At 70.3% G+C, this 112,581-nt stretch carries 108 protein-coding genes and 1 pseudogene (2 of these 109 running past the window's edge); 63 read left to right on the top strand and 46 right to left on the bottom strand.

Annotated features, from left to right (window positions below; all coding sequences use genetic code 11):
• Positions 1–762: the 3' portion of an NADP-dependent oxidoreductase gene (locus OG729_RS04880; RefSeq protein WP_405811047.1), read on the top strand. Its footprint begins 252 nt before the window's first position; 762 of the gene's 1,014 nt are visible here — the last part of the coding sequence; its start codon lies beyond the left edge, outside the window; its stop codon occupies positions 760–762.
• A 14-nt stretch (positions 763–776) separates the two neighbouring features.
• The gene (locus OG729_RS04875) at positions 777–1,556 is read left to right on the top strand and encodes an SDR family NAD(P)-dependent oxidoreductase (protein WP_405804526.1); all 780 of its coding nucleotides are present in this window, start codon (positions 777–779) and stop codon (positions 1,554–1,556) included.
• Between the two features lie 33 nt (positions 1,557–1,589).
• Here OG729_RS04875 and OG729_RS04870 read toward each other — a convergent pair whose 3' ends face one another.
• Positions 1,590–2,507, bottom strand: a complete 918-nt coding sequence (locus OG729_RS04870; protein WP_405804524.1) for a hypothetical protein — start codon at positions 2,505–2,507, stop codon at positions 1,590–1,592.
• A 94-nt stretch (positions 2,508–2,601) separates the two neighbouring features.
• Between OG729_RS04870 and OG729_RS04865 the strand changes: the two genes are divergently transcribed.
• From OG729_RS04865 to OG729_RS04855, 3 genes are all read left to right on the top strand, one after another.
• Positions 2,602–3,570: a helix-turn-helix domain-containing protein gene (locus tag OG729_RS04865; protein ID WP_405804522.1), complete on the top strand. Its 969-nt coding sequence runs from the start codon at positions 2,602–2,604 to the stop codon at positions 3,568–3,570.
• Positions 3,571–3,712: 142 nt separating this feature from the next.
• The gene (locus OG729_RS04860; RefSeq protein ID WP_405804520.1) at positions 3,713–4,525 is read left to right on the top strand and encodes an MBL fold metallo-hydrolase; all 813 of its coding nucleotides are present in this window, start codon (positions 3,713–3,715) and stop codon (positions 4,523–4,525) included.
• A 397-nt stretch (positions 4,526–4,922) separates the two neighbouring features.
• On the top strand, positions 4,923–5,582 hold the full coding sequence (locus OG729_RS04855) for an HAD family hydrolase (RefSeq protein ID WP_405811045.1): 660 nt from the start codon (positions 4,923–4,925) through the stop codon (positions 5,580–5,582).
• Here the strand turns inward: OG729_RS04855 and OG729_RS04850 are convergent.
• Entirely contained in the window at positions 5,563–6,837 is a 1,275-nt protein-coding gene (locus tag OG729_RS04850; protein WP_405804518.1) for a transcriptional regulator, read from the bottom strand. The genes OG729_RS04855 and OG729_RS04850 overlap by 20 nt on opposite strands.
• Before the next feature lie 202 nt (positions 6,838–7,039).
• Between OG729_RS04850 and OG729_RS04845 the strand changes: the two genes are divergently transcribed.
• The 5 genes and pseudogenes from OG729_RS04845 to OG729_RS04825 all read left to right on the top strand — a co-directional run bounded on the left by OG729_RS04845 (position 7,040) and on the right by OG729_RS04825 (position 10,567).
• Complete coding sequence (locus OG729_RS04845; protein WP_405804516.1) at positions 7,040–7,447, top strand: hypothetical protein; 408 nt, start codon at positions 7,040–7,042, stop codon at positions 7,445–7,447.
• Positions 7,448–7,873: 426 nt separating this feature from the next.
• Entirely contained in the window at positions 7,874–8,026 is a 153-nt protein-coding gene (locus OG729_RS04840) for a hypothetical protein (RefSeq protein ID WP_405804514.1), read from the top strand.
• Between the two features lie 86 nt (positions 8,027–8,112).
• Positions 8,113–8,884 (top strand): annotated as a pseudogene (locus OG729_RS04835) (JmjC domain-containing protein).
• Positions 8,818–9,696, top strand: a complete 879-nt coding sequence (locus tag OG729_RS04830) for an aldo/keto reductase (RefSeq protein ID WP_405804512.1) — start codon at positions 8,818–8,820, stop codon at positions 9,694–9,696. Before OG729_RS04835 ends, OG729_RS04830 begins: the two are co-directional and overlap by 67 nt.
• A 10-nt stretch (positions 9,697–9,706) precedes the next feature.
• Positions 9,707–10,567 (top strand): aminoglycoside phosphotransferase, encoded by an 861-nt coding sequence (locus OG729_RS04825; protein ID WP_405804510.1) that lies wholly within the window; start codon positions 9,707–9,709, stop codon positions 10,565–10,567.
• 31 nt (positions 10,568–10,598) lie between these two features.
• Here OG729_RS04825 and OG729_RS04820 read toward each other — a convergent pair whose 3' ends face one another.
• The 4 genes from OG729_RS04820 to OG729_RS04805 are packed head-to-tail and all read right to left on the bottom strand — an operon-like array spanning position 10,599 to position 15,183.
• Positions 10,599–11,954: a GH1 family beta-glucosidase gene (locus tag OG729_RS04820; RefSeq protein ID WP_405804508.1), complete on the bottom strand. Its 1,356-nt coding sequence runs from the start codon at positions 11,952–11,954 to the stop codon at positions 10,599–10,601.
• Between the two features lie 41 nt (positions 11,955–11,995).
• On the bottom strand, positions 11,996–12,859 hold the full coding sequence (locus OG729_RS04815) for a carbohydrate ABC transporter permease (protein ID WP_360865759.1): 864 nt from the start codon (positions 12,857–12,859) through the stop codon (positions 11,996–11,998).
• The gene (locus OG729_RS04810) at positions 12,852–13,859 is read right to left on the bottom strand and encodes a carbohydrate ABC transporter permease (RefSeq protein ID WP_405804506.1); all 1,008 of its coding nucleotides are present in this window, start codon (positions 13,857–13,859) and stop codon (positions 12,852–12,854) included. The genes OG729_RS04815 and OG729_RS04810 overlap by 8 nt, the downstream gene beginning before the upstream one ends.
• Before the next feature lie 10 nt (positions 13,860–13,869).
• Positions 13,870–15,183, bottom strand: a complete 1,314-nt coding sequence (locus tag OG729_RS04805; protein ID WP_405804504.1) for an ABC transporter substrate-binding protein — start codon at positions 15,181–15,183, stop codon at positions 13,870–13,872.
• Between the two features lie 142 nt (positions 15,184–15,325).
• Between OG729_RS04805 and OG729_RS04800 the strand changes: the two genes are divergently transcribed.
• Positions 15,326–16,594, top strand: a complete 1,269-nt coding sequence (locus OG729_RS04800) for an ROK family protein (RefSeq protein WP_405804502.1) — start codon at positions 15,326–15,328, stop codon at positions 16,592–16,594.
• A gap of 91 nt (positions 16,595–16,685) precedes the next feature.
• The gene (locus tag OG729_RS04795; protein WP_405804500.1) at positions 16,686–17,936 is read left to right on the top strand and encodes a transglycosylase family protein; all 1,251 of its coding nucleotides are present in this window, start codon (positions 16,686–16,688) and stop codon (positions 17,934–17,936) included.
• On the opposite strand, the gene OG729_RS04790 is transcribed toward OG729_RS04795, so the two are convergent.
• Positions 17,817–18,917, bottom strand: coding sequence for a DMT family transporter (locus tag OG729_RS04790; protein WP_405804498.1), 1,101 nt, complete (start codon positions 18,915–18,917; stop codon positions 17,817–17,819). The genes OG729_RS04795 and OG729_RS04790 overlap by 120 nt on opposite strands.
• A 200-nt stretch (positions 18,918–19,117) precedes the next feature.
• Between OG729_RS04790 and OG729_RS04785 the strand changes: the two genes are divergently transcribed.
• The 4 genes from OG729_RS04785 (at position 19,118) to OG729_RS04770 (ending at position 23,100) form a co-directional block, all read left to right on the top strand.
• Complete coding sequence (locus OG729_RS04785) at positions 19,118–19,798, top strand: (2Fe-2S)-binding protein (RefSeq protein WP_405811044.1); 681 nt, start codon at positions 19,118–19,120, stop codon at positions 19,796–19,798.
• 208 nt (positions 19,799–20,006) lie between these two features.
• The gene (gene glgA, locus OG729_RS04780) at positions 20,007–21,170 is read left to right on the top strand and encodes a glycogen synthase (RefSeq protein ID WP_405804496.1); all 1,164 of its coding nucleotides are present in this window, start codon (positions 20,007–20,009) and stop codon (positions 21,168–21,170) included.
• A gap of 28 nt (positions 21,171–21,198) precedes the next feature.
• On the top strand, positions 21,199–22,416 hold the full coding sequence (gene glgC / locus OG729_RS04775; protein ID WP_360865739.1) for a glucose-1-phosphate adenylyltransferase: 1,218 nt from the start codon (positions 21,199–21,201) through the stop codon (positions 22,414–22,416).
• Between the two features lie 267 nt (positions 22,417–22,683).
• A complete protein-coding gene (locus OG729_RS04770) occupies positions 22,684–23,100 on the top strand; it encodes an ATP-binding protein (protein ID WP_360865736.1) in 417 nt (138 codons plus the stop codon).
• Positions 23,101–23,155: 55 nt separating this feature from the next.
• Here the strand turns inward: OG729_RS04770 and OG729_RS04765 are convergent, their stop codons facing one another.
• From OG729_RS04765 to OG729_RS04730, 8 genes are all read right to left on the bottom strand, one after another.
• A complete protein-coding gene (locus OG729_RS04765; RefSeq protein WP_405804493.1) occupies positions 23,156–23,968 on the bottom strand; it encodes an endo alpha-1,4 polygalactosaminidase in 813 nt (270 codons plus the stop codon).
• Positions 23,965–24,624: a spherulation-specific family 4 protein gene (locus OG729_RS04760; RefSeq protein ID WP_405804491.1), complete on the bottom strand. Its 660-nt coding sequence runs from the start codon at positions 24,622–24,624 to the stop codon at positions 23,965–23,967. The genes OG729_RS04765 and OG729_RS04760 overlap by 4 nt, the downstream gene beginning before the upstream one ends.
• Before the next feature lie 166 nt (positions 24,625–24,790).
• Entirely contained in the window at positions 24,791–25,690 is a 900-nt protein-coding gene (locus OG729_RS04755) for an NAD-dependent epimerase/dehydratase family protein (RefSeq protein ID WP_405804489.1), read from the bottom strand.
• A gap of 8 nt (positions 25,691–25,698) precedes the next feature.
• Positions 25,699–26,412, bottom strand: a complete 714-nt coding sequence (locus OG729_RS04750) for a sugar phosphate nucleotidyltransferase (RefSeq protein WP_360865722.1) — start codon at positions 26,410–26,412, stop codon at positions 25,699–25,701.
• Positions 26,413–26,481: 69 nt separating this feature from the next.
• Positions 26,482–27,483: an SDR family NAD(P)-dependent oxidoreductase gene (locus OG729_RS04745; protein ID WP_360865720.1), complete on the bottom strand. Its 1,002-nt coding sequence runs from the start codon at positions 27,481–27,483 to the stop codon at positions 26,482–26,484.
• A gap of 104 nt (positions 27,484–27,587) precedes the next feature.
• On the bottom strand, positions 27,588–28,949 hold the full coding sequence (locus tag OG729_RS04740; protein WP_405804486.1) for a hypothetical protein: 1,362 nt from the start codon (positions 28,947–28,949) through the stop codon (positions 27,588–27,590).
• Positions 28,946–30,433, bottom strand: a complete 1,488-nt coding sequence (gene pelF / locus OG729_RS04735) for a GT4 family glycosyltransferase PelF (RefSeq protein WP_405804484.1) — start codon at positions 30,431–30,433, stop codon at positions 28,946–28,948. Before pelF ends, OG729_RS04740 begins: the two co-directional genes overlap by 4 nt.
• A 123-nt stretch (positions 30,434–30,556) precedes the next feature.
• The gene (locus OG729_RS04730) at positions 30,557–32,698 is read right to left on the bottom strand and encodes a hypothetical protein (protein WP_405804481.1); all 2,142 of its coding nucleotides are present in this window, start codon (positions 32,696–32,698) and stop codon (positions 30,557–30,559) included.
• Positions 32,699–33,118: 420 nt separating this feature from the next.
• Here OG729_RS04730 and OG729_RS04725 point away from each other — a divergent pair, with 420 nt between their 5' ends.
• From OG729_RS04725 to OG729_RS04705, 5 genes are all read left to right on the top strand, one after another.
• Positions 33,119–33,739 carry a winged helix-turn-helix domain-containing protein gene (locus OG729_RS04725; protein ID WP_360865708.1) on the top strand — a complete coding sequence of 207 codons (621 nt, stop codon included), beginning with the start codon at positions 33,119–33,121 and terminating at the stop codon, positions 33,737–33,739.
• A gap of 110 nt (positions 33,740–33,849) precedes the next feature.
• Positions 33,850–34,578: an SRPBCC domain-containing protein gene (locus OG729_RS04720; RefSeq protein WP_360865705.1), complete on the top strand. Its 729-nt coding sequence runs from the start codon at positions 33,850–33,852 to the stop codon at positions 34,576–34,578.
• Positions 34,579–34,716: 138 nt separating this feature from the next.
• Complete coding sequence (locus tag OG729_RS04715) at positions 34,717–36,180, top strand: SDR family NAD(P)-dependent oxidoreductase (protein WP_405804478.1); 1,464 nt, start codon at positions 34,717–34,719, stop codon at positions 36,178–36,180.
• A gap of 522 nt (positions 36,181–36,702) precedes the next feature.
• Positions 36,703–36,876, top strand: a complete 174-nt coding sequence (locus OG729_RS04710) for a hypothetical protein (protein WP_360865700.1) — start codon at positions 36,703–36,705, stop codon at positions 36,874–36,876.
• Positions 36,877–37,166: 290 nt separating this feature from the next.
• On the top strand, positions 37,167–39,515 hold the full coding sequence (locus tag OG729_RS04705; protein ID WP_405804476.1) for an alpha-L-fucosidase: 2,349 nt from the start codon (positions 37,167–37,169) through the stop codon (positions 39,513–39,515).
• Here OG729_RS04705 and OG729_RS04700 read toward each other — a convergent pair.
• From OG729_RS04700 to OG729_RS04690, 3 genes are read right to left on the bottom strand one after another with little or no spacing between them, the layout of a single operon-like run.
• Entirely contained in the window at positions 39,493–40,899 is a 1,407-nt protein-coding gene (locus tag OG729_RS04700; protein ID WP_360865696.1) for a lipase maturation factor family protein, read from the bottom strand. The genes OG729_RS04705 and OG729_RS04700 overlap by 23 nt on opposite strands.
• The gene (locus OG729_RS04695; RefSeq protein WP_405804475.1) at positions 40,883–41,452 is read right to left on the bottom strand and encodes a DUF1990 family protein; all 570 of its coding nucleotides are present in this window, start codon (positions 41,450–41,452) and stop codon (positions 40,883–40,885) included. The genes OG729_RS04700 and OG729_RS04695 overlap by 17 nt, the downstream gene beginning before the upstream one ends.
• Positions 41,449–42,267: a YndJ family protein gene (locus OG729_RS04690; RefSeq protein ID WP_360865691.1), complete on the bottom strand. Its 819-nt coding sequence runs from the start codon at positions 42,265–42,267 to the stop codon at positions 41,449–41,451. Before OG729_RS04690 ends, OG729_RS04695 begins: the two co-directional genes overlap by 4 nt.
• A gap of 142 nt (positions 42,268–42,409) precedes the next feature.
• Between OG729_RS04690 and OG729_RS04685 the strand changes: the two genes are divergently transcribed.
• The 7 genes from OG729_RS04685 to OG729_RS04655 all read left to right on the top strand — a co-directional run bounded on the left by OG729_RS04685 (position 42,410) and on the right by OG729_RS04655 (position 50,383).
• Positions 42,410–43,552 carry a DUF6777 domain-containing protein gene (locus OG729_RS04685; protein WP_405804474.1) on the top strand — a complete coding sequence of 381 codons (1,143 nt, stop codon included), beginning with the start codon at positions 42,410–42,412 and terminating at the stop codon, positions 43,550–43,552.
• Between the two features lie 52 nt (positions 43,553–43,604).
• Positions 43,605–45,677, top strand: coding sequence for a SpoIIE family protein phosphatase (locus tag OG729_RS04680; protein WP_360865685.1), 2,073 nt, complete (start codon positions 43,605–43,607; stop codon positions 45,675–45,677).
• Positions 45,678–45,792: 115 nt separating this feature from the next.
• Complete coding sequence (locus tag OG729_RS04675; RefSeq protein ID WP_405804472.1) at positions 45,793–47,133, top strand: wax ester/triacylglycerol synthase family O-acyltransferase; 1,341 nt, start codon at positions 45,793–45,795, stop codon at positions 47,131–47,133.
• A 198-nt stretch (positions 47,134–47,331) separates the two neighbouring features.
• Positions 47,332–48,309: an aldo/keto reductase gene (locus OG729_RS04670; protein ID WP_405804470.1), complete on the top strand. Its 978-nt coding sequence runs from the start codon at positions 47,332–47,334 to the stop codon at positions 48,307–48,309.
• Entirely contained in the window at positions 48,306–48,617 is a 312-nt protein-coding gene (locus OG729_RS04665) for an L-rhamnose mutarotase (protein ID WP_360865676.1), read from the top strand. The genes OG729_RS04670 and OG729_RS04665 overlap by 4 nt, the downstream gene beginning before the upstream one ends.
• A gap of 4 nt (positions 48,618–48,621) precedes the next feature.
• Positions 48,622–49,464, top strand: a complete 843-nt coding sequence (locus tag OG729_RS04660; protein WP_405804468.1) for an amidohydrolase family protein — start codon at positions 48,622–48,624, stop codon at positions 49,462–49,464.
• A gap of 58 nt (positions 49,465–49,522) precedes the next feature.
• The gene (locus OG729_RS04655; RefSeq protein ID WP_360865671.1) at positions 49,523–50,383 is read left to right on the top strand and encodes a DNA-formamidopyrimidine glycosylase family protein; all 861 of its coding nucleotides are present in this window, start codon (positions 49,523–49,525) and stop codon (positions 50,381–50,383) included.
• 26 nt (positions 50,384–50,409) lie between these two features.
• Here OG729_RS04655 and OG729_RS04650 read toward each other — a convergent pair whose 3' ends face one another.
• Positions 50,410–51,084: an anti-sigma factor family protein gene (locus tag OG729_RS04650; protein ID WP_405804467.1), complete on the bottom strand. Its 675-nt coding sequence runs from the start codon at positions 51,082–51,084 to the stop codon at positions 50,410–50,412.
• 168 nt (positions 51,085–51,252) lie between these two features.
• Here OG729_RS04650 and OG729_RS04645 point away from each other — a divergent pair, with 168 nt between their 5' ends.
• The 7 genes from OG729_RS04645 to OG729_RS04615 all read left to right on the top strand — a co-directional run bounded on the left by OG729_RS04645 (position 51,253) and on the right by OG729_RS04615 (position 56,696).
• A complete protein-coding gene (locus tag OG729_RS04645) occupies positions 51,253–51,489 on the top strand; it encodes a zf-HC2 domain-containing protein (RefSeq protein ID WP_405804465.1) in 237 nt (78 codons plus the stop codon).
• Positions 51,490–51,599: 110 nt separating this feature from the next.
• Positions 51,600–52,463 (top strand): LytTR family DNA-binding domain-containing protein, encoded by an 864-nt coding sequence (locus tag OG729_RS04640; RefSeq protein WP_360865663.1) that lies wholly within the window; start codon positions 51,600–51,602, stop codon positions 52,461–52,463.
• Positions 52,464–52,629: 166 nt separating this feature from the next.
• On the top strand, positions 52,630–52,917 hold the full coding sequence (locus OG729_RS04635) for a hypothetical protein (protein WP_405804463.1): 288 nt from the start codon (positions 52,630–52,632) through the stop codon (positions 52,915–52,917).
• A gap of 99 nt (positions 52,918–53,016) precedes the next feature.
• Positions 53,017–53,397, top strand: coding sequence for a hypothetical protein (locus tag OG729_RS04630; RefSeq protein WP_404727142.1), 381 nt, complete (start codon positions 53,017–53,019; stop codon positions 53,395–53,397).
• Positions 53,398–53,420: 23 nt separating this feature from the next.
• Positions 53,421–55,154 carry a cation acetate symporter gene (locus OG729_RS04625; RefSeq protein ID WP_405804462.1) on the top strand — a complete coding sequence of 578 codons (1,734 nt, stop codon included), beginning with the start codon at positions 53,421–53,423 and terminating at the stop codon, positions 55,152–55,154.
• Positions 55,151–56,371, top strand: a complete 1,221-nt coding sequence (locus tag OG729_RS04620; RefSeq protein ID WP_405804460.1) for a sensor histidine kinase — start codon at positions 55,151–55,153, stop codon at positions 56,369–56,371. Before OG729_RS04625 ends, OG729_RS04620 begins: the two co-directional genes overlap by 4 nt.
• Positions 56,372–56,468: 97 nt before the next feature.
• Entirely contained in the window at positions 56,469–56,696 is a 228-nt protein-coding gene (locus tag OG729_RS04615) for a sigma factor-like helix-turn-helix DNA-binding protein (protein ID WP_360865650.1), read from the top strand.
• Positions 56,697–56,715: 19 nt separating this feature from the next.
• Here OG729_RS04615 and OG729_RS04610 read toward each other — a convergent pair whose 3' ends face one another.
• Positions 56,716–57,237, bottom strand: a complete 522-nt coding sequence (locus tag OG729_RS04610; protein ID WP_360865648.1) for a hypothetical protein — start codon at positions 57,235–57,237, stop codon at positions 56,716–56,718.
• 308 nt (positions 57,238–57,545) lie between these two features.
• Here OG729_RS04610 and OG729_RS04605 point away from each other — a divergent pair, with 308 nt between their 5' ends.
• Positions 57,546–60,368 carry an ATP-binding protein gene (locus OG729_RS04605; RefSeq protein ID WP_405804458.1) on the top strand — a complete coding sequence of 941 codons (2,823 nt, stop codon included), beginning with the start codon at positions 57,546–57,548 and terminating at the stop codon, positions 60,366–60,368.
• 6 nt (positions 60,369–60,374) lie between these two features.
• Here the strand turns inward: OG729_RS04605 and OG729_RS04600 are convergent, their stop codons facing one another.
• The 3 genes from OG729_RS04600 to OG729_RS04590 form a co-directional block, all read right to left on the bottom strand.
• Entirely contained in the window at positions 60,375–60,935 is a 561-nt protein-coding gene (locus tag OG729_RS04600; RefSeq protein WP_405804457.1) for a sigma-70 family RNA polymerase sigma factor, read from the bottom strand.
• A gap of 342 nt (positions 60,936–61,277) precedes the next feature.
• The gene (locus OG729_RS04595; protein ID WP_405804455.1) at positions 61,278–61,832 is read right to left on the bottom strand and encodes a sigma-70 family RNA polymerase sigma factor; all 555 of its coding nucleotides are present in this window, start codon (positions 61,830–61,832) and stop codon (positions 61,278–61,280) included.
• A 184-nt stretch (positions 61,833–62,016) separates the two neighbouring features.
• Entirely contained in the window at positions 62,017–62,478 is a 462-nt protein-coding gene (locus tag OG729_RS04590; RefSeq protein WP_360865639.1) for a universal stress protein, read from the bottom strand.
• Between the two features lie 61 nt (positions 62,479–62,539).
• Between OG729_RS04590 and lysX the strand changes: the two genes are divergently transcribed.
• Positions 62,540–65,839: a bifunctional lysylphosphatidylglycerol synthetase/lysine--tRNA ligase LysX gene (lysX, locus tag OG729_RS04585; RefSeq protein WP_405804453.1), complete on the top strand. Its 3,300-nt coding sequence runs from the start codon at positions 62,540–62,542 to the stop codon at positions 65,837–65,839.
• Positions 65,840–65,942: 103 nt separating this feature from the next.
• A complete protein-coding gene (locus tag OG729_RS04580) occupies positions 65,943–66,833 on the top strand; it encodes a polysaccharide deacetylase family protein (RefSeq protein ID WP_405804451.1) in 891 nt (296 codons plus the stop codon).
• A gap of 84 nt (positions 66,834–66,917) precedes the next feature.
• Here the strand turns inward: OG729_RS04580 and OG729_RS04575 are convergent, their stop codons facing one another.
• Positions 66,918–67,565, bottom strand: coding sequence for a class F sortase (locus OG729_RS04575; RefSeq protein ID WP_360865630.1), 648 nt, complete (start codon positions 67,563–67,565; stop codon positions 66,918–66,920).
• Between the two features lie 303 nt (positions 67,566–67,868).
• Between OG729_RS04575 and OG729_RS04570 the strand changes: the two genes are divergently transcribed.
• The gene (locus OG729_RS04570) at positions 67,869–68,696 is read left to right on the top strand and encodes a hypothetical protein (RefSeq protein ID WP_405804449.1); all 828 of its coding nucleotides are present in this window, start codon (positions 67,869–67,871) and stop codon (positions 68,694–68,696) included.
• A 98-nt stretch (positions 68,697–68,794) separates the two neighbouring features.
• Here the strand turns inward: OG729_RS04570 and OG729_RS04565 are convergent, their stop codons facing one another.
• Complete coding sequence (locus tag OG729_RS04565) at positions 68,795–69,310, bottom strand: hypothetical protein (RefSeq protein WP_405804447.1); 516 nt, start codon at positions 69,308–69,310, stop codon at positions 68,795–68,797.
• Positions 69,311–69,985: 675 nt separating this feature from the next.
• Between OG729_RS04565 and OG729_RS04560 the strand changes: the two genes are divergently transcribed.
• The 3 genes from OG729_RS04560 (at position 69,986) to OG729_RS04550 (ending at position 74,175) form a co-directional block, all read left to right on the top strand.
• Entirely contained in the window at positions 69,986–70,978 is a 993-nt protein-coding gene (locus OG729_RS04560) for an SCO0930 family lipoprotein (protein ID WP_360865622.1), read from the top strand.
• 219 nt (positions 70,979–71,197) lie between these two features.
• Positions 71,198–72,010, top strand: coding sequence for an SAM-dependent methyltransferase (locus tag OG729_RS04555; RefSeq protein ID WP_405804445.1), 813 nt, complete (start codon positions 71,198–71,200; stop codon positions 72,008–72,010).
• Positions 72,007–74,175, top strand: a complete 2,169-nt coding sequence (locus OG729_RS04550) for an EAL domain-containing protein (protein WP_360865619.1) — start codon at positions 72,007–72,009, stop codon at positions 74,173–74,175. Before OG729_RS04555 ends, OG729_RS04550 begins: the two co-directional genes overlap by 4 nt.
• A gap of 139 nt (positions 74,176–74,314) precedes the next feature.
• Here OG729_RS04550 and OG729_RS04545 read toward each other — a convergent pair whose 3' ends face one another.
• Positions 74,315–75,205: a LysR family transcriptional regulator gene (locus OG729_RS04545; RefSeq protein WP_405804443.1), complete on the bottom strand. Its 891-nt coding sequence runs from the start codon at positions 75,203–75,205 to the stop codon at positions 74,315–74,317.
• Positions 75,206–75,289: 84 nt separating this feature from the next.
• On the opposite strand from OG729_RS04545, the gene OG729_RS04540 reads away from it, so the two are divergent.
• The 5 genes from OG729_RS04540 (at position 75,290) to OG729_RS04520 (ending at position 80,274) form a co-directional block, all read left to right on the top strand.
• Positions 75,290–76,033 (top strand): succinate dehydrogenase cytochrome b subunit, encoded by a 744-nt coding sequence (locus tag OG729_RS04540; RefSeq protein WP_405804441.1) that lies wholly within the window; start codon positions 75,290–75,292, stop codon positions 76,031–76,033.
• Between the two features lies 1 nt (position 76,034).
• Positions 76,035–77,981 (top strand): fumarate reductase/succinate dehydrogenase flavoprotein subunit, encoded by a 1,947-nt coding sequence (locus OG729_RS04535; RefSeq protein ID WP_405804439.1) that lies wholly within the window; start codon positions 76,035–76,037, stop codon positions 77,979–77,981.
• Complete coding sequence (locus OG729_RS04530) at positions 77,978–78,724, top strand: succinate dehydrogenase/fumarate reductase iron-sulfur subunit (protein ID WP_405804438.1); 747 nt, start codon at positions 77,978–77,980, stop codon at positions 78,722–78,724. Before OG729_RS04535 ends, OG729_RS04530 begins: the two co-directional genes overlap by 4 nt.
• 302 nt (positions 78,725–79,026) lie before the next feature.
• Entirely contained in the window at positions 79,027–79,431 is a 405-nt protein-coding gene (locus OG729_RS04525; RefSeq protein WP_405804437.1) for a tyrosinase cofactor, read from the top strand.
• Positions 79,432–79,446: 15 nt separating this feature from the next.
• Positions 79,447–80,274 (top strand): tyrosinase MelC2, encoded by an 828-nt coding sequence (locus tag OG729_RS04520; RefSeq protein WP_360865603.1) that lies wholly within the window; start codon positions 79,447–79,449, stop codon positions 80,272–80,274.
• A 150-nt stretch (positions 80,275–80,424) separates the two neighbouring features.
• Here the strand turns inward: OG729_RS04520 and OG729_RS04515 are convergent, their stop codons facing one another.
• Complete coding sequence (locus OG729_RS04515) at positions 80,425–81,465, bottom strand: LLM class flavin-dependent oxidoreductase (RefSeq protein ID WP_405804435.1); 1,041 nt, start codon at positions 81,463–81,465, stop codon at positions 80,425–80,427.
• A gap of 47 nt (positions 81,466–81,512) precedes the next feature.
• Between OG729_RS04515 and OG729_RS04510 the strand changes: the two genes are divergently transcribed.
• Positions 81,513–82,001 (top strand): hypothetical protein, encoded by a 489-nt coding sequence (locus OG729_RS04510; protein ID WP_405804433.1) that lies wholly within the window; start codon positions 81,513–81,515, stop codon positions 81,999–82,001.
• Between the two features lie 32 nt (positions 82,002–82,033).
• Here OG729_RS04510 and OG729_RS04505 read toward each other — a convergent pair whose 3' ends face one another.
• The 4 genes from OG729_RS04505 to OG729_RS04490 form a co-directional block, all read right to left on the bottom strand.
• Positions 82,034–82,246 (bottom strand): dodecin, encoded by a 213-nt coding sequence (locus tag OG729_RS04505; protein WP_360865594.1) that lies wholly within the window; start codon positions 82,244–82,246, stop codon positions 82,034–82,036.
• A 25-nt stretch (positions 82,247–82,271) separates the two neighbouring features.
• A complete protein-coding gene (locus tag OG729_RS04500) occupies positions 82,272–83,060 on the bottom strand; it encodes a GntR family transcriptional regulator (RefSeq protein WP_405804431.1) in 789 nt (262 codons plus the stop codon).
• A gap of 78 nt (positions 83,061–83,138) precedes the next feature.
• The gene (locus tag OG729_RS04495; RefSeq protein WP_405811043.1) at positions 83,139–84,410 is read right to left on the bottom strand and encodes an MFS transporter; all 1,272 of its coding nucleotides are present in this window, start codon (positions 84,408–84,410) and stop codon (positions 83,139–83,141) included.
• A 53-nt stretch (positions 84,411–84,463) separates the two neighbouring features.
• Entirely contained in the window at positions 84,464–85,840 is a 1,377-nt protein-coding gene (locus tag OG729_RS04490) for a hypothetical protein (RefSeq protein ID WP_405804429.1), read from the bottom strand.
• Positions 85,841–85,970: 130 nt separating this feature from the next.
• Between OG729_RS04490 and OG729_RS04485 the strand changes: the two genes are divergently transcribed.
• The 5 genes from OG729_RS04485 (at position 85,971) to OG729_RS04465 (ending at position 91,150) form a co-directional block, all read left to right on the top strand.
• Positions 85,971–86,420: an SsgA family sporulation/cell division regulator gene (locus tag OG729_RS04485; protein ID WP_360865586.1), complete on the top strand. Its 450-nt coding sequence runs from the start codon at positions 85,971–85,973 to the stop codon at positions 86,418–86,420.
• Between the two features lie 325 nt (positions 86,421–86,745).
• Positions 86,746–87,852 carry a hypothetical protein gene (locus OG729_RS04480; RefSeq protein WP_405804427.1) on the top strand — a complete coding sequence of 369 codons (1,107 nt, stop codon included), beginning with the start codon at positions 86,746–86,748 and terminating at the stop codon, positions 87,850–87,852.
• 182 nt (positions 87,853–88,034) lie between these two features.
• Complete coding sequence (locus OG729_RS04475) at positions 88,035–89,288, top strand: extracellular solute-binding protein (RefSeq protein WP_405804425.1); 1,254 nt, start codon at positions 88,035–88,037, stop codon at positions 89,286–89,288.
• Between the two features lie 174 nt (positions 89,289–89,462).
• Entirely contained in the window at positions 89,463–90,284 is an 822-nt protein-coding gene (locus OG729_RS04470) for a GNAT family N-acetyltransferase (RefSeq protein WP_405804424.1), read from the top strand.
• A complete protein-coding gene (locus OG729_RS04465) occupies positions 90,281–91,150 on the top strand; it encodes a lysophospholipid acyltransferase family protein (RefSeq protein ID WP_360865578.1) in 870 nt (289 codons plus the stop codon). Before OG729_RS04470 ends, OG729_RS04465 begins: the two co-directional genes overlap by 4 nt.
• On the opposite strand, the gene egtD is transcribed toward OG729_RS04465, so the two are convergent.
• The 4 genes from egtD to egtA are packed head-to-tail and all read right to left on the bottom strand — an operon-like array spanning position 91,045 to position 95,390.
• Positions 91,045–92,007 (bottom strand): L-histidine N(alpha)-methyltransferase, encoded by a 963-nt coding sequence (gene egtD, locus OG729_RS04460; protein WP_360865575.1) that lies wholly within the window; start codon positions 92,005–92,007, stop codon positions 91,045–91,047. The genes OG729_RS04465 and egtD overlap by 106 nt on opposite strands.
• Positions 92,004–92,759, bottom strand: a complete 756-nt coding sequence (egtC, locus tag OG729_RS04455) for an ergothioneine biosynthesis protein EgtC (RefSeq protein WP_405804421.1) — start codon at positions 92,757–92,759, stop codon at positions 92,004–92,006. Before egtC ends, egtD begins: the two co-directional genes overlap by 4 nt.
• A gap of 40 nt (positions 92,760–92,799) precedes the next feature.
• A complete protein-coding gene (gene egtB, locus OG729_RS04450) occupies positions 92,800–94,110 on the bottom strand; it encodes an ergothioneine biosynthesis protein EgtB (RefSeq protein ID WP_405804419.1) in 1,311 nt (436 codons plus the stop codon).
• Complete coding sequence (gene egtA / locus OG729_RS04445) at positions 94,107–95,390, bottom strand: ergothioneine biosynthesis glutamate--cysteine ligase EgtA (protein ID WP_405804417.1); 1,284 nt, start codon at positions 95,388–95,390, stop codon at positions 94,107–94,109. The genes egtB and egtA overlap by 4 nt, the downstream gene beginning before the upstream one ends.
• A 136-nt stretch (positions 95,391–95,526) precedes the next feature.
• On the opposite strand from egtA, the gene OG729_RS04440 reads away from it, so the two are divergent.
• A complete protein-coding gene (locus OG729_RS04440) occupies positions 95,527–96,360 on the top strand; it encodes a TIGR02452 family protein (RefSeq protein ID WP_405804416.1) in 834 nt (277 codons plus the stop codon).
• 7 nt (positions 96,361–96,367) lie between these two features.
• Here the strand turns inward: OG729_RS04440 and OG729_RS04435 are convergent, their stop codons facing one another.
• The 3 genes from OG729_RS04435 to OG729_RS04425 form a co-directional block, all read right to left on the bottom strand.
• Positions 96,368–96,829 carry a type II toxin-antitoxin system PemK/MazF family toxin gene (locus OG729_RS04435; protein ID WP_360865563.1) on the bottom strand — a complete coding sequence of 154 codons (462 nt, stop codon included), beginning with the start codon at positions 96,827–96,829 and terminating at the stop codon, positions 96,368–96,370.
• A gap of 217 nt (positions 96,830–97,046) precedes the next feature.
• On the bottom strand, positions 97,047–97,745 hold the full coding sequence (locus OG729_RS04430) for an alpha/beta fold hydrolase (RefSeq protein WP_405804414.1): 699 nt from the start codon (positions 97,743–97,745) through the stop codon (positions 97,047–97,049).
• A gap of 131 nt (positions 97,746–97,876) precedes the next feature.
• Positions 97,877–98,035, bottom strand: a complete 159-nt coding sequence (locus OG729_RS04425; RefSeq protein WP_405804412.1) for a hypothetical protein — start codon at positions 98,033–98,035, stop codon at positions 97,877–97,879.
• Positions 98,036–98,141: 106 nt separating this feature from the next.
• On the opposite strand from OG729_RS04425, the gene OG729_RS04420 reads away from it, so the two are divergent.
• Together OG729_RS04420 and OG729_RS04415 are read left to right on the top strand one after the other, a co-directional pair.
• A complete protein-coding gene (locus OG729_RS04420) occupies positions 98,142–99,164 on the top strand; it encodes a LacI family DNA-binding transcriptional regulator (protein WP_405804411.1) in 1,023 nt (340 codons plus the stop codon).
• An 82-nt stretch (positions 99,165–99,246) separates the two neighbouring features.
• Positions 99,247–99,516, top strand: a complete 270-nt coding sequence (locus OG729_RS04415) for a hypothetical protein (protein WP_405804410.1) — start codon at positions 99,247–99,249, stop codon at positions 99,514–99,516.
• Positions 99,517–99,549: 33 nt separating this feature from the next.
• Here OG729_RS04415 and OG729_RS04410 read toward each other — a convergent pair whose 3' ends face one another.
• Positions 99,550–101,037 (bottom strand): IclR family transcriptional regulator C-terminal domain-containing protein, encoded by a 1,488-nt coding sequence (locus OG729_RS04410; protein ID WP_405804409.1) that lies wholly within the window; start codon positions 101,035–101,037, stop codon positions 99,550–99,552.
• Positions 101,038–101,188: 151 nt separating this feature from the next.
• Here OG729_RS04410 and OG729_RS04405 point away from each other — a divergent pair, with 151 nt between their 5' ends.
• Positions 101,189–102,373 (top strand): thiolase family protein, encoded by a 1,185-nt coding sequence (locus OG729_RS04405; protein ID WP_405804407.1) that lies wholly within the window; start codon positions 101,189–101,191, stop codon positions 102,371–102,373.
• A gap of 217 nt (positions 102,374–102,590) precedes the next feature.
• Here the strand turns inward: OG729_RS04405 and trxA are convergent, their stop codons facing one another.
• Positions 102,591–102,983 carry a thioredoxin gene (gene trxA / locus OG729_RS04400; RefSeq protein ID WP_360865543.1) on the bottom strand — a complete coding sequence of 131 codons (393 nt, stop codon included), beginning with the start codon at positions 102,981–102,983 and terminating at the stop codon, positions 102,591–102,593.
• A 118-nt stretch (positions 102,984–103,101) separates the two neighbouring features.
• On the opposite strand from trxA, the gene OG729_RS04395 reads away from it, so the two are divergent.
• The 3 genes from OG729_RS04395 to OG729_RS04385 all read left to right on the top strand — a co-directional run bounded on the left by OG729_RS04395 (position 103,102) and on the right by OG729_RS04385 (position 105,929).
• Complete coding sequence (locus tag OG729_RS04395) at positions 103,102–104,532, top strand: dihydrolipoyl dehydrogenase family protein (RefSeq protein ID WP_405804405.1); 1,431 nt, start codon at positions 103,102–103,104, stop codon at positions 104,530–104,532.
• Between the two features lie 55 nt (positions 104,533–104,587).
• Positions 104,588–104,938: a VOC family protein gene (locus tag OG729_RS04390; protein ID WP_360865537.1), complete on the top strand. Its 351-nt coding sequence runs from the start codon at positions 104,588–104,590 to the stop codon at positions 104,936–104,938.
• A 67-nt stretch (positions 104,939–105,005) separates the two neighbouring features.
• Positions 105,006–105,929, top strand: a complete 924-nt coding sequence (locus OG729_RS04385; protein ID WP_405804403.1) for an AEC family transporter — start codon at positions 105,006–105,008, stop codon at positions 105,927–105,929.
• A gap of 8 nt (positions 105,930–105,937) precedes the next feature.
• Here OG729_RS04385 and OG729_RS04380 read toward each other — a convergent pair whose 3' ends face one another.
• The gene (locus tag OG729_RS04380; protein ID WP_405804401.1) at positions 105,938–106,291 is read right to left on the bottom strand and encodes a tetratricopeptide repeat protein; all 354 of its coding nucleotides are present in this window, start codon (positions 106,289–106,291) and stop codon (positions 105,938–105,940) included.
• Positions 106,292–106,541: 250 nt separating this feature from the next.
• On the opposite strand from OG729_RS04380, the gene OG729_RS04375 reads away from it, so the two are divergent.
• A complete protein-coding gene (locus tag OG729_RS04375; protein ID WP_405804400.1) occupies positions 106,542–107,507 on the top strand; it encodes a pirin family protein in 966 nt (321 codons plus the stop codon).
• A 160-nt stretch (positions 107,508–107,667) separates the two neighbouring features.
• Here the strand turns inward: OG729_RS04375 and OG729_RS04370 are convergent, their stop codons facing one another.
• Genes OG729_RS04370 through OG729_RS04350 form a run of 5 tightly spaced genes read right to left on the bottom strand, consistent with a single transcriptional unit; the run spans position 107,668 to position 111,853 of the window.
• A complete protein-coding gene (locus tag OG729_RS04370) occupies positions 107,668–109,077 on the bottom strand; it encodes a cytochrome P450 (protein WP_360865526.1) in 1,410 nt (469 codons plus the stop codon).
• Entirely contained in the window at positions 109,074–109,673 is a 600-nt protein-coding gene (locus tag OG729_RS04365) for an ATP/GTP-binding protein (RefSeq protein ID WP_360865524.1), read from the bottom strand. The genes OG729_RS04370 and OG729_RS04365 overlap by 4 nt, the downstream gene beginning before the upstream one ends.
• Complete coding sequence (locus tag OG729_RS04360; RefSeq protein WP_360865521.1) at positions 109,651–110,013, bottom strand: DUF742 domain-containing protein; 363 nt, start codon at positions 110,011–110,013, stop codon at positions 109,651–109,653. The genes OG729_RS04365 and OG729_RS04360 overlap by 23 nt, the downstream gene beginning before the upstream one ends.
• Positions 110,010–110,444, bottom strand: a complete 435-nt coding sequence (locus OG729_RS04355; protein WP_360865519.1) for a roadblock/LC7 domain-containing protein — start codon at positions 110,442–110,444, stop codon at positions 110,010–110,012. The genes OG729_RS04360 and OG729_RS04355 overlap by 4 nt, the downstream gene beginning before the upstream one ends.
• On the bottom strand, positions 110,441–111,853 hold the full coding sequence (locus OG729_RS04350; protein ID WP_405804397.1) for an ATP-binding protein: 1,413 nt from the start codon (positions 111,851–111,853) through the stop codon (positions 110,441–110,443). The genes OG729_RS04355 and OG729_RS04350 overlap by 4 nt, the downstream gene beginning before the upstream one ends.
• A gap of 260 nt (positions 111,854–112,113) precedes the next feature.
• Between OG729_RS04350 and OG729_RS04345 the strand changes: the two genes are divergently transcribed.
• Positions 112,114–112,398 (top strand): hypothetical protein, encoded by a 285-nt coding sequence (locus OG729_RS04345; protein ID WP_405804395.1) that lies wholly within the window; start codon positions 112,114–112,116, stop codon positions 112,396–112,398.
• Between the two features lie 19 nt (positions 112,399–112,417).
• Positions 112,418–112,581, top strand: partial view of a DUF427 domain-containing protein gene (locus OG729_RS04340; protein WP_405804393.1) — the start only. Its footprint extends 658 nt past the window's final position; the window shows 164 of its 822 coding nt (coding positions 1–164); the start codon lies at positions 112,418–112,420; the stop codon falls past the right edge of the window.

The following is a 112,581-nucleotide window of genomic DNA, read 5'->3' as shown; positions in this document are numbered from 1 at the left end:
CCCGATTTCGCGATCGGGGACCACGTGTCGGGCTCGTTCGGTGTCCAGGAGTACTGCGTGTCCGACGGGCGCGGTGTCACGAAGGTCGACCCGGCGCTGGCGCCGCTGCCCGTGTATCTCGGCACTCTCGGCATGTCCGGCATGACGGCCTACTTCGGTCTGCTCGACATCGGACGCCCGAAGCCGGGGCAGACCGTCGTGATCTCCGGAGCGGCCGGAGCGGTCGGCAACGTGGTCGGCCAGGTCGCCAAGATCCTGGGCTGCCGCGTCATCGGCATCGCCGGCGGAGAGCGCAAGTGCCGTTCGGTGGTTGAGGAGTTCGGGTTCGACGCCGCGATCGACTACCAGACCGAGGACGTACGGAAGGCGCTGCGCACGCATGCCCCCGACGGCGTGGACGTCTACTTCGACAACGTCGGCGGTGACATCCTGGACGCGGTGCTGACCAGGCTGGCGCGCGGCGCCCGGATCGTCATCTGCGGCGCGATCTCCCAGTACAACAACACCGAGCCGGTCAAGGGACCGAGCAACTACATGTCGCTGCTGGTCAACCGCGCCTCCATGACGGGCATGGTCGTCTTCGACTATGCGGACCGTTACGGCGAGGGCGTCGCGCAGCTCGCCGAGTGGCTGGCCGCGGGACGGCTGCTGTCGAAGGAGGACGTGGTGTCCGGCGGAGTCGCGGCGTTCCCCGAGACCCTGCTGCGGCTGTTCCGCGGTGAGAACTTCGGCAAGCTCGTGCTCAAGGTCGCGGACGAGTGAGGCAGCCGGCAGCCATGGACCTCAAAGACGCTGGTGTGGTCGTCACGGGGGCCGGGTCGGGAATCGGCGCGGCGCTCGCCCGCCGGTTCGCCGCCGAGGGCGCCCGGCTCGTGGTCAACGATCTGGACAGCGCGGCGGCCGCCCGGGTCGCCGCCGAGGTCGGCGGGCTCGCCGTACCGGGCGACGCCGGCGCCGAGGAGAGCGTTGCCGCCCTGGTGGCGGCGGCGCGCGCCCACCTCGGCGACATCGACCTGTTCTGCGCGAACGCGGGCATCGAGCCCGGCGGCGGGGAGCACGCCCCGGAGGACGTGTGGGACCAGGCCTGGCAGGTGAACGTCATGGGACACGTGCGGGTGGCGCGCCAGCTGATCGGGCCCTGGCTGGAACGCGGGCGCGGTCACTTCCTGGCCACGGTCTCCGCCGCCGGCCTGCTCACCCACCTCGAATCGGCGCCGTACTCGGTGTCCAAGCACGGCGCGCTGGCCTTTGCCGAGTGGCTCTCGGCCACGTACGGCGAGAAGGGCCTGACGGTCCAGGTCGTGTGCCCGCTGGGCGTTCGCACCGAGATGTACGAGAAGACCGACGGTGCCGCCAAGGCGGTGCTCGGCGGCACGGTCCTCGAACCTGAGCAAGTCGCCGACAAGGTCATGGAGGGGCTGGCGGACGGGCGGTTCCTCATCCTTCCGCACCCGGAAGTACAGGACCACTACGCGTTCCGGGCGACCGACACGGATCGGTGGCTGCGCGGGATGCGTCGCCTCCGGCGGCGCATCGACGAGGCCGCGACCGGCTGATCCCGACATCGCCACGGACCGGGGTCGGCTTCGTCAGCCCGCGGCGGTGGGGGGAATCAGTTCGGTCCGCAGCTCATGGCTTTCGTCGGGCAGTCGCGCCTCGTAGTAGATCCGGTAGCCGCCGCCGGGCAGCGTGAGGATGTCGAGGTAGCGGACGTCCACGACCGGCGAGTTCTCCAGCGGCACGATCAGCGGTCCTTCGGCGGCGCCGGCCGGCGCCGCCAGTCCGGTCCGCTCGAACCAGTTCTCCTGCTCCGTGGCCCGCCCGTCATAGCTGGCGCGGCCGTCGGCCAGGATGCTGGTCAGCCGCGCGCCCCGTGCATCCCACTCACAGGGGCGGCCGGTCAGCGCTGTGCCGTGCCACTGCCACCGCAATCCGTCGTCGCTGGTGGCGTACGCCGTCGTCATGCGGTCCTCTTCGCCCGGCTCGTCGAGGGGGTGGCAGCAGATCCATGCGTGCCAGTGCTCGCCGTCGTAGCGGATCACCGGATCCTTGACGGCCGTTTCCTTGTCGCCCTCGAATACAGGGCGCATCTCCGCCTCGGCCAATCCCTCCGGATCGCCGGCTTCGACAACGCCGATCCACCAGTGCTTGGTGCCGGGTGTGGCACAGCTGACGTAGAGCCGCCACACGCCTGAGCCGGTACGCACCAGGGCCGGGCGCTCGACCATGGCGGCGCCCAAGCGGTCCGCGGTCAGGATGCCCACGGTGGTGAACCGCTCGCCGTCCACGGAGCGGGCGACGACATTGAAGTCCTGCTCGGCACGCACCCGGTAGGCCAGGACGACGGACCCGTCAACGTCGAAGGTTGCGCTCGGCGCGCCTGCCCACTGCTGTGGCCCCGGGTCCGGCGCAGCGACGGCGACTGCGGCGCGCCGCGTCCCGGGAAGGGGAAAGGGCGCGGCGAGCAGATTGTCCGGCCCGCTGCGGGTGTGTTCGCTGAATGCCATGAGTACAGCCTGGCGAGCCCTGGCCATGGCGGACAGTGGCATGATTGCCATGGTCCGGGAACTTTCTGCCATGACTTTCTGCCATGATGGTGACGTGATCCGCAACGTGGCTGCCGTGGTCGGAGAGCAGGCCGCAGCCTTCGAGCTGGGCGTGGTCTGTCAGGTATTCGGCCTGGACCGCGCGGGCGACGACCTGCCGGTCTACGACTTCGCCGTGTGCGCGCCCTCCCCGGGCGCGGTCAGGAGCACGTCCGGATTCTCCCTACAGGTCGACCACGGTCTTGAGCGGTTGGCGGCCGCGGACCTCATCACCATTCCTGCCTGGCCGCAGCTGGACCAAGCCGGGCCGCCGCAACTGCTGGAGGCGCTGCGGACCGCGGTCGCCCGGGGCTCGAAGGTTCTCTCCGTATGCACAGGCGCGTTCCTGCTCGCCGAGGCGGGCCTGCTCGACGGCCGACGAGCCGCAACCCACTGGCAGTTCACCGACCTGCTCGCCGCGCGATATCCAAAGGTGCGGGTCGACCGTGAGGTCCTGTACGTCGAAGACGGTCCCATCCTGACCAGCGCCGGAGCGGCTGCCGGAATCGACGCCTGCCTCCATGTGGTGCGCCGCGAGCACGGCGCCGCGACAGCCAACGCCCTGGCCCGTCGCATGGTCGTGCCGGCTCATCGATCCGGCGGGCAGGCGCAGTTCATCGAGATGCCCGTCCCTGAGGTCCGCACCAACTATGAACTGTCCGGCCTGATCGACTGGATGCAGGCGCACCTCGACCATCCGATGACCGCGGAGAGTCTGGCCGCGCGGGCGGCAATGTCGACGCGGACATTCGCCAGGCGATTCAAGGCGGTAACGGGGACCACGGCCCACCGGTGGCTGCTCGACCAACGGCTGCAGCTTGCCGAGGAACTGCTGGAGACCACCGACCTGCCGGTCGACGCGGTAGCCACCCGCGCCGGCTTCGGCAGCGCGGACACCCTGCGCCACCACTTCGGCGCCCGCCGCGGGGTCGGCCCTGCGGCCCACCGCCGCACCTTCCGCTCCGACGGGCACCAGGGCGGATAGAACCTCAATCCGTTGGCCCGCGGCGCACGCGTTTTCACTGTGCGTGCCCGGGCGCCGTGCCCGGATGCGGCGGCCTTGGGAAAGGCCGACGATGAATATGCAGCCAGCGCGATCCCGACCCAGGGGGGCCTGGAGATGTGGCATGCCCGTTCACAAGGTCCGCCCGGACATCAGCGTCCTGAGTGACAGTCTCGAGGTCCCGGGGATCGGGCACATCCCGGTGAACGCCTTCGTGCTGCTCGCCTCCCAGCCCGTCGTCATCGACACCGGCCTCGGGCTGCCCGACCGGAACTTCCTGGAGACGGTCGGGTCCGTGCTGGATCCCGCCGATGTGCGATGGATCTGGCTCACGCACCCGGACCGGGATCACACGGGCGGGATCTTCGACCTGCTGGCCGCGGCGCCCAAGGCGCGTGTCGTGACCACGTTCGTGGCCGTGGGGATCATGTCCTGTGAGCGGCCGCTGCCGCTCGATCGCCTGTACCTGCTCAACCCGGGGCAGGCCCTGGATGTCGGTGACCGTACCCTCACGGGGTTCCGGCCGCCGCTCTTCGACAACCCGGCCACGGTCGGCTTCTTCGACGACCGGTCGGGGGTGTGCTTCAGCTCCGACTGCTTCGGGGGACCGATGCCCAGCGCCGAACTGGCACAAGCCGATGACGTCGGTGCGGTCGGCGTGGAGGATCTGCGGGCCGCGCAGCTGCTGTGGGCCACGGTCGACAGTCCGTGGGTGCAGAACGTGGACGTCCAGAAGTTCCTCGGCAGCTTCCAGCCGCTGCGGGACAGGGAGCCCGAGCTCATCCTCTCCACGCATCTGCCACCGGCCCCGGGGATTGCCGGGCCGATGATCGACACGCTGGGCTCGGCGGCCGGGGCGGCGCCGTTCGTGGGGCCGGACCAGGCGGCGCTGGAGCAGATGCTGGCCGGGTTCGAGCCCGGCGGCGGCGGACACTAGGCGGCTGCACCGACATCGCGCCCGGCCCGCCGACGCCCGCCTCCTCGAACACCGCACCGGCGCCCGCCCGCCCCGCAGCGTGGTGCGGGTCGAGGCAGAGCGCGCCCGGCTTCGATCGACTCTCTCAGGCTGCTGGACGAAGCTGCAGGCGCCACCAACGAGCCCACTTGGGAGAACTGTCTCATCGACTTCCGGATCCGGGTGTCGAGTCACCCGGTCTGCCACGACGATGATCGAGTCGAACGCGACCGCGCCGTTGTGTCGTACCGCCACCAGTTGGTGGGCCAGCCACGAGATGGAGTTGGCCTTGCCGCTGCCGGGCGAGTGCTGGACCAAGTACCGCTGCCCGTTGTCGGTCCTGTCCACAAGATCTCGTACCGGGGCTACTCTGCCGAGCATGATTCGCGCTGTGGTGTTCGACGTCGGTGAGTGTCTGGTGGATGAGACCCGCGAGTACGGGACGTGGGCGGATTGGCTCGGTGTGCCTCGACACACCTTCGCAGCCATGTTCGGGGCGGTCATCGCTCAAGGCCGGGACTACCGCGAGACTTTCCAGGAGTTCGAGCCTGGCTTCGACCTGACCGAGGAGCGTGAGAAGCGCGCCGCGGCAGGCAAGCCGGAGTGGTTCGGTGAGGAGGACCTGTACTCCGACGTGCGGCCGACGCTGGCGGGGCTGCGGGAGGCTGGGCTGTGGGTGGGCATCGCGGGGAATCAGACTGTGCGGGCCGGCGGGCTGCTGCGGGGGCTGGACCTGCCTGCGGACATGATCGCCACCAGTGACGATTGGGGGGCGTCGAAGCCGGATCGGAAATTCTTCGAGCACGTCATCAAGGCGACGCCTGCCGAGCCGGGCGAGATCTTGTACGTCGGGGACCGGCTCGACAACGACATCCGCCCAGCCGTCCAGGCGGGCCTTCTCACGGCCCTGATCCGGCGCGGGCCGTGGGGAACCATTCAGCAGTGTGAGCCGGACGCCGACGCGATCACAACGATGCGGATCGACTCGCTCGCAGAGCTGCCGGAGAAGGTCGCCAAGTTCAACGCTGGAGAGCGCTGACGGTCGTCCCCCAGTCGTAGAGCCGGTCGTCGAGGTCGCGGACGCACTGCTCGTTCTGCCATGGGGTGAGCGTGCGTCGGACCTCGCGTACGCGGTCCATGCCGGTCGCGTACCAAGTGATGGCGAGCTGGTCGAGCGCCTGGAAGGCGTAGCCGCATGCCTCCTCCGGGCGGCTGCCTGCAGCCTCCACAGCGGCCAGGTCGCCGAAGACTACGGTGCGCTGCTTGTCGGACTTGGGTGGCAGTGCTTCGAGGACTTGGACGAGGGTCGCGCGCGCCTGCGGGAGGTGGCCGGCCTTCAGCTGCGTATTGCCTTTGAAGGCGGCCAACCGGGCGGGGCTGAACCAATCCATCCAAGCGGGCGTGGCGTGTTCCGAGCCTGTGGCGAGGGTGTCTTCGGCGTGGTCTATCAGGTGGAGCGCAGTACGGGTGTTGCCGCAACGGGTTTCGCATTCCGCCTCGACAGCGTCCAGCCAGGCCCAGAACTCGGCGGATGCGGGGCCGCGGCGCGCGTAGGTCCGGGCGGCCACCATGCCCTCGACCGCCGCCTCGTGTTCTCCGGCCCAGCCGGGGATGAAAGCGGTGTGTGCCAGGATCGCCGAGCCGAGTAGTGGGTCATCCGCTTCGCCTGCGGCCTGCAGGGCGCGCAGGAGGGTGTCGCTGGCCTGGTCAGGCTGACGCAAATCGAAGAACTCGATGCGCCCGGCGAGCAGATAGGACTCTGCGAGTGCTGCTGCGAGCGTGCGGCGACCTGGGTTGGCGGTCTCGGGCAGGAGTGCGCAGCCGAGGCGGGCGTGCTCCAGCACCGCTGGGTGGAGGGTGGCCGGTGCCACGGACCAGTACAAGTGGCGATGGGATCGGGTCACCGCCTCGAAGTCCCGGGCGATGCTGGTCGGTTGGATCACGGCTACGGACTGGGCGGGGACAGCGGCCAGGCGGTGGTTGGTCAGGGGAGCGACACTTGGGCCCCGCCGGGTGGTCTCTGCTTGAGAGCCTTCGGGGCCCCAGGGTGGGGCGAAACCCAACTCCTCCATGCTTTGGCCCAGCAGGTTGGTTAGGACGCGACGCACATCGGGCTGCGGCCACGGCGGGGCGGCGGATTCCCAGCGCCGGACTTGCCGGACGCCGACGGCCAGTCCCCGGATGCCGAGCTGCGGAGCCGTCCGGGTGAAGGCGTCCGCGAGGGCTTGCTGGGAGTTGTATCCGGCGGCTACGCGGGCCGCCTTGAGTCGAGTGTTGCCTGTGGGACGGGACATGAACCACCTCCGGGGAAGAACTCTCGCCTGAGAGTCCCACGCCACGTCCTCATCGCGGCGTGAAATCACCCATCGGGGCCCAACGAAGCCCTCTAGAAGTCCTTTTGATGACCCATCAAAGTCCTCGAATGAGGCCAGCGGCCTCGCCACGATGGCACCTTCCAGATCCAAGCCTCAATGCTCGGCGAGGAGTCGGTGCGTCATGCCCCACGAGATCCCACGTCCACCCACCATGCAAACCGCGGCAGGCTACGAATTGCAAGCCGCCGGCTACCGGTGGGATGCCGTCCGTGTGCCTCGCAGTGTCGGCTTACGGGCGCTGGAGATCCTGGGGACCCGCAGCGGCGCCGTTATCGAGGACCCGCACGAGCCCGCGCTGTACTGGTTCGTGCAGACGGGCGCGGCCGCCGCCTGGGACCTACCTGACACGAGACCGCTCGGCATGACCCAGCACGTGGTCGTTCCGCCACCTCACCGGGTGCAGGGGCCCGGTCCGCACTGGCGCATCTGTCCGGTCGACGGCCAACTGATCACTGACGTGCAAGCTCTGCGCGCGGCCGTCGAAGACGCCGCCGCTCCTCTCCGTGCGCCATTCCCGGAGACAACATGAACACTTCCCAGCGGCTGTGCGCACATCAGAGGCGGCATGGAGCGCTATCCACCGCCTCGTACGACGGCCGAGACCCCATGGGCACCATCCTCGCCGCGATCTGGCCTTCGGCTCATTGGTCGCTGCCGGTGGCCTGGCCCTTGTCGTCCATCAGGACCACGTGGGACAGCAAGCAGCTCACTTTCCTGCCCCGACGACTACACCTGATCTGCCCGCCGACTTCTAGCCTGCGCCCCGCCGTCCGAACGCGCTTTGACGGCATGGACGCCCAAGAACGCCGCCTTTCCCCGAAGGCGGTTCGGTCCGCCTGCGCATCGACCGGCGGGCCGTGTCAGACCGCCCTGCCCCTCGTCCGGCCCCCGTGCCCGACACCGGACAGGGGCAGGGCGGGATCCCGTACGAACGAGAAAGAAGAAGGAGAGCGTCATGGAACCGAACGGAGACCTCCTCATCGCGGTAAAGAACCTGGTCACTGTCCAGGACCGGTTCGCCGCGCAGGCGGCCGAGTCCGACCCCACCGGAACCTCGGCGGGCGACGACGGTGACAACCGCGACGGGCTGAATCACCCCGAGGCGTGATCGCCACCGCATACGCCGGGGCCCTGTACATCTCGTCCAGGGTCCCGGCCCTCCCTCTGTACCCTCACGCCCTCACGGAGGATTCCATGGACCACCGATTCGTACGGGAGATAGAGAAGGCGCTCGGTTGGGCCGGTCCGAGTGCGCTCAGCACCGGATTCGCCCTCGGCAGCATCGACGACGGCGCCCTGCTGGGCCGGCTCCTCACACCGCACAAGTTGCTCGACCTCGTGATGCGCAGGGGCCTGAACACCCCACAATTCCGAGTCTTCCAGGACGGCTCGGAGCTGCATCCCAACCGGTACTTCCACGACGCGGTGACCCGGCGCGGCCAGGCCATCAGGATGGCGGACATGCGCCGTCTGCGGGACCTGATGCGGGCCGGGTGCACCCTCGTTCTGGACGAGGTGGATTTCTTCGACCCGACGCTGGAGGCCACCTGCCGGGCGTTGCAGTGGTGGTCGCGTGAGCTGGTCCAGGTCAACGCCTACCTGACCACCCAGGAGGCATCCGGCTTCTCCCTGCACTGGGACGACCACGACGTGGTGATCGTCCAGGTCGCGGGCGAGAAGAGCTGGGAGGTACGGGGGGCCTCGCGCCCCGTACCGATGTACCGCGACTCGGCGCCGAACAACGAGCCCAGCTGCAGGCAAGCAGCTCACGCTCGCGGCCAAGGCCCTACCCGCGCTGCGGCTGCTGTTGAGCGGCACCCCGGTAGGCCTGGCCCAGGCGGCGGACGAGACCGGCGTGGATGTGGAGCAGCTGGCCGACATTCTGATCGAGGAGGAACTGTGTGCCGAACTGACCCCGGAGTTGTCCTCGGGCTTTACAGGTCTGGTTACGACCGCCAACTCCTAGAAGGAGCGCTGATCCTCGGCGTCCGAGCGCTCGACACCGGCTACAACTATCGGAACTTCACCGCCCACCGGACGCTGGCGGACGTCGCGGGAGACCTGCTGCCCCAGTTCCACATCTCGACCAAGGTTGGCTTCTTCTCCGGCATACACCGGGCAGAGCACTCCCTCGCTCCCCGCAGACTCCGTACGGCGCTGGAGGAGACGGCCCAGGATCTCGGTCGGTCGCCGGACCTGGTGTTTCTCCACAACCCTGAACACAGCCTCGTCGGGCTTCCACCGCAGGCTGCGAGCGCGGCCCTGACCGAAGCCTGCGATGCCCTTGAACAGGCGGTGGAGAGCGGACTGTGCCTGGCATGGGGTATCGCCTCGTGGAATCCGATCGCCCTTCTGGGGGCTGTGAACGGCGCGCCCGCACCATCGGCCCTCATGGTGCGGGCCGGCCTACTCGTCGACGAGTCCACGCTCGTGGCAAGCGAGGCGCTGGCAGCAGGATTCGGCCTCGGTGTGGAGGGGCGATGGGGGATGGCACCTTTTGGGGGCAGCACCCAGGACGCCGTATGGGACAACGTCAACGCGCGTACGTTCCTTGCTCCCGACCAGGAATGCTCGAACCTCCAGGCCGCGTTTCGCACTGCCTTCCTTCTCCCCCGGGTCGGACGCGTCGCGGTTGGCACCAGCCGTATTGACCACCTTCGGGAGGTGCTCACCGCAGCGTGCCTGGAAGAAAGCGAGGACGTGATCACCGAGTATCGGGGATTGCTGCGTGCCAGAGTGGACCGCGGCTTCTGTGGCGTCGGTAGGACGGTCGAGTGAGGAGAGAGGCATGAGTGCATCGCTCGTCGATCTGCGTACGCACCTGCACGACGACGTTCTCGATCACATTGAGCGCAGGCTCGACGTCCGTCTCGACCGACCGGCCGGCGTCTACGGCAATCACGGCGGCACTGCCGGATTCCGCACGGACCGTGAGACCTGGCTGCGCGTGGAATGGAGGCCGCCGGACAGGGCCGACAGTCCTTCATGGGCCGGCCTTGAAGCGGCGGCCGCTGTACAGGGCGTCTCGAAGCCCGACCTCCTTGAGGCTCTTCGGTGGTGGGATACCCGCAGAGACGTCGTGTGGCGCGCCGACGAGATGACCCTCGTGCCGGACGCCATCGTGTCCATGTCCGGCAGCGTCACCTCTGCCCCCGAGCTCCCGCACTCCTGGTGGCAGACACTCAAGGAGTCCCTGGACGCGCTCGCCGCCCACAAGACAGTGCGTGTGGGCATGCGGCAGGCGCACTTCACCCGCCGCATCACAGAGGTCTTCGGCACCGACGTGGACACCACGATCGACGAATGGACCACGGCTCACGCGGATCTGCACTGGGGGAACCTCACCGCCCCCCGCTGCTGGCTGCTGGACTGGGAGGACTGGGGAGCGGGTCCGCGCGGCCTCGACGCGGCCACGCTCTGGGGCTTCTCTCTCGGCGCTCCTGATCTCGCAGACAGGGTCCAGGCGGAGTTCGGTGCCGACCTGCAAACGCGATCGGGGAAGTTGGCGCAGCTCCTCTTCTGCGCCAACGCCCTGCGCGCCCACGCCAGGAACAGCAAGGCCATGCCGTTCACCGAACCGGCGCGCGAGGCCGCCGAGGCGCTCATCGACGACCTGAAGACCGGAGCGGAGACGCCAGATCAGGACTAGAGCCGGGGGCTACGAGTACGTCAACGCGCGATCAGGCCGCCCTGCGTGCCCTCCGCGTCGCCGCCCGAATGATGTCCGCGTACCGGTATCCGCTCCCCTTGATCGTGCGCCGCTGCGTCGGGTAGTCGACATGCACCAGGCCGAACCGCTTGTCGTAGCCGTAAGCCCACTCGAAGTTGTCCATCAGCGACCACGCGAAGTACCCGGCGACCGGCGCGCCCCTGCGCGCCGCGCGGCCGCATGCCGCCAGATGTTCCTCCAGGTACCGCACCCGTTCCGGGTCGTCGATCGTCCCGTCGGCCCGTACGACGTCCGGATAGGCCGAGCCGTTCTCGGTGACCAGGATGCGCTGCGCGCCGTACTCCTCGGTCAGCCGCAGCAGCAGTTGCTCCAGGCCGTCCGCGTGGACCTCCCAGTCCATGGCCGTGTGGCGGGCGCCCGGCAGATAGATCTGCTTGGCGTACGGCACGGACCCGGTCGGGTCGGCCGTGACGATCTGGCGGAAGTAATAGTTCAGCCCCAGCCAGTCCAGCGGCGCCGCGATGGTCTCCAAGTCGCCCGCGTGCTCGGGCAGTTCGACGCCGTACAGATCGAGCATGTCCTGCGGATAGCCGCGGCCGTGGACCGGGTCCAGCCACCAGCGGTTGGTGTGGCCGTCGGCGCGGACCGCGGCCGCGTGGTCCTCCTCGCGTTCGGTCGCCGGCTCGATCGGGCTGAGGTTGTTGACGATGCCGACGCGGGCGTCGGACGAGGACGCGCGGATCGCCTGCACGGCCAGACCGTGACCGAGGTGCAGATGGTACGAGGCGTGTACCGCGGCCCGCAGATCGGTGAGCCCCGGCGCCATCCGGCCCTCCAGATGGCCGATCCACGCCGAGCACAGTGGCTCGTTGAGGGTCGCCCAGTCCTTGACCCGGTCGCCGAGGCGCTCGGTGACGGCCGAGGCGTACGAGGCGAAGTGCTCGGCCGTGTCCCGCGCGGGCCAGCCACCCCGGTCCTGCAGGACCTGCGGCAGGTCCCAGTGGTAGAGCGTCGCGAACGGTGCGATGCCCGCATCCAGCAGGCCGTCCACGAGCCGGTCGTAGAAGTCGAGTCCCGCCCTGTTCACCGGCCCGTCGCCGCCGGGCACGACGCGCGGCCAGGCGATCGAGAACCGGTAGGCCCCGACGCCCAGTTGCTTCATCAGCGAGATGTCCTCGGGCCAGCGGTGGTAGTGGTCGCACGCCACGTCGCCGGTGTCGCCACCCGCGACGGCGCCGGGGGTGTGGGAGTAGGTGTCCCAGATCGACGGGGTGCGGCCGTCCTCGGCCACGGCTCCCTCGATCTGGTACGCGGCGGTGGCGACGCCCCAAGTGAAGTCGGCCGGGAGGGCGTTGAGGTCGTTCACGGACTGCCTTTCTGCAGGGGTGCGGGGGGTCACTGGGCGGTTCACTTGACGGCGCCCGCGGTGAGGCCGGCGACGAGATAGCGCTGGAGAAGCAGGAACCCGGCGACGACGGGCACGCTGACGACGAGCGATGCGGCCATGACCTGGTTCCAGTAGGTGTCGTTCTGGGTGGCGTAGCCCTGGAGCCCGACGGAGAGTGTGCGGGTGGTGTCGTTCGTCATGACGGAGGCGAACAGCACTTCTCCCCAGGCGGTCATGAACGCGTAGACGGCCACGGCGACGATGCCCGGCACGGCTGCCGGCACCACGACCCGTACGAGCGCGCCGAGCGCTCCGCAGCCGTCGACCATCGCCGCCTCGTCCAGATCCCGGGGGATCGAGTCGAAGTAGCCGATCAGCATCCAGATGGAGAACGGGAGCGAGAACGTCAGATAGGTGAGGATCAGTCCGCCGCGCGAGCCGTACAGGGCGATGCCGGTGCTGTTGCCGATATTGACGAAGATCAGGAACAGCGGGAGCAGGAAGAGGATTCCGGGGAACATCTGCGTCGAGAGCACGGTGATCGTGAAGACCCGCTTGCCGCGGAAGCGGTAGCGGCTCACCGCGTAGGCGGCGAACACCGCGATCACCACTGACAGCACGGTCGCCGCCCCCGCCACGATCAGCGAGTTGAGGAAGTAGCGGGCGAGCGGCACGGTGTGCCAGATGTCGATGTACGGCCGGATCGTCAGCCCGGACGGAAACCACCGGAACTTCCCCGAGACGTCCTGCAAAGGCTTGAGCGAGCTGCTGAGCATCACATAGACAGGCAGCAGCGCGAACGCCGTCAGAAACGTCAGGACGATGCGGCGTGTCCGGACGAAGGACCGCGGCGGTGCGCTCGGCGAGAGGGCCGGCCTAGGCATCGGCGCTCCTCCTTCTCCGTGAGGTGAGCAGCAGATAGACGGCGGTGACCGACAGCAGGAAGAGCAGCAGCAGTACGGACATCGCGGAGCCCGATCCGAAATTCCAGGTGACGAACGACGACTGGTAGATATGGATCGAGATCAGGTCGGCGGCCTCCGGCGCGGCCCTGCCGAACAGCACATACGGCGTGTTGAAGTCGTTGAACGTCCACAGGAACAGCACGAGCACCAGCACCTGGTTGACCGGGCGCAGCGACGGCAGGGTGATCTTGCGGATCTGCTGCCAGATGCCCGCGCCGTCGATCGCCGCGGCCTCGTACAGCTCACGCGGGATGTTCTGGAGACCCGCCGTCACAATCAGGAAGGCGAACGGCCAGGACTTCCACACCGCCACCACGACCAGCGCGATGAAGCTGTTGTCGCCGATCAGCCAGAAGGAGGGCCGGTCGGTGAGGCCGAGCTGGTCGTGCAGTACATGGTTGATCATGCCGTTGTCGCGCTGGAACATGAACGCCCAGGTGATGACGGCCGCGTACACGGGCAGCGCGTACGGAGTGAGGAAGACGGCCCGCAGAAAGCCCCGGCCGCGGAAGCTGTCCTGCATCGTGATCGCCGCGGCGACGCCGAACAGCCAGGACAGACCGACGGCCAGGGTGGTGAAGGCACAGGTGACGAGGAACGAATGGAGCAGCGCCTGGCCGATCGGGGCATCGAAGTCCACGGCGACCTGGTAGTTGTCGAGCGCCGCCCACGGGGCCTCGCTCCAGTTGCGGATGTAGAACTGGGTGAGCCGGCGGAAGCTCATCACGATGCCCATGACCATCGGGATCAGATGGACGAGCAGTTCGAGCACGACGGCGGGCAGCAGCAGGAGATAGGGCAGGCCGCCGCGGCGGATCCGGGCCGGGACGCGTGGCAGTCTGCCGCGGCGGGCCCCCTTGCCCACGTTCTCGCCGCCGTCCGCCCGGTCCGTGCGGCCTTCAGTCATGGTGGCTGTCATCGGGCGGGCCTCACTGCTGCATCTGCTGCTGGGCCTTGGCCAGACGCGCCTTGACGGACTCGGTCGTCACCGGCCGTCCGGCGGCGGCTTCGGCCCACAGCTCCTTGACGGCGGTGCCGACGGCCGTCTCGAACTGCGACTCGGCGGGCACCTGGGGCAGCGGCGCGGCGCTGGTGGCGAGCGTGTCGCGGAGCACCTTCAACTCGGGGGCGGCGAACGCCGGATCCTGCTGCGCGGCCTTGACCGGCGGGATCGATCCGTATGTCTTGTTGAGGAGCTTCTGCTCCGCGTCGCTCGTCATGAACTTGACGAACTTCTTGGCGCCGTCGATGTTCTTGGTGTTCTTGAAGACGGCCATATTGATCCCGGCGACCATGGAGTTGGTGTTCTTGCCGGTGCCGGGAGCGCCCGCCGGGACCGGTACCGCAGCGACGCCCCAGTCCGCGGGCTTCATGCCCTGGGCGGCGAAGGTCGATGCGGCGGCCTGCCACAGCACCATGGCCGTCTTGCCGCGCGCGAAGTCCTGGAGCGACTGGTTCTGGGCGTACTCGGCGTTGCCCGGCGCGACGATCTTGTCCTTGGCCATGAAGTCGACGTACTGCTTCACCGCGGCGACCGCGCCGTCGGAGGTGAAGGTGGGCTTGCCGGAGGAGTCGAAGAAGTCGGCGCCGTGCTGCTTTCCGAGTACGAAGACCTGATGGATGTTGTTCGCCAGGTTGCCGCCTTCGGCGCCCAGCGCCCACTTCCCGTTCCTGGAGAGCTTCTTGCCGTCCGTGACGAGCTGGTCCCAGGTGGCCGGCGGCTGTGCGATGCCCGCCTCGGCGAACATCTTCTTGTTGTAGTAGAGCGCGTACGCGAGCGAATACAGCGGGACGGCCGCGGGGTCCTTGCCCTCGGCCCCGGCCGATGCGACCGCGGAGGAGACGAAGCGGTCCCGGCCGCCGATCGCGTCGAAGTTCTTCTGGTCCCAGGGCAGCAGTGCTCCACTCGCCTGGAGGGAGGCGGACCAGGTGTTGCCTATGTTGAAGACGTCGGGGCCCTGTCCGGAGGTGGTGGCGGCCAGGATCCGGTTGAGCAGATCGGACCAGGGGATCACCTCGAGTTTGACCTTGATGCCCGTCTGCTCCTCGAACTTCTTCAGCTCGGGGGTGAGGATCTTCTTGTCGGCCTCGATGCTGGGGCCCTGGTTGGAGGCCCAGTAGGTGAGCGTCTTGGGCGATTCGTTGCTGCCACCCCCGTCGGTGGCGGTGCCTCCTCCACATCCGGTGGTGGCGGCGAGCGCGGTGACGACGGCGACGGCTGCTGCGGCTCTGACTGTGCGCATGAGAGGTGGCCCCTTTCCGGGGATGGCTGCGTTCGGTTCCCGAACGGCCTCCATGACTTAATTTAGATCGTGATTTAAGAGGTGAGAGAAGGTCGCGTCAAGGTCCCCGACCGGGGTATGTTGCGTCGAGGGAAGGAGCGCCATGGCGGAGCGCAACAAACGGACAGTGCGTGACCTGCGACGAGGCAACCGTGCTCGGGTACTGCAACGGTTGTATTTCGAAGGCCCGCTGAGCCGTCAGGAGCTCGGACCGGCCACCGGGCTGAGTTCAGGTTCCATCAGCAATGTCGTCTCCGAACTGATCGCCGAAGGGGTGCTCGAGGAAGCCGGGGTGGTCGACTCCGACGGCGGCCGGCCGCGCACCCTGCTGCGCGTCGCGCCCGGCAGCGGCCTGCTGATCGGCATCGACATCGGCGAGACACGCGTACGCGTCGAGCTCTTCGATCTGTCGCTCACCGAACTCGCCCGCACCGAACGGCTGCTGGCCCAGCACGGCTACGACGTGGAGCGCGTCGTAGCCCATGTCCGCACCGGCGTCGCCGACGTCCTGCGGGAGGCGGATGCCGACCCGGCGCGACTGCTCGGCGTCGGGGTCGGAGTCCCCGGCATCATCGAGCAGGGCTCCGATGACGGCACCGCCGGCGCAATCGTGCACGGCCAGACGATCGGCTGGAGTGCCGTCCCCTTCGAGAAGCTGCTCCGCGAATCCGTCGAACTGCCTTTGGGCGTACCGCTGTTCATCGACAACGGCGCGAAGACCCTGGGCCAGGCCGAGATGTGGTTCGGTGGCGGCCGCGGCGCCCGCGAGGCCGCCGTCGCCCTGATCGGCTCGGGAGTCGGCGCCTGCGTCGTACACGCCGCCACCCCCGACGAGAACGCCCGCAGCAGCGCCCTGGAGTGGGGACATACGACGGTACGGATCCGGGGGCGGCGCTGCCGCTGTGGCTCCCTCGGCTGCCTGGAGGCGTACGCGGGCGCGGAGGCCCTGCGCGAGCGCTGGAAGGAGGCAGGAGGACCGCTCCCTGCCGATGCGGACGACGAGACCGCGCTGGCCGCCCTGCTGGCCGCGGCATTCCCGGGTCCGGACGGCCCCGAACCCGACCCGGTGGCGCTCTCCATTCTCGACGACACCGCCGAGTATCTGGGCGCGGCCGTCGCCGATCTGATCAACCTCTTCCGTCCCGAACGCATCCTCATCGGCGGCTGGGCCGGACTGCTCATCGGGCCCCGTCTGCTCCCCGAAGTGCGCCGCTACGCAGGGGAGTACGCACTGCGGTACCCCGCCGACCGCACCGCCATCGAGCTGGGACGGCTCGGCCCGGACGCGGTCACCGTCGGCGCCGCCACGCTCCCGCTGGCCGACTTCCTGGCTCGCGGAGGCAGCCGCCCTGCGCCCCTGCGCCGTTCCTGAACCCTTGTCATGGTCCGTGTCAAGCCCCTAAGTTGACCGCTTGCGACGTGAACTGCATGCGTGACCAACATGTCAGTGGGGGAGTCTCACCATGGGCGCAACCGGGCGGCACCGCCGATACCAGCCGAGCCGTATCAACCGGGCTTCTCTGACGGTCACCGCGGGCGGCGCGGGCATGGCCCTGCCGCTCATCGGCGCGGGCACGACGCATGCGGCCTCCGTGGACGTCTGGGAGAAGGTCGCGGCCTGCGAGTCGACCAACAACTGGAAGATCAACACCGGCAACGGCTACTACGGCGGTCTCCAGTTCAGCCAGTCCACCTGGGAGGCGTACGGCGGCAGGCAGTACGCCCCCCGTGCCGATCTGGCCAGCAGGGACCAGCAGATAGCCATCGCCGAGAAGGTCCTCAAGGGGCAGGGGCCGAGGGCCTGGCCACTGTGCTCGGCCCGCGCGGGGCTCACCCGCGGCGGGGACGCTCCCGAGATCGCGCCCGCCCGGCGATCAGCACCGGAGAGCAAGCCGAAGCCCGCCGCACTCCGCAAGGCGACCCCGACCACCGTGCCGACGCACCGCGAGGGCTACACCGTGGCCCGCGGTGACTCTCTCTCCAAGATCGCGGACTCCGAGCAGGTCAGGGGCGGCTGGCAGCAGCTGTACGCGCAGAACCGCGCGGTCGTCGGCAGCGACCCGGACCTGATCCACCCGGGCCAGCGGCTGATCCTGCGCATCGAGGCCCCGGCCAGGCAGCAGCCGGGGGTCAAGCCGCGGCCCGCGGCCCAGCCGAAGCCGCACCAGGCCCCGAAGCACCAGGCCCCGAAGCACCAGCCTCCCAAGCACCAGCCTCCGAAGCAGCAGACGCCCAAGCACCAGCCTCCGAAACAGCAGACGCCCACGAAGCCCGCCAAGCAGGTGCACGCCACCAAGCCCGCGCACAGGACCGGACTCAGCGCCCCCGTCGAGGCGAGCACCGGCACCCCCTACGGCAAGGCCGGTTCCTCCTGGGCCAGCGGCTACCACACCGGCGTCGACTTCCCGGTCCCCACCGGCACTTCCGTGAAGGCCGTCGCCGCCGGCCGCGTCGTCTCGGCCGGCTGGGGCGGTGCGTACGGCTATCAGGTCGTCATCCGCCACGCGGACGGCAAATACAGCCAGTACGCGCATCTGTCGGCGCTCACCGTGCGCTCCGGGCAGCAGGTCAGCAGCGGTCAGCGGATCGCCCGCTCAGGATCGACCGGAAACAGCTCGGGACCGCATCTCCATTTCGAGGTGCGCACCGGCCCCGGATACGGGACCGACATCGATCCCGTCGCCTACCTCAGGTCGGGTGGCGTCTCGCTCTGAGACACGTTCCTGCGGGTCGGCGTGGTCCCCGTCCGATGACGGGTGTTCCGCTCGGGCTTCCCCCGGTTCCGCAGGGTGCACCGGCTGCTGCGAGGGGCGCATGTGCGCCTCCGCCTCCGCCTCGGCGTGCAGCTGCGCCTGTGCCTCCGCGCGCGCCGCGTCCAGGCGCTCGGTCGTCAGCAGGATCAGCCCGCCCGCCGCCAGGGCACCGAAGCCCAGCGCGAACACAGTGCCGGTCAGCCCGTAGCGGAAGGTCTCACCGAACATCGTGATGCCGACCGCGGCCGCCACCACCGGGTTGACGACCGTGACGGTGGCCAGCGGGGCCGCCAGGCCCGCGCCGCGGTACGAGGCCTGCGAGAGCAGCAGGCCGCCGCATGCCAGCACCGCGATCACCAGCAGGCTCGGCCACTGGGCCGTCGGCGCGGACCACGACCAGTCCACCGCGACGGTCTTGGTGAACACCGAGGCGATGCCGAAGCCCACTCCCGCCGACGCTGCCAGCAGCACACTGCGGATGATCGGCCGGTGCACGGTCTGGGCGACCAGGAAGAGCAGCGCCACACCGCCGAAGGTCGCGCCGGCCAGCACCGCGCGTTGTCCGCCGTCCAGCGAGTGGGAAGTGGCCGTGCCGGTCAGCGCGAGCAGCCCCGCGAGCCCGACCGTCGCCATGAGAGCGCCGCGCCAGGCGGCGGCGCCCGCCCGGCGCCGTACGAACAGCGCGGCCATCGGCAGGGCGAAGACGATCGTCAGCGCGCCGAGCGGCTGGACCAGGCTCAGCGGCCCGTACGCGAGCGCCAGCACATGGAGCACCGCGCCGAGGCCGTTGAGCGCGACGGCGACCCACCACGCGGCGTGATGCAGCGGCGCATAGGGGCGGGCCGAGGTGGAGGCAGCGACATGCTCTTGCATGATTGCCCCGGCCGCATATGCGACCGCGGAGACCAGTGACAGCACCACGGCCGGCGCGAGGGAACTCATAGAGTCCACGATCTCCCTCTTCTGCGTCTACGTCGTCGTCCTTGAGCAGGCACTTGGACGTACTGCCGACGTAGTACGAGCGTAGGTCAAAAGTCCCCCTCACGGCGGGCGAGCAGGTCGGGGTCGGGCTAGGGGATCCGCCTGATCGATACGGTGACCCGGTGCGGACACGGGCGACGGCAGGGGACGGGAGCGCGGGTGTGGACCTGGACGAGGTGGCGTCGGTGGGCGGTTTCTTCGCCCTGCGGACCGGGGCGCCGGACGTCGGGCATGTTCCCCTGGCACGTCTGTACGGGGGCGACACGGCCTTGCTCACCGCCCGTGTCGACACGGTTGCCGCCCGGCTGCGCACCCCGGAACGACGGGTCGCCGCATCCATCGCGCATCTGGGCTTCACCGCCCGGCTCTGGTCGGTCGCACTCGGCAGTGCCGCGCTCCTCGGGCAGCTGCCCGACCTCGATCCCGTGCGGCTGCACTGGGATCCGTCGCGAAGCGCGCCCGACGACCTGTGCCTGGACGGCTCCCGCCCGCTGCCCGCCACCGCTGCCGCCGTCCGCGAGACGGTGCAGTACGGCCATCTCGTGCCGCTTGCGGATGCGCTGATGAGTGACACCCGGATCTCGCCGCAGCTGCTGTGGGGCAACGCGGGCTCCGCACTCGCCGGAGCAGTGCGTGAGCTGCGCGCCTGGGCCCGGCGCGCCGGCCGGCCGGAGGTGGCCGGGCGGGCCACGGCACTCGCCGCCGAGCTCTTCGCACACCCCGATCTGTCCGGCACCGTGGAGGGCCCGGCGATGCGTCGGCGCAGCTGCTGTCTCTACTACCGCTGCCCGGGCGGCGGGCTCTGCGGCGACTGCGTCTTCGACAGTCCGCCGCAGCGGTAGGCCCAGTGATCCTGCCCCCCCTCTTGCCGCAGCGGTCCGTCGAGTGATCCTGACCGCGGTCTTCCCCGCAGGCCTCATCTGAGTGACCATCATGAGGTGCTGTGTCGTTGCGGGAACACCGCGCCGGACAGCGGCTTCGCCGCGGCCGGATCCCGGCCGACACCAGGCCATCGGCGCTGAACCGACCGTTTTGGCGAGGGGAGTCTCAGTGAAGGTGGGACTGCTCACGCGCGAGTATCCGCCCGACGTCTACGGCGGCGCCGGGGTCCATGTCGAGTTCCTCGCCCGGGAGTTACGGGCTCTCGCCGATCTCGAGGTCCACTGCTGGGGCGAAGGCGCGGCCGAGGGCGTACTGCGCCACCAGGCCCTGGCCGGACTCGAGCACGCCAACGACGCGCTGCGCACCTTCTCCGTGGACCTGGCGATGGCCGCCGAGCTGCAGGGCCGCGAACTGGTCCACTCCCACACCTGGTACGCCAACCTCGCCGGCCATCTCGGGGGGCTCCTCCACGGCGTTCCGCATGTGATGACCGCGCACTCCCTGGAGCCGCTGCGCCCCTGGAAGGCCGAGCAGCTCGGCGGCGGCTACGCCCTCTCCTGTTGGGCCGAGCGCACGGCCATCGAGGCCGCGGACGCCGTGATCGCCGTCTCCCACGGCATGCGCACGGACATCCTCGGCTGCTATCCGGCCATCGACCCGGCCCGGGTGCATGTCATCCACAACGGCATCGACACGGGCCTGTACCGCCCCGACCACGACACGGCCGCACTGGAGCGGATCGGCATCGACCCGTACCGCCCCTTCGCCCTCTTCGTCGGCCGCATCACCCGCCAGAAGGGCGTCCCGCATCTGCTGCGCGCGGCCCGCTCCTTCGACCCGGACATCCAGCTGGTGCTCTGCGCGGGCGCCCCGGACACCCCGGAGACAGGCCGCGAATTCCGTGAGCTCTTCGAGGAGCTGGACCGGGTACGGGACGGAGTGCACTGGATACCCGAAATGCTGCCGCGCCCCCAGGTCGTCCAACTGCTCAGCCACGCCGCGGTGTTCGTCTGCCCCTCGGTCTACGAGCCGCTGGGCATCGTCAATCTGGAGGCCATGGCCTGCGGCACGGCCGTTGTCGCATCCGCGGTCGGCGGCATCCCCGAGGTCGTGGACGACGGACGCACGGGACTGCTCGTGCCGTACGACGCCCGTCATCCGGAGGACTTCGAGCAGGGCATCACCGAGTCGGTGAACCGGGTCGTCGACGACGCCGCCGAGGCCGCCAGGATGGGCGCCGCCGGACGCGAGCGGGCAGTGCGTGAGTTCGGCTGGGACCAGGTCGCCCGCCGGACCTACGAGGTGTACGAGGAGTTGCTCAAACAGGGATGACAGGCACGGCATGCAGAGAGGGGCGGCGATGCGTGGTGGACCTTCGGTGCTCGGGATCGTACTGGCCGGCGGGGAGGGCAAGCGGCTGATGCCGCTCACTGCCGACCGGGCCAAACCGGCGGTGACCTTCGGCGGCATGTACCGGCTCGTCGACTTCGTGCTCTCCAGCCTGGTCAACGGTGACATCCTGCGCATCTGTGTGCTGACGCAGTACAAGTCGCACTCGCTGGACCGCCATGTGACCACCACCTGGCGGATGTCGAGTCTCCTCGGCAACTACGTCACACCCGTCCCCGCCCAGCAGCGGCTCGGCCGCCGCTGGTATCTCGGCAGCGCCGACGCGATCCTGCAGTCCCTCAACCTCGTCCACGACGAACAGCCCGACTACATCGCGGTGTTCGGCGCGGACCACGTCTACCGGATGGATCCCCGGCAGATGCTGAAGCGGCACATCGACAGCGGAGCGGGCGTCACGGTGGCCGGGATCAAGGTGCCGCGCTCCGAAGCCTCCTCCTTCGGGATCATCACCCCGGCCTCCGACGGCGCCCGGGTCGAGAGGTTCCTGGAGAAGCCCGCCGACCCTCCCGGGCTGCCGGGCGATCCCGGCCGGGTCTTCGCCTCCATGGGCAACTACCTCTTCACCACCAAGGTCCTCATCGACGCCCTGCACCGGGACGCGGAGGACGAGCGCTCGGTGCATGACATGGGCGGCTCGATCCTGCCGATGCTCACCGATCGGGGTGTCGCGCAGCTCTACGACTTCGATGACAACCATGTGCCCGGCGAAAGCACGCGTGAGCACGGCTACTGGCGCGATGTGGGCACGCTCGACACGTACTACGAAGCCCATATGGATCTGATCCCCGACCGGCCCGTCTTCGACCTCGACAATCGCAGCTGGCCTCTCTACACCCACTCCGGGCAGCTGCCGCCGGCCCGCTGCATCGGCGCGGGCATCGCGAGTGAGTCGATCGTCAGCCCCGGCTGCATCGTCCGCGGCCAGGTCACCCGGTCCGTCCTCTCGCCGGGCGTGGTCGTCGCCGAGGGCGCGGTGGTGCAGGGCTCGGTCCTCCACGACAACGTGCGCATAGGCCGTGGCGCGGTGGTGCGCGGCTCGATTCTCGACAAGAACGTGGACGTCCCGCCGGGCGCGACCATCGGCGTCAATCCCGGGCGTGACCAGGAGCTCTACACCGTTTCCAAGAACGGGGTCATCGCGCTGGGCAAGGGACAGCCGGTGCTGTGATTCGTCACGCGAGGTGGTGGCGACGAGGCGTCACACCATCCGGCGACGCCTCCCGAGCAAGGTCTGCGCGATCACGACCACGCCTTCGGGCGGCCGCCCGCTTCAAAGAGTGCCGTGGACGGCTGATTGCCGATCACGCGGGGAGGGCATTACCAGGGGAGAGGGGCCTGTCGTTGTTCTTCGACCGCAGACGGCCCGCCCCGTTCGGTTCTTCTGGCCGAATACGGCCGTCGATGAATGTCTATGCAGGAACGGGGAGTGATGGGGATGCGTGCGCAGAGGCGCTCCCGCAGGCGCGCCGCATGCGCCACATATCTATTGCCGCAGGCGGAGACATCCGCCCGTTGGGCGCGGCATCTGACGACGACCTTCCTGACCCGCGGCTGCGGCGAGAAGGTGTCGGGCGATCAGGTGGAGGACGCGGCCCTGGTCGTGTCCGAGCTGGTCACCAATGCCACTCGGCACGGTCATGGCAGCTGCCGGCTGCGGCTGTGCGTCGATCCCGGGCTGGTCACCGTCGAGGTGGAGGACGCCAGCCCGATACCACCACGGCTGTGTTCGCCGCTGGAGACGGACGAGTGCGGGCGGGGCATCGTGATGGTGCGGGAGCTCTCCCAGCACTTCACTGTGCGTGGCGGACCGGGCGGCGGCAAGACGGTCCAGGCGGTGCTCGCCGCCTCCTGAGCCCGTCTCTTGAGCCCGCCTTCTGGGCGCCGCCTCGGCTCAGCATGGCTCAGGCTCAGCAGGGCTGCCGCCACACCCCCAGGTTGAGCTTCTTGCGCATGGAGCTGAGCCCCAGTCGACGGGTGCGCTCGCAGAACTTGTCGACGGGCAGCGCGTACTCCACATGGAAGACCGCCTTACCGGCCTTCACGAAGGGCGTCAACTGGGCGCAGTCGTCGTACTGCGCGCACTCCTCGTTCACGGCGAAGTCGAAATCCCGTACCAGCTGGGGGACTTGGGGCAGATCGTTCTTCAGCCCCACCGACATGCCCCGATCATGCGCGAGCTCCGCGATCATGCGGTTGTACGTGAGCTGGTGGGCGGCGGTCAGCGGGAAGCCGGTTCTGTTGAGGTAGGCGTCCAGCAGATCCGGCTCCACCGCGTCGAAGCCGCGCTCGCGGCAGAGGTCCATGCGCTTGGCCATCAGCGGGCGCAGGATGTCGAGCCGCCGGATGTCCAGCCAGCGCTCTCCCTCCCAGCCGTTGGCCCTGCCGCGTACGGAGGCGGGAAACTCCCCGTGGTCGGGGCGGAAGGACTCCCAGGCGCCCGCGTTGACATAGCAGATGACCTTGCGGCCGTCCCGGTGGAGTCTGCGCACGGTCGCCGCGTCGCTCTCGAAGCCGTCGATGTCGTACACGGGCACGTCGACGCCGGCGTCGACCCGTCCGTCCAGCTGCCACTGCCAGGCGGTGCCCGGCCGCGGCTGCCAGCGCCGGGGGCGCGGGGACTGGTCAGGCGACGGCGCTGAGCAGGCGGCGAGCACCGCCAGCGTCATGGTGACGGCGAGCAGGCCGAGCCGCCGTCGCCCGGCGGCCTGGGGACGTTTCATGGTGCCTTCCGAAGGGCGGGTGGCAGCGCCGACCAGGGATTCGGGCCATGGCCGGGTACGGCGCAGTGCACCGCGGCACCGCGCAGTTCCGCGGTGCGGGCCGCGAGCCGCGAGAGCCTGGCGGGAACACCGTGCACCAGATGGCAGAACCGGGTCGGCGGGTGGTCCTTGGTCCACGGCGGGGCGGCCGGGGCGGCGCAGTAAGCGTCCCAGTCGCCCTCGAAGGTGATCAGCAGATCGCAGAGCGCGGCGTATCCCGGGGCGGGATGGGCGCCCGGATTGAGCACGACGGTCCGTCCGCCGCGGGCCCGGGCCGCCCTGGTGAGCCGCCGGTAGTGACGCAGCCCGGCCGCGTCCGGGGCGACCTGATCGAGGAAGAACCCGTCCGCGCCGTACCAGTCGCGATGCCGCTCGAAGTCCTGCGCGACCACCCGGGCGGGCCGCCGCCCGTAATCGGTGTCCGCATACCCGAGCACCCGCACGCCGGCCGCCCGCAACGCGCGGGCGGCGGCGACGAACGCGGGGTCGGGGGCGGTTCCGGGGCCGTCGTCGATGTTGAGCACGACGCCGTAGATACGGGGCGCGGAAGTGACGATAGCGTGCCAGGCGGCGGGGTCGACGGTGGGGTGGACGTACATGGGGACGAGGAGGGTCATGCGGCGCCTTCCCGAACTGGGGGCTCCGCCCCCAGACCCCCGGTCCTCGATCGCCGGACGGGCTCAAGTTGAGCCCCGCCGGCGATCGAGGGGTGGGGGTCCCACCACGTCCGCAGGGCGTAGGGGGAGGTTCTGGGGCGGAGCCCCAAGCTCGCCGCAGGCGTCCTCAACGGCTCGCCCCCGCCGGAGTCGACGACGCCCACAGGTCGTACAGCGAGTCGTCCAGCGTCCGCTTCGGGCGCCAGCCGAGCGCATCCGTCGCCGACGTGATGTCCGCGCACTGCCAGGAGACCGCCGACGAGCGCGCGGAGCCGGTGCCCGTCTCCTCCAGGCGGCCGCGGAAGCCGGACGTCCGGACCAGCCCGTGGGCCAGTTCGCGCACCGAAGTGGCCCGGCCGCTGCCGATGTTGAGCACCGGTGGCAGCGGGCGGTCGGCGGTCGCCGCCCGCACGGCCGCGTCCGCCACATCACGCGCGTCGACGAAGTCGCGGTGCGCCGAGAGATCGCCGACGCGCACGGCCTCGCCCGCCTCACCGGCTCGCCGCAGCTCCGCGGCGAGCCGGCCGGGCAGACCCGCGGCCGGTGCGCCCGGACCCACGGGGTTGAAGACGCGCAGCACGACGGCGTCCAGCCCCGAGGCGGTGACGGCGACCGTGCCGGCGAGCTTGGTGGCTCCGTACGGGCCGAGCGGCCTGGTCGCGGCCGACTCGGCGACGGGTTCGCCGGGCGTGGTCGGCCCGTACTCGGCGGCGGAGCCGAGATGGACGAGCCGGGCCTCCGGCGCCGCATCCCGCAGCGCCTCGCAGAGCGCGGCGGGGCCACGCGCGTTGACGTCCGTCAGCTGCACCGCGCTGCCGGCCACCAGACCGGCGCAGTTGACGACGACGGACGGCGCGGCCGCGTGCAGCGCGTCCGCGATGACGCCCGGACCGGCGGTGAGATCGAGCAGCACATCGGCGTCCGCGGACCGGCCGCCGACGAGCAGCCGCACGCCCAGCAGGGCGCGCAGCTGCTCGGCGGTGTGCCCGCCCAGGAATCCGGTGGAGCCCAGGAGGAGGATGCGCACGGAACTCCTCACGCTCCCTTGAGGAGAAGGCCGCGGTGGGTGGTGAACTCGGCGTTCGCCCGGTCGTAGTCGTCGGGCCGGCCGATGTCGAGCCAGTACCCGTCGAACTCGTAGGTGTGCGGCGGGTTCTGCGACCGCAGCAGATCCAGCATCAGCTCGTCGAAGCCGAGCGGCAGCCCGGGCGTGTACCCGGCGAGCGTGTCCCGGCTGAGTCCGTACACGCCCATCGAGACGCGGTAGTCCATGCTCGGCTTCTCGGCGAAACCGACGACCCGCCCGGACTCGGTGGTGAGCACCCCGAAGTCGATGGAGACCTTGCGGGCGTACGTGGCGACGGTGAGCGGCGCGCCGGACGCGCTGTGCTGTCTGACGACGTCCCCGTAGTCGAGGTCGGTGAGGATGTCACCGTTCATGACGAGGAAGTTCTCGGGCAGCCGGTCCAGCAGGGTGAGCAGCGGGCCCATCGTGCCGAGGGGGCTCTCCTCGGTGGAGTAGCCGACCCGCAGCCCCCACTGCGAGCCGTTGCCGACGTAGGCGCGGATGATGTGTCCGAGATGACCGATGGCGATGGTCGCGCTGGTGAAGCCGGCCGTGGCCAGCTGGCGCAGCACGATCTCCAGGATCGCGTGCTGGTCGCCGATCGGCACCAGTGGCTTGGGCAGTGCTGTGGTGTACGGGCGGAGCCGGACGCCCTTGCCTCCGGCCAGGATCACTGCGTGCATGAAGACTCCCCTGTCAGTGTCTTTGCGAGTGGCGCTCTCTGCCTGGCGCCCTGTCGGTGGCGTATGCGGTCAGATGTTGTAGATGCCGGTCTTGTAGCGGGCCAGGTTCACCGGGTCCCGGAAGAACCCGATGGTGCGTACGAGCCCCTGCTCCAGATCGTGCTCGGGCTTCCAGCCGGTCGCCTCGCGCAGCCGGGTGGCGTCGGCCACGAGGCGCATCACCTCGGAGCCGGCCGGCCGGATACGCTCCTCGTCCTCGCGCACTTCCACGTCGGTGTCCATCAACTTGCCGATGAGCCGAGTCAGTTCGCCGACCGAGATCTCACCGCCGGTACCGGCGTTGAAGGTGCGGCCGACAACGGCCTCGGCGGGCGCGGTGCCGACGGCGAGGAAGGCACGGGCGGTGTCCTTCACGTAGAGGAAGTCGCGAGTGGGGCGCAGGTCCCCGAGGGTGATGACCCGCTCGCCCGCCGCGACCTGGCCGATCACGGTCGGGATGACCGCCCGCATCGACTGACGCGGCCCGAAGGTGTTGAACGGGCGCAGCGTGACCACCGGTGTGCCGAAGCTGGCGTGGTAGCTGTCGGCCAGCCGGTCGCCGCCCGCCTTCGAAGCGGCGTACGGGGACTGGGTGTTGATGGGGTGGTCCTCGGTGATCGGCACGGTCTGCGCGCTGCCGTACGTCTCGCTGGTCGAGGTGTGCACCAGGCGCGGGATCCCCAGCTTGCGCACCACCTCGAGCACATTGAGGGTGCCGGTGACATTGGTGTCCACATAGCTGTGCGGGGCCTGGTAGGAGTACGGGATCGCGATCAGGGCGGCCAGGTGGTACACGGCCTCGGCTCCCTCGACGAGCTGATGCACCGAGCCGGCGTCGCGGACGTCGCCGAGAACGATCTCGACCTGGTCGAGGGTCTCGGCGGAGAGCGTCTCCAGCCATCCGTAGGAGGAGAAGGAGTTGTACTGGGCCATGGCGCGGACCCGGAAACCGGCGTCGACGAGCGCCTCGGTGAGATGCGATCCGATGAACCCCTCGGCGCCGGTGATGGCGACAAGCCCGTTCGATGTCATGTCAGTTGCTCCTGTTGGTCGGTGGCGAGGTGGGTGGATTCGGTGGTGCGGTGGATTCAGTGGTGTGGTGGACTCGGTGGCGCTGGATTCAGTGGTGCGTGGATTCAGCGGTGGGCGGTGGGCCGGCCGAGCAGCCGACAGGCCGCGGCGATCAGAACGGCCGCCGCCGCGGTACAGCAGCTCAGTTGGGCCGGTCCGAGCGGAAGAGAAGCCAGTGACGCCGAGGCCTGCGCGGCCGCGGCCGCGAGCGTGACGGCGGCCGGCAGCCAGGCCAGCGAGAACGCCTGCAGGAGCAGCGCGGTCCAGAGCACGGCCCCAAGACCCAGCAGAGGAGCGGGCCGGACCCCGGCGATCAGCGAGCCGAGAGCGAGGACCGCCAGATACGCGCTCAGGCAGTACGCCAGGGCCCGCCCGGCACGCAGTACGAAGCCGCGGCCGCTGGTGCTCTCGCGCAACGCGGCCAGCGCGAGCGAGCGGTAGCGGTAGAGCAGCCACTCGGCGAAGCCCATGCTGAGCGTGAGGACGACGACGGAGCGCGGCTCGTCGGCCCCGGCAAGCGCCGCCAGCGCGCCCGCGGCCAGGCCGAACAGTCCGTACGGCAGGGAGCGCAGCAGCTTGGGCGTGGTGCCGGCGGCCTCGGGCGCGGAGCGCAGCGCGGCGTGTATGGCATGCCCGGCGGCAACGACCGCGAGCATCACCGTCGCCGACAGCAGCACCGGTGCGAGCGCTGCCGGAAGCTGCCACAGCTGCACGGCCCCGGCCCCCGCGGCGACGGGCAACAGGGTGAGCAGCAGCACCCGTTCGCGGCCGAGGACCAGCAGGACGCTCGCCGCGCCGAGATAGCAGGACTGCCCGGCCGCGAAGGCCGCGCCCATGCCCGGCCCCGACACCACAAGCCCGGTGGCCGCGGCGCCGAGCGCACCGGCCGGCGCGCCGATGCGCAGGGTCCGCCCGGCGGCGGCCTTCCCTCCGGCCGCCAGCCGCAGATACGCGCGGTGGCTGAGCGCCTGGTTCCACGCCCAGGCCGCAAGAGCAGAGGCGATCAGCCCCGAGACGTCCGCGGTGCCGTGCCACAGCCCGGCGCCCAGCACATAGGCGAGACCCGGCAGGGCGAAGACCAGACCGCGCAGCGCACAGCGCAGATGGTCGGGCCGCCAGGGGTCGGGCGCGGGCGGCGGCTCCGGATAGTGGCGTGGTACCCGGGCATGAAGATCCTCGGCAAGCGTGAACAGATCCGGACGCCCGTAGCGGGCGGTGATCTGATCGCCCGTCAGGCCGTCCGACTCCAGCAGCGCCGCCACCTCGTACGGGTGGACTGCGACTGCGACCTGCTCCACCAGACGCTCGGCGAGCTCATCGATCGGGTCTTCTGCCCAGCTCGGCCGCGCACGGGTCCGCGTGCGCGGCCTGGGTATGACAGGAAGGCTGTCGCCGTCCCCCGGCAGGAGGCGTAACGGGCCGCTCATGCGAGCACCCCCGCGGGCCAGGCCGCGGGCGCCAACTCATGGGCGCGCAGGGCGAGTTCGAGGTAGATCGAGCGGAAGGTGTCGACGGTCTGGCGGAGCGTGAACTGCTCGATCACCCGCAGCCGCGCCGCCTCGCCCATCGCGGCCCGCCGCTGCGGATCGCCCAGCAGCTCCAGGGCCGCCCGGGCCATCGCTTGCGGCTCCCGCGGCGGCACCACAAGACCGCTGTCGCCGACGGCCTCGCGCACCCCGCCGACATCGGTGGAGACGGTGGCGCGCCCGCAGGACATCGCCTCTATCAGGGTGAACGGGAAGCCCTCGCTGATGCTGGACAGCATCACCACGTTCCCCGCCGCGTACGCGTCACGTATGTCGTCCACCCGCCCCTCGAAGACGACGGCGTCGCCGTGCCCCAGCTCCGCGGCGAGCGCTTCGCAGCGCTCCCGGTAGGCCTCGCCGCCGCGCGGTGTGCCGCCGAAGAGCCGCAGTCGGGCCTCGGGTATCTCCCTGCGTACGAGCGCGAAGGCACGGATCAGCGTCTCCAGGTCCTTTATCGGGTCGACCCGGCCCGCCCAGCTGAGCGTGGGTGTCCCCGGTTCGGGACCCGCGGGCGGGAACGCCGTCGGGTCGACGCCGTTGTAGACCGTGCGGATGAGCTCCGGGTCCGCCCCGCCGCGCTCCTCCCACAGCCGGTTGTAGCGATTGCCGGGAGTGATCAGGGCGGCCACGCGGTACGTCTCCTCGGCGAGCAGCCGGAAGAAGCCCAGCAGCAGCGCCTTCACCGGCCAGCGGTAGGGCCCGGTGCGGTAGCCGAGGTAGCGCTCGCGCAGATACACGCCGTGCTCGGTGAGCAGCAGCGGTACGCCGTGCAGCCGACTGGCGACCAGACCGGGCAGTGCCGCGAGTCCGCCGCTGACCGCGTGCGCGACTCCACGCTCGGGCGGCGCGGCCGAGAGCGGCCGTAGCGCGTGCTCCAGCAGATCGGTGGCGGTGAGCGCATCGTGCAGGGTCGGCCGGGCCGCGTGGACGGGCAGGCCCGGCCGGTTCCAGACGCCCACCAGGGTGTGCACCGCCCGGTCGGTGCGCAGCGCGGGCGCGAGCACGCCCTCGCGGGCCGCCCGTGCCAGTTCGTACAGCGCGGGAGAGAACGACTCCTCGGCCGCCGGGTCGACAAGTGCCGTCAGGAACTTTTCGTAGGTGGCCATCAGCTGCCGCATCCGGCGTCCGCGCGGCGCGGCGCCGGTCGGGTCCGGGCCCCACATCGGGACGCTGACGGGCTCGGCGACATGGGCGGGCAGCTCCCAGGCCAGGGATTCCCGGCCGGTGCCGGTCACCGCGATGACCTGGAATTCGAAGTCGGGCATTCCGCCCACGAGTTGGTCGCACCACACGCTCACGCCGCCGTGGCTGTGCGGATAGGTGCCTTCAGTGAGGAGGGTGACCAGGGGCGCGCCGGATCGCGGCGCGCCTTTGAGCTCGGCCATGTGGAACTGCTCCCCCGGAGCGCGAGAAGGAAGGGGCGCCTCACCCGCCGGACGAGCGGGGGCGCGTCGAACGCGCGGTCCCGGGGCGGGGACAGCGCCCCGGGACCGCGGCTGCGTCGGTCGTCAGCCGGTCGCGCCGTACGGGACGTGCTTGCGCACGCCCGCGGGCAGCGGAAGCCGAGGCGCGGACTCCTGGACCGGCGCGGCCTTCACCGTGCGGGCCGCGGTGAGTGTCGCGCCCGGCAGGGTGAGCGTGACCCGGTTCTGCAGCAGCCCCGGCTCGGTCCATCCGGAGACCGCACCCGCGTACGGGCTGCCGAACTCGGAGGTGCCGAGGAGCTGGTTCTGCCGGGTGCCGGCCGGCATGGTGGCGGTCACGTCGACCCCGTTGGGTGCCTGAACGGTGACGGTGTCGCCGATGCGGTACGCGGTCACCTTGCCCGCGGCGACCGCGGCGTTCCAGGCGGCCCGGTCGCGCAGTTCGGCGCCGATCTCGCGCTGGCGCAGATTGACCAGTGGGGTGCTGTCCGCGTACAGCGCCGTGTAGTCGTCGAGAATGCGGTTCAGCACCGGATAGGCGATCCGGTCCTCGGCCAGGTTGGACTGGTGGATGAAGTGCGGCCGCGGGTCGTTGGCCAGCACATGGCCGAGACCGATACGGGCCTCCAGCGGCACCACGTAGTCCGCGTACCCGGTCTCGGTGTCCAGTGGCTCCGGCAGGCAGGTGGAGTTGGCGGCGGTCTCGCAGATACCGCTGCCGCCGTCGGATCTCCGGGTGTAGATCCAGTTGTACTCGTCGATCTGCTCGGAGGTGCGGCCCGCGTTGTAGAAGACGTTCATCGGGTAGCGGGGCACCGTGAGGGCCGGGCCCGCGTGCCGCTGGACGCGCTCGCGGGAGTTGTCCGAGCCGAGCCAGGCGACCGCGTTGTCGGAGAGTGCGGGGGCGAGGTTGGGGTTGTCGTCGGGCTGCTGCGGGAGGATGCGCAGCCCGGAGTGCTCACCGGTGACGAGTTCGTCGTTCTGCAGCGGGAGTCCGGCCCGCTGGCCCCAGGAGCGGTTGTCCCCGATCTGGGCGGAGATCGTGGCGCGGCTGACGTACTTGGTGGAGCCGTCGATGTTCTTGGCGCAGGTCCAGGGGACGACGCTGACCTCCTGAACACAGCCGAGGAAGGGGTGGTTGTAGGTGTGGTTGACCCACCGGTAGGCGTTCCTGTCGGCGGTCAGCTGCTGGGCGAGCGCGTCGGTGCCCCCGTTCTCCTCCTTGAACAGCTCGCTGCCGCCGCCGTTGAAGACCATGTCGAGGGTGAAGCCCTTCGACGCGGACCACTGCGTGGCGTACTGCGCGTCCGCTGCTGTCATCCGGATCGGGTCGGGTGTGCCCTGGCCGGGCGGGCAGTCCACGTCACCCGGTGTGCAGTTGAGCACGGTGTCCCAGCGGTCGTCGGCGCCGAAGACGTCGTCGATGTGGACCGAGAAGTAGTTGCGGGCGGCGCCGATCTGGACGCCCTGGGTCAGCCAGTTCACGATGCCGCGGGCGAGCAGCCGGAACTGCTGCTGGTACTGGTTGTAGACGAAGGTGACGACGAGTTCGCGGCGGCCGTCGTGGCGGTACTCGCCGACGATGGAGCCGCGCTGCTGCGAGCCGGGCAGCGGCGCCTCCACATAGCTGGTGAAGTCGGCGCCCGCGACGGGCTGTGCGATGAACGCGTAACTTTCGCCCACGTCGGGGGAGTTGTCCTCGAAGGGGACCGGCCCGTCCAGATAGCCGAAGGGGCCCGCCTTGCCGGCGGGCGTCACCTCGGCCCGCGCGCCGTCCAGCGAGCCGCTGTATCCGCCATGGACCGGGTAGTTCAGGCCCACTTCGGGACGCGCGTAGGTGTATGCGTCGACCTGCGGGATCGAGAAGCTCTTCTCGTACGAGGCGAGCGCGGCCATTTCCGCGGAGCCTGCCCCGAAGGGGTTGTCGTTGGGCAGCACCACGGCCTGGTACTTGGCGCGCGGGCGCCCGCCCACGGTATCGGCGAGGAAGCCCGCGTCGATCACCGCGCGGCCCGCCTGATGGAGATCGAGCAGGGTGTACGGCGTTCCCGAGCCGTCGAGTTCGGCGGCGATGGCGGCGGTTGCCGGGCCCCCGTCGTCCACCAGCAGGACCTTCAGATCGATACGTGGTGCCGGGGCCGCGGCGGCTCCCGCGGCCGGTGCGGCCAAGGCCAGCAGTAATGCGCTGGTAGTGGACAAGGCAGCCGTGTGGACGCTGCGCTTCATGTATCTGTTCCTCCCCGGAAGGGCATGCCGGACCGGAGTCCGGCATGCCCTTGCCCCCCAGCGGTGCTCGGCGCGTGCGATGACGCCCCGTGTCCCGCTCTCTGTCGGATCACATATTGGGGCGCAATCTGGCGAACCTGTGAGGGCATTGTGAAACCTGGCGCAAAACGGATGCACCGCCCGTGCCGCGCCAAGTGCCGGATCGGCGGCTTTGTCGCCCTTGTGGTCGCTCGAGCCGCTTGTGCCCCGGAGTCAGGCGCGCAGGTCGGGGGAGTGGGAGCGGTTTCCCGGTCCCGGATTGACCTTCAGAGGTCTAGGCCAAAGGAAACCTTCCTGCGTCAGTCATGAGATCCGGCCACTCGAGGTGCCGACACAAAAATGAGTCTGGACAAGAAAAGTTTTCGGTGGGAGGGTGAAGCCATGTTGGACGTGACCGTGATCGAGGACTCGGCGGCTGCCGCCGTCTCGCTGGACCCCACGCGCTCCCGGCTGCTGGCCGAGCTCGCCGCCGGTCCGGCGTCGGCGGCCATGCTGGCCGGCCGGGTCGGGCTGCCCCGGCAGAAGGTGAATTACCACCTCAAGGCGTTGGAGCGGCACGGCCTGATCGAGCTGGCCGGCGAGCGCAGAAAGGGCAATGTCACCGAGCGGCTGATGCGGGCAACCGCGGCTTCGTACGTGATCTCCCCACTCGCCCTGGCGGCGGTGCAGCCCGACCCGGCCGGCTTCCGCGACCAGCTCTCCGCGCGCTGGCTGCTCGCGCTCGCCGCCCGCCTGGTCGGCGACGTCGGCACCCTCATCACGGGTGCCGTCAAGGCCCGAAAGCGCCTGGCGACGTATGCACTCGACGGGGAGGTGCGGTTCGCCTCCGCCGCCGACCGGGCGGCCTTCGTCGAGGAGCTGACACAGGGCGTCGGCGCGCTGATCGCCAAGTACCACGACGAGAACGCGCAGGGCGGCCGTGACCACCGCATCGTCGTGGCCCTCCATCCCACCGTGAAAACCCCGGAGAAGGCGCCGGAAGCCATCGAGGAGTCGCCATGAGGAAGCTCGCCCCCCAGACCCCTCTCGAGGTCGTCACGTTCAAGACGTTCGGTTCCGGCGTCCAGTACATCGTCTACGCGCCCCAGAGCGCCTGAGCATCAGGAGTCGTCATGTCCAAGGAGTTCGAGATCGTCCGGGAGTTCGAGGTCGACGCAAGCCCCGAGGAAGTGTGGGACGCGATCACCACCGGCACGGGCGGCTGGCTCTGGCCGATGGAGTACGAACCGAAGGAGGGCGGCGCCGCACCCTTTGGCGGCACTCTCACCGCCTGGGACCCGCCGCGGCACCTGACCGCCCGCACCGAGAATGTGGAGGGCATGCCCCAGCAGACCTTCAACCAGCTTGAGCATGTCATCGAACCGCGCGAGGGCGGCGGCTGCTACGTGCGCTATGTGCACAGCGGCATCCTCGTCGAAGACTGGGACAACCAGTACGACGGAGCCAACAAGCACACGGACTTCTATCTGCACACCCTGCGGCAGTACCTCTTGCACTTCACAGGCCGCGCCGCCACGTTCGCGACGCTGGACGCCCCCGCCGCGTCCAACGCCCCGGGCGGGCTCGAGGTCGTCAGCCGCGGGCTCGGTCTTGCGGACGACGCCGCCCAGGGCGACACGGTGCGCGTCGAGGTGCCGGGTGGCGGACCGGTCGATGCGGTCCTCGACTACCGCAACCCGTACTTCATCGGGCTGCGTACCGAAGAGGCGATGTACCGCATCTTCGGCCGCAACCACTTCGGGGCGCCGGTCGGGGTCAGCGTGCACGACTTCGCCGCTGACGCGGACGCGGGGAAGAACGAGGATGCCTGGCGGAGGTGGCTGACCGGCCTGTTCGCATGAGGCCGGTGCGGGAACAACCGGGGGCTCGGGTGCGTGGGCCGAAGCCCCCGGTCACGAGATTTTGCCGTCACCCATTTGCTCAGTAAAGTTGCGCTTTTGAAACCCACAGCGCGCGAGTGATCGAGGAACGACAAGGCAATGACGGTGACAGAGGACAGCCCGGTGTACGGCCCGGGCATCGACCCGGAGCGCCTGGCCGTCTGCCTCAGCGTGCTGGACGAACTCGACAAACTGGACGTCGACCACCCCGACGCGATCACGGTACGCAGGGCCACCGCCGGCATCTACCGCACCGTGAAGCAGCGCCGACGCCAGGAGCGCCGGGCCGCCAAGACCGCCCATGACAAGTCGGTCACCGAGGCCACCGCGACCGGCTCCGCCGAGCGGATCGACGACGAGACCGAAGGCCTGCTGCCGTCCTCGTCGGTCATCGGCGAGATCGCGGGGATACTGCAGCGCCCCCGGTCCTGCTACATCTGCAAGACCCGCTATGTCGAGGTGGACGCCTTCTACCACCAGCTGTGCCAGAAGTGCGCGGTCGAGAACCGCGCCCGCCGCGACGCCCGCACCGACCTGAGCGGCAAGCGCGCCCTGCTCACCGGCGGCCGGGCCAAGATCGGCATGTATATCGCGCTGCGGCTGCTGCGGGACGGTGCCCACACCACCATCACCACCCGTTTCCCGAACGACGCGATCCGCCGCTTCAAGGCGATGTCGGACAGCGACGAGTGGATCCACCGCCTGAAGATCGTCGGCATCGACCTGCGCGACCCCGCGCAGGTCGTCGCCCTCGCCGACTCGGTGGCCGCCGAGGGTCCGCTGGACATCCTGATCAACAACGCCGCGCAGACGGTACGCCGTTCCCCGGGGGCCTACAGCGAGCTGGTCGCCGCCGAGTCCGCGCCGCTGCCCGCGGGCGCACTGCCGCCCGCCCAGGTCATCGGCACCTTCGGCAGCGGCGCCGTGGACTCGGTCGCCGCACTGCCCTCCGCCGCCGGTGACGGTCTGAGCGCCCAGGACGTCACCGACCTCGCACTGGTCAGCGGTTCCGCCTCGCTGGAGCGCATCGCGGCGGGCACCGCCATCGACGCCGGCGGCCTGGTCCCCGATCTGCACGACACCAACAGCTGGATCCAGACCGTCTCCGAGGTGGACCCGGTCGAGCTGCTCGAAGTGCAGCTGTGCAACTCCACCGCGCCCTTCATCCTGATCAGCCGGCTCCGCCCGGCGATGGCCGCCGCCGCGGCCAAGCGCACCTATGTGGTGAACGTCTCCGCCATGGAGGGCGTCTTCAGTCGCGGCTACAAGGGCGCGGGCCACCCGCACACCAATATGGCCAAGGCCGCGCTGAACATGCTCACCCGTACCAGCGCCCAGGAGATGTTCGAGACCGACGGCATTTTGATGACTGCCGTCGACACCGGCTGGATCACCGACGAGCGCCCGCATCCCGACAAGATGCGCCTCGCCGACGAGGGCTTCCACGCCCCGCTCGACCTGGTCGACGGCGCGGCCCGGGTCTACGACCCCATCGTGCGCGGCGAGGACGGCGAGGACCTCTACGGCTGCTTCCTCAAGGACTACGCTCCGGCGAACTGGTAGTCCTCCGCAGCGCGGCCTCCCCATTCACTGCGAACGCCTCCCGCCACTGGGCGGGGTGGGCGACGCAGTCCGCTGCCCGCGCGCCCGCGTTCCGCAGCCCGGCCACCGCCGCTGTTACTCCATCCGGGTCCGGGCCATGACGACGGCCTTCGCCCCTGCTCCGGCCGCCGCTTCGGCGGCGGCCGGAGCCATGCTGCGTGATGCCCCCGTGACCAAGGCGGTCCTGCCATCGAGGCGGTCTTGTGCGCGACCGGAACTCATCCGCGTACGGTCCCGTGAAGCTCCGCGCAAGGAAAGATCGTTGGCCGGAATTGAGTTGGTTTACAGGAGATTTACAGGCCCCATCGAGCAGGGCCCTGCTCATATGGGTACTCTTGGATTAACGGACGCCACCAAGGGATCCACGAAAACCCCTTGGCCGTCCTGGGACAAGCCTTCAACCGGGCTGCGGTCCCGCCCGAGAACGGCGCCACCGCGACCGAACTGCCCTTGTCCCAGTTACGCGACACAGAGGAGTGCGCGGTGACACCAGATGTGAAGAAGCACGAGAAGCGACCGCCAGACAGCAGCGGCGATCGGACCGGCCGGGCCGACGAACTCGGCAGTCTCGAAGTCTGGGCCCGGTCGGCCCCGATCCGGCTGGCGGGCTACGAGGACGACCTCGCCGAGCCGCACATCCTGCCCAGTATCGACTGAGCGGATCGCTTCGTCCCGTACCCCCTGCCGCAGCGGCAGGGGGTACGAACGGTCTACGAGCTGCCCGCGCCCCCCAAGGTGAGTCCGCGCGGGATGAGCCGGTACTCGTACCGCTGCGGCCGCTCCCGGTAGGCGGGACCCCGCCGGTCGTGCCTCCGCCCCGAAACTGCAACTGGCGGAGTTGCTCGAGGACTTGTCGGGGATTCATCCGATGGCTCTGGGAGTCGATCGCCTGCTGGGTCGGACATTTCTATTGACAGTGCTCCGTCACGCTTCAATCATCGGAGCTCATGACCGAACTTCCCAGGCGCCATGTACTCGGAATGACGGCGGGGGCGGCAGTCGGCGCTGCCCTCATCACCCCGGCCACGGCCGATGCGAGCCCGCGAGCAGCAACGCACATCGTCCGCGAGGGCGGCGACTGGGGCACGGTCCCCGCCGCCGTGCCCGTGCCGCTGGAGCGCTGGTTCGACAACGACGGCATCGACACCCTCGACGCCCGCGGCGGCAACTTCGACGGTTCCGGCTACAGCTTCCCCGGCGAGGAACTCCCCTCCGGGCGGCTGGAGATCGACGGCATTGCCTATCTCTTCCCCACTGCCACGGCGGGTGCCAAGAACAACATCGTCGCCCTCGGACAGCGCATCGACCTCCCCAAGGGCCGCTATCTCTCCGCTCTGTTCCTTCTCGCCGGCAGCTATGGCGCGGCATCGGGCAAGGCCACCGTCCACTACGCGGACGGCACCACCCAGCAGGCGGCGCTCGGTGGCCCCGACTGGTACTCCGGCAGCGGACGCCTCACGGCCCCCTATCGCTACAACCCGGCCGGGCAGAAGGACCCGCACCAGGTCGTCATCGCCACCGCCGAACTGGCCATGGACGCCACCAAGGAGGCCATGGCGCTCACTCTGCCCGTCACCAACCCCGCCCAGCCGAACAAGTCCTCGCTCCACGTCTTCGCCCTCACCCTCCAACCTGCCGCCGAAGGACGGGCATTGGCACTGCGCGACGCGCACTCCACGAGCTCACTGCTCGACTCGGGCGCACAGAGCGTCGAGGCCACCGTGGTCAACGCCGGCACCGTCGGCATCCTCGCCTCCGACGGGCTCACCCTCTCCGTGGACGTGCCCGGGGCCCGCACGGTCGCTCCCGCCGCCGTCGCCCGGCTCGCCCCCGGCGACCAGGCACGGGTCCGCATCGGCATCCGCCGCAGGCCCGGCACCGCACCGGGCACCACTCAGGACGGCACGGTCGTCGCGCGCGGCCGCGGCCAGCAGGCGGCGGCCGCCCGCAGCCCGCTCACCCTCGGTGTGGCCGACTACCAGCCCACCGACGCCTCGCTCAACACCCACCGCGCGCCGTACTGGTTCCAGGACGCGAAGTTCGGGATCTTCATCCACTGGGGCGTCTACTCCGTGCCCGCATGGGCGCCGGTCGGCAAGCAGTACGCCGAGTGGTACTGGAACCATATGCAGGATCCGGACAACCCGACGTACGCCTATCACCGCCAGACGTACGGAGAGTCCTTCGCCTACGACGACTTCATCCCGCGCTTCAGGGCCGAACGCTTCAATCCACGCTCCTGGGTCGAGCTGTTCCGCGACGCCGGAGCGCAGTACCACGTCCTGACCTCCAAGCACCATGAGGGCTTCGCGCTCTGGGACACCAAGGTCAGCGACCGCAACTCGGTGAAGCTGGGCCCGAAGCGGGACCTCATCAGAGAACTCTTCGACGCCTCCCGCCGCTACACCCCCGAGCTCCACCGCGGGCTGTACTTCTCGATGCCCGAGTGGTTCAACCCGGACCACCCCTGGATGGGACACGCGCCGCGCAATCCGTACACCCTGGAACCCGTGCCCTACACCGGCCACCGGCCCGGTGACTACATCAAGGATCTGCAGGTCCCGCAGATGCTGGAGCTGATCCACGGGTACGACCCCGAGGTCCTCTGGTGCGACATCGGCGGCGCGAACGACAGCCACCGCGTCCTCGCGGAGTACTTCAACCATGCCAAGAACCGGCCCCGGCCCGTCGAGGTGACCGTCAACAACCGCTCGGGGATCGGACCGCACGACTTCACGACGCCCGAGTACACGACGTACGACTCGGTCGTCACCGACAAGTGGGAGTCCAGCCGGGGCCTGGACCCCTTCAGCTACGGGTACAACGCGGCCACGCCCGACGACCGCTATATGACGGCGGAGGAAGTGGTGCACTGTCTCGTCGACATCGTCTCCAAGAACGGCAACTTCCTCCTTGACATCGGCCCGCGCGCCGACGGCACCATCCCCGAGATCATGGAGCGCAGACTGCGCGAGACGGGGGACTGGCTGAAGGTCAACGGCGAGGCGATCTACGGCAGTACGTACTGGTCGCGGATGCCGCAGCTCGGCGAGGATCTGCGTTTCACCATCCGTCCGAACAAGGCCTTCTACATTCACTCGCTGGTAGCGCCGGGCAGCACGCTGACCGTCGAGGCCCCGGTGCCGATCCGGCCCGGCGACAAGGTGACCATGCTCGGCCACGGGCGGCCGCTGAGCTGGCGCACGACCGGCGGCAAGCTGGTCGTCGACGTGCCGCCGGCCGCCCGCAGCGCGGGCAAGCACGTCTGGGTGTTCAAAGTAGCCTGGTCGGCCTGAGGAACTCGCGCACATAGGTCCGGTGCCACCAGGCGCCGGTGTCCCGCAGTTCGCGCCAGGTCGTGTACCGGTAGCGGTACAGCCTGGCGCGGATGTACGCGGGCGGGGCGTCCGGGAACGGATTGCGGGCGAGCAGCCGCAGAGTGTCCCGGTCGCCGTCGAGCAGCCGCTCCACGAACGGTCCGAACCAGGAGGCCGCATAGCCCGGGGAGAGCGCGGCGAACCACATCAGCCAGTCGAGCCGCAGATGGTAGGGGGCGAACTGGCGCGGCAGTCTGCGCACGTCGCCGGGCTTGCCCTTGAAGCCGTACTCCCGCCAGACAGTGCCTTGGTGGAGCAGTGTCTCGTCCGTGCCCTCGACGATGACCTCATGGCGCACCCGCCCGACCGTGCCGAACGCGCCGTAGGCGTTGACCAGGTGGAACGGGTCGTAGGAGCGGTTCATCTGCTGCCGCCGGGAGAGCAGATTGCGCGCCGGACGGTAGCTGAGGCCGAGGAGCAGCGCGCTGACGGCGATCACCACGACCTCGTACCAGACCGGGGGAGCGGGCAGCGCGGGCGGACGAGCGAAGATCGAGCCGTCCATGGCCGGGAGCGCGAGCGTGATCGTCACCCAGTTCAGCCAGGCGAAGTTGCCGGACAGCACGAGCCACAGCTGGGTCAGCACAATCATCCCGGCGGCCACGCTCGCGACCGGCTGCGGGGTGAACAGCAGGACGGGGACGACGAGTTGGGTCACATGGTTGGCTGCCACCTCGACCCGGTGGAAGGGCCGCGGGAGATGGTGGAAGAACCAGCTCAGCGGGCCCGGCATCGGCTGTGTCTCATGGTGGTAGTACAGGCAGGTGAGGTTGCGCCAGCACTCGTCGCCGCGGAGTTTGATCAGCCCCGCGCCGAACTCCACCCGGAACAGCACCCAGCGCAGCAGCCACAGCACGAGGACCGGTGGTGCCGTGCGCTCATTGCCGAGGAAGATGGCGAGAAAGCCCGCTTCCAGGAGCAGCGATTCCCAGCCGAAGCTGTACCAGGTCTGACCGACATTCACGATCGACAGATACAGCGCCCACAGCACCGCCCACCACGCCATCGTGGCCCCGAGCGGAATATGGTCGGCGGCGCCCGCCACCAGTGCCGCGGCGAGCAGACAGCCTGCCCAGGCGCAGAGCGCGAAGAGTCGGTCGGAGTAGCGCAGTTGGAACAGGCTCGGCGCACTGCGCATCGGCACCCGGCGTACGTACGCGGGCACCGGCAGCATGCCTCGCTCGCCGATGAGCGCCCGGAACTGCAGGGCGGCGGTGAGAAAGGCGACCAGATACACCGCGGCCAGAGCCCGCTGGAAGACCAGCCGGCTCAGCCAGTAGTCACTGTCACTGAACCACTCCATTACCTTCAGTATCGGCCGCGGCGAGCCGTCGCACCGTACGACCGAGCCGCTTGGCGTACCCCTTCTGCATCACGGGTACGAGCGGACCCGCAAGCCGGGTGTACCAGCACGCCGGACGGCTGAAGGCCATGACGGTGAACCACACCGAGCCGTCGTCGCGGATGTCGACCACGAACGACTCCTCGCCGCACTCGGGGTGTCCGGTCACGGTGCCGTATCCGAATCCCGCCCGGTCCCTCTCGTACGTCGCCCAGATCACCTGGCACCGGGCGGTGAAGCGCAGGGGGCCGACCCCGAGCGAGATCTCGACCCGGGCACCGGGCTCGGCCCGCACCGCCGTGCTGAGTAGCCGGACCCCCGAGCCGCGGTGCATCCGCCAGTCGGTGACCACCGCGGCTGCCGCGTCGAAGACGGCGCGGCCCCGTCCGATCCGGGTGGTGTGGTGGAGGTGCTGATAGCCGTCGGGCAGCGGTCCGAGCCGGGTGGCCCCCACCTCGGGGTAGCTCAGCGTGCGGTCGGTGAAGCGGTCGGTCGTGCGGTCGGCGTTGTTCATGCGGCCGTCTCCTTGAGTCGTCGCCAGGCAAGCATGGAGCAGAGTGCGAATCCGAGGGCGTTGCCGAGGCCGTGGGTCGCGGCCATCCAGGTCAACGTGGGGTGGGGAAGTCCGGTTGCTTCGCCAAGTGCCCAGTTCAGCGCGAGCAGCATCGTGGCGACCAACACGGCGGCCGATACGGCCAGCAGGGCGCGGGTGAACCGGTCCCGCCCACCGGTGCGTACATCGCGCCAGGTCAGCAGTGCGACGGCCCACATGCCCGCGGTCAGCACGAGCGCGCCGAGCAGTTCGGCCCAGTCGTCCAGGAAGTAGCCGGCCAGGACGAGGAGGGTGCCGATCGGGACGCTCAGCGCCGCGAAGCGCCCGGCAGGAGCCGCCGACGTACGGCACACAAGCCCCGCCACGAGCGCGGCGGCGAACCCGGCGAAGTGAAAGTGCGGCACGGTCAGCGCCAGGATCGGCAGGCTGAAGCCGAAGAGCTCGTGCCCCGAGCGCTCCGCGACCAGTGCCACACCGGCGACCGACGGGGTCACCAGCGCGGTGAGCACGGCGATTTCGGCCGGTGCGAGCGAGCGGGTGCGGTTCAGCCGGCGTGGGGCCTGCGCGGCGAGGGCCAGTGTGCCGAGTGTGTACACCGCCGCGAGCACCGTCGCAGCCGTCGAGCGCGGCAGCCAGAGAGCGACCGAACCCGGGACGGCGAACACAAGCCAGATGCGCCGAATGGGCGCCAGCCGGACGGAGTCCATCAGGCGCAGCCCTGCGGGCACGACCACCAGCATGCCGAGCATCACGATCAGGTTGACCAGTACGGACATCAGCGCCCCACCCCAGACTTGAACGCGTTCAATTCCTCGTGGTCGAGACTAGAGGGTTACTTGAACGCGTTCAAGTCGCGGGCGTTGGGGGAATCCGGCAGAACTTGAGGGATACATCTGGGTGCAGAGGCGGGAGATCTTCGTGCGTACACCCATTCGTCGCCGGTTCCTTGGCCGTCACGTTCGTCGTCGGTACGCCGCGGTCGCCGCGCTGTCCGTCACGCTGTCCTTCTCGCTGCTGGTCTCCGGATGCGACGGCGACAGCAGCGCGACAGCGGACTCGGAGGAGGTCTTCCTCCAGCCCGTGGCGGGCCCGGGGCCGGACCCGTACACCCCGTCGACGGTCACGTCCACCGCCGCGCCCTCGCCCGAACCGCCCGCGCCGTCGAGCTCGCCGGGTCCCCCCGCCAGGGGGCAGATGCTGCGCACCGTATCGGGCGCGACGCCCGGCCTCTACGGCGGCACGCAGTCGGTGGCCAGCTGCGACGTGGAGCAGCAGGTGCGATTCCTCGCTGCGGACCAGGCCAAGGCCCGCGCGTTCGCCCGGTCGGCGGGCATCTCCCAGGCGGAGATCCCGGACTTCCTGCGCGGGCTCACGCCCGTCGTCCTGCGCGCCGACACACGCGCCACCAGCCATGGTTACAGCCGTGGCACGGCCACCAGCCACCAGTCCGTGCTGCAGGCGGGGACCTCGGTGCTCGTGGACCAGTACGGCGCGCCGCGTGTGCGGTGTGCCGGCGGAAACCCGCTGAAGCCGCCGGTCGCGGTCAAGGGTGCGGTGCTGCAGACGGGCCGGTCGTGGGTCGGCTACCAGCCCGACCGGGTCGTCGTCATCAAGCCCACCGTCCAGATGGTCGACAGCCTCGTGATCGTCGACATCGTCAACAACACCTGGATCGAGCGGAAAAGCGGGACCGACGGCGAAAAGGACAAGCGGCCCGATGTGCTGCCGCCCGTGAATCCGGACGACATCTACACCTATCCGCCGCCGTCCGAGCTGACCGGGCCGGGCGACTCGACACAGCCGGGCGACTCGACCGGGCAGAGTGAGCCGGTCGGTCCGCCTGTCGCTCCGTACGCCCCGAGTGAGCCGATCAGCCCGCCTGTCGCTCCGTATGCCCCGAGTGAGCCGGTCAGCCCGCCCATTGCCCCGGACGTCCCGAGCGAGGAGCTGGCCCCGCCGGTCAGCCCCGATATGCCCTCCGACAGTGGAATCGCACCGTCCCAGCCGGACCTGTTCGTGCCCACCGAGGAGCCGGCCGAGCCGGTCACGTTCCAGGGCTGAGCAGGCCCCCGGACCGGTCGAAGAATCCGACAAATGATGGCAGAGTGGCCCCATGGTTGATCGGGCAGCGGGTGCCCTGTCGCTTCCCGACGACTGGCCGGCCGACCCGGATATGAGGCTGACCCTCAACCGCATGGGCAGCTTCGACTGGGACCTGGTCAGCGGGCTGATGCACCTGGACCAGCCCGGTCTCGACGTGTTCGATGTGCGCCCCGGCGAATACGACGGCCACCCGGAGAGCCTGGCCTTCAGGCTGCCGCCGGACGAGGCCGCCCGGCTGGACGCCCTGGTCTCGCGTGCCCTGAAGAACGGCAGCGACCACTACGGCGCGTATTTCCGCATCCGCACCCGCGACGGAAGCCTGCGCTGGACCCACACCCAGGGCTGCGTCCGCCGCGACGACACCGGCCGCCCCGTGCGCATCATCGGCGTCGTCCGCGACGCCACCGAGGAACTGTCCGACTCCACCGCCCGCATCGAGGCCGACGCCGTGCGTCGCGGGCAGACCAGCGTCGTCGAGAGCACCACCGCGGCTCTCGCCCACGCCAGGACCGTCCAGGACGTCATCGACGTGCTGAAGGACTCCCACGGCCTGGAGCACTTCGGCGCGACCAGCCTGGTCATGGGACTCCTGGAGGCGGGCCGGATCCATCTGGTGGCCGAAGGGCCCGAGGGCTCCTTCGTGCCCGGCACCCGCTACACCCGGGTCGACGAGGAGTACCCGATGAGCGAGGTGGTGCGCACGCTGACCCCCCGCTTCATCGAGTCGGAGCGTGACTTCGCCGAGTCGTATCCGCGGCTGTGGCCGCACATCGAAGACCTCCACATCACCTCGGCCGCCTATCTGCCGCTGATCGCCCAGGGCCGCCCCATCGGAGCCCTCGGCCTGCTGTACGGCGACAGGACCGGCTTCAGCTCCGACGAGCGCAATCTGCTGGTCGCGCTCGGCAGCAGCATCGCGCAGAGCCTCCAGCGCGCCGTGCTCTACGAGCAGGAGCACGACCTTGCCGAGGGGCTGCAGCAGGCGATGCTGCCGCGCCGGATCCCCGATGTGCCCGGGGCGCAGATCGCGGTGCGCTATCGCTCCGCGCGGATCGGCCGGGACATCGGCGGCGACTGGTACGACATCATCGCGCTGCCCGGCGGCCGGGTCGGCGCGGTCATCGGCGACGTACAGGGGCATGACACGGACGCCGCCGCGGTGATGGGGCAGCTGCGGATCGTGCTGCGTGCCTACGCGGCCGAGGGGCACACCCCGGCCACCGTGATGGCGCGCGCCTCCGTCTTCCTTCATGAGCTGGACACCGAGCGGTTCGCGACCTGCACCTATGCGGAGGCGGACCTGACGACCGGGGTGGTCCAGGTGGTGCGGGCCGGGCATATCGACCCGCTGATCCGGGACACCGACGGCAGCTGCCGCCGGGTGCCTGTCGAGGGCGGGCTGCCACTGGGGCTCTCTGCGGAGTTCGACCAGCTGGAATACCCCGTCAGCACTGTGGAGTTGGACCCCGGCCAGACTCTCCTGCTGTACACCGACGGACTGGTCGAGCAGCCCGGCGCCGACCTCGACGACGGGATGCAGCTGCTGGCCGCGCTGGTGCGCAGCGGCCCGCGCGATCTGCAGTTGCTCGCCGACCGGCTGTGCGAGGTGGTGGACGAGCGGGCCGGGGACGACGATGTGGCGCTGCTGCTGCTGCGTCGCAAGGGGGCGTACACGCCGCAGTCCGGCGGACGGCTGCAGCAGCACGTTGCCCAGAACGACCCGGAGGCGCTGCGCTCGGCCCGGCACATGGTCAAGGCCGCGGTACGGGCCTGGGGCGCGCGTGAGCGCTCGGACGAGATCGAGCTGGTGGCCGACGAGCTGGTCACCAATGCGCTGATGCACACCGACGGGGGCGCGATCGTGACCATCCGGGTCCTTGCGGGCTCCGAGCGGCGGCTCCGGGTGGATGTGGAGGACCGCTCCAGTGCGCTGCCGCGCAGGCGTGAAGCGGGTGACTCGGGGGTCTCGGGCCGCGGACTGATGCTGGTGGACCGGCTGGCGGAGTCCTGGGGTGTGGATTCGAGAGGCGGCGGCAAGGCCGTGTGGTGCGAATTCATCGTCCCGGAGAGGTCGACCAACTGATTATTACCTGTTGTTAACTGTGCGTGAAGTGATCGTACTTGAACGTAACCGACCGAAGGCGATTGACTATGCATCCCTGGCCTTCTAGTTCAACCTTCTAGGACAAGAGGACCCTTTGAGCAGCGAGCTCCTCGCACCACTCGATCTGGCGTTCTGGCACCTCGAGTCCGCCGGTCACCCGATGCACCTCGGCGCCCTCGCCCTCTTCGCCCCGGCTCCCGGGGCCAAGAGCGGCGATTCCGTCCTCGAACTGCTCGCCACGCGCGCCGCCGCGATCCGCAGGCTGCGGATGCGGGTGAGGGACGTCTGGCTGCCGGTCGGCGGAGCCGCCTGGTCCGTGGCCAAGGACTTCGACGTACGACGCCATGTCCACCATGTCCGCCTCCCGGACGGCTCCTTCACCGCCGAGGCGGTCGCCATCGCGGGTGAGCTGATGGAGCGGCCGCTCGAACGGGGCCTGCCACCCTGGGAGATGTATCTGCTGACCGGGGAGCCGGGCGGCCCGCTCGCGGTGCTGGTCAAGCTTCACCACGCGCTGGCGGACGGAATGCGCGCGGTCGCGATCGGGGCCGGAATCTTCGACCAGATCGCCGATGCCCGCAGGATCGGGGCCCGCAGGGCAAGGCCCGTGCCGCAGCGCTCCTGGCTCCCCGGGCCGGGGCAGATGGCCGGCTTCGCCCGGGGGCGCATCGAGGAGCTGGGCCGGGCCCTCGACGTCGGGGCCTCGGTCGTACGCGCCAGCCGACTCGACCCGCGCGGAGTGCCCGCGCTCTCGGCCGGGTCGAGCGGCACCAGGCGGCTCGCCACGGCCGTGCTCGACCTGGAGGACGTGCACCGCGTACGCAAGGCGGTGGGCGGCACCGCCAACGACGTGCTGCTAGGCACCGTCGCGGGCGGGCTGCGCAGGTGGCTGGAGGGGCGCGGGGAGCAGCTGCCCGCGGCCGACCCGCGCGCCCTGGTGCCCGTCTCCCGGCGCAGGCCCGGCAGCTCGTCCGGATCGGGCAACAAGTTCTCCGCGTATCTGCTCGAACTGCCCGTCCGCGACCCCGACCCGCGCTCCCGGCTCGACGCCGTACGCACCGCGATGGACCGCAACAAGGCGGCAGGACCGTCGCGCGGGGCCGGGGCGCTCGCCGTACTCGCCGATCAACTGCCACCGCTGGCGCACCGGTTCGGCGCGCCGCTGGCGGGCGGCGCGGCCCGGGTGCTCTTCGACATCCTGGTGACGAGCGTGCCGTTGCCGCGCTCGGCGCTGTCGCTGGGCGGCTGCCCGCTCCGCGAGATCTACCCGATGGCGCCGCTGGCCCGCGGGCAGTCGCTGGCGATCGCTATGTCGACATACGGCGGGCAGGTGCATGTGGGCCTGGTCGCCGACGGCAAGGCCGTGCCCGACCTCGACAAGCTCGCGCGGAGTGTGGGGGAGGAGCTCGAAGAACTCCTGGTCCTGAGCCAATAGATCGGACAGTTTTGACCCGGCGCACGATCTGGCCGGGATGTACAGGCGACGGCCCGCAGCGCGAAGCGGCCGTGTGATGTGGGATGGGCCGCCTCCCGCAGCAGGGCGAGCAGGTCAGGTTAAGGGTGTTGACGCCCCAAGTGATCCGATGAATATTCGTCGTGATCGGCGAACGCCACGGCGAAGGGGCACCAGCGGATGCGATGGAGCACGCTCGGACGCAGCGCGGTCGAGATCACCGAGCTGTCCTTCGGGGCGGCGGGAATCGGCAATCTGTACACTGCTGTCGAGCCCGCCGCGGCCGCCGCCGCGGTCGACGCCGCCTGGGCCGCCGGCATCCGCACCTTCGACACCGCACCCCACTACGGCCTCGGCCTGTCCGAACGCCGACTGGGCGAGGCGCTGCGCACCCGGCCCCGCGATGCGTACACCCTCTCAACCAAGGTCGGAAGGCTGCTCGAACCCTGCCCGGCCGACCGAGACGACCTAGCAGACGGCTTCGCCGTGCCAGCCGACCACCGTCGCGTATGGGACTTCAGCGCGGACGGCGTACGCCGCAGCATCGAGGAGAGTCTGGTCCGGCTCGGCCTCGACCGGATCGACATCGTCTATCTGCACGATCCGGACGAGCACGAGGAAGCCGCCTTCCGCCACGGCTATCCGGCCCTGGAACGCATGCGCGCGGAAGGCGTCGTCGGTGCGATAGGCGCCGGTATGAACCAGGCCCCGATGCTCACGCGTTTCCTTCGCGACACCGACGTCGACGCCGTCCTGTGTGCCGGCCGCTACACCCTGCTCGACCAGAGCGCCCTCGCCGAGCTGCTGCCCGAGGCCGCCGCCCGCGGTAAGAGCGTCGTCGTCGGCGGGGTCTTCAACTCCGGACTGCTCGCCGACCCGCGCCCCGGCGCCACCTACGACTACACGGCCGCGCCCGGCGACATCCTGCAGCGCGCACAGCGCCTCAAGTCGATCGCCGAACGGCACGGCGTACCGCTGCGGGCCGCGGCCCTGCACTATCCCCTCGCGCATCCGGCCGTCGCGGGTGTCCTGGTCGGCACCCGCTCCGCCGACGAAGTGCTGGACGCGGCGGACATGCTCGCCCTCGACGTCCCGCCGGCGCTCTGGGACGAACTGCGTGCCGAAGGACTGCTGCCGAAGGACGGGGACCCCCGATGAGAGTCGCCCTGCACACCAAGGTCCGCGCCGACCGCATCGCCGAGTACGAGGCGGCGCACCGCGAGGTCCCCGAGGAGCTGACCGCCGCGATCCGCGCCGCGGGAGCCACCTCCTGGACCATCTGGCGAAGCGGCACCGACCTCTTCCACCTCCTCGACTGCACTGACTACGCCCGGCTGCTCGCCGCGCTGGAAGGGCTCCCCGTCAATATCGCCTGGCAGGCCCGCATGGCCGAACTGCTCGACGTCGTACACGACTACTCTGCCGACGGCGCCGAGGCCGGACTGCCACTCGTCTGGGAGCTGTGAGCCGATGGCGATCATCGATGCCCACCACCATGTGTGGGACCTCTCCGTACGGGACCAGGAGTGGATCACCGGCCCCGAGATGGCCCCCATCGCCCGCACCTTCTCGCTCGACGACGTCGCCGCCGAGACCCGCGCGGCGGGCGTGGGCGCCACCGTCCTCGTCCAGACGGTCACCGTCGCCGACGAGACACCCGAATTCCTCGCTCTCGCCAACGGCAGCGACCTCGTCGCGGGCGTCGTCGGCTGGACCGACCTCACCGCGCCCGATGTGGCCGACACCCTCGCGTCGCTGCGTGAACTCCCGGGCGGGGACCGGCTCGTCGGCATCCGCCACCAGGTCCAGGGGGAGCCCGACCCCGCCTGGCTGCTGCGCCCCGACGTACGGCGCGGCCTTGCGGCCGTTGCCGCCGCCGGACTCGTCTACGACCTCGTGGTCCAGCCGCACCAGCTGCCCGCGGCGGCCGAGGCGGCGGTCCGGCTGCCCGAGCTCACCTTCGTACTCGACCATCTCGGCAAGCCGCCCATCGCGTCCGGGGAGCTGGAGCCCTGGGCGAGCGACGTCCGCGCACTCGCGGCCCGGCCGAACACCGTATGCAAACTCTCCGGGATGGTCACCGAGGCGGCCTGGTCGACCTGGACCACACCCGATCTGAGCCCGTACGCCGATATGGTGCTCGACTCCTTCGGCCCGGGCCGGCTGATGTTCGGCTCCGACTGGCCCGTGTGCCGGCTCGCCGCGAGCTACGCCGAGGTCCTCGCGGCCGCCCGCGCGCTCACCCACCGGCTGAGCGACGAGGAACGCCGCGCCGTCTTCGAGACCACCGCGAGCCGCGTCTACGGGCTCTGAAGCCGCGTCTGCGGACCCCGAAACTGCGGGAGCCGGGAGCCTGCGGCACCCTGGATGCATGCCGGAGCTGCCCGAAGTCGAAGCGCTGAGAGAGTTCCTCGACGGCCATCTGGTGGGACAGGAGATCGTCCGTGTCCTGCCGCTGGCGATCAGCGTCCTGAAGACGTACGACCCACCGCTCACCGCCGTCGAGGGCGCCGAGGTCACCGCCGTGGACCGGCACGGTAAGTGGCTCGACATCAGCGCGGGCGGCCTCCATCTGGTCGCCCATCTCGCGCGGGCGGGCTGGCTCCAGTGGAAGGACGAATTCCCGGCCGCGCCGCCGCGCCCCGGCAAGGGACCGCTCGCGCTTCGTACCGTCCTCGCGTCGGGCAGCGGCTTCGACCTCACCGAGGCGGGCACCACCAAGCGGCTGGCCGTTCATCTCGTACACGACCCGGCCGAGGTGCCAGGCATCGCCCGTCTCGGCCCGGATCCGCTCGCCGACTCCTTCGACCGCGACGCCTTCGCCGCGCTGCTCGCGGGGGAACGGCGGCAGATCAAGGGCGCGCTGCGGGACCAGAGCCTGATCGCCGGAATAGGCAACGCGTACAGCGACGAGATTCTGCATGCCGCGAAGATGTCGCCGTTCAAGCCCGTCCAGAATCTCGACGAGGACGAGACCACCGCCCTGTACGAGGCCCTGCGCGCCACACTGAGCGAGGCCGTCGAGCGCTCGCGCGGAGTCGCCGCCGGGCGGCTCAAGGCCGAGAAGAAGAGCGGCCTGCGCGTCCACGGCCGCACGGGTCAGCCGTGCCCGGTCTGCGGTGACACCATCCGCGAGGTCTCCTTCAGCGACTCCTCGCTGCAGTACTGCCCCACCTGCCAGACGGGCGGCAAACCGCTCGCCGACCGCAGGCTCTCGCGGCTGTTGAAGTAGCGCCGTCCTGAGGTACCCCCGAGGTGCTACCCCTTGAGGGAGACCAGTGGCTGTCCGTCCTGCGTGCGGACCTCCCAGCGGCCGATCTCGCCGGTCGGCACGTCCGTTCCCCCCTCGATGTCCAGCGGCTCCTCATGACCGCCCGACCCCGGCATCCCGTAGCCGCCATCCGGCACCGACCAGGTGAGCACCGGGTGTTCGATGCCGTCCTTCCCCACGGCGACCAGCCGACAGGTGCGCGGTCCGGGTAGATGCGTGAGGCGCATCGCGACCGCCGTGCCCCAGACCCTCTTCTGCACCGCCGCGGCCACGGTGATACCTGTCCTGGCGTCCGTCGCCACGACCCGCTGGCCTTTGGGGGCAACCGCGCCGCCGCTCCGCAGCGCCACTGCCGCCGCGGGCAGGGCGACGATCAGCGCTGCGGCCGCCGCGACCAGCCGCAGCCGGCGCCTGCGGCTCCGCTGCCGGAACACCGCGACCTCGTCGGTCAGCCGGTCGAGCAGCCGCGGTCCCGGCCGGGCCTCGACCCGCTCGGGTCCCGCGAGTTCGGCCACGGCGGCGGCGACGGAGGTGAAGTCGGAGAGGCGTACCGTACACATCACGCACTCGGCGAGATGCTCCTCGAACCGGAAGGTGTCCGCGGGCTCCAGGACGCCCAGTGCATAGGCGGCCACGTCCTGATGCCGCTGCTGCATGCTCATGGCGTCCTCGATTCGTCTCTTCGCCCCGTACGGTGCTGCGTTGCGTGTGTTGTGGTCTGTTGCCCAGGAGTACGGACCAGGTGCGCGCTGTGCTCAACTCAATACGCGGCGAACGCAACCGCCGGGGCGGCTCGGACCGTGCGGCACGGTGACAGGCAGAATGTGTGCATGACAGGTGGAGAGACGGGTACCAGCATGACCGTGCCGCACCCCGACAGCGCCCATGTGGAACTACTGCTCGGCGCGTACGTCCTCGGTGCCCTCGGCCCGGCCGAGGACGCCCGGGTCTCCATCCATCTGCAGCTCTGCGACCCCTGCCGGACCGCCTACCTCGACATGGCCGATGCACCCGCGCTGCTGGCGCTGTTCTCCGAGGACGATCTGCTCGACGGCCTCGGCGACTGACGACAACGCAGCGTGGGGGTACCTCCCGTGCCCGAAGGGCTACGGGGGAGTGCCGTGCCAGGGCACGCGAGCCCGGCAAGGTCGGCCGGACAGGGCCTAAACTCCGCAGCATGCTGCGCGTACTGGCTGTCGACGACGAGAAACCAGCCCTCGAAGAGCTCCTCTACCTTCTGCGCTCCGACTCCCGCATCAGGAGCGCCGAAGGAGCCACGGACGCCACCGAGGCGCTGCGCCGCATCACCCGGGCGCTCGACGCGGGCCCGGACGGCGAAGACGCCATAGACGTGGTCTTCCTCGATATCCACATGGCCGGGCTCACTGGTCTCGACGTCGCCAGACTGCTCGCGGGATTCGCCCGGCCGCCGCTGATCGTGTTCGTCACCGCCCACGAGGGCTTCGCCGTCCAGGCCTTCGACCTCAAGGCCGTCGACTATGTGCTCAAGCCGGTGCGCAGGGAACGGCTGGCCGAAGCCGTACGCCGGGTGCGCGACCTGGTCGTCACGGCGCGCGAGGCACGGCAGCCCGAACCGGCCGGCCCCGCCGGGCCCGTCCCGTACACCGCCGCGCCCCCCGTGGCACACCAGGCCCCGCCGGAGACGATCGGCAGCGCCGAGCAGATACCGGTCGAACTGGGCGGAGTCACCCGGTTCGTACAAATCGACGACATCGCCTATGTCGAGGCCCAGGGCGACTACGCCCGGCTGCACACCGACGACGGCAGCCATCTGGTGCGCATCCCGCTGTCCACCTTGGAGGAGCGCTGGGCATCGCGTGGCTTCGTTCGCATCCACCGCAGCCATCTCGTCGCCATCGCCCGCATCGACGAACTGCGCCTGGACGCCGGGACGACCACCGTCAGGGTCGGCGCCGCAGAGCTCGCGGTCAGCCGGCGCCATGCGCGCCAGCTGCGCGAACTGCTGATGTTCCCGCGCAGCCCCAAGGGCACGGGAGGTACCCCGACCGCCAGGGGCTGAGCCGCCGCGCTGGACCTCGCTCGACCGTTCGACGGCCGTACGCGGCCGCTCGTCGCCCCACCGCAGCCGCCGGGCGACGGGCGTCGTCCGCTGACCGAACCGGATCCGGATTCGGCGCCGGCCGCCCTTGACCGCGACCTAGTCTTGGTGCGGGAGAAGGGGCCTGATGTCCGACATCGAAGCACTGCTGGCGGAGCTGCGGAGCCTGCCGGCGACCCGGGTGTCCAGCGCTCGTGACCTCGAGGCCCTGCTCGCCACGGTGAAGAGCGCCGCCGGGCGCTGGGCGGATGTGCTGTACGAGATCCAGGAATCTGCACAGGGACTCGTCGGCCCGCGCGCCGAGGCCGCCCTCGAAGTCGCCTTCCGCAGGGCCGAGGAGTCGTATGTCGAGCTGGAGATCGCGCTGAGCGACTGCGCTCAGCGCACTGGGTACTGGGACGCCCCGGGTTGCTGAAGCGCACGGGGTACTGATCGGTATCTACCGTAGGTAATCGCTCCTGCGTAGACTCCACATCTCCCGAGTGTTCGCCGACAGACGCTGGAGCGGACGACGATGTCTGCAGAGCAACACCCCCGCCGTGAGGTGGTCACCGGTGTGCCGCGCGGCGCGAGGCGTGCGCCGGGGCACGCGCCCGCCCGCTCCGAGATCAGCGAGCAGACGACACTCGGCGCCACCTATGTGCGTTCCCTGATGCGCAGCCAGCTGCGGGCCGCGCTGTACGCACTGGGGGCGCTCGCCCTGCTCGTCGGTTCGCTGCCGCTGCTCTTCGCGCTCCCTGCCGCCTTCAACAGCTCTCTCTCCTCGCCGGAGCCGTTCGTCTGGGCGGCCCTCGGCGTAGCCGTATACCCGGTGATGTGGCTGACCGCCCGCTGGTACGTACGCCGGGCCGAGCGCAATGAACAGGACTTCACCAGGCTCGTCGAAGGACGCTGACCCGTGCTCTCGGGGAAGGCCCAGTGAACCAGACCTACGCGGTGACCGCCGTCACCGTCGTGGTGCTCGCCACCGTGCTCATCGGCGCGCTCGGTCTGCGCATATCCCGTACCACCTCCGACTTCTACGTCGCATCGCGCACCGTCAAACCCGGCCTCAACGCCGCCGCCATCAGCGGCGAGTACCTCTCCGCAGCCTCCTTCCTCGGCATAGCCGGGCTGGTGCTGCTCCAGGGCCCGGACATGCTCTGGTACCCGGTCGGCTACACGGCCGGCTATCTCGTTCTGCTGGTGCTCGTCGCCGCTCCGCTGCGCCGCTCGGGGGCGTACACCCTGTCCGACTTCGCCGAGGCCCGGCTGGAGTCCGCAGCCGTGCGCAGGCTCGCAAGCCTCTTCGTCGTCGGTATCGGCTGGCTCTATCTGCTGCCCCAACTGCAGGGTGCGGGCCTGACCCTGGAGATCCTCACCGGCGCGCCCGACTGGGTGGGCGGCCTTGTCGTGGCCTTTGTCGTCACGGGAGCCGTCGCGGCGGGCGGGATGCGGAGCATCACTTTTGTGCAGGCCTTCCAGTACTGGCTCAAGCTCACCGCGCTGCTGGTGCCCGCGCTCTTCCTCGTCGCGGCCTGGGTCGGCGACGGCACACCCCGCGCCCGCTTCGACGCGCCGACCGTGCTGCGTGAACACACCGACGTACGCATCGACGACACCGTCCGGGTCGACCTCGACGAGCCGTTGACGCTGACGGTCACCGGCAACATCGACCAAACCGCGTACGAGAACCGCACGACCACCCTCGACAAGGGTACCCACCGCATCGGGTCGGGCACGACCCTCGGCCTCCCGCCGGGCGCCCATGTGCCGGAGCGGGCCTCGTCCCAGGCCGATCCGGCCAGCTGGTCCCAGCCGCTGTCCGGCGGCCGGGACGGCTACCACCTGTATGCGACGTACGGACTGATCCTCGCCACCTTCCTCGGCACGATGGGTCTTCCGCATGTCGCCGTCCGCTTCTACACCAGCCCCAACGGGCGCGCCGCCCGGCGCACCACCCTCGTCGTCCTGGGCCTGATCGGCGCCTTCTATCTGCTGCCGCCCGTCTATGGCGCGCTCGGGCGGATCTACGCACCCGAACTCGCCCTCACCGGCGCCGCGGATGCGGCCGTGCTGGTGCTGCCCGAGCGGATCGTCGGCGGAATAGCGGGGGATCTGCTCGGGGCGCTGCTGGCTGGCGGCGCCTTCGCAGCGTTCCTGTCCACCGCGTCCGGACTGACCATGTCCGTCGCCGGCGTCATCACGCAGGATGTGCTGCCCTCGCGCGGCGTACGGTACTTCCGCCTCGCGACCCTCCTCGCCATGGCGGCGCCGCTCGCCCTGAGCGTCGTGGCCACCAATGTGCCGGTCGCGGACGCGGTGGGCCTGGCGTTCGCCGTCTCCGCGTCCTCGTTCTGCCCGCTGCTCGTCCTCGGCATCTGGTGGCGACGGCTCACCCCGCCCGGCGCCGCCGCCGGGCTCGTCATCGGCGGCGGGTCCGCCCTCACCGCCGTGCTGGCCACCCGCGCGGGGCTCCCGCCCCAGGGCTGGGTGCACACCCTGATGGCCTGGCCCGCCGTATGGTCGGTGCCCCTCGGCTTTCTGACCATGGTGCTGGTCTCGCTGGCCACCCCGCGCCACATACCCGCCGGCGCCGCCGCGATCCTCGCGCGACTGCATCTGCCGGAAGACCTCGTCGGCCGGCCCCAGGCCGAAGGAGCGGAACGATGACCGGGACGGGAATGGCGGCACTGGCCGCCGCCGGCGCCCTCTTGCTCGTTGCCGGTGTCGCGCTCGGCAGGCTGACGGCACGGCGCGCAGCCAGAGGCGACCTCGACCTGGGCACACCCGTCGAACGGGCCACCTTCCACACCCTGCACACCGCATCCCTCGCCGCGCCCCCGCTGCGAGCCGGCCTCACCGAGGACACCGCACGCAAGGCCGCCCGGCGGCTGCGCTCCCTGCTCGGCACCGAGGCGCTCTGCCTCACCGACCGCGATGCGGTGCTCGCCTGGGACGGGCGCGGCGCCGACCACCACGAACAGCGTGTGATGGTGCGCGTCGCCGACGTGCTGGACTCCGGACGCAGCAAGAGCGTGCACACCGAGTGCGAGGACCTGGAGTGCCCGCTGCGCTGGGCCGTGATCGCCCCGCTCACCGGCGAGGAGGGGGTGCTCGGCGCGCTCGTCGCCTACGGTTCGCGCGAGTCGGCCGTTCTGGTGCGTGCCGCGACCGAGGTGGCCCGCTGGGTCTCCGTACAACTGGAACTGGCCGAGCTCGACCGCTCCCGCACCCGGCTGATCGAGGCCGAGATCCGTGCCCTGCGCGCCCAGATATCGCCGCACTTCATCTTCAACTCGCTCGCCGCGATCGCGTCCTTCGTCCGCACCGACCCCGAGCGGGCTCGCGAACTGCTGCTGGAATTCGCCGACTTCACCCGCTACTCCTTCCGCAGGCACGGCGACTTCACCAACCTCGCCGACGAACTGCGCTCCATCGAGCAGTACCTGGCGCTCGCCGGGGCCCGCTTCGGCGACCGGCTGAAGGTGACCTTGCAGGTCGCTCCGGAGGTGCTGCCGGTGACGCTGCCCTTCCTTTGTCTGCAGCCGCTCGTCGAGAATGCCGTCAAACACGGTCTTGAGGACTCCAGGAAGGAGTGCCGCGTCACGATAGCGGCGCGGGACGCCGGAGCCGAGGCGATGGTGACCATCGAGGACGACGGTGTGGGCATGGACCCGGCCGTGCTGCGGGGGATCCTCGCCGGGGAGCGCACCGGCTCTGCCGGCATCGGCCTGTCCAATGTCGACGAACGGCTGCGCCAGGTGTACGGAAACGATCACGGGCTCGTCATCGAGACGGGCGTCGGCGCCGGCATGAAGATCACGATCCGTGTCCCCAAATACCGGTCGGGCGTGCACTCCTCGGCCGGCCACCGGTCCGCGGACTGAGATTTTTCGGGGCCTTTGAGTCGTCTCGCCCCTCAGTTCGTATCAGTGGGCGATTCGCACCAACGAGGGTCGCATCCACGACGGGGAGTTACGAAGAATGAGCACCCTGCAGCCGCCAGTGGCAGCCAACCGTGACGATCTGCGCAGTCTGCTCGGCGCGCTCGATCCGGGCGACCGCGCGGTGGTCCGTGAGCTTCACCTGCTCCGCAGCACCCCCGGCGAGGCGGCGGCCGCGCTCGGCATTCCGGTGGCCGAGGTGCACCGCCGGGCGACGCGCGCCGTCCGGCTGCTCAGCCGCGGGGCCAGACAGTTCGATGCCGCCTAGGGCTTGTGGGGGCCGTCCCTCAGAAGAGATGGATGGCCAGATGGCTCAGCGGGAGACCGAGTTGCCAGGCCGGCGTCCATATCTGCGCGCACTCGTCGACGGGCACGTCCATCGGGCCCGCCGGATGCCAGGGCTCGCTCTCGCCCAGGTCGGCGGCGAGCAGTTCGGTCTGCCGCAGCCATCTCCAGGCGTCGAGCGCCAGGGCCAGGTCCGGATCGGCCCCTTCGCCCAGGTCGCGCTCCCGCTCCTGCCGGGCGGCGAGCCGCTCCTCGGCCCACTCCGGCCAGGGATGGCCGTAGGAGGTGAAGGAGAGCCACTCGTCGATCCGGGAGACCGCGCGGATGCCCGCGAGTTCGTCCGCGCCGTCGCACAGATAGATGGTGAGCGCCAGGGTCTGCCGGCCTGCGCGGTACTCGAGCGAACCCTGCTCCACGAGTGCGCCCGTGCGGAGCATCTCGTCGGCGATGTACTCGGCGCAGAGCCACGCCATGGGGACTGCCAGCCTGCCACCGCTGGTGCCGTTCGAACTTTCGGGCTGCACGTTTCCCACCTTCCTCCCGGACGACTTCGTGTGCCGACGTGGACGACGACTCGAGCACGAGCCTCCACCGAGAGACACGGCTCGCGGCCCCTCTTTACTCAACTTGAGCGTGAGGTTTCGCATACTGTCGCCCCTTGGCCGTGGCCCGAGGGGGACAAGGACACCGCAGGGACATCCGGGGCGCGGGTGACTGGCCCGCGGCCGCCTGTGGACGAGCGATCCTGGGCGCGATAATGCGGAACAGTGCGCGTTCACGACGGCTGGGCGGTCAGACTCCGCCCCCGTGGCGTGTCGGCGGGGACGGGGTGGTGGCCGCCGTGCTGGTCGGTCGGGAAGAACATGTCGGCGCATTGCGCGGACTGCTCGACGAGGCAACGGCAGGGCGCGGCGGCTCGGCGCTGGTCGAGGGCGAGCCGGGTGCCGGCAGGACCCGGCTGCTGACGGAAGCGCTGTCGGCGGCGGTCGGGCTCGGCTGTCGCGTACGGCACGGCAGCGGCGACGAACTGTGGCAGGGCTACCCGCTCCGGACGGTTCTCGACTGCCTGTACGGGGACGACGCCGCCGCGGACCCCGGGCGCGCCGAGATCGTCGGGCTGCTGAACGGCGAGGACGCCGACACACCGACGGCCGAGGCGTCCCTGCTGGCCGCCATGGACCGGCTGCTGTCCGTCGTCGAGGAGCGCTGCGCCGAGGGGCCGCTCGTTCTCGTACTCGACGATCTGCAATGGGCCGACGACGCGAGTCTGCTGACCTGGCAGCGCCTCACCACGGCCGCACCGCGGCTGCCGCTGCTCCTGGTGGCCTCGTGCCGGCCAGTGCCCATACGGCGTGAACTCGACCGACTGCGGGCCGGGTTGGTGGAGCGCGGCACCCTGCCCCTTCGCCTCGGCCCGCTCACGCCGGAGGAGGCCGACCGGCTGGTGGAGAGCCTTGTCGGCGCGGCCCCGGGGCCCCGGCTGCGCGGACGGGTCGGGCTTGCGGGCGGAAACCCGCGCTATGTCGAGGAGTTGGTGACGGGTCTGCTCGCCGAAGGAGCCCTCGACATCACCGACGGGCGCGCCGAAATCGGCGCGCACGACGGGGGAGCCGGCGCTTTGCGCTCCCTGGCGGACACGATCGGCTTCCTGACCCCGTCCTCGTACGAGACGCTGCGTCAGGCGGCCCTGTTCGGGGTGGAGTTCGACGCCGGGCAGTTGGCCGTAGCCCTTGGACGGACGAACCGCGAGCTGCTGGCAGACCTCGGGGAATCGATCGCCGCAGGACTGCTGAGCGACACGGGGGACCGGCTGCGGTTCCGCCATGAGCTGGTCCGTGAAGCGCTGTACGCCGGCATCCCCGGCTCGGTGCGCTCGGCGCTGCATCTGGACACCGCGCGGGCACTCGCCGACGCCGGAGCGGCCCCGCCCGTCGTCGCCGCGCAGTTGGGTGGGATGTCGGGGCCGATGACGGGGTGGGCGGTGCGCTGGCTCGTGGAGAACGCCGGGACCCTCAACGCCCAGTCGCCCCAGCTCGCCGCGGAGCTGATAGAGCGGGCCATCGAGCAGGGCTGGCCCAGCGACGCCGACCGTCCGGTACTCGAGGACCGGCTGGCCGAGGCGGCGACGTTGCTGCGCCGCCCGGAGTCGGCCGGACTCGTACGCACCCTGCGCGACCGGGTGGAGGACCCCGTGCGTCGTGCGGTGCTCGGGTTCACGCTCACCTCGGCGCTGATGGTGCAGGGAGAAACGGCTCAGGCGCTGAAGGCCACCGAGGAGGCACTGGCCGAGCCGGGGCTCTGTGCCCACTGGCGCATCCGGCTCGTGGCGTGCCGGGTGCTCTGCCATGCGGATCTGGACCGGCTGGACGAGGCACGCGCCGAGGGGGAGGAGGCCGTCGCGGCGGCCGAACGGCTCGGTGACCCGCTCGCCGAGGCCGAGGCACGGCATGCGATGGCCTATGTGTACTACCGGCTCGGCCGGGAGCGGGACAGCCTCGGCCACGCGGCGCGAGGCATCGCCAGGGCCAGACAGGTCCCGGACGCCGCCGACATCCGGCTGCTGATGCTCGTGAACGCCGCGGAGGGGTACGACCGGCTCGACGACGTGGAGCAGGCGGAGGAGGCCCTTGACGAGGCGGGGACGCTGGCCCGGCGCACGGGCTCCACGGGCCGGCTCGTCGGGATCGAGGCGCGCCGCGCCGGTCTGCATTTCCGGCGCGGGTGCTGGGACCGGGCGGCCGGACATCTGGAGCGGGCCGCGGAGCTGAAGGTTTCGGACCCCTGGGTGCCGGTGATCGTCCACGGGATGCACGCCCTGATCCTCGGTCACCGCGACCAGCGTGCAGCGGCGGTCGCGCATCTGGAGCGGGTGGAGCCGGACGCCCTCGCCCTCGGCACGGTCGTGCGGCGCGAGGCCTCCCACCTTCTGCTGGCCCGGTCGCTCCTTGCGGAGCGTGACGGCCGTCCGGGGGACGCACTGCGGGTGCTGCTGCCCGTGCTGTCACCCGAGTACGCGGCCGACATGGTCCATGAGCGGCACCGGCTGCTGCCCGAAGTGGTCCGGCTCGCTCTGGAGTCGGGGGATGCCGCGAGCGCCGAGGCCGCGGTGGCGGCCTGCGAGGCGGAGGCGGCCGAGGCGCCCGAGTACCCCGGTCCAAGGATCGCGGCGATCCGCTGCCGTGGACTGTTCGCCCAGGATCCGGCGGTCATCGCGCAGGCCGTTTCGTACTACGAGGGCGGCTCGTGGCCGCTCCTGCTGGGGACGACGCTGGAGGACCTGGCGGTGGCACGGGCCTGGCACGGCGACCTCGCGGCGTCGCGCGTCAGTCTTGACCGGGCAGTCGATGCGTACGAGGGTCTCGGCGCCCGGTGGGACATCGCGAGGGCCGAGGCCCGGCTGCGCACGCTGGGGGTACGCAGAGGCAGCCGCACCACACGCCGCAGGGCAACCAGCGGCTGGGAGTCGCTCACGCCCGCCGAGCTGAAGGTCGCGCTGCTGGTCGCGCAGGGGCGCTCGAACCCGGAGATCGCGACGGATCTGTTCCTGTCCCGACGGACCGTCCAGACCCATGTGTCCCACATCCTCGGCAAGTTGCAGCTGCGCTCGCGTACCGAGGTGGCGAGGGAGGCCGCGCTGCAGACCGCGGGGCAGTGAGCCGGGTCAGAAGGCCTTCGCGCCGTAGCCGGGCAGCACCTTGCGGAGGGCGCGCAGCGCGTAATACGTGCGGGATTTGACCGTGCCCGGGGGGATGCCGAGCGCCTCGGAGGCCTCGGCCACCGACAGCCCCCGGAAGTAGATCTGCACCAGCACCTCGCGGTGCTCACGGCTCAGCGTCCTGACGGCATCGCGCACATCGAGCGTGGTGGAGGACGTCTCCGAGTGGTCGTCGGCGAGGGGGGTCTGGGCCACGCTGTCCGCGGCCACCTCGGTGGGGCGGGCCTGCCGGGCCCGGCGCGCGTCGATCGCGAGTCGGCGGCCCACGGTGAACAGCCATGGGCGCATCGACTCATGGTCGGTCTCCAACGCCTCTGGATGTCGCCATGCGCGCACCAGGGTCTCCTGCACCAGATCCTCGGCCCGCTGGCGGTCCCCGTAGCTGAGTCCGAGGAGAAAGCCGAACAGGGCTCTGCCGTGCTCACGCTGCAGCTCGGCGAGGGCGCTCTCGCCGGTACGGGGCGCGGTCGCGTTGGCGCCGGTCCGCTGGTTCAGAGTGGTGGTCACCGTAACTCTCCTTCTGACGGCCCGTTCGCCGAGTCGGCCAGGCTGTACCGACTCCCAGAGGGTGGCGGGGCGGGCCCGCGGAGTTATCCGCCAGCTGGCGGATACGGGGCTGTTCGGCGCTGAGCGGCCGTATGGGACGACGAGGGCGGCGACGAGCGGTCGAACGGACGCGACAAGCGGTACGGCGGACTGCGGCCGACGGCCGGATCGGTTCGGGGTGGTCACCGATGAGCCTCGGACGGCGGTCGGAACGGTTCGGGGCGGTCGCCGATGCGCCTCGGAGCGGCGGCCGACACGGTTCAGGGCGGTCGCCGATGCGCCTCGGACGGCGGTCGGAACGGCTCAGGCCGTTGCCGAAGCCCGGGGCCGTGCGTAACCCGGCAGGCAGCGGGCGAGCGCACGCAGCGCGTAGTACGAACGCGACTTGACCGTCCCCGCCGGTATGCCGAGCGCCTGAGCCGCCTCGTTCACGCTCAGCCCGTAGAAGTAGATCTGCACCAGCACCGCGCGGTGCTCGGGGCTCAGCGACTCGACCGCGGCCCGCACGTCGAGCGCCGCGACGGCCGTCTCGGTGATGTCCGCCGGGTCCGGGGTCGTCGCCAGCACCCCGTCGCCGATCTCCGTCGGGCGCGCCAGCCGCGAGCGGCGGGCGTCGATCGCGAGCCGCCGCCCGACCGTGAAGAGCCACGGCCGCATCGACTCGTAGGGGCCCTCGAAGGCCTCGGGGTGCTGCCAGGCCCGTACGAGCGTCTCCTGCAGCAGGTCCTCGGCGCGTTGCTGGTCCCCGTATGTCAGACCGAGCAGAAAGCTGAGCAGCGCGGGGCCGTGTTCACGCTGCAGCTCCGCCATGGCTTGCTCGTCGGTCGTCGTGGAGGCGGATGCGGTCGCGGTCGCCATTGCCAACACCCTTTCGCGCTGAGGTCACTGCACGTGGCGTATATGAACGCATCCGGGCGCGAAGGGACAGACGGCACACCGCTGTCTTCGGCGAGCGGTCGCACGGAGCGACGAATGGTGCGGTGAACGGGCAGCCGGAGGCGACCGGAACAGGCTGCTGCGTCCATGAAGCGCGCCGGCCCTGCTACGGAACGACCGTCACCGGCCAGCGCCCCGCCTTCACCAGCCGGACCGCCACCGAACCGATGATCCGGTGTCCCGCAGACTCCGAGGCCCCGACCACCACGGCGTCCGCCTTCAGCTCGTCGGCCGCGGTGACCAGCCCGCCGTACGGATCACCCCGGAAGGTGTGGAACTCCCAGCGGACGTCCCAGATCCCCCTGACCCGTTCGGCGGCGGAACGGATCTCGGCCACCAGACTCTCGGCGATCTCCCCGGTCGTGTCCGCGACCGGGGCACCCATGGCCGCGCCCGCAGCCATCACCGGCTGGACGTAGACGATGGCGAGCAGGGCGTTCTGCCGACGGGCCAGCCCACCGGCGTACGCCGCCGCCCGCAGGGAGGAGTCGGAACCGTCCAGGCCGACGACGATCACTTTGGGGCCGTCGGTGCCGCGTTCGAACTGCTGGGGCCGCTGCTCTGTCACATCGTCGAGGCTATCCGCTCTCGACAGGCGGCCCGCCGGTGGTCTCCCTAGAGTGCAGACCATGAGTGTCACCTTGGAGGAGGCCACTCCCGTCCGTGGCCACTTGCTGAGCAGAGTGCCCGGCGCTTTCGCGATGTTCTTCGCCGCACTCGGAGTGTTCTGCATCATCCTCGCGCTCATCCCGCCCCTGCGGCCCCTGCTGCGGCCCGTCGCTCTCTTCCTGGACCGCGTCACCGTTCCGGTGAGTGCGAACCTCGCCTACGCCGTCTTTCTGCTGCTGCTCGCCGCGGCCATCGGCGCTCGCAAGAAGGCCGCGTGGTGGCTGGTCATCAGCTATCTGGCCCTGCTGCTGCTCACGGACGTACTGGTGCTGGTCTTCGACTACGACTGGATCTGGATCCCCAATCTGGTGCTGTGCCTGGCCGCGGCGGCGGTGCTCGTCGCGGCGCGCGGGGAGTTCTACGCCCGGACCCGGCGCGGGGCGCTGCGCCGCGCGCTCCTTGTCCTGGTGCTCGGGCTCGCCGCCGGGATCCTGGTCGGGTGGGGTCTCGTGGAGTTGTTCCCCGGCGGACTGCCGCACAATCAGCGTCTGCTGTGGGCCGCCAACCGGGTGCTCGGCGGACTGATCTCCAGCGACGAGTTCGACGGCCGCCCGTCCCGCTTCCTCTTCTTCCTGCTCGGTCTCTTCGGCGCGATCGCCCTGCTCTGCGCGGCAGCCACGCTCTTTCGCTCGCAGCGCATGGAGGCGGCCCTGCACGGCGACGAGGAGCCCCGCATCCGCGCCCTGCTCGGTGCGTACGGCTCCCAGGATTCGCTCGGCTACTTCGCCACCCGCCGCGACAAGGCCGTCGTCTTCTCACCGAGCGGGACGGCCGCCGTCACCTACCGGGTCGAGGCCGGCGTCGCTCTGGCCAGCGGGGATCCGGTGGGTGACCGGGCGGCCTGGACCCCCGCCATCAGGGCCTGGCTGGACGTCGCCAAGCGTTACGCCTGGGCCCCGGCGGTGATGGGCGCGTCCGAGGACGGCGCCAGAGCCTTCGCGCGGTCCGGGCTCGGGGCGATCCAGCTCGGCGACGAGGCGATCCTGCAGGTGGGCCGCTTCGACCTGGACGGCCGCGACATGCGGGTCACCCGCCAGGCCGTGAACCGGGTCAAGCGGACCGGCGCAGGTGTTCAGATCCGCCGGCACTCCGCGCTGTCCGAGGACGAGATGCGGCGCATCGTCGGCAAGGCCGACGCCTGGCGCGACACCGAGACCGAACGGGGCTTCTCCATGGCCCTCGACCGCCTCGGCGACCCCGCCGACGGGGACTGCCTGCTCGTGGAGGCCTTCGACGGGGACGGGGATCTGATCGCCCTGCTCTCCTTCGTGCCCTGGGGCAGGGACGGCGTCTCACTCGACCTGATGCGCCGTGACCGCACCGCCCCCAACGGCGTCATGGAGTTCATGGTCGCCGAACTCTGCGCCCACGCACCCAGGCTCGGCGTACGGCGCATCTCCCTCAACTTCGCCGTCTTCCGGTCCGCCTTCGAGGAGGGCGCCCGCATCGGCGCCGGCCCCGTGCTGCGGATGTGGCGCAGGCTGCTCCTCTTCTTCTCCAAGTGGTGGCAGCTGGAGGCCCTCTACCGGTCCAACGTGAAGTACCAGCCCGAGTGGTATCCGCGCTTCCTCTGCTTCGCGGACGCCGGCTCGCTCGCCCGCGTGGGACTCGCGTCCGGCATCGCCGAGGGTTTCGTCTCCGTACCGAGCCTGCGCAAGCTCTGGGGCAGGGGGCGGGTGAACGGCGTCACCAGCCCCGTCACCACCGCAGGGCTGCCGGCCATCGACGCGCTCGGCCTGGCCGGTCCCGGCACCGGCGTCGCGGCGGGCGAGCAGCGGCTGCCCGAGCAGGTACGCATCCGCCACCGCAAACTGGACCGCCTGCGCGCGGACGGCACCGACCCGTACCCCGTGGGCATCGCCCGGCGCACCCATACGCTCGCCGAGATCCGCGCGGCGAACCCGGCACCCGCACCCGGCACCCGCACCGGTCGGAAGGCCACGGTCGCGGGTCGCGTGATGGTCGTACGAGACCTCGGCGGCGTCGTCTTCGCCGTGCTGCGCGACTGGTCCGGCGATCTCCAGCTCGCCCTCACCCGCGACGACTGCGGCCCGGACGTACTGAAGGGCTTCACCCGCGACGTCGACTTCGGCGACCACATCACCGCCACCGGCGAGATCGGCACCAGCGACAAGGGCGAACTGTCGGTCTTCGTCACTGAGTGGCAGCTGACCGGCAAGTGTCTGCGCCCCTTGCCCGACAAGCGGCGCGGCCTCGCCGATCCCGAGGCCCGGGTGCGCCGCCGCTATCTCGATCTGGTGGCGAGCCCCGGCGCCCGCGATGTCGTACGCCACCGCTCCACCGCCGTCCAGGCGCTGCGAGGGGGCCTGCTGGAGCGCGGCTATCTCGAGGTCGAGACGCCGATGCTGCAACAGATCCACGGGGGCGCCAACGCCCGCCCCTTCACGACCCATATCAACGCCTACGACCTCGACCTCTATCTGCGTATCGCGCCCGAGCTGTATCTGAAGCGACTGTGCGTGGGCGGTATGGAGAAGGTCTTCGAGATGGGCCGCACCTTCCGCAACGAGGGCGTCTCCTACAAGCACAACCCCGAGTTCACGATGCTGGAGGCCTATCAGGCATTCGCCGACTACGACGTGATGCTCGATCTGACCCGTGAGCTGATCCAGGGCGCGGCCACCGCGGCCTTCGGTTCCCCGATCGCGCACAAGGCAGGCCCGGACGGCAGGCTCGTCGAGCACGACATCTCCGGCCCGTGGCCGGTCAGGACGGTGTACGGCGCGGTCTCGGAGGCGCTCGGCGAGGAGATCGACGCCGACACCGACGAGGCCGAGCTCCGCAGGCTCTGCGACCGGGCAGGTGTACCGCACATCCCCGAGGACACCCGTGGCGACGTGGTCCTGGAGATGTACGAGCGCCTGGTCGAGGAGCGGACCAAGATGCCCACCTTCTACAAGGACTTCCCGACCGACGTCTCACCGCTCACCCGCCAGCACCGTCGCGACCCGCGCCTCGCCGAACGCTGGGACCTGGTCGCGTTCGGAACCGAACTTGGCACCGCCTACTCGGAGTTGACCGACCCGGTGGAGCAGCGGCGCAGACTCACCGCCCAGTCCCTGCTCGCCGCGGGCGGCGACCCGGAGGCCATGGAGCTCGACGAGGACTTCCTCGACGCGCTGGAGTACGCGATGCCCCCTACCGGCGGTCTCGGCATCGGGGTCGACCGGCTCGTCATGTTCCTCACTGGTCTCACCATCCGCGAGACGCTGCCCTTCCCGCTGGTCCGCCGCACCTGAGGCCCCGCGCCTGCACCGCTCCCACTGCTCCTATCGGGTACTTTCGCGTGCGAAAACGGTGTTGAAGAGGTGTCCGGGACAACGGCCGTGCGAGCAGTTAGTCATGAAAAAGGATCAGATGCCAGGTCGCCGGTCGGTGCTCCGTATCGCCGCCTGCTTCGGCGCGGCCGCCACCGCGGGGCTGCTCTTCACCGACCGGGAAGCGACCCCCGGCAAGGCGGCCGTCCCCGGCAAGGCGGCACACCCCGGCAAGGCGGCCCTCCCCGGCGAGGGGGGCGTCGCCGGCGCGGCCGGAGGTCCCCGGGCCGCCGCGGGTCCTCCGGTCAAGGCCTCCGCCTACAGGCTGCAGCCCATGACGGCGGCCACACCGCAGCGATACCGCCGAGCCCTGCCGCCGGTGCGCCGACGGCCCTTCGACCGTCTGTCGGGGGTCGGCCGCACGATGGTCCTCACCTTCGACGACGGGCCCGACCGCCGCTATACGCCAGGCATCCTGAGCACCCTGCGCGAGTACAAGGTGCCCGCCGTCTTCTTCGTGTGCGGCGAGATGGCCACCGACAACCGCGATCTGCTCCGGCAGATGGCCGACGACGGGCATGTGGTCGGCAATCACTCGTGGTCGCACCCGCTGATCACCAAGCTCCCGCCGTCCGGGATCCGCGACGAGCTGGGCCGTACGAGCGAGGTCATCGAGCAGGCGCTGGGCGCTCCGCCGCTCTGGTACCGGGCCCCGTACGGAGCGTGGAACAGGCTTTCCTTCGAGATCGGCGCGGAGCTCGGCATGGAGCCGCTGGCCTGGACACTCGACACGCTCGACTGGACCGAGCCCGGCGTGCAGCCCATCGTCGGCCGGGTGCTGGAGGGTGCGGCGCCCGGTGTCGTCGTTCTCTCGCACGACGCGGGCGGCGACCGCTCGCAGAGCGTCGCGGCACTGCGCAGGTATCTCCCTCAGCTGCTCGAGTCCGGGTATCGCTTCACCGTTCCGCGCCGATGAGCCACGCGGCGCCTGTGCCTGCGGCTGCGGCGGCTGCGGCGCTGCTCTGGAGGCCTGCTCTTCGGCTGTTCAACAGGCCCTGAATCAGGCGGTCTTGACCATCCGGGCGAAGACGACGACGTTGCCCGAGTAGCCGTTGGACTTCGTGTAACCGCCGCCGCAGGTGATCACACGCAGTTCGGCGAAGCCGGTGTCGCCGTAGACGCGGGCGCCGGGGAAGTCCTGCTTGGAGAACACCTCGACACCGTAGACCTCGAAGATCGCGGTCTTGCCGTCGAAGCGGCTCACCTCGATGTGCTCCCCCTTCTCGATGGAGCCGAGGCCGTAGAAGACGGCAGGACCGGACAGGTTGTCGACATGGCCGACGAGGACCGCGGTGCCGCGCTGGCCGGGGGCGATGCCGTTCTGGTACCAGCCGGCGATATTGGGGTCCTGGGGCGGCGGGGCCGCGATCCAGCCGTCGTGGTCCAGCCCGACGTTCATGACCGGGGCGTCGACCCTGATCGCGGGAATCCGCACGCGTTCGGCCGGAGCGTAGGGCAGGGACAGCGGGGGGACGAGGGGAGTGAACGTCTCACCGCGGCTCAGTGCGGCAGCCGCAGCCGGCTGGGGCGGGCCCAGGGTGACATCGGCACCGTTGCGCATCAGCGCCATGCCGCTGAGCATGGCAAGGGCCAGTACGCCCCAGGGCGAGCGTTTCCTCGACTTCGAGCCGCTGTAGTACTCGCCCATGATTCTCCCTATTCGTCCGGCACCTGTTGGCACGCTAAGTGAGCCTCGCGGGTGCGGCGAGGAGGGAAGGGCGAACGGGTGGCGGGCGCGAGCGGTGCTGCCCCATTCGAGTAATCAGCGGATAAAACTTCTGACGGTCTGTGACCTGCGACTCCGTCAGATCGTCCGGCGTGTCGCCTCACCGGGGTGGACCAGCGCCGAAATGCGCGGAATGTTGGGTCCAGTGAGGGTTCGTCATGGAAGACGTACTCGTCGAATCTCCCGGAGCGCCGCTTTGGGGCGTCTTCCTCAGGAGGTTCTACGATGCGTGCTTCACGCGCTCTCGCAGCGGCCGCGGCCGCCTGCGCGGCCGTCGGGCTCTCTGCCCCGCTGGCCGCCGCGGGCGGCGACCGTCAGGACATCGGCCCGACCAGCGTCACCGTCAGTCCGCAAGCCGTCCACCAGGGCAGCACCTTGACGATCACCGTCCGGGGCTGCAACCGCGGTGGCACGGTCACGTCCAACGCCTTCCCCACGACCAATCTCTCCTCAAACCGCAATGGCATCTCGACCGCCATCGCGCGGATCCACGACGATGCTGCGCCGGGTCAGTACAACCTGGCGGTCAGGTGCAGCAACAACCAGAACGGCAACCAGGGTGGCGATGGCCGGGGGAACGGCAGCCAGGGTGAGGACGCCCGGGGCGACAACAACCAGGGTGGCGACGGCCGCGGCGACAACGACCTGGGCGACAACAACCTGGGCGGTGACGGTCGAGGCGACAACAACCAGGGTGGCGACGGTCGAGGGAACAACAACCAGGGTGGCGACGGTCGGGGCAACAACAACCAGGGTGGCGACGGTCGGGGCAACAACAACCTGGGCGGCGACGGTCGGGGCAACAACAACCTGGGCGGCGACGGTCGGGGAAACAACAACCAGGGTGGCGACGGTCGGGGCAACAACAACCAGCGGGTGGCGACCGCTCAGTTCACCGTGCTCGCGGGCCGTGGCGCGCTCGGCGGCCTCGGCGGCTCGGTGGGACCCAGCTCCACCGAGATGGCGATCGGAGCGGGCCTGGTCGTCACGGCGGCCGTCGGCGGCACGCTGTTTGTCGCACGCCGTCGCCGTTCGGTCAGCGGAAAGGCCTGACCGGCCGAACCTCCCGGTCGGCCGGAACCGCCCGTAGCCCCGAGTCCGGGTCAGGACTCGGGGCTACGGGCGTTCGCGGCGTCTGTGCGGGGGCGTGGTCAGTGCTGGCGGCTGTGCGAGCGCCTGCGAATGACGAAGAAGGTGGCGGTGGCCGCGGCCACCACCAGCGCGGAGCCGCCGGCGATCTCCGCGGGGTTCATGCTCCCGACACTGCCGCCGAGCCCACCCCTGACGCCCTGGGGCGTGACGGTGGAGCGGGTGGTGGGGGTGGACCTGCCACCGGTGATGGTGAGATTGAACGACCCCGTCCCCTGCCCGGGGCAGTTGAACTGGACCGAGTACTGGGCGCCAGGCCTGGCGTCGAGATCGACCGTTGCGCCGGCGGAGCTGCCGGGGCTGATGCTGACGGTGTCGAACACCCCGGAGGCGGCTGTAGCCGTGGTGTTGCACCCGCTGGCGGACAGGGTGACGCGCCCGCCCGGCGAGACGGTCGACGGGGTGATGGTGAAGATGGGCGAGGTCCCTTTGTCGTCGGCGGCCGTCGCGGTGGGGGCGGTCAGGGCGAGTGAGGCCACTCCCAGCAGAGCGGCGGATGCGACACGTATCGCGCGCATGGTCAATCCTCCGGGTCTCCGAGGGGCAGCTGCGGAACCGATTTCCACAAATGGCGGGGAATGCACCTCGATGATCGAAACGCTAAGAGAGTCGGTTATGGCCCGCGATCCCTGTCCGGCGAATGGGGTATAGGTGTCCCCCGTGCGGCGGACTGCGGGGCGCGTCACGACGTCATGTCCGCCGCAGGATGAGAAGGGGACGGGGCGAGCTGGGGCCTCGGGGCCTCCGGGTTATTCGGCCCTGCCACGGGGGCCGCGGGCCCTCGGCCGAACGGGTGGCTGCTGGTGCGGACCGGCGTCCCACAACCTGGCCCACGGCGCCGCGGGGCGCGTCGCTCATCGCGCTCCGAGTGTGCCGCGCACGGCGCCGCGGGCGCCTCGCTCACCGCCCTCCGAGTGTGCCGCGCACGGCGCCGCGGGCGCCTCGCTCACCGCCCTCCGAGTGCGTCGCCCACCGCGCCGCGAGTGACTGGCGGAGCCAGTGGGGCGGATGAGATCCAGCCATTCCGTCTTGGGGTGAATTCCCCTGGTGACAGCGGGATTTCGATGGTTCGCGTTCGCGACTCAGAAGAATTTTTCGAGCGCGTTGAACACATCGCGCCTCCGTGTCCGTACCTAGGGCCATGAACGGCGCACCCAGGCGTCGCAACAGGCTCGATGACAACGGGAGTGGAAATGAACACCTGGCGTAACGCCTCGCTCGCGGTGACTGCGGCGGCCGTACTCGCGCTGACGACGGCGTGCGGTCAGGAGAAGGGCAACGAGACCCCCAATGGTCAGGCGGTCGGCGCGGCCAACCCGGCGGACAGCGGTTATGGCTCCGGCTACGGAACGGGCGCCGGGGCGGCCAGCGCCCAGGGTGTGGCCGCGAAGCCGGCCGGACAGCTGGCCGTCTGGGACAGCAAGGAACTCGGAAAGGTCGTCACCGACAGCGCCGGCTTCACTCTCTACCGCTTCGACAAGGACACCGCCAGCCCGCCGAAGTCGAATTGCGAAGGCGAGTGCGCGAAGAAGTGGCCCGTCGTGGCAGCGGGCGGCGCCTCGGCAGCGCCCGGCACCGACGCATCGCTGATCGGCGAGGTGACCCGGGCCGACGGCACCAAGCAGCTCACCATCGGTGGCTGGCCGATGTACCGCTACGCGCAGGACGCCAAGCCGGGCGACGCCAAGGGCCAGGGTGTGGGCGGCACTTGGTATGCCGCCGCCCCCGACGGCAAGAAGGCGGCCGGCGGTGAAGGGGCGGGCTCCGGCTCGGGCTCCGACTACGGCGACGGTGGCGAGGAGGCCGGTGGCGAGCAGGCGGACCTCGCGGGACTCTCGGTCCGCAAGGACCCCAAGCTCGGCGAGATCATCGTCGACAAGAACGGCATGACCGTCTACCGGTTCAAGAAAGACTCCGCCTGGCCCATGAAGTCGGCCTGCGTCGGCGATTGCCTCAAGAAGTGGCCGGTTGTCGCCCCCGTCGAGAAGAACGACACCGAGGGAATCATCAAGAAGGGCTTCGTCACCTTCAACCGTCCCGACGGAATCAAGCAGCAGTCCATCGACTGCTGGCCGATCTACACCTTCGCGGGCGACGCCAAGCCTGGTGACACCAACGGCCAGGGCGTTGGCGGCACTTGGTACGCCGTTTCTCCCCAGGGCAAGCTGGTCGGAGCGCCCAAGTAGTCCCCACGCTGCGCCTCCGGCCCGGCCGGCCCGTCTCACGCCCCCTGCGTGATGGCGGGCCGGTTGTTATGTGCCTCTGGCGAGTGCCGGCGTGTGACCAAGAACGGACCGCTAATTTCCGTTTGGGCTCGCTCTCTTGGCGGGCGATCAGTAGCCTCGGCTCGAACACTGGCCATGGACATGGCCGAACTCCCCCGTGGCGACTTGTTGGAGACATCGATGGAGCGTCCCGCCTGGGCCCCGCAGGGCATTGACATATCGGTGCCGAGCGTGTCCCGCATTTACGACTACTACCTGGGCGGCTCGCACAATTTCGAAGTGGACCGGGAAGCGGCGCGCAAGGCGATGGAGTTCATGCCGGGCCTCCCCAAGATCATGCAGGCGAACCGCGCCTTCATGCGTCGGGCCGTGAATTATGCGGTGAGCGAGGGCGTCACCCAGTTCCTCGACATCGGATCCGGCATTCCGACCTTCGGCAATGTCCATGAAGTGGCTCTCGGGGCCAGCGCCGACTCCCGTATCGTCTACGTCGACCACGACCCGGTCGCCGTCGCGCACAGCCGGTCGGTACTGGAGGGCAATGAGCAGACGGCCGTCGTCTCCGCCGATCTGCGCAAGCCCCGGCAGATACTCGACAGCCCCGAAGTGACCGGACTGCTGGATCTGGAGCGGCCGGTGGCGCTACTCCTCGTCGCTGTGCTCCACTTCGTCGAGCACGAGGACGACCCGCAGGCCGCCGTAGCGGAGCTGCGGGACGCGCTGGCCCCCGGCAGCCTCCTCGTCGTCACCCACGCCTCGTACGAAGGAGTCCCGGTGTCGGAGGAGCAGGCGGGCGGCGCCGTCGGCGTCTACCGGAACATACGCAACCCGCTGATCATGCGCTCGCGCGAGGAGATCGCGCGGTTCTTCGAGGGGTACGAGATGATCGAGCCCGGTCTGGTGCCCATGCCGCACTGGCGGCCCGGCACTCCCGCCGAGCAGGAGGACCCATATGCCTTCTCGGGCTTCGCCGGGGTGGGGCGCAAGGCGTGAAGGCGTCGTCGCAGGCGCCGGGTACCGCGGCGGACCCGGATGGCCTGGAGGACAGACTCCGCAGATTCGCGACGATCTGGAGCCGGGCGATCTTTCCGGTGACGGCCACCTCGCTGACCAGGCCCGAGCTCGAAGAGCATCTGCTGCCGATGGCCCGGACGCTGAGCGCGGCGCTGCATGCGCGTCCCTTCGAGCCGCAGGCGGCTCATCGCGTCGGAACCGCCCTCGTCCAGGCCCACTGCACCGACGCGGAAGCGCTCAGCCGCACGCTGGGCGTCATCGACGCGTATCTGGTGCTGTACTGCGGCAGCGGTGATCCCGAGCCGACGGCCGAGGAGAGCCGGGCTCGCTGTGCCCGGCTGCAGCACGCGCTGGCCGCTGGCTTCGCGCAGGGGCTGCGCGAGCGCACGCTGGCCGAGCAGGAGGCCATCGCCCGCTCCTCGCTGCTGGCCCGCAGCGACGCGGTGCAGGCGCTGCACGCCACCGAGGCCCGCTTCCGTGCGGTGTTCGAGGGGGCCGCGATCGGCATCGGCATCGCCGACCTCGAAGGCAATGTGCTGGAGGTCAACGAGACCCTGACGCGGATGTTCGGCGGCCTTGAGCACCATGTGCGTGGCCGGAAGGTGACCGAGTGGTCCCATCCCGAGGACCGGCCCCATGTCTGGCAGCTCTACCGTGAGCTGGTGCGCGGGGAGCGCGAGCACTTCCGGGTCGAGAAGCCGTTCTTCCGCAATGACGGCACCGTGCTCTGGACCAATCTGACGGTCTCTCTGCTGCGGGACGCCGAAGGCCGGCCGCAGTACCAGCTGGCGCTGATGGAGGACACCACGGAGCGTCGGCTGCTCAATCTGCGGCTGCGCTACGAGGCCACGCACGACGCCCTGACCGGGCTGCCCAACCGGACGCTGTTCTTCGAGCGGCTGGAGAAGGCACTCTCCGGCGGCGAGGGCTCACGCTTCGGGCTCTGCTATCTCGACCTCGACGGCTTCAAGGCGATCAACGACAGCCTGGGCCATGCGACGGGGGACCGGCTGCTGGTGGAGGTGGCGGACCGGCTGCAGAGCTGCGCCACCGCGCCGGGCGAGATGGTGGCGCGCATCGGCGGCGACGAGTTCGTCGCGCTGACCACCGGGCCCGAGACCCAGCGCGAGGTCGACGATCTCGCGACCCGAATCCTCGCCGCGCTCGCCTCGCCCATCAGCGTCGACGGCCGCGAGTTCACGGTCCGCGGGAGCATCGGCATCGTGGAGGGCCCGGCGGGTGAGCGCACCACCGCCGAGGTGCTGCGCAGCGCCGACATCACGATGTACCGGGCCAAGTCCGCGGGCGGCAACCGCTTCGAGCTGGCAGACCCGGAGGCGGACGCCCGCGCTATCACCCGGCACGGCCTGACCACCGCGCTCCCGGCGGCGCTGGAGCGCGGTGAGTTCTTCATCGAGTACCAGCCGCTGGTGCATCTGGGTGACGGAAGCGTGCACGGGGCCGAGGCGCTGGTGCGCTGGTGCCATCCGCAGCATGGCGTGCTCGGGCCGGATCAGTTCATTCCGCTTGCCGAGCACACCGGACTGATCGTGCCACTGGGTCGCTGGGTGCTCCAGGAGGCCGTACGCCAGGCGAGATACTGGCAGGAACGCCACTCCGACGGCGGTCCCCTGCGGATCAATGTCAACCTCTCGCCCACCCAGCTGCACCACCCTGGGCTGGTGGCCGAGACGGTCGACGTGCTTGAGCGCTCCGGCCTCGCACCGGGTGCGCTCTGCCTCGAGGTGACCGAGTCCGCGCTGATCGGCGCCGACGAGGATCTGCTCAAGCCGCTGCGCCAACTCGCCGAGATGGGCGTGGACATCGCGCTCGACGACTTCGGCACGGGCTACTCGAACCTCGCCAATCTGCGCCGGCTGCCGGTGAGCGTCCTCAAGCTGGACCGCTCCTTCACCCAGGGCATGCAGCGGCATCCGGCCGACCCCGTCGATCTGAAGATCGTCGAAGGAATCGTCTCACTCGCGCACAGCCTCCAACTGGCCGTGACGGTCGAGGGGGTGGAGACGGGCGCCCAGGCGGAACAGCTGCGGGAGCTGGGCTGCGACACGGCCCAGGGCTGGTACTACGCCCGCCCGGGCCCGCCGGACAAACTGCACGCCCTGTCCCTGGCGGACGCGGTGTAGCTGTCCCGGGCCCGGGGCGCCACCCCGGACCTGCTCCCCAATCGCCGGACGGGCTGAATTTTCAGCCCGTCTGAGGGTTCCCCCGGACGAAGTCCGGGGGAGATCGAGGACAGCGCGGCCGAAGGCCGCGCAACCCGTACTACGGCACCGCCGTCCGTGAGGCGAGCAGCACCTGCTGGAGCTCACGCGCCGCCCGCGGCGGAGCCACATCGCTGCGGTGCGCGAGCGCGATCGTGCGCCGCAGGCCCGGCTGGGCCAGCGCGGTCGTCCGCAGATCGCGCCCCGCCCGGTCCGCGACCATCCGTGGCACCACCGCGACGCCGAGCCCCGCCCGTACGAAGCCGAGCACCGCGTCCATCTCGCCGCCCTCCACGGTGAAGCTCGGCTCGAAGCCCTCGGCCCGGCACGCGGCGACCGTCAGCTCGCGCAGGTCGTAGCCGTGCCGGAACATCACCAGTGGCTCGTCGCGCAGATCGGCGATCCGCACCGGCCCCCTGGGGGCCTTCGCCGCGGCCGAGGACACCACCACCAGATCCTCCCGCAGCAGTTCGACGGTGGTCAGCGCGGGCGAAGCGGGTGGCAGCGGCAGCACGATCAGGGCCAGATCGAGGGCGCCCCGGGCCAACTCCCGTACGAGATCGTGTGATCCGCCCTCCTCGATCAGCAGCTGGATTCCGGGGTGCAGCCGGTGGAAGGCGCGCAGCACGTCGGGGAGTAGACCGGTGCACAGGCTCGGTGTCGCGCCGAGCCTGACCCGGCCGCGGCGCAGCTGTACCAGCTCCTGCACCTCGTGCCGTGCGGTATCGGCGTCGGCGAGGATCCGGCGGGCCAGCGGGAGGAGCGCCTCGCCCGCGTCGGTCAGGGCGATATTGCCGCGGGCGCGGCTGAAGAGGTCGGCTCCGAGCTCCTTCTCCAGCGCCCGGATCTGCTGGGAGAGCGAGGGCTGGGAGACATGGACGCGCTCGGCGGCATGGGTGAAGTGCCGGGTCTCGGCGACCGCCACGAAGTAGAGAAGCTGCTGGAACTGCATGGGAACCACGATAGGTCATGCCTATGGATATGAACCAGATCATGTCTTGGACCTCTGGAGGTCCCTGGCCCTAGCGTTCCTGGCATGGCTCTGGCAACGCGGACGGATCGAAAATCGTCGGACCGGTCCTCGGATCGGTCCGCGGACGGAAAACCGTCCCCCACGCGCACCTTCTGGGGATCGACGGTCGGCAAGAAGACGGTCATGGCAGTGAGCGGCCTGATCATGCTCGGCTATCTGCTCGCGCATGTGATGGGCAACCTCAAGGTCTTCTTCGGACCGGAAGAGTTCAACGGCTACGGCCACTGGCTGCGCACCATGGGTGAGCCGGTCCTGCACTACGAGTGGGGCCTGTGGATCGTCCGCGTGGTGCTGCTCGCCGCCGTCGTGGCGCACGCCGTCTCGGCGTACCAGCTGAGCAGGCGGGACCTGCGGGCCAGGCCCACCCGGTACGTACACAAGCGGCGCCGCGCGAGCTACGCCACCCGCACCATGCGCTGGGGCGGTGTCATCGTGGCGCTGTTCATCGTCTGGCATCTGCTCGACCTGACGACGCTGACGGTCAACGAGAACGCCCAACCCGGCCATCCGTACGAGAACGTCGTGGCGACCTTCTCCACCTGGTACGGCAATGTCATCTACATCGTCGCGATGCTCGCCGTCGGACTGCACATCCGGCACGGCTTCTGGAGCGCCGCCCAGACCCTCGGCGTCGGCAACGCCACCCGCGACCGTGTGCTCAAGACCGTCGCCAACGCCCTCGCGTTCGTACTGACCGCGGGCTTCATCTCCGTACCCGTCGCCGTCATGACCAAAGTGGTGAGCTGACATGAGCTACCAGCACTACGAGACCGGCGCGCCGATCGCCGATACGACGGCCCCCGACGGGCCCATCGCCGAGCGCTGGGACCGCCGGCGCTTCGAGGCCAAGCTGGTCAACCCGGCCAACCGCCGCAAGCACACCGTCATCGTCGTCGGCACGGGACTCGCGGGCGGCGCGGCGGGCGCGACACTGGCCGAACAGGGCTACCACGTCGAGCAGTTCTGCTACCAGGACTCGCCGCGCCGGGCGCACTCCATTGCCGCCCAGGGCGGGATCAACGCCGCGAAGAACTACCGCAACGACGGCGACTCGATCCACCGGCTGTTCTACGACACCGTCAAGGGCGGCGACTTCCGCGCCCGTGAGTCCAACGTCCACCGGCTCGCCCAGATCTCGGTTGAGATCATCGACCAGTGCGTGGCCCAGGGCGTTCCGTTCGCCCGCGAGTACGGCGGACTGCTCGACACCCGTTCCTTCGGCGGCGTCCAGGTGTCACGGACCTTCTACGCCCGCGGCCAGACGGGACAGCAACTGCTGCTCGGTGCCTACCAGGCGCTTTCCCGTCAGATCGCCGCGGGCACGGTGACCCTGCACGCCCGCACCGAGATGCTCGATCTGATCGTCGTTGACGGGCGGGCCCGCGGCATCGTCGCCCGCGATCTGATCAGCGGGGAGATCTCCACGTACTTCGCCGACGCCGTGGTCCTGGCCACGGGCGGCTACGGCAATGTCTTCTATCTGTCGACGAACGCCATGAACAGCAATGCCACCGCCATCTGGCGCGCCCACCGGCGCGGCGCCTACTTCGCCAACCCCTGCTTCACCCAGATCCACCCCACCTGCATCCCGCGCACCGGAGACCATCAGCCCAAGCTGACCCTGATGAGCGAGTCGCTGCGCAACGACGGACGCATCTGGGTGCCGAAGGCGCGCGGGGACGCGCGGCCGCCGAGCGAGATCCCCGAGGACGAGCGCGACTACTACCTGGAGCGGATCTATCCCTCCTTCGGCAATCTCGTCCCGCGCGACATCGCCTCGCGCGCCGCGAAGAACGTCTGTGACGAGGGCCGCGGCGTGGGCCCCGGCGGGCAGGGTGTGTACCTGGACTTCGCCGACGCGATCTCCCGGATGGGCCGGGCGAAGGTCGAGGAGAAGTACGGCAACCTCTTCGAGATGTACGAGCGGATCACCGCGGAGAATCCGTACGAGGTGCCCATGCGGATCTATCCCGCCGTGCACTACACGATGGGCGGACTCTGGGTCGACTACGACCTGCAGACCACCGTCCCGGGCCTCTTCGCCATCGGCGAGGCCAACTTCTCGGACCACGGCGCGAACCGGCTGGGTGCCTCGGCGCTGATGCAGGGCCTGGCGGACGGGTACTTCGTGCTGCCGTCCACGATCAACGACTACCTGGCGCGAAACCCGATGGGCGAGAGCGTCGATGCCTCGCACCCGGCGGTGGCGGAAGTGCTCGCCGAGACCGAGGACCGGCTGAACCTGTTGCTCGCAGTCGACGGCGACCGCACCCCCGACTCCTTCCACCGTGAACTCGGCGAGCTCATGTGGGAGTTCTGCGGCATGGCGCGCACGGACGAGGGCCTGCGCAAGGCGCTCGGCCGCATCCCGCAGCTTCGCGAGGAGTTCTGGCGCCGCATCAAGGTGCCGGGCACCGGTGAGGAGTTCAACCAGTCGCTGGAGAAGGCGAACCGCATCGTCGACTATCTGGAGCTCGCCGAGCTGATGTGCCTCGACGCGCTGCACCGGTCCGAGTCCTGCGGCGGCCACTTCCGCGAGGAGTCCCAGACCCCGGACGGCGAGGCCGCGCGCCGGGACGAGGAGTTCTCGTACGCCGCCGCCTGGGAGTTCGCGGGTACGCAGTCGGCTCCCGTCCTGCACAAGGAAGACCTCGTCTTCGAGTACGTCCACCCCACTCAGCGGAGCTACGCATGAAGCTCAACCTGCGCGTCTGGCGGCAGAAGAACGCCGACGCCGACGGTGCCATGTCCACCTACGAGGTGGACGGAATCTCCCGCGACATGTCCTTCCTGGAGATGCTCGACACCCTCAACGAGGAGCTCATCCTGCGCGGTGAGGACCCGGTCGCCTTCGACCACGACTGCCGTGAAGGGATCTGCGGCGCGTGCAGCCTGGTCATCAACGGCGACGCGCACGGCCCAGAGCGCACCACCACCTGCCAGCTCCATATGCGCTCCTTCCAGGACGGCGACACCATCGACGTGGAGCCGTGGCGGGCCGCCGCGTTCCCAGTGGTCAAGGACCTCGTCGTGGACCGGTCCGCCTTCGACCGGATCATTCAGGCGGGTGGCTACATCACCGCCCCGACCGGCGCCGCCCCCGAGGCGCACGCGACGCCCGTCCCGAAGCCGGACGCCGACTTCGCCTTCGAGCACGCGGAATGCATCGGCTGCGGCGCCTGCGTCGCGGCCTGCCCCAACGGCTCGGCGATGCTGTTCACCTCGGCGAAGATCAACCACCTCAAAGTGCTGCCGCAGGGCGCACCGGAGCGCGAGAGCCGGGTGCTCGACATGGTCGCGACGATGGACGAGGAGGGCTTCGGCGGCTGCACGCTGACGGGCGAATGCGCCACCGCCTGCCCGAAGGGCATCCCGCTCCCGTCGATCGCGGCGATGAACAAGGAGTGGCTGCGGGCCACCCGGAAGGCACGTCGCTGAGGCGGGGTTCCGGTCAGCTTTCGGGTGTGAGGCCGACCACGCCTGCCTGCCCCCAGCAACAAAGTATTCACACAACTGCCACATTCGCCGGAGGATTTACGCTTCTGGCAGCGTGCGGGCGCGTGGACAGCAAGATCAACTTTGTTCAACTCTGCACTGCATATCTTGACATGTCCGCTTAGTAGCCAACCAATACCCGGAGATTTCAGCGGGACTCGGGTCAGCCGGTAGGCATGGCCGGGTCACGGCGATTGACCACGCCGGTGACCGACCGAACCACTGCAATCCCTGGGGGTTTTGCCATGCCAGAAATCACCCGCCGACGCGCCCTGGGCGCGGCCGCAGGAGCGGCCGCCGCTCTCGCCGTAGCGGGCACCGCCGCCGCTGCCGTGCGGACTGTGCCCACCGCAGGTGATCCTGCGTCCTTCGACGAGGTCTACCAGGGCCGTCGTATACAGGGCGCGCCTTCGCCGGGCGGCGGCCACGGCGGACACGAGGGACACGGCGGACATGGCGGACATGGCGGGCACGGAGGCGGCTACACGGTCCGCATAGACGGCGAGGAACTGCACGTCATGCGCAACGCCGACGGCACCTGGATCAGCGTCGTCAACCACTACGAGACGTTCGCCACGCCCCGCGCAGTGGCCCGCGCCGCCGTACTGGAACTCCAGGGCGCCCAGCTCGTCCCCCTCGCCGTCGCCTGATCCGGGAGCACCGCCATGACCGTACGCAAGAACCAGGCCCAGCTCACCGCCACCGAGAAGCGGAGCTTCGTCGACGCGCTGCTCGCGCTCAAGCGCAATGGGCAGTACGACACCTTCGTCACCACCCACAACGCCTTCATCATGAGCGACACCGACAACGGGGACCGCGTCGGGCACCGTTCGCCCTCGTTCCTGCCCTGGCACCGCCGATTCCTCATCCAGTTCGAGCAGGCGCTTCAGGCCGTCGACCCTTCGGTGGCGCTCCCGTACTGGGACTGGACCGCGGACCGCACCGCGGCATCCTCGCTCTGGGCGGCCGACTTCCTCGGCGGCACCGGCCGCAGCAGGGACGGCCAGGTGATGGAGGGCCAGTTCGCCTTCGCCGCCGGCAGGTGGCCGGTGAACGTCCGCGTGGACGGACGCGGCTTTCTGCGCCGGGACCTGGGCGCCGGCGGACGGCAGCTGCCGACCCGGGCCGAGGTCGACTCCGTACTCGCCATGACCACCTATGACGCCCCGCCGTGGAACAGCGCGTCGAACAGCTTCCGCAACCACCTGGAGGGCTGGCGCGGCGTCAATCTGCACAACCGGGTGCACGTCTGGGTCGGCGGTCAGATGGCCACCGGCGTCTCCCCGAACGACCCGGTGTTCTGGCTGCACCACGCCTTCATAGACAAGCTCTGGGCCGACTGGCAGGCACGCCACCCCGGCTCGCCGTACCTCCCGGCCGCAGGCACGGCCAATGTCGTGGACCTCAACGACACGATGCGCCCCTGGAACGACGTGACCCCCGCGGACATGCTGGACCACACGCGTTACTACACCTTCGACACGGCGGCCTAGCCGGGACTCAGGTCGCTGGGGTCAAGGACCGCGAGAGACAGGGCGCGGTGCGGCTGCCGCCCGCCCGCGCCACCTCCGCCGGGTCGCTCGCGGCGACGATCCGGCCGCCCTCGTCGCCGCCGCCGAGACTCGATGACCAGTCCGCGCGGGTCAGCCGGTGTTCCGGCTCTGCACGGTGGTTGCGTCTGCAAGGGAGGCGATCCCCGCCAGCCGGCGGAAGGATTCCAGCAGCGCGCCACGGTTGTAGGTACTCGTCGTGACCAGCACCTCGTCGGCCCCGCTGTCCTTGACGACCGTCTCCAGCGCGTGGGTGACCTGCTCCTCGGTGCCCGCGATATGGCCGCGCAGCCCGGACTCGTAGAACCCGCGCTCCTTGGCCGTCATCGACAGCGCCTCGATGCGCTCCGGCGGGGCGAGCGGCGGGAACACCCCGTGCGTGCGGGAGTACGCCATGGACCAGGCCTCGCTCATCAGCAGGCGGCGCGCCTCCTCCTGCGTCTCTGCCACCGCGACCGTGCCCGACACGACGACATACGGCACCTCGGACCAGGCCGACGGCCGGAAACCCGCGCGGTAGCGGTCGATGGCCGCAAGCATCCGGTCACGGCCCCGGATATCGCCGATCACCAGCGGCAGACCGGCCCCGGCGGCGATGTCCGCACCCTCGCCGACGGCGAGGACATACGGCGGGACCCGCAGGCCCTCGGCGGGGCGCGCATGTACCTGCGGATGCGCGGACTGCTCGCCGTCGAACCAGCCGAGCAGCTCGGTCAGCTGCCCGGCGAAGTCCTCGGCGTCCTTCTTGGTCCGGCCGAGTGCCGTGCGTATGCCGTCCGTGAAGCCCACCGAGCGGCCGAGCCCCATGTCGATCCGGCCGGGGAAGAGCGACTCGAGGACCCCGAACTGCTCGGCCACGACGAGCGGTTGGTGGTTGGGCAGCATCACGCCGCCCGTGCCGACCCGGATCGTCGATGTCGCGGCGGCGACGGCGGCCGCGAGGACGGTCGGCGCGGAACCCGCGACGCCGGGCACGCTGTGGTGCTCCGAGACCCAGAAGCGGTGGTAGCCGAGCGCCTCCAGCTCCTGCGCGAGCCGTACCGTGTCGCGCAGTGCCTGCGGACCGTCCTGGCCTTCGCGGATGCGGGAGCGGTCCAGTACGGAGATCCGGGTCGACTCGATCAATGCGCTCACGCAGGATTCAACGTCTGCGCCGCGCGAGGATTCCCTACGCTGGGGCCGTGACGCGAAACACCGGGCCACTGGCCGTATTCGATCTGGACGGAACGCTCGCCGACTCCGGGCACCGGCAGCACTTCCTGGAGCGCAGACCGCGCGACTGGAACGCCTTCTTCGCGGCGGCTCCCGAGGACCCGCCGCTGGCGAAGGGCATCGAGATGTGCCTGGAGGCGGCCGAGGGGTGCGAGGTCGTCTACCTCACGGGCAGGCCCGAGCGGTGCCGCAGGGACACCCTGGCGTGGCTCGCCGAGCAGGGCCTGCCGGACGGCAAGGTGTTCATGCGGCGCAACGACGACCGCAGGCCCGCGCGCGCCACCAAGCTGGAGATCCTGCGGCGGCTGGGCCGCGACCGGGAGATCCGGATGTTCGTGGACGACGACGAGCTGGTGTGCGACGAGGCGGCGCGGGCCGGATTCCCGGTCGTACGGGCCACCTGGGCGACCGCGACCGAGACGATGAAGGCCGCGCAGGAGCGGGAGGGCCGCACCTGATCGGCCGTCCCGGTCTCCGGCGCGTCGGTCGGTCAGCCCTCCTCGAGGCGGAAGCCGACCTTGATACCGACCTGCCAGTGCTGGATCTGCCCATCGACGATCTGGCCGCGGACCTCGGTCATCTCGAACCAGTCGAGTCCCCGGAGGGTCTGGTTCGCACGGCTGATGCCGTTACGGATGGCCTGGTCGATGCCGTCCGGCGAGGTGCCGACGATCTCGGTGACCCGGTAGGTGTGATTCGTCATGTGTGCCGCGCTCCTCTCAGTGCGTTCACTCCACCGTGCCCCACCAGGACGTGGCGCGCGAGGCGTCGGGGGCGGGACGGTCGTCGGAGGCGGGCCCGAGCGCCAGCCGGGAGACGATGCGGTACCGGTCGCCGCGGTACAGGGACCGCACGTACTCCACGGGCCGGCCGGCGCTGTCGCAGGTGACGCGGTCGAACAGCAGAGCGGGGGAGAGGACCGGCACACCGAGCAGCCCGGCCTCGTCCTCGCTCAGCACGGTCGGTTCGATCGACTGCACCGCCTGGGCGATCACCACCTTGCGCTCCTCGCGCAGATGCAGGTAGAAGCCCGCCTCCAGCTGCTCCGGGGTGAGCGAGGGCACCAGCTCGGCGGGGATGTGCAGATACTCCAGCGCAATGGGCGCGCCGTCGACGAACCGCAGCCGTGCCACATGCACCAGCTCGGCGGCGGGCGAGACCTTCAGCCGACGGCCGATGCGGGCGCCGGCGGTCACGGTACGGAACTCGAGAACCTGGCTCGTCCACGCGCCGGGAGCCGGCTGGGGCGCGGCCGGGTGGCTCTCGGCGACCAGCTCCTGGGTGACCTTGGCCGGGGCGACGAACATGCCGCGGCCGTGCTCGCGTACGAGCCGTCCGGTGGCGACGAGTTCGTCGACCGCCGCGCGCAGGGTCGGCCGGGAGACACCCAGTTCGGTGCTGAGCGTGCGCTCGGAAGGTATGGCGTCGCCGGGACGGCGCTCCTCGACGAGGGCCAACAGATGCGCGCGGACCCGCTCCCGCTTGAGCGCCGCTTTAGGAGACCGGCCATCGTCCATCTGGGTCCTCCCCCTCAGCCATTGGCCCCAGAGGATACGGGCTGCGGACCGGCGAAGGTCCCAAGGTCAGGTCGGCGGTCAGCGAGCAGGAAAGGGTTCCTGTTCGGTCCGGGTGTCGGGCAACAGCACGAAGCAGAAGATGCTCAGCGCACACAGGGCCAGCAGATAGAAGGCGACCGGCCACGGCAGTCCGGCGGCTGTCGTGGTGAGCCGGGTCGCGACCAGCGGGGTCAGCGCGCCGCCCAGCACCGCGCCGATGTTGTAGGCGAAGGCCGTCCCGGTACAGCGCAGTTGCGGCTCGAACAGCTCGGGAATGTAGGCGCCCTGCACCCCGAGCATCGTGATCACGGCGAGCAGAATCATCGAGGTGCCCGCGAGGATCATCCCCACGCGCCCGGTCTGCAGCATCACCAGATACGGCACGATGCCCAGCGCCATCGCGCCGCACCCCAGCAGGCTGAGCCTGCGCCGCCCGTACCGGTCGCCGAGTACCGCGGCCAGCGGGGTGGCAACCCCCATCACCGCCATCGCCCCCATCAGGCACAGCAGCATGTCGGTCGGGTCCAGGCCCAGCCGTCCGGTGGCCTGGGACAGGGCCCAGGTGGTGGCCGCGTAGTTGACGGCGTAGGCGGCGGTGACGGCACCGGCCACCAGCAGCACGCGCCGCCAGTGGTGGCGCATCAGCGGGGCCATGGGCGCCCGGACCAGAGTGCGGCGAGCGGTGAGGTCGAGGAAGGCAGGTGTCTCGTCGACCTTCGAGCGCAGGACGTAGCCGACGAGCGTCAGCACGCCCGCACAGAGGAAGGGGACACGCCAGCCCCACGTACGGAACTGCTCGTTCGTCAGCGTCGCGGTCATGGAAAGCATGACGCCGTTGGCGAGCACGAAGCCGACGGTGGGTCCGGTCTGCGGGAAACCGGCCCACAGGCCGCGGCGCCCGGGCGGTGCGTGCTCGGAAGCCAGGAGTACGGCCGCGCTCCACTCACCGCCCAGGCCCAGACCCTGGACGATACGCAGCAGCGTCAGCAGGAGGGGGGCCGCTATGCCGAGGGTTCCGAAACCGGGCAGCAAGCCGATGGAGACGGTCGCAAGTCCGGTGGTGAGAACGGAAATGAGCAGGACCGTGCGCCGACCGTGCCGGTCGCCGATGTGTCCGAAGAGCAGGGAACCCACCGGGCGGGCGAGGAATCCGGTGGCGAAGGTGGCGAACGCGGCCAGGGTGCCCGCGGCGGGCGAGAAGTTCGGGAAGTAGACCGGTCCGAAGACGAGGGCCGCAGCGCTCCCGTAGATGAAGAAGTCGTAGTACTCGATGACGGTTCCGACTGAACCGGCCGCGGCGACGCGCGCCATCGAGGGCCGCGGTGCCGGTGCCGTGTCCTTGACGTCGTGCGAGCTCGATTGCGTCATGCGTGTTCTCCTGCCAGCCACAGTCGGGCACGTTCGTCGAATTCCACGGCGGGCCTGGATCTGCGGCGCGTGAAGGGCGCCAGGTCCCGGCGCATGTTCCGCACTGCCCGTGTGATGCGAGCGGAACGCATCCCGTCCATGTGCTCCAGTGCCTCGCCCCAGGTGGCGCAGGCCCGCTCCACATGCCCTTGCCGGCACTGCATGGAACCCGCGTGCGCGATGCTCAGTGCGGTGATGCGCTGGTGTCTGGAGCCCGAGCTGTTCCAGACGGCCTGGGAGAAGTGGCGCTCGGCGATGCCGAAGTCGCCGAGTAGTTCAGCGGTCTTGGCCGTGTGGGTGCCCACGCAGGCATCGGCCGGCCCCCACAGCGCGGCCCAGTACGGCATCTCGTGCTGGTCGGCACCGGCCACCAGCCGGGCAGCGCGGGCGGCTTCGGCGACGGCCTCCCGGCCTCGCCCCGCCATGGCGAGGGCGCGCGCACGAGTGACGACGTACAGCGATTCGGAGGCCGGGTCGGTGCGTCCCGTCACCAGCTGCAGGGCGGTGTCGATGAGGTCCAGTGTGTGCTCGCCGCACCCCGTCTCCATGCCGTGGTGGGCCAGGACTCGCAGAATGAAGGCCGTGTGCAGATCGTTGCCGGCTTCCCGGGTGAGCTTGAAGGCCTGGAGGTAGTAGCGCTGGGCGAGCCCCGCCTCGCCCGCGTCGTACGCCTTCCACCCGGCCAGGTACGCCACGCATGCGGCGGCCGACAGCATCTGCTGCTTGTGTGCCTCGGTCCGGAAGCGCGTACGGCACAGGGTGGCCACGTCGGAGACCAGATACTGCACGACGGCGGAGCGGCCGTGCTGTCCTCCGTGCCGTTCGTCGATGGCGGTGAAGAGCGTGGTCATCTCCCGCACCGCCTGGATCTCGCCCGCGCCCGCGGTGCCCGAGAGCCGGACTGCCGCGGGGTCGCGCGGCCGCGGCACGGTGGCCGCTGCCGCGGGAAGAGCGGCGGCGGGGACGGAGTAGGCGGCCGAGCTGATCCAGTCGCGGCGCTCGATGTCGGCACGTCCCAGCCGGGTGAGGGCATCGACCGGATCCTGTGCCATGTCAAGTCCGAGTAACTGACTGTCCGTCTCCGGCGTGGGTATCAGACCGAGTTGTTCGGCGGTGACCAGTCGCCCCAGTTTCCGGGACAGGGTCTCGGCCAGAATGCGGGCGGCGTTCGGCTGGGGCCGGGTGCCCGCGACCCAGTGCGCGACGGCGGACGAGTTCGTACGCAGCCTCACCCCGCTGAGCCCGGCCACCGCCCTCATCTCTCTGGCCAGTTGGGCATAGGAGTACCCGGACTCCGTGACAGCCCGCCTCAGTTGCTCATTCCCCTCGGTCATCCGGCCCGGTCGCCCCTTCAGCGTGTTTAAGCGGCATAAGCGAACCGCTGGATCACGGACCCTACCCACGCCCCGCGCTCTTTCGTTCACTTTCCGTCAGAGAGCACACTCAGGGGTGAGGAGAGGGTCGGTGCGGCAGCGAGGGCGTCGGCCGAGAGGCAGCGGGCACAGGACGGTCGAGCGTGAAGTGGTCTGCCAGTTCGTCCTGCAGGCCGGGCGAACGGTTCCTGTGGCCGCGCGGCTGGTCTACCGCACCGAGGATCCGTACGCCGTCCATCTCGCCTTCCACACCGACACCGACGATCCCGTCGACTGGTGCTTCGCCCGCGATCTGCTCATCGAAGGGCTCTTCCACCCGACGGGGGAGGGCGATGTCAAGATCTGGCCGGGAAGGACACCGCGTACCTGCGACTTCGTCTATCTGCTGCTGTCCGCACCCGAAGGGAACGCACTGCTGCAGGTCCCCGCCCTGGCCGTCTCGGCATGGACGGAGCGCACGCTGCGCCTGGTCCCGGCGGGTGCGGAACTGCTCCAACCACCCTTCGACGCCGGCACGTTGCCGCCGTCGCTGCCGGGCTGAGGCTGCCCTGCGCTCGTCGCTCGCGCCCACCGCGCGGTTTGAGTTCCTGGGTGATTCCGGCGCTCTCCCTCGATCCGGCCTCCCTCCTCCGCGCCATCGACAACTGGTCAGATGGTAAAGGGCACCCAGGGCGGGGTCCTCCTCGGTGACTCCTTGAACAGCCCATGTTTTCAAGGCTCTTGACGGCAACATTGGTCCATGCCACCTTCTAGCCACGGCATTGGTCAGTTGACCAATTGGTCAATTATCTGACGAGGTGACATGCGCGTCATCGCCCGTGACACCGACATGCCCGACCGGCCGACCATGTTCACCCTTGTCCTTCATGATCACGCTACGGTTCACCGTCGTGACCCTGCGCAGTTTCCTGGCCGCCATCCGCGTGGAGCTGGAGGAGGCCGCCGAGGCCGACGGCTGCACCCGGGCCGCCGCCGGGATGACCGGCGGAGCGGTCAAAGGACACAGGGGCGCCCCCCACGCACCAACCGTCCGGAGAGGAAACCTCATGAGTCACAGCCCCCGGCGCATTCGCGTCACCATCGCCGCCGCAGCGGCGATGGGCCTCGGCTGCGCGGCGTTGACCGCGCTGCCCACCGCTGCCGCCTCGGAGCAGGTCGCCGTCGGAGCCACGCTCTTCGACGACTTCAACTACACCTCGTACACCGACCCGGCGATCGGGGCCCACGGCTGGAACATTCGCTCCAACTCCGGCGGCCCCGGCGTGCCCGGCGCGACCTGGGCCCCGCAGAACGTCACCTTCGCCGCGGAGGGGACCAACTCGGTCATGAACCTCGAGACCTCCACAGCAGGCACCGGCGAGTCCACCAAGCACGCCGAAGTCCTCACCAAGGCCATGAAGTTCAAGAACGGCACCTACGCGGCCCGGGTGAAGTTCTCCGACGCGCCCATCTCGGGACCCGACGGCGACCACCTCGTCCAGGCGTTCTTCACCATCAACGACCTCACCGCCCCGATGGCGGACGACTACGCCGAGTACGACTTCGAGTATCTGCCCAACGGCGGTTGGGGCGAGCCGGCCAACATCCTCTACACCACCTCGTGGGAGACCTACCGGCCCGACCCCTGGGAGGCGGTCAACCAGCACTCCGAGGTCCGGGCGAGCTATGCCGGCTGGCACGACCTCGTCCTCACCATCGACAACAGCCGCATCACGTACTACATCGACGGCCGGCGGTTCGCCCGACATGGCGCCCGCTACCTTCCCGAGCGGCCCATGTCCATCAACTTCAACCAGTGGCTGATCGACCTCGCCGGACAGGGCAGCACCACGGCCCGTGCGTACCACCAGAAGGTCGACTACGTCCTGCATGTGAAGGACAAGGTGCTGGCGCCCGCGCAGGTCATCGCCAAGGTGGCCGCCTACCGGGCGGCCGGGACGCGCTTCGAGGACACGGTGCCCGGCGGCCAGTGACCCTGCGCCGATGGGCGGATGCCGGGCACGTGTCCGCCCGTCGGTCTCGGTCCGCGGCACCTTCGAGGGGTTGACCGGCCCTTTGGTACATACCAAACTCCAGTCACACCCGTGCGAGCGCGGAGCGCGCTTCCCCCACGTCGGGTTCACGCTCCCGTGCTCCCACGCCGAAGGTGACCTCCGTGAAGAACCGCTCCCTGGGTTGCTCGCTCGCGCTCGTGTCCGCGTTCCTGCTCGGTGGCTGCGCAATCGTCCCGGGCGCCGGACCGCAGAAGCGCACCGTCAGCATCTGGCTGATGAAGGACAGCGTCTCCGACGACTTCCTCAAGCGCTTCACCAGCGCATACGAGAAGGACAACCCTTCCGTAAGGCTGAAGTTCACCTTCCAGGAGTGGACGGGCATCGGCAAGAAGGTCACCGACGCACTGAACAGCAAGAAGGCGCCGGACGTCATCGAGGTGGGCAACACCCAGGTCGCCCAGTACGCCGAGAGCGACGCCCTGCACGACCTCACCCTCGAATCGGTACGGGACCTCGGCAACGAGGAGTGGCTGCCCGGTCTCGCCGATCCCGGCAGCATCAACGGCTCGCAGTACGGCATTCCCTGGTACGCGGCCAACCGCATCGTCATCTACAACAAGGACCTCTTCGCCGCCGCCGGGATCAATCGGCCCCCCAGAACCCGCGCCGAGTGGCTCGAAGACTCCGAGAAGCTCAACCACGGCGGCAACCAGGGCATCTACCTCTCCGGTCAGGACTGGTACACCCTCGCCGGGTTCATCTGGGACGAGGGCGGACAGCTGGCCGTCGAGCAGGCGGCCGGCTGGCAGGGCACGTTGGACACCTCCGCCGCCCTGCGCGGCATGGCCTTCTACAAGAAGCTTCAGTCGCACGGCGACGGGCCGAGGGACGGCGACGAGGAGACACCGCCGCAGGCCGAGGTCTTCGCCAAGGGCAAGGTCGCCCAGATGATCGCCGTGCCGAGCGCGGCCACTGTCATCGAGAAGACCAACCCCGCCCTCAAGGGCAGACTCGGCTTCTTCCCCGTACCGGGCAAGACGGCCACCGCACCCGGCGCCGTCTTCACCGGCGGTTCCGATCTGATCGTGCCCAAGCACGCGCGCGAGCGGGCCGCCGCGATCGAGGTGGTCAAGGCGCTCGCGGGCAGAAAGTGGCAGACCGACCTCGCCCGTACGATGCACTACGTCCCCAACAAGTCCACCCTCGCCGGCGTCATCGGCGGCGACGAGAGCACGGCGGCCATGGCCGCGGGCGCCGCGCGGGGCAGGGCGACGCCCAACTCGCCGCAGTGGGCCGATGTCGAGGCCGACAACCCGATCAAGCCCTATATGACGGCCGTACTGCAGGGGCAGGACCCCGGACGCGCGGCACGCACGGCGTCCGAGCGCATCACCGCGGCGCTGGCGCCGCACTGAGCCGCCCTTACCCTCCGTGCCGTATCCATGGCACCGCATTCCCCGGCATTAAGCCTTCGCACATCCACTCTCCGCCGGGCTGTCATGTCGAATCCAGCCGACCACGGAAGAAGTAAGGAGCCGGGCTGCCGCACCCGGCGGTCCTTCCCCTTCCGTCCGGCACAGGAGAGCGTCATGCCCGCATCGCCAGCTGTCGTCCCCGCCCCAGCCCAGCTTTCCGTCCCCCTGCCCGCGCCCGCGCCCGCGCCGCTCGCCGAGGGCGAGCCACCCCGCTATGTGGTCTCCCTCGCCCGGGACCAGCAGGACGTACGCGCCGCGCAGCGTCTGCGCCACCAGGTGTTCGCCGGTGAAATGGGCGCCCGTCTCGAAGGGCCCGAGCCGGGTCTGGACATCGACGCCTTCGACGCGTACTGCGACCACCTGCTGGTGCGCGAGGCCGAGACCGGCGACGTCGTCGGCACCTACCGGCTGCTGCCGCCGGAGCGCGCCCGGGCGGCCGGCCGCCTCTACTCCGAGACCGAGTTCGACCTGGCCAGGCTCGCCCCGATCCGCGACGACCTCGTCGAGGTCGGCCGCTCCTGTGTACACCCGCTGCACCGCAACGGCGCCGTCATCGCCCTCATCTGGGCCGGGCTCGCCCGCTACATGACCCGTACCGGCCACAACTGGCTGGCCGGCTGCTGCTCGATCCCGCTCGCCGACGGCGGCACCCTCGCGGCCGCCACCTGGGACACCGTGAAGGCCAAGAACCTTGCCCCCGAGGAATACTGGGTCGCCCCCCACAAGCTCTGGAACCCCGACAGCGTGACCCGTCCCGAAGGCCGCACCGAACTCCCCGCCCTGCTGCGCGGCTATCTGCGGCTCGGCGCCTGGGTCTGCGGTGCCCCCGCCCACGACCCCGACTTCGGCGTCGCGGACCTCTATGTGCTGCTGTCGCTGCGCCGCACCAACCCCCGCTATCTGCGGCACTTCCTCTCCCTCGCCCCCGTTCGATGAGCGTCTGGCTGCCCAGCGCGCCCTGCACCCCGCCGGGCTGCGCCACCCACCACGGACCTGCGGCCGGCAAGCTCCGGGCACTCGCCCGGCTGCTGGCCGGGACGCTGGTGGTGCTCGCGGGTGTGCTCCTCGCACCGGCGGCCGCGCTGCTCGGAGCCCTCTTCGGCGCCCGGGTCCGGGACCTGCTGACCCGCCGCTGGGCGCGTACGGTGGTACGCGCCTTCGGGGTACGCGTACGGATCACCGGTCGCCCGCTCGGCCCCCGGGCCGCTCTGGTCGTCGCCAACCACATCTCCTGGCTGGACATACCGCTGATCGCGGCAGCCCTGCCAGGACGGATGCTGGCCAAGAGTGAGGTCCGGCGCTGGCCGCTGCTCGGGCCGCTCGCCGCCCGAGGCGGCACCCTCTTCCTGGAGCGCGACAGGCTGCGAACGCTGCCCGGCACCGTGCGCGAGATGGCGGCCGCGCTGGCCGGCGGAGCGCGCGTCATCGCCTTCCCCGAAGGCTCGACCTGGTGCGGCCGGGCCCAGGGCCGCTTCAGGCCCGCCGTCTTCCAGGCCGCGCTGGACGCGGGGGCCGCCGTCCAGCCCGTACGTATCAGCTATCTGCCCACCGGCGCCGCCGCGTTCGTGGGCGACGACTCGCTCGGCGCGTCGCTGTGGCGGGTCGCGGCGGCCGGCGGGCTCACCGCGGAGATCCGGCTGCTGCCGGCCATCCCCGCGTCGAGCTTCCCCGACCGCCGCTCACTGGCCCGTGCCGCTCAGCTGGCCGTCGCCAGACAGAGCGCGAATCTGCCCTCCGTGTCCGTCCACCAGTTCGTCAACTCCAGCTCGGCGTCCGCCAGTTCACTGCGGACGCCCTCCTGACGGAACTTCGCCGACACCTCCGTACGCATCTCCTCGCCCGCTTCGAAGGGCACCGCGAGATCCAGCTCGGGGATCTTCACCGTCAGGGCGGAGCGTGCCCGCAGCCGCATCTCGATCCACTCCTCCTCCGGGTCCCAGAGCGCCACATGATCGAAGTCGTCGGGGTCGACGTCCGCGCCCAGCTCCCGGGCGAGGACCGAGAGAACGTTCTTGTTGAACGCGGCCGTCACCCCGGCCGCGTCGTCGTACGCCCGCACCAGGACCTCTTCGTCCTTCACCAGATCCGTCCCCAGCAGCAGCGAGTCGCCGGGGTTCATCAGCGAACGCACGGACCTCAGGAACGCCGCGCGCTCGTCGGGCAGCAGATTGCCGATCGTGCCGCCGAGGAACGCGACAAGACGCGGCCCCGGGGTGCCCGGAAGGGCGAGACCGCGGGTGAAATCGGCGATCAGGGCATGGATATTGAGCGAGGGCCGCTCTTCGAGCAGCGCCTTTGCCGCGCCGGTCAGGGCGCTCTCGCTCACATCGACCGGCACATAGGTGTGCAGCCCGGGCAGCGCGTCCAGCAGATGCCGGGTCTTCTCGGAGGATCCCGAGCCCAGCTCCACCAGGGTGCGCGCACCGCTCGCCGCGGCGATCTCGGCGGCGCGGGCGATCAGGATCTCCCGCTCGGCGCGGGTCGGGTAGTACTCGGGGAGCCTGGTGATCTCCTCGAAGAGCTCACTGCCCCGGGCGTCGTAGAACCACTTGGGCGGCAGTTCCTTGGGCGTACGGGTCAGCCCGTGCAGCACGTCCGCGCGCAGAGCGGCGTCCGTGGCATCCTCGGGCAGGGTTCGGGTCAGCAGGAACGGGCTCACGCAGTCGGCTCCTTGAGCGGGGTCAGCAGGACGTCGGTGCGGGTCGCCGCCAGCAGGGTGTGGTCGGGGACTTCGCGCCAGTGCGGATCGTCGTCATAGGGCTCCGAGGCCACCACGGTGCGGCGGCCGGGCTCGGCGAGATACCAGAGGGTGTCGCCCCACGCCGTCGCGGTGATCGTCTCGCCGTCGGTGAGGAGCAGATTGAGCCGGGAGTCCGGCGCGGCCTCGGCGACCTCGCGGACCGTGTCGGCCAGCGCCTGGCCCAGCTCGTCGCCGTCGCGCAGCCGGTGCAGCACCAGCGCCCACACCAGCGCGGAGTCGCAGCGCGCCTCCAGAGAGAGCAGCTCGGTGGCGGGCAGTGACAGCGCGAGCGGGGCCAGTGTGCCGGGCCAGCCCCTGACCGCGCCGTTGTGGCTGAACAGCCAGGGCCCGGAGGCGAACGGCGCGGCCGCCGCCTCGTCGTCCGCGCCCGCGACGGTGGCGTCGCGGACGGCGGCGAGTATCGCCCCGCTGCGGACGACCCGGGCGAGATCCGCGAAGGAGAGATCGGCCCAGATGGGGCCCGGGCGCCGGTATCTGGCCGGCACCGGGTCGCCATCGGCGTACCAGCCGACGCCGAAACCGTCGGCGTTGACCGTTCCGTACCGCTGCCTGCGCGGAGCCCAGGATTGGCGGTACAGACCGTGGGCGGGCTCGGCCAGCAGCTGCCCGAGCGGCAGTGCGGGCCCGAGGTAGGCGATATGGCGGCACATCAGCGAACGCTCCTTCGGGCGGGCTGCCGGGCCGGCGCACTCATGACGCCTCCGCGGGGGTCGCGTCCCGTGCGGTGCGGAAGCCGGAGAAGATCTGGCGGCGCACCGGAAGGTCCCAGTTGCGGAAGGTGCCGCGGCAGGCCACCGCGTCGACGGCGAAGGAACCTCCGCGCAGCACCTTGTGGGCGCTGCCGAAGAACACCTCGGAGTACTCGCGGTAGGGGAAGGCGGCGAAGCCCGGGTAGGGAAGGAAGTCGCTCGCTGTCCACTCCCACACATCGCCGATCAACTGCCGTACTCCGAGCGGCGATTCACCTTCCGGATAGCTGCCGGCCGGGGCGGGCCGCAGATGGCGCTGGCCGAGGTTGGCGTGCGACGGCGCCGGATCCTCGTCGCCCCACGGGAAGCGGCGCGAGCGGCCCGAGTGCGGATCGTGCCGGGCCGCCTTCTCCCACTCCGCCTCGGTGGGCAGCCGCCGTCCCGCCCAGCGCGCGTACGCATCGGCCTCGTACCAGCTCACATGCAGCACCGGCTCGTCCGCGGGCACCGGCTCACTCACCCCGAAGCGGCGGCGCAGCCACTGGCCGCCGTCCCGCCGCCAGAACAGCGGCGCGCCGATGTCGTGCTGCCGGATCTGGTCCCAGCCCTCGGCCGCCCACCAGCGGGGCTCCGTATAGCCGCCGTCGTCGATGAAGGCCTGGTACGCGCCGCAGGTCACCGGCAGTGTGTCGATGAAGAAGGCCGGTACGACCCGCTGGTGTGCGGGCCGTTCGTTGTCCAGCGCCCACGGCTCGGTCGATGTGCCCATGGTGAACGGGCCGCCGGGGACCAGGACTTCGAGGGGCAGACCGTGGGCGCTGCCCGCCGGGGGCTCGGGCGCGTTGAGGGCCGCGGGACCCCTGCGCAGCTGATGGGTGATGAGCATCGTCTCGTCGTGCTGCTGCTCGTGCTGGGCGATCATCCCGAAGGCGAAGGCGGAATCGACGAGGCGGCGACCCTCCAGAGGGGTGCGCTCAAGGATGTCGAGGACTCTGCCGCGTACGTCGGATGCGTAGATCCGTGCCTCGGCAGGGGCGAGCAGCGGCAGCGTGGGCCGCAGGGCGCGCGGATGCTCGAAGGCGTCGTAGACGGAGTCGATCTCGGGCCGCAGCGCCGCACGCCCGCCGACGGTGCGCAGCAGCCACTGCTCCTCCTGGTTGCCGATGTGCGCCAGGTCCCAGACCAGCGGGGACATCAGCGGTGAGTGCTGGGCGGTCAGCTCGTGGTCGTCGACGCACGAGGTGAGCGTGGCCGTACGGGCTCGGGCGGCGGTCAGCGCATCCAGGGCGCGGCGCCGGAGTTCTTCGGTCATGCGATCGGTTCCTTCCCGAGACTCCCCAGGGAGGGGATGCGCAGATCGTCGGCGGGGCATCGGCCCCGCAGGACATGGCGCTCATTGAATGCGGCGACGGCGTCCCGTACGGCGTCGGACGCGCCGATCCGGGGGAGCGCCTCCAGGGCGACGGCGAATGCGGTCACAGCGGCCGCGTGCAGTTCGGGGTCGGCGAGCCCGTGCCGGGCGGCGTTGGCCCACAGCGGATTGCGCGGAGCGGGCAGCGAACCGCCGTACTCCGCGAGCGGTTTGACGGCTCGGTAGACCGTCTCCGCCGCCTCGGCGTCGTCGAACAGCGCGGCGGTGACCGCGAGCGGCACCAGCCAGCCGTCCTCGCCGGACTGGGCGTCGATCATGCGCAGTTCAAGGTGGCCACGTGGTCGTACGGGCGGAAAGAGGGTGGTCAGGTGGTAGTCGAGATCGTCCCGGGTCGGCGGCCTGGGCGCGCGGTGGCGCAGCCACTCGCGGAAGGTGAGACCGTCCGGCAGCGTCCATGGTCCCTCGTGCGTCCGTACGCACATCACCGGCGCGTCCAGAGCATGGGCGGTCCAGGCGGCGCGCGGTTCCTCGTCCAGGGGTGGCGACAGGGGACGTACGGCATCCAGCGCGGCCCACACGGCCTGCCGCGTCGACCGCCAGCCGGTGTGACTCCCTTGCTGGGCCGGCGAGTTGGCGAACGCGGCCATCAGCACCGCGCCCAGCAGATGCGCCAGCTGCCAGCGTCTGCCGTATCCGAGGGGCCCCGGCTCCGCCTCGCCCGCGTCGAGACACACCTGTATCGAGGCCGAGGTGCACATCATGGCGCGGCCGGACGGACCTGTCCGGTCGAAATACGCCTCCATGGCGTCATAACGGGGTTCGTGGAGCAGTCGGCGCGGAGGATGCCAGGGGTCGAGGCCGAGTCCGGTGAGAGTGAGGCCTGCCGGGCGGAGCGCGGCGCGTACGGCGTCCAGATCGGCGGCGGTGGAGTCGATGCACTCCATCAGGGAGGCGGCGGGGGGAGAACTGAGCTCCAGCTGGCCGCCCGGTTCGAAGGTCAGAACCGAATTCAGTTGTAGGGTACGTACCTGTTCGTGGGCCGCCGCGATGCGGTCGGCGGGGACGGGGCGCTCGGGCCGCTCCAGCTCATGAATGAGCCATTCGACCTCCACACCGACGGCTCGGGGCGGGCCGGTCTTGAAGCAAATACATCGAAGCAGATCCTCCGCTTCTTCCAGGTCGATCGGCCGGCCGTAGTCGCCGGCATCGGGTGGATGCATGATCGGGTCTCCTGTCGACGCCTCTCTGCCAACCTAAAGCCACGCCCGCCGGTTCGCACAAGAGTGCCCGTGCGGTGTCAGCGGGACGTAAGAAATTTGATTGCCGCGGCGGCGGCCCGTCGGGACGATGTCCCCCATGAGCGCACGACTGCGGGGGATCGCAAAACAGACCGAAGAGATCGTCGAAGCGGGTCACTACCTGGCCGGCGACGGTCGCAGGGTCGAGATCGGGCGGGAGCTGGCCGCCGCGCTGGCGGGCACCCGGATGTACGGACCCGAGGCCGTAGTGGTCGCTTTGGATACAAACCGTTCGACGTCCTTCGAGGTCACGGGCGAGAGCAGCACCCAGGCGGCGCACCGGCTGACCGCGGCGGACAGCTCACCCGTAGCCGTTTTGAACTTCGCATCGGCGCGAAACCCCGGCGGGGGCTATCTCAACGGCGCACAGGCCCAGGAGGAGGCTCTGTGCCGCGCCTCCGCGCTCTATGCCACGCTGCTGCGCGCCCCCGGGTTCTACGAGCACCACCGCGCCGACCGCAGCCCGTTCTACACCGACCGGGTCATTCACTCCCCGGGTGTCCCGGTCTTCCGCGACGACCGTGGCCGGCTGCTCGATGCGCCGTACACCGTGGGATTCCTGACCTCGCCCGCGCCGAACGCCGGGGTGATCACCAGCCGCAGCCCCGAGCAGGCGCACCGCATCCCGGCCGCCCTCGCCGCGCGGGCCGAGAGGGTGCTGGAGACGGCGGCCGAGTGCGGCTACCGGCGGATTGTGCTGGGGGCCTGGGGCTGCGGGGTCTTCCGAAACGACCCCGCGGCGGTCGCGGGCGCGTTCCACGCCCTGCTCACCGGGGACGGCCGGTTCGCCGGTCACTTCGAGCATGTCGTCTTCGCGGTACTGGACCGTACGGCCGCTGCAAGCACGCTCGGCGCCTTCCGGAGCACTTTCGCGGGTCAGCTCCAGCGGTAGCGGCGGGTCAGCTCCAGCCGTAGCGCTCCCGCAGCCGCTGCACGACCCGGTCGAACCGCGGCCGGTCCAGTGCGCACGCCTCACGGCGCATGCCGTCCTCGTGCACCCGAAGGACCCGGTCCAGGTCGACCCAGGACTCGCGGCCCGCGCGGTCCCACGGGCCGACGCCGATGGCCACCCACTCACGGTCCCGGTCGTGGCGCTTGCTGGAAAGCTGTACGGCCAGCAGCGTCCCGGCCTCCTCACGGGCCACCACCAGGACCGGACGGTCCTTGCCCCGCCCGTCGTTCTCCTCGAACGGCACCCACGTCCAGACGATCTCGCCCGGGTCGGGATCGCCGTCGCGGGCGGGAGCGTACGAGGTGCGGACCGGGCCCACCTCGGCGGGCTCCGCCTCGGTCGTGGCCGCAGGGCCACTGCGCCCGGGCAGGTCGGAAGGCTCGTCGAATGCGTCAGGGAGGCTCGTCACCCGCCCCACGGTAGGACCTGTGCGATCGCTGCCGCGGGGCGGGTGCCCGGACTCATTCCTTCGGCCCGTCCACCACCGGGATCTTCTCCAGGACCGTCTCCGCGCGCGGCGCGGGCGGAGCCGCGCCGTTCACCGAGGAAACCGTGCCCTCGACGATCTCCGGCCACTTCTCGGCCGACTGCTGGGCGACGACCTCCTGGCGCGCCCCGGCCGGCCGTCAGATCCAGTCCTCCAGCGAGGCCATGAAGCCGTCGAAGTCGTCACGGTGGATGGTGTGGCCCGCGCCCGCGACGCTGCGGACCTCGAAGCCGCGTTCCTGCAACAGCTCAGCCCGCTCCCGGGAGACGAGGGAGCTCGGGTCGGCGAGCGTCACCAGAGAGGGGACGAACGGCTTGGCCGGCAGCAGATCCGTGCCGGCGGCATCCATCAGGCCGTACGCCGTCGCCTCGTCCCACAGCCGCACACTGTCCAGTTCGATCTCGACGTCCTCGGCCTCCCAGCGCGGATTCATCTCCTCGATCCGTTCTCGCGTGAAGGACTTCGCGCGGGTGAACCACTGCGGTCTGAAGCCGCCTGCCCCGTCCGGCAGATACCAGGCCGGGTCGGCGTACACCGCGCGCTGTGGCGCGAGTTGCCGCACGGCCAGCGAGAGCGTCAGTCCGCCCAGCGAGTGCCCGACGGCCAGCTGGGCGCCGGCCGGGAGGGTCTCGATGATGTCGTCCGCGTAGTCCTGCGGGGTGTAGCTGCCGGCCCGGCCGCTCGCGCCATGACCGCGCAGGTCGACTGCGAGCACGCGGTAGCCGAGCTCGGCGAGGGCCGGCCCGACCCTGCGCCAGGTGCGGTGGTCGGCCATGATGCCGTGGATCAGGAGCGCGACGCGGTCGCCCCCACCCCAAGTGGTGGTGTGCAGCTGCACGTTGGAGCCCTTCCGGTGTGGTGATTCCGATACGCGGGAGCATGCGGGAGTATTCAGCGAACCGTACGGGTCGGGTGCGCCCAGCGCGCCCATATCGCTCGCGGCGTTTTGCGCCTTCGGTGCCACCATCGTCACCCGGACCGGGAGGGCATCGGCCACCGGAGCGTGGCGAAAACGGCCGAGATACCGGAGATCCAGCCGAAGTTGGCGGCCCTCGCCGCCGGGTCGATGTTCCCGGCCCGAAGGGTGAGCAGGACACCGAGGACGGGCTGAAGGAGCGGGTGCGACAAGGGAAGGTGGGACGCACCGATTGACTCGTGCAAACGCCGTGTGGCACTCGTTTCCGGCCATCCGTCGGACTTGGTGCCGAACGGTTCTGGAAGGATGCCGAGGGCGATGAGCCAGACACCAAAGCAGTCCGCTGAACGCCCCGTTCCGACCAGTGCAGACGTCGCCCGGCTCGCCGGAGTTTCCCGGGCCACCGTTTCGTACGTGCTCAACAACACTTCTGCCGTCCGGATCAGCGAGCCCACCCGCCGGCGTGTCCGCGACGCTGCCGAGGAGCTCGGCTATGTCCCTCACGCAGCGGCCCGCAGCCTGCGCGCCGGACACTCCCGGATGGTGTTGCTGCCCACGGCCGATGCCCCGGGCGGGCCGCTCTACAGCCGCTTCTTCAACGAGTTCCAGCGGGCGCTGCGCCGGCTCGACTACACAGTCGTGCAGTACGGCAGCCTCGGCCTCGACGGCGACGAGGCGGCCCGTGCCTGGGCCGAACTGCGCCCTGTCGCGGTCGTCTCGCTCGGCGAGGTCGCGCTCGCGCCGCACGGCGTCGGGGTCCTCAAGCGCTCCGGCGCGAAGGCCGTCATAACGCTCGGTCCGCGCCGTATCGAGGGCGCGCACTCCCTCGTCATGGACCAGCGCGAGATCGGCGACTGCGCGGTGGCCCATCTGGTAGAACGCGGCAGGCGCGCGATCGGCGTCGTCATGCCGCGGGAGCCGGGCCCGGGGCTCTTCGCCGGCCCCCGTCTCGAGGGAGCCCGGCGGGCCGCGGCGGACACCGGAGCCCGGATCGAACCCCTGCAGTTGTCGTACGCCGAGGAGTCGGCCGCCGCCCTCGCCGCCGACTGGCGCAGGCTCGGGCTCGACGCCGTCTACGCGTACAACGACGAGTACGCCATGCTCCTCATGCGCGCCCTCCAGGACGCCGACATCGATGTCCCGGGCGAGACGGCCGTGGTGGGGGCCGACGATCTGCTGCTCGGCAGGCTGCTGCGGCCCCGGCTGAGCACGGTGCAGATCGACATGGTGACCGGTCGGCGGCTGGCCGAACTCGTCGACCGAGTCGTGCGCGACCCCGGCGCCGAGCAGGAGCGGCACGACCTGATGGGGGCGCGGGCCGTCCACCGCGAGTCCAGCTGACCGAACCGAACCGACACAGCTTCGGCGGGGTCGGCACGATGACGACATGCGGGCCGCGCCGTGCGTGTCTAGCGTCGCTTGCATGAGCACAGATCCGCAGCGCTTCGAGATCCTGCTGGTGCCCGAGCATGTCAAGGACAGCGATGTCGCCTCCCTGGCCGCAAGCGCCATCCGCTCCGCCGTCGTCGAGGCCATGGGCGAGCGCGGGTCCTCCGGCTACCCGCGCTACTCGGGCGAGGGCTTGGTGGCGGACATCGACCCCACGACGCGTACGGTCGAGGCACTGCTGGTCGACGGGGTGGAGCTGGACTACGGACTCTCGGCGAGAGTCGTCGACCCGGCAGACCGCTGACACCGCACTCGTCCGGGCCTCGGCGAGGCGGCTTCAGCGTGGCTCCAGCGCGGCCAGGTCGGCCTCGATGAGCCGAGCCGCCTGACGCAGCTCGGGCAGCATCGCCCGGCGCATCTCCTCGGGTGTGCCGCGCCCCGCGTGCTGCGCCACATTCACTGCGGCCACCACCCGGCCCCGGCCGTCCCGCACCGGGACGGCCAGGGAGCGCAGCCCCTCCTCCAGCTCCTGGTCGACCAGCGCATGGTCATCGGCCGCCACCTTGTCGAGCAGCGCGGTGAGCTCATCGGCCGAGGTCACCGTGTGTCCGGTGAGCGCGGGCAGCCGGCCGTCGACGGCGGGCCGCTCCCCGGGCGTGAGTCCGGCGAGCAGCACCCGCCCCATCGCGGTCGCGTACGCCGGGAAGCGTGTACCGACCGTGATGTCGATGCTCATGATCCGTACGGTCGGCACGCGCGCCACATAGCGGATGTCGGCGCCGTCGAGCACCGCCAGGGACGCCGACTCATGGACCCGCCGCACCAGATCGGCCAGGTGCGGCTGGGCGACATCGGTCAGCCCGAGACCGGACAGGCGCGCACAGCCGAGTTCGAGCACGCGCGGCCGCAGCCTGAACTGCCGCCCGGCGCAGCCGACATACCCCAGCTGCTCCAGCGTCAGCAGCGAGCGCCTTGCCGTCGCGCGCGCCAGTCCCGTCGCCTCGGCGACGGCCGTGAGCGGCATCCCTTCGCCGCGGTCGGCTCCCAGCGCGCGCAGTACCGCGAGCCCGCGGGCCAGCGACTGCAGATAGTCCGGCCCCAGTTCGCGCTTCTCGGCCGGCGAGGTGTCCCGTACGGGGGCGGACGAGGGTGCCGTGGCACGGGGTGCGGCGAGCGCGGACTCCAGCGTGCCGCGCCGCTGCAGCAGCCGGGGGAGTACCGCTTCGGCAAGGGATTGCACGGTGTGCCGGCTGGTGTGGCTGGCCACACTGACCGCGCACACCGTCCGCCGCGCCGGATCGCGCAGCGGCACGGCGACCGCCACCAGTCCCGGCTCGATCAGCTGGTCGTCGCCCGCCCAGTCCTGGCCTCCGGTGAACAGCGTGCCCGGTGCACACCGGTCGGCGGGCACCAGATCGCCGATCCGGAAGGTGAGATTCATATGGCGCCGCCGGGCGGCCTGTACGACGAAGCGCACGCCGTCCCCGTCCGGCACCGCGACCGACACCGACTCGTCGAACTCGTCCGCGAGCCGGTCCACCGCCGGTCCCAGCGCCGCCGGTATCCCGCTGGCCGCGAGGTAGGCACCGCTCAGCTCCATCAGCCGGGGTGCGGGCCACACCTCGCGCCCGTCGCTGCGTACCAGACCGAGCCGGGCGAGAGTGGAGACGACCCGATCGACGGTCGCCCGGGCGAGCCCGGTGGCCCGTACGAGATCGCTGTGCCGCATCCGCTCGTCCGCGTCCGGCGCGGACAGGGCGCACAGTACGGAAAGACCGCGCTCCAGCGGGCCGACCGTGGCGGTGGGCGGTGCGGCGATGGACATCGGCGAGCTCCTCGGTCCGTCGACGTGGGCCGTTGGGTGGGGGCCGTTGACAGCGACCCGCGCCCGGCAGAGACTCGGGCGGGGCCAATGATGAACCAAAGTTCATCAGGCGAACAACCTTATACGCTCGGCCAGCCTTGGGAGAGTTTCGATGAGCATCCGCGACGTCTACATCGTCGACGCCGTCCGCACCCCGATCGGCAAGTTCGGGGGCGCGCTCTCCTCCGTACGCCCCGACGACCTCGCCGCGCATGTCGTCAGGGCGCTCGTGGAACGCACTCCGGAGCTCGACCCCGCCCGTATCGACGATGTGGTCTTCGGTGACGCCAACGGCGCGGGTGAGGACAACCGTGATGTCGCGCGGATGGCCGTTCTGCTCGCCGGTCTGCCCGTCACCGTCCCCGGCGTCACCGTCAACCGGCTGTGCGGCTCCGGCCTCGAAGCGGTCATCCAGGCGGCCCGCGCCGTCGCGCTCGGCGACGCGTCGATCGCGATCGCGGGCGGTGTCGAGTCGATGTCCCGGGCCCCGTGGGTGCTGCAGAAGCCCGAGCGTGCCTTTCCCGCCGGCCACCAGCAGCTGTACTCGACGACGCTGGGCTGGCGCATGACGAACCCGCGCATGCCCGCCGAGTGGACGATCCAGCTCGGCGAGAGCGCCGAACTGATCGCAGAGAAGCACGGCATCACCCGCGAGCGGCAGGACGCCTTCGCCCTCGCGAGTCACCAGAAGGCCGCTGCGGCCTGGGGCAAGGGGCTCTACGACAGTGAGATCGTCGGCTACGAGGGAGTGGAGCCGGCGCGTGACGAGTGCATCCGCGACGCCACCTCGATGGAGGCGCTCGCCAAGCTGAAGCCGTCCTTCCGTAAGGACGGCACGGTGACGGCGGGCAACTCCTCACCTCTCAACGACGGGGCAGCCGCGCTGCTCCTCGTCGACGAGGAGGGGCTGCGGGCCACCGGCCGCGAGCCGCTGGCCCGGATCCGCGCCTCGGCGGTCACCGGCATTGAGCCGCACCTCTTCGGTCTTGGGCCGGTGGACGCGGTTCAGCGAGCGCTGGCCAAGGCGGACAGGTCGTTCGCCGACCTGACCACGTTCGAGCTCAACGAGGCCTTCGCCGCCCAGTCGCTCGGCTGCCTCGCGGAGTGGCCCGACCTGGACCCGTCCCTGGTCAACCCGCGTGGCGGGGCCATCGCCATCGGCCACCCGCTCGGCGCGTCGGGGGCCCGGCTGGCCGGCTCGGTCGCCCACCAGCTGGCGGCGGCGGGTTCGGGAACCGGCGTGGCCGCGCTCTGCATCGGTGTCGGACAGGGGATCGCGCTCGTCCTGGAGCGCTGAGCCGACGGGCGTTGGGCAGGCGGACGCGGGGCTTACGGGCGCGAGCCGACGGGCGGTTGGCTTACGGGCGGTGGGCCTACGGGCGCCTGGCTCGCGGGGGGCGACCGGCGACGGGCCCACGGTGGCCCTGGGGCGAGGGGCCGGCCGGCGCACTGCCGGCCGGCCTTCGGCCCCTGACAAGCCTCCGTCGGGCCTCGGACTGTCAGGCGTCGGTCCGTCAGGCGTCGGTCGAGGCCTCCGCCCCGGCGGCGCCCTCGGCCGCCGCGATCGACTTGCGGACCTCGTCCATGTCCAGCGCGCGCGCCTGCCCGATCACGTCCTCGAGCGCTGCCTCCGGCAGCGCTCCCGGCTGGGCAAAGACCGCGACATTGTCACGGACGATCATCAGCGTGGGAATGGAGCGGATCTCGAACGCAGCGGCAAGCTCCTGCTGAGCCTCCGTGTCGACCTTCGCGAACACCAGGTCGGGGTGGCGCTCGGCAGCACCCTCGTAGACCGGGGCGAACTGCCGGCACGGGCCGCACCAGGAAGCCCAGAAGTCGATCAGGACGAAGTCGTTGTCGGTCACGACCTGATCGAAGTTTTCCTTGGTGAGCTCAACAGTGCTCATGACGTGCTACCTCTTCCTGCTGTCCGACGGACTCGCCCCCGACAACGGTGCCCGGGGCCGTGCTATTCCTGCCCCTGCCCATGTGGCCAGGACGCACACCCGGCACCAGACTGACTTTATGACGGAAGCTGTGGAGTACGACGTAGTGGTGCTGGGCGCAGGCCCGGTAGGGGAGAACGTGGTAGACCGGGTCAGGGCGGCCGGTCTGAGCACAGCGGTCGTGGAGACCGAACTGGTCGGGGGTGAGTGTTCGTACTGGGCATGCATCCCGAGCAAGGCACTGCTGCGTCCTGCGATCGCCCGGGCCGACGCCCGCCGTGTGGCCGGTCTTCGCGACGCGGCGCAGGGGCCGCTCGACGCGGAGGCCGTGCTGAGTTACCGCGACTATCAGGTCTCCCACTGGAAGGACGACGGCCAGGTCGGCTGGATGGACTCGACCGGCGCACGCCTCTACCGCGGGCAGGGCAGGCTGCAGGGTGCGAAGAAGGTTGTCGTCGACGGCCCCGAGGGCGAGCGCCATGTGCTCACCGCCCGGCACGCCGTCGTCGTGTGCACCGGCAGCCGTGCCGTGCTGCCCGACATCCCCGGCCTGGCCGGCGCAAAGGCGTGGACGAGCCGCGAGGCCACCAGCGCACAGAAGGTGCCGGGCCGGCTTGCGGTCGTCGGCGGCGGTGTGGTCGGCGTGGAGATGGCCACCGCCTGGCAGGCACTCGGCTCGAAGGTCACCCTGCTGGTTCGCGGCGGGGGAGTGCTGCCCAGGATGGAATCCTTCGTCGGCGAGCACGTCATCGAAGCGCTGACCGAGGCCGGTGCCCAGGTCCGTACGCACACAGCCGTCGCTTCCGTCGAGCGCACCGGCGGCACGGGTCCGGTCACGCTGGTGCTGGACGGCGGTGAGCGGATCGAGGCCGACGAGGTCCTTTTCGCCACCGGCCGCGCCCCGCGCACCGACGGCCTCGGCCTGGAGACGGTGGGCATGCGGCCGGGCAGCTGGCTGCCCGTCGACGACAGCTGCCTGGTCGACGGCAGTCGCTGGCTGTACGCGGTGGGCGACGTCAACCACCGCGCACTCCTCACCCACCAGGGCAAGTACCAGGCCCGGATTGCGGGCGCGGCGATCGTGGCCAGGGCGCAGCATGTGCCGCTGCTGGAGTCCGACCGCTGGGGCGCGCACGCCGCGACCGCCGATCACTCGGCCGTCCCGCAGGTCGTCTTCACCGACCCGGAGGCCGCGGCCGTCGGCCTCTCGCTCGCCGAGGCCGAGGCGGCCGGCCACCGGGTCCGCGCCGTCGACTACGACCTGGCCTCGGTCGCGGGCTCGAGCCTGTACGCGGACGGCTACCGCGGACGTGCCCGGATGGTGGTCGACCTGGACCGCGAGATCCTGCTGGGGGTCACTTTTGTGGGCCCGGGCGTCGGCGAGTTGCTGCACTCGGCCACGGTGGCGGTCGCGGGCGAGGTGCCGATCGACCGGCTGTGGCATGCGGTGCCTGCGTTTCCGACGATCAGCGAGGTGTGGCTGAGGCTGCTGGAGGCATACAGGGGTTAGGGGGGTTAGGGGGTGTCCTTCCGGACGCGCCGACCGTGACGGGGAGGAAGAGCCGATGTCCGTACGCCGGGTTGTGCCCGACATCCGTACGAAGTCCATGGCAGAGAGCCGGGACTTCTACGGCCTCATCGGTCTCGAGGAGGTCATGAACCACGGCTGGGTCATCACCCTGGCATCCCCGGACAACCCCACCGCCCAGATCACTCTCGCCACCCACGACGCGACCGCGCCGGTCGAGGCCGACCTGAGCATCGAGGTGGACGACGTCGACGCGGTGTACGCGGCAATGCTCGAACGGGGCGCGGAGATCGTGCACTCGCTGCGGGACGAAGAGTGGGGCGTACGCCGCTTCTTCGTACGCGACCCCAACGGGCGGGTCGTCAACGTCGTCAGCCACCGCAGCTGAGCCGTCCCCTCCGAGGGCCGCCGGGGGCGGCTGCGGCGCGGTGATCGCCGTCGGGCATGCTGACGCGGTGAACGTGCTCTCCGGCTTCCTGCCCATCTGGGCGATCACCGGTGTCGGTTGGGCGGCCGGTCGGTTCAATGTGCTCGGCAGCCAGGCGCAGGGTGTGCTGGGGCGGTTCGCCTTCGCGTTCGCCATGCCGGCGCTGCTGTTCCTGACCCTGTCCCGAGCGCGGGTGTCCGAGCTGGCCGGCCCCGGCGTGGCGGTGTTCGCGGCCAGCCTGCTCATTGTGTTCGCGCTGGGCCTGCTGCTGGGCCGCCTGGTCTTCCGCCGCCGTCAGGCCGACCGGGCCATCGGGGCGATGGCGGGGGCGTACGTCAACTCGGCCAATCTGGGCATCCCCATCGCCGTACATGTCCTGGGCGACGCGTCGTTCGTCATCGCCGCGGCACTGTTCCAGACGCTGTTCATCACGCCGCTGATCCTGGTGCTGATAGATCTCGATGTACGGCGCGGAGCGCGCGACAGATGGAGCCGGATTGCGCAACTGCCGCTGCGCAACCCCATCATCGCGGCGTCCGCGGCCGGTGTGACGGTCTCGGCGGCGGGCTGGCGGCTGCCTTCCGAACTGACCGCTCCGGTCCAGATGCTCGCAGGCGCGGCCGTCCCCGCCGCGTTGTTCGCACTCGGCATGTCACTGAACACCGGGGCACGGAGCGACGACGCGACCGGCCGCAGCGAACGGCGTGTGCTGGTGGCACTGAAGATCGCCGTACAGCCGCTGCTCGCCTATGCGCTCGCGCGCTGGGCCTTCGGCCTGGGCGGGCGCGAGCTGTTCGCCGTGGTGCTGTGCGCCGGGCTGCCCACAGCACAGAACGCCTTCATCTTCGCGTCCGAGTACCGGCTGAACACGGAGCTCGCCAGGGATGCAGTACTCCTGTCCACACTGCTGTCGATGGGGTCGCTGTCGCTGATCGCCTGGCTGCTCGCATGACTCCCGCCTTAGTGGGCTTTGGTGGCCTGGTCCCCGGACATCGCCGCAGCCATGCGCAGATGCGGTGCGGCGTCCTCGTCCCGCCCCTGGCGCTCCAGCGTGCGGCCCAGCATCAGCCGCGCATAGTGTTCCACCGGGCTGAGCTCCAGCACGGCCCGCAGCTCGGTTTCGGCCTTGCTCAGCCGGGCCGAGTGGTAGTAGGCGCGGGCGAGCAACAGGCGGGGCGCGATTTGCTCCGGCTCCTCTTCGACCAGACCGCCGAGAATCCGGGCGGCGGTCACGTACTCCTTGGCGTCGAAGAACAGCTGCGCGCGGTCCCATCGGTCGGCGGCGGTGCCGTACTCGTAGTAGGTGTCGTTCACTTGCTCTCCTCTCGGACGCCTGTGTGGCGGTCGCATCCCGGCCAACATCCGACGATGGTTGAAAATTCCACCATCATTGCGAAAGCGGAGGGGCCGGGCGGACCGCCGCCTTCACACGCGCCACGACCGCCCTGGGCCTGGCCCCGGCCGCTGTCGGAGCTTTCCTCTTCCTCCACCACAGGACAGGCGCTCGGTGGGGTGGCGAGCGCTTCTCGGGGGCACCCACGACTCGAACGAGTACTTTGACAGCATGAGCAATCTCGATCGTCAGGCCGCCCTCTCCGTCTGCGGCGGTCGTGGCTTTGTCGTCGCCGAGCCCGTCCGTGAACTCCTCAGCCCCCGCCGGGTCCAGCTCGGCGAGTCCACCGTGGTCCGCCGTCTGCTGCCCAACCTGGGCCGCCGGATGGTCGGCGCCTGGGCCTTTGTCGATCACTACGGCCCTGACGACATCGCCGACGAGCCCGGAATGCAGGTCCCGCCGCACCCGCACATGGGGCTCCAGACCGTCAGCTGGCTCCACGAGGGCGAGGTGCTGCACCGCGACAGCACCGGCAGCCTGGCGACCATCCGGCCGCGCGAACTCGGCCTGATGACCTCAGGTCAGGCGATCAGCCACTCCGAGGAGAGCCCGAAGCCGCACGCACGCTTCCTCCACGGAGCCCAGCTGTGGGTAGCGCTCCCAGACGCACACCGCGCCGTCGAGCCGCACTTCCAGCACCATGCCGGGCTGCCGACCGTGGCCGCGCCCGGTCTGACGGCCACCGTCATCCTGGGTGAGCTCGACGGCGCGGCCTCGCCCGGCACGACCTACAGCCCGATCGTGGGCGCCGACCTGGCGCTTGCCCGCGGAACCGAAACGAGCCTGCCGCTCGACCGCGACTTCGAGTACGCCGTGCTCGCGATGTCCGGCGAAGCCCATGTGGACGGCGTGCCCGTACTGCCGGGGTCGATGCTCTACCTCGGCTGCGGCCGCACCGAACTCCCGCTGCGCGCCGAGTCCGACGCCGGCCTGATGCTCCTCGGCGGCGAGCCGTTCGAGGAGGAGATCGTCATGTGGTGGAACTTCGTGGGCCGTTCCCATCAGGAAATCGATGAGGCTCGGAAAGCGTGGATGGAGGGGGCTCGGTTCGGTGAGGTGAAGGGGTACGACGGCGCTCCGCTGCCGGCTCCCGAACTCCCGCCGGTGCCCCTGAAACCGCGCGGACGAGTACGTTGACTTGGGGTTATGGGCACTGATTGCGATGGCGAGCGGTGGATCGGAAATCCGGTGCTCGGCCCGACCGGTTCACGACAGTCGCCTCGCGCGCACTGCTGTCCTCCTATCCCGGTCACGTACAACGTGGTCCTGATGTCTCCCTTCAGCAGGGTTGGGTGACTTATCGCCCGTGCCACCACCTTGCCAGGGAGCTCCACCAGCGCTGCCCAGCCACGTTCGCCGATCCGGGTTCGCTCGCCGTGGATGTCGGCGCCGGAGGGATCGCGGACGACAGGACCGGGTTCGTGTTCCACTCGCTGCTTCCGGAAGGCAGGTCGGCGGGACTGATCGGCGGGAAGCGGACCGGCAAGGCGGCCAGAGCCCGGTGGAAGGGTCCCTGCCGCCACTCCAACTCCTCGACGGCAATTGCCAGTTCAATGTCGGGGAGCCGGTCGAGGAGCTTCTCCAGGGCGACCGCCGCGATCAACCGGGCGGGGCTCTTCGCGGGACAGGTGTGCGGTCCCGCGCTCCACGCCAGGTGTGCGCGGTTGCCGGTCCGGCGGTCGCCGGCGAGGGAGGGGTCGGTGTTCGCGGCGGCCAGGCTGATCAGAATGGGTTCACCCTCGCAGACGAGGGTTCCGTCGAGCTCCAAGTCGTGGAGCGGATAGTGGATGGTGTAGTTCGCCAGCGGCGGGTCGGTCCACAGCACCTCGTCGATGGCGTCCTCGACGGGCACGCTGCCGCCTGCGAGATCACCGGCGAACCGGTCGTCGGACAGCAGCAGCCGCAGTCCGTTGCAGATCAGGTTCTGCTGGGGCTCGGTGCCTGCGCCCATGAGGAGCACCAGCTGATGCATCATCTCCTCGTCGGTGAGCTGCGCGGGATGGGCCATCAGCCAGGACGTCACGTCCGGCCCCGGCTGTCGGCGCTTGAGTGCTACCAGCTCGGCGACGCCCTCGGTCAGCAACGCGTTCGCCTTCTCGGAGTCGGCGTTGGCGTCGAAGATCCCGGACATGCCCTCGACCAGCTTGTCCCCGGTGTCGGGCGGGCAGCCGAAGAGCTGGTTGAAGACCAGCAACGGCAGGACGGCACCGTACTCGTTGAGCAGATCCGCCCGCCCCTTGGGCCCGATCCGGTCGATGAGGGTGTCTGCGCTGTGCTCCACGTACCCCCTGAGCGCGTCGGGGTCCACGCGGCCGAGGCTGTCGGTGATGGCGCCGCGCAGCCGACTGTGCTCGTCCCCGTCGGTCCACAGAGCGTTCGGCCGGTACATCATCATCGGTACGACCGGGCTGTCTGCCGGCACCGTCCCGTCGGCGAGAGCCCGCCAGCGGCGCGGGTCCTTGGAGAAGCGCTCCGGACTGCGCAGCACCTCCAGAGCGGTCTCGTAGCCGGTGACCAGCCAGGCGCTTACGCCGGGTGCTATGTCCACGGTCGCGACGGAGCCGTGGGCGCGCAGTCGGGCGTACGACGCCATGGGGTCGGCGGCGAACTCGGGGCCGTACAACTGCTCAACCGAACGCGCACCGGCGTGTGCCGGGCAGCCGGGAGGAGGTACCGCGTCATCACGCACGGGCCGGGGCGTCGTCATCCTTGCTCCTGAGGGGTGCGGGTCTGGAGGTACTCGATGAGGGAGATCAGAGCTTCGGCGGAGGAGGTGGCTTCCCGCGCATCGCATGTGATCAGGGGGGTTTCCGGGAGCAGGTCGAGAGCCTCGCGGATCTCCTCCTCGGGGAAGACCGGCGCGCCGTCGAACTGGTTGACGGCGACCGCATAGGGCATGTCGTGCTCTTCCAACAGACCCATGATGTCGAAGGACTGGTCGAGCCTTCGGGTGTCCGTCAGCACCAGTGCGCCGAGCGCTCCGACCAGCATGTCCTTCCACAGCTGGGTGAAGCGCTTCTGCCCGGGGGCGCCGAAGAGATACAGCACCAGGGACTCACTGAGCGTGAGGCGGCCGAAGTCCATGGCCACGGTCGTCGTGGTCTTGTCGGGGATCCCCGCAAGGTCGTCGACGAGTTCGCCGGCCTGCGTCATCGTTTCCTCGGTGCGCAGCGGCCGGATCTCGGAGAGTGTGCCGACGAACGTGGTCTTGCCGACTGCGAAGTGGCCGACCACGAGGATCTTGACTGCGGTCGTGACGGTGTCCGCGACGTAGACCGGGTCAGAAACGGGAGCGGAGCCCATCCAGAACCTCCTGCAGGAGTTGGGCGTCGGGCAGTTGTGCCTTGGGAACGGGAGGCCGGACGGTGAGATGGCCGCTGTCGATGAGGTCGCTGAGCAGAACCTTGGTGACGCTCATCGGCAGAGCGAGGTGGCCGGCCACTTCGGCGACCGACAGCGCTCCGCCGCGGCACAGTTTCATGACACCGAGCTTCTCCGGGCTCAGCCCGGTCAGGGGACGGTTGTTCACCGCCGTCACCAGCGTCACCAGGTCCAGTGTGTTGCGCGTCGGATGGGCGCGGCCGTCCGTGACGACGTACGGCCGTACGAGTCCTCTGTCACGCCGGGGGCGTGGCGGGGTCATGCCGTACCTGAGCCGTCTGGCCTGCCGGGTACGGAGTTCTGTCGTGGTGGACTGGTCAGCTCCTTGCCCAGCCGGTCGACCAGCTTGTGCATGCTGTAGGTGACGGCCTCCATGTCGACCTCCTGGCCGGCGGAGACCGCGAGATAGGCGCCCGCGCCGGCAGCCACCAGGAAGACGTATCCGTCGACGAACTCGACCAGTGTCTGCTGCCACGGCGAGGTCTCCGGTGCGCAGAACTCGGAGGTACTACGGCTGATCGACTGCAGTCCGGACAATGCCGCGGCCTGCCGTTCGGCGTCTTCGCGCTTGATGCCCTGGGAGTGGGCGCGGAGCATGCCGTCTGCGGAGAGCAGGATCGCGTGCCGGGCTTCCGGGACCTTCAGGACCTCGTCGAGCATCCATCCGAGTTCATTGGTCATATGGCCGGTCATTCCTGGGTGTTCCCTTCGCTGTCGGGGGAGGTATCGCGGCCGGAGCGGGTGCCGCGGGCGAACGCGCTCATGCGGGAGGCGGTCTCGGCGGCGGGGCGGACCAGTGCGGAATCGGAGCGGGCCTGGTCCGCGGGGGCGTCGGCCGCCTGGTGCTGCGGCGTGTGTCGGCGGCGCTTGGGCAGGCCTCCCGCCGTGGACGACTGCGCTGCCTCAGTGTCGGGGAAGGGCGACGATTCGGCGGACGGCCGGGGCCGGGCAGGTGCCTTGGCGGAACTCGGTTGGGCTGCTGCGTTCCCGACGGCGTCGGTCTCGGGTGCGCCGGGGGAGGCCGCCTCGGGTGCGCCGGGGGAGGCCGGCTCGGGGGCGTCCGGCGTCTCGGCCCGCTCCAAGGGGATCGGCGGGCCCTTGAAACGAACCCGGTTGAGGAGCGCGTTGGGGAGAAAGAGTACGGCCCGCACACCGCCGTACGGGGACTGCGTGTCGACAGAGACGCTGAATCCGTACCGGGCGGCGAGCACGCCGATGACGGCGAAGCCGAACTGCGGCGGGTTGCCGAGCCGGTTGATGTCGATGTCCTCCCGGCCGGACAGGCGCCGCGCGGCTTCCTCGGTCTCGCGCACCTCCATTCCTACGCCGGCGTCGTCGACGACGATGCTGACGCCGTTGTGGGCGGGCTGGATGCCGACTTCGACAGTGGTGTTGGGCTGGGAGTGCCGCGCCGCGTTGTCCAGCAGCTCGGCAACCGCGAGGACGACCGGCTCGACGGCTCGGCTCACCACGTCCATGTCGACCCGGGAGTGCAGCTTGACGCGTCGGTAGTCCCGGATTCTCGACGTCGCACCGCGTACGACGTCGAGGAGCGGTGACGCGGCCCGCTGCCGGCCCGGCCATGAGCCGCAGAGCACGGCGATGGCCTGTGCCCTCCGGCCGAACTGGGAGTTGGCGTGGTCGATCTCCAGGAGGTCCTTGAGCACATCCGGGTCGTCGTGCCGGTCCTGCATGTCCGAGATCGACAGCTGCTGCTCGCTGGCCAGGGCCTGCAGGGCGCGCATCGCCGACTTCAGCGTTGCCTTCGCCGCCTTGTCCGCCCGGGACTGTGCGGCCTCGGCCGCCCCGGTGAACTGCTCGACGATCTTCTGCAGGTTCTTTCCGTAGGGCGTCCCGGCGAGATCCGCGTCGAGCGGTCCGGGCATGGGCGCGGTGCCGTGGGACGCCTCGACCAGTGCAGAGAGCCGCACCTCGGCGAGGTGCCGGGCCTCCTCTTCACGGGCGAGCAGGCCGGCTTCGTGGATCGTCACTCGACGGCGCAGGGTGGCGGTGATCCGGTATTGGCGTACCAGCAGCAACAGTCCGGCCGACGTGACCACGGCAAGGCACCAGAACACCGCCTCCGGTATGTGTTGTGTCATCAGGTCCTCATGAAGGGGGAGTGCGGCAGGCCCGGAGGAAGCGGGGCAGGCGGAAACCGGCTCTGAGGACCCATCGGATTGCGATCGGCATGGCCGGACGCGGCACCGTGGCGTTGGTGGTGCCAGGGAACACCCGCGTCCATCAGGGGGCGTTGGAGTGCCTGATCATCCTTGGTCTGACGGGAGGCTTCAAGCGCAGCGCGGGAACAAAAGGAGTTCAACAAGGTGCTACCAACTGGTAACTGTCCGCTACGCCCGGTATGACGGAGACGCGGGTGGTGCTCCAGCAGCGAGTCCGGGTGCCGCACCGAAGACACCGCCGGACCGCCGTGGCCGGCCCCGGGATGCTCCCGCGCCGGGTCCTGGTGCCGGACGGCGCGCCCGACGGCGTGTCCGTCATCGGCATCGGCGCCCTGGACGAGCGACTGGCTGCCGCAGTTCCGCCGAAGGCGGCGTTTGCGGGGAGCTCTGATCCGGAGCAGCGTGGACATGGATGCCTGCGCGGCACCGCGGCATCGGGGGTACCGGCTTCCAAAGGCACCTGACAGAGCGAGGAGGAGAGCGATGACCACTCCGCATGGGGGCCCGGAAGGCCTGCCGGTCGAACGCCGTCGGCCCGATTCGATCGACAGCGTGACCTGGGAGTCGAGTGAGCGGTGGGTGCGTGCGACGAAGGGTGAGGTCACGGTCGTGGACAGCCGCCGGCCCATTCTTGTGTGGGAGCCCGG

The sequence above is a fragment of the Streptomyces sp. NBC_00210 genome (assembly GCF_045160975.1).
Taxonomy (GTDB): domain Bacteria; phylum Actinomycetota; class Actinomycetes; order Streptomycetales; family Streptomycetaceae; genus Streptomyces.
Note: the sequence above shows the minus strand (reverse complement) of the source record. Positions and strands in the feature narration are given on the sequence as shown.

Excerpts from the sequence above, each read along its gene's own strand:
- OG729_RS04875 (WP_405804526.1), top strand. The coding sequence starts at position 777 with ATGGACCTCAAAGACGCTGGTGTGGTCGTCACGGGGGCCGGGTCGGGA.
- OG729_RS04870 (WP_405804524.1), bottom strand. The coding sequence starts at position 2,507 with ATGGCATTCAGCGAACACACCCGCAGCGGGCCGGACAATCTGCTCGCC.
- OG729_RS04860 (WP_405804520.1), top strand. The coding sequence starts at position 3,713 with ATGCCCGTTCACAAGGTCCGCCCGGACATCAGCGTCCTGAGTGACAGT.
- OG729_RS04855 (WP_405811045.1), top strand. The coding sequence starts at position 4,923 with ATGATTCGCGCTGTGGTGTTCGACGTCGGTGAGTGTCTGGTGGATGAG.
- OG729_RS04850 (WP_405804518.1), bottom strand. The coding sequence starts at position 6,837 with ATGTCCCGTCCCACAGGCAACACTCGACTCAAGGCGGCCCGCGTAGCC.
- OG729_RS04845 (WP_405804516.1), top strand. The coding sequence starts at position 7,040 with ATGCCCCACGAGATCCCACGTCCACCCACCATGCAAACCGCGGCAGGC.
- OG729_RS04840 (WP_405804514.1), top strand. The coding sequence starts at position 7,874 with ATGGAACCGAACGGAGACCTCCTCATCGCGGTAAAGAACCTGGTCACT.
- OG729_RS04825 (WP_405804510.1), top strand. The coding sequence starts at position 9,707 with ATGAGTGCATCGCTCGTCGATCTGCGTACGCACCTGCACGACGACGTT.
- OG729_RS04815 (WP_360865759.1), bottom strand. The coding sequence starts at position 12,859 with ATGCCTAGGCCGGCCCTCTCGCCGAGCGCACCGCCGCGGTCCTTCGTC.
- OG729_RS04810 (WP_405804506.1), bottom strand. The coding sequence starts at position 13,859 with ATGACAGCCACCATGACTGAAGGCCGCACGGACCGGGCGGACGGCGGC.
- OG729_RS04805 (WP_405804504.1), bottom strand. The coding sequence starts at position 15,183 with ATGCGCACAGTCAGAGCCGCAGCAGCCGTCGCCGTCGTCACCGCGCTC.
- OG729_RS04800 (WP_405804502.1), top strand. The coding sequence starts at position 15,326 with ATGGCGGAGCGCAACAAACGGACAGTGCGTGACCTGCGACGAGGCAAC.
- OG729_RS04795 (WP_405804500.1), top strand. The coding sequence starts at position 16,686 with ATGGGCGCAACCGGGCGGCACCGCCGATACCAGCCGAGCCGTATCAAC.
- OG729_RS04790 (WP_405804498.1), bottom strand. The coding sequence starts at position 18,917 with ATGAGTTCCCTCGCGCCGGCCGTGGTGCTGTCACTGGTCTCCGCGGTC.
- glgC (WP_360865739.1), top strand. The coding sequence starts at position 21,199 with ATGCGTGGTGGACCTTCGGTGCTCGGGATCGTACTGGCCGGCGGGGAG.
- OG729_RS04770 (WP_360865736.1), top strand. The coding sequence starts at position 22,684 with ATGCGTGCGCAGAGGCGCTCCCGCAGGCGCGCCGCATGCGCCACATAT.
- OG729_RS04765 (WP_405804493.1), bottom strand. The coding sequence starts at position 23,968 with ATGAAACGTCCCCAGGCCGCCGGGCGACGGCGGCTCGGCCTGCTCGCC.
- OG729_RS04760 (WP_405804491.1), bottom strand. The coding sequence starts at position 24,624 with ATGACCCTCCTCGTCCCCATGTACGTCCACCCCACCGTCGACCCCGCC.
- OG729_RS04750 (WP_360865722.1), bottom strand. The coding sequence starts at position 26,412 with ATGCACGCAGTGATCCTGGCCGGAGGCAAGGGCGTCCGGCTCCGCCCG.
- OG729_RS04745 (WP_360865720.1), bottom strand. The coding sequence starts at position 27,483 with ATGACATCGAACGGGCTTGTCGCCATCACCGGCGCCGAGGGGTTCATC.
- OG729_RS04740 (WP_405804486.1), bottom strand. The coding sequence starts at position 28,949 with ATGAGCGGCCCGTTACGCCTCCTGCCGGGGGACGGCGACAGCCTTCCT.
- pelF (WP_405804484.1), bottom strand. The coding sequence starts at position 30,433 with ATGGCCGAGCTCAAAGGCGCGCCGCGATCCGGCGCGCCCCTGGTCACC.
- OG729_RS04730 (WP_405804481.1), bottom strand. The coding sequence starts at position 32,698 with ATGAAGCGCAGCGTCCACACGGCTGCCTTGTCCACTACCAGCGCATTA.
- OG729_RS04725 (WP_360865708.1), top strand. The coding sequence starts at position 33,119 with ATGTTGGACGTGACCGTGATCGAGGACTCGGCGGCTGCCGCCGTCTCG.
- OG729_RS04720 (WP_360865705.1), top strand. The coding sequence starts at position 33,850 with ATGTCCAAGGAGTTCGAGATCGTCCGGGAGTTCGAGGTCGACGCAAGC.
- OG729_RS04715 (WP_405804478.1), top strand. The coding sequence starts at position 34,717 with ATGACGGTGACAGAGGACAGCCCGGTGTACGGCCCGGGCATCGACCCG.
- OG729_RS04705 (WP_405804476.1), top strand. The coding sequence starts at position 37,167 with ATGACCGAACTTCCCAGGCGCCATGTACTCGGAATGACGGCGGGGGCG.
- OG729_RS04700 (WP_360865696.1), bottom strand. The coding sequence starts at position 40,899 with ATGGAGTGGTTCAGTGACAGTGACTACTGGCTGAGCCGGCTGGTCTTC.
- OG729_RS04695 (WP_405804475.1), bottom strand. The coding sequence starts at position 41,452 with ATGAACAACGCCGACCGCACGACCGACCGCTTCACCGACCGCACGCTG.
- OG729_RS04690 (WP_360865691.1), bottom strand. The coding sequence starts at position 42,267 with ATGTCCGTACTGGTCAACCTGATCGTGATGCTCGGCATGCTGGTGGTC.
- OG729_RS04680 (WP_360865685.1), top strand. The coding sequence starts at position 43,605 with ATGGTTGATCGGGCAGCGGGTGCCCTGTCGCTTCCCGACGACTGGCCG.
- OG729_RS04670 (WP_405804470.1), top strand. The coding sequence starts at position 47,332 with ATGCGATGGAGCACGCTCGGACGCAGCGCGGTCGAGATCACCGAGCTG.
- OG729_RS04665 (WP_360865676.1), top strand. The coding sequence starts at position 48,306 with ATGAGAGTCGCCCTGCACACCAAGGTCCGCGCCGACCGCATCGCCGAG.
- OG729_RS04660 (WP_405804468.1), top strand. The coding sequence starts at position 48,622 with ATGGCGATCATCGATGCCCACCACCATGTGTGGGACCTCTCCGTACGG.
- OG729_RS04655 (WP_360865671.1), top strand. The coding sequence starts at position 49,523 with ATGCCGGAGCTGCCCGAAGTCGAAGCGCTGAGAGAGTTCCTCGACGGC.
- OG729_RS04650 (WP_405804467.1), bottom strand. The coding sequence starts at position 51,084 with ATGAGCATGCAGCAGCGGCATCAGGACGTGGCCGCCTATGCACTGGGC.
- OG729_RS04645 (WP_405804465.1), top strand. The coding sequence starts at position 51,253 with ATGACAGGTGGAGAGACGGGTACCAGCATGACCGTGCCGCACCCCGAC.
- OG729_RS04640 (WP_360865663.1), top strand. The coding sequence starts at position 51,600 with ATGCTGCGCGTACTGGCTGTCGACGACGAGAAACCAGCCCTCGAAGAG.
- OG729_RS04635 (WP_405804463.1), top strand. The coding sequence starts at position 52,630 with ATGTCCGACATCGAAGCACTGCTGGCGGAGCTGCGGAGCCTGCCGGCG.
- OG729_RS04630 (WP_404727142.1), top strand. The coding sequence starts at position 53,017 with ATGTCTGCAGAGCAACACCCCCGCCGTGAGGTGGTCACCGGTGTGCCG.
- OG729_RS04620 (WP_405804460.1), top strand. The coding sequence starts at position 55,151 with ATGACCGGGACGGGAATGGCGGCACTGGCCGCCGCCGGCGCCCTCTTG.
- OG729_RS04615 (WP_360865650.1), top strand. The coding sequence starts at position 56,469 with ATGAGCACCCTGCAGCCGCCAGTGGCAGCCAACCGTGACGATCTGCGC.
- OG729_RS04595 (WP_405804455.1), bottom strand. The coding sequence starts at position 61,832 with ATGGCGACCGCGACCGCATCCGCCTCCACGACGACCGACGAGCAAGCC.
- lysX (WP_405804453.1), top strand. The coding sequence starts at position 62,540 with ATGAGTGTCACCTTGGAGGAGGCCACTCCCGTCCGTGGCCACTTGCTG.
- OG729_RS04580 (WP_405804451.1), top strand. The coding sequence starts at position 65,943 with ATGAAAAAGGATCAGATGCCAGGTCGCCGGTCGGTGCTCCGTATCGCC.
- OG729_RS04575 (WP_360865630.1), bottom strand. The coding sequence starts at position 67,565 with ATGGGCGAGTACTACAGCGGCTCGAAGTCGAGGAAACGCTCGCCCTGG.
- OG729_RS04570 (WP_405804449.1), top strand. The coding sequence starts at position 67,869 with ATGCGTGCTTCACGCGCTCTCGCAGCGGCCGCGGCCGCCTGCGCGGCC.
- OG729_RS04565 (WP_405804447.1), bottom strand. The coding sequence starts at position 69,310 with ATGCGCGCGATACGTGTCGCATCCGCCGCTCTGCTGGGAGTGGCCTCA.
- OG729_RS04560 (WP_360865622.1), top strand. The coding sequence starts at position 69,986 with ATGAACACCTGGCGTAACGCCTCGCTCGCGGTGACTGCGGCGGCCGTA.
- OG729_RS04555 (WP_405804445.1), top strand. The coding sequence starts at position 71,198 with ATGGAGCGTCCCGCCTGGGCCCCGCAGGGCATTGACATATCGGTGCCG.
- OG729_RS04545 (WP_405804443.1), bottom strand. The coding sequence starts at position 75,205 with ATGCAGTTCCAGCAGCTTCTCTACTTCGTGGCGGTCGCCGAGACCCGG.
- OG729_RS04540 (WP_405804441.1), top strand. The coding sequence starts at position 75,290 with ATGGCTCTGGCAACGCGGACGGATCGAAAATCGTCGGACCGGTCCTCG.
- OG729_RS04535 (WP_405804439.1), top strand. The coding sequence starts at position 76,035 with ATGAGCTACCAGCACTACGAGACCGGCGCGCCGATCGCCGATACGACG.
- OG729_RS04530 (WP_405804438.1), top strand. The coding sequence starts at position 77,978 with ATGAAGCTCAACCTGCGCGTCTGGCGGCAGAAGAACGCCGACGCCGAC.
- OG729_RS04525 (WP_405804437.1), top strand. The coding sequence starts at position 79,027 with ATGCCAGAAATCACCCGCCGACGCGCCCTGGGCGCGGCCGCAGGAGCG.
- OG729_RS04520 (WP_360865603.1), top strand. The coding sequence starts at position 79,447 with ATGACCGTACGCAAGAACCAGGCCCAGCTCACCGCCACCGAGAAGCGG.
- OG729_RS04505 (WP_360865594.1), bottom strand. The coding sequence starts at position 82,246 with ATGACGAATCACACCTACCGGGTCACCGAGATCGTCGGCACCTCGCCG.
- OG729_RS04500 (WP_405804431.1), bottom strand. The coding sequence starts at position 83,060 with ATGGACGATGGCCGGTCTCCTAAAGCGGCGCTCAAGCGGGAGCGGGTC.
- OG729_RS04495 (WP_405811043.1), bottom strand. The coding sequence starts at position 84,410 with ATGGCGCGCGTCGCCGCGGCCGGTTCAGTCGGAACCGTCATCGAGTAC.
- OG729_RS04490 (WP_405804429.1), bottom strand. The coding sequence starts at position 85,840 with ATGACCGAGGGGAATGAGCAACTGAGGCGGGCTGTCACGGAGTCCGGG.
- OG729_RS04480 (WP_405804427.1), top strand. The coding sequence starts at position 86,746 with ATGATCACGCTACGGTTCACCGTCGTGACCCTGCGCAGTTTCCTGGCC.
- OG729_RS04470 (WP_405804424.1), top strand. The coding sequence starts at position 89,463 with ATGCCCGCATCGCCAGCTGTCGTCCCCGCCCCAGCCCAGCTTTCCGTC.
- OG729_RS04465 (WP_360865578.1), top strand. The coding sequence starts at position 90,281 with ATGAGCGTCTGGCTGCCCAGCGCGCCCTGCACCCCGCCGGGCTGCGCC.
- egtC (WP_405804421.1), bottom strand. The coding sequence starts at position 92,759 with ATGTGCCGCCATATCGCCTACCTCGGGCCCGCACTGCCGCTCGGGCAG.
- egtB (WP_405804419.1), bottom strand. The coding sequence starts at position 94,110 with ATGACCGAAGAACTCCGGCGCCGCGCCCTGGATGCGCTGACCGCCGCC.
- egtA (WP_405804417.1), bottom strand. The coding sequence starts at position 95,390 with ATGCATCCACCCGATGCCGGCGACTACGGCCGGCCGATCGACCTGGAA.
- OG729_RS04440 (WP_405804416.1), top strand. The coding sequence starts at position 95,527 with ATGAGCGCACGACTGCGGGGGATCGCAAAACAGACCGAAGAGATCGTC.
- OG729_RS04420 (WP_405804411.1), top strand. The coding sequence starts at position 98,142 with ATGAGCCAGACACCAAAGCAGTCCGCTGAACGCCCCGTTCCGACCAGT.
- OG729_RS04415 (WP_405804410.1), top strand. The coding sequence starts at position 99,247 with ATGAGCACAGATCCGCAGCGCTTCGAGATCCTGCTGGTGCCCGAGCAT.
- OG729_RS04410 (WP_405804409.1), bottom strand. The coding sequence starts at position 101,037 with ATGTCCATCGCCGCACCGCCCACCGCCACGGTCGGCCCGCTGGAGCGC.
- OG729_RS04405 (WP_405804407.1), top strand. The coding sequence starts at position 101,189 with ATGAGCATCCGCGACGTCTACATCGTCGACGCCGTCCGCACCCCGATC.
- trxA (WP_360865543.1), bottom strand. The coding sequence starts at position 102,983 with ATGAGCACTGTTGAGCTCACCAAGGAAAACTTCGATCAGGTCGTGACC.
- OG729_RS04395 (WP_405804405.1), top strand. The coding sequence starts at position 103,102 with ATGACGGAAGCTGTGGAGTACGACGTAGTGGTGCTGGGCGCAGGCCCG.
- OG729_RS04390 (WP_360865537.1), top strand. The coding sequence starts at position 104,588 with ATGTCCGTACGCCGGGTTGTGCCCGACATCCGTACGAAGTCCATGGCA.
- OG729_RS04375 (WP_405804400.1), top strand. The coding sequence starts at position 106,542 with ATGAGCAATCTCGATCGTCAGGCCGCCCTCTCCGTCTGCGGCGGTCGT.
- OG729_RS04370 (WP_360865526.1), bottom strand. The coding sequence starts at position 109,077 with ATGACGACGCCCCGGCCCGTGCGTGATGACGCGGTACCTCCTCCCGGC.
- OG729_RS04365 (WP_360865524.1), bottom strand. The coding sequence starts at position 109,673 with ATGGGCTCCGCTCCCGTTTCTGACCCGGTCTACGTCGCGGACACCGTC.
- OG729_RS04360 (WP_360865521.1), bottom strand. The coding sequence starts at position 110,013 with ATGACCCCGCCACGCCCCCGGCGTGACAGAGGACTCGTACGGCCGTAC.
- OG729_RS04355 (WP_360865519.1), bottom strand. The coding sequence starts at position 110,444 with ATGACCGGCCATATGACCAATGAACTCGGATGGATGCTCGACGAGGTC.
- OG729_RS04350 (WP_405804397.1), bottom strand. The coding sequence starts at position 111,853 with ATGACACAACACATACCGGAGGCGGTGTTCTGGTGCCTTGCCGTGGTC.
- OG729_RS04345 (WP_405804395.1), top strand. The coding sequence starts at position 112,114 with ATGACGGAGACGCGGGTGGTGCTCCAGCAGCGAGTCCGGGTGCCGCAC.